89 protein-coding genes and 2 pseudogenes (1 of these 91 cut by a window edge) are annotated in these 94,933 nt (G+C 68.1%); 47 read left to right on the top strand and 44 right to left on the bottom strand.

Going from position 1 to position 94,933, the window contains the following annotated elements:
• Positions 1–158: 158 nt before the first annotated feature.
• From AVKW3434_RS15620 to AVKW3434_RS15585, 8 genes are all read right to left on the bottom strand, one after another.
• On the bottom strand, positions 159–833 hold the full coding sequence (locus AVKW3434_RS15620) for a uracil-DNA glycosylase (protein WP_284406581.1): 675 nt from the start codon (positions 831–833) through the stop codon (positions 159–161).
• Entirely contained in the window at positions 830–1,975 is a 1,146-nt protein-coding gene (locus AVKW3434_RS15615; RefSeq protein WP_284406580.1) for a nucleoside triphosphate pyrophosphohydrolase family protein, read from the bottom strand. Before AVKW3434_RS15615 ends, AVKW3434_RS15620 begins: the two co-directional genes overlap by 4 nt.
• The gene (locus AVKW3434_RS15610; RefSeq protein ID WP_284406579.1) at positions 1,968–2,591 is read right to left on the bottom strand and encodes an Nmad2 family putative nucleotide modification protein; all 624 of its coding nucleotides are present in this window, start codon (positions 2,589–2,591) and stop codon (positions 1,968–1,970) included. The genes AVKW3434_RS15615 and AVKW3434_RS15610 overlap by 8 nt, the downstream gene beginning before the upstream one ends.
• 8 nt (positions 2,592–2,599) lie before the next feature.
• The gene (locus tag AVKW3434_RS15605) at positions 2,600–3,070 is read right to left on the bottom strand and encodes a TIR domain-containing protein (RefSeq protein ID WP_284406578.1); all 471 of its coding nucleotides are present in this window, start codon (positions 3,068–3,070) and stop codon (positions 2,600–2,602) included.
• A 53-nt stretch (positions 3,071–3,123) separates the two neighbouring features.
• Positions 3,124–3,933 (bottom strand): hypothetical protein, encoded by an 810-nt coding sequence (locus tag AVKW3434_RS15600; RefSeq protein ID WP_284406577.1) that lies wholly within the window; start codon positions 3,931–3,933, stop codon positions 3,124–3,126.
• Entirely contained in the window at positions 3,930–5,177 is a 1,248-nt protein-coding gene (locus AVKW3434_RS15595) for a toll/interleukin-1 receptor domain-containing protein (RefSeq protein ID WP_284406576.1), read from the bottom strand. Before AVKW3434_RS15595 ends, AVKW3434_RS15600 begins: the two co-directional genes overlap by 4 nt.
• Positions 5,178–5,415: 238 nt before the next feature.
• Positions 5,416–5,808 carry a hypothetical protein gene (locus AVKW3434_RS15590; RefSeq protein WP_284406575.1) on the bottom strand — a complete coding sequence of 131 codons (393 nt, stop codon included), beginning with the start codon at positions 5,806–5,808 and terminating at the stop codon, positions 5,416–5,418.
• 2 nt (positions 5,809–5,810) lie between these two features.
• Entirely contained in the window at positions 5,811–5,966 is a 156-nt protein-coding gene (locus AVKW3434_RS15585; RefSeq protein ID WP_284406574.1) for a hypothetical protein, read from the bottom strand.
• A gap of 137 nt (positions 5,967–6,103) precedes the next feature.
• Between AVKW3434_RS15585 and AVKW3434_RS15580 the strand changes: the two genes are divergently transcribed.
• The 6 genes from AVKW3434_RS15580 to AVKW3434_RS15555 all read left to right on the top strand — a co-directional run bounded on the left by AVKW3434_RS15580 (position 6,104) and on the right by AVKW3434_RS15555 (position 10,049).
• Positions 6,104–6,796: a hypothetical protein gene (locus AVKW3434_RS15580; RefSeq protein WP_284406573.1), complete on the top strand. Its 693-nt coding sequence runs from the start codon at positions 6,104–6,106 to the stop codon at positions 6,794–6,796.
• Positions 6,796–7,035 (top strand): hypothetical protein, encoded by a 240-nt coding sequence (locus AVKW3434_RS15575; RefSeq protein WP_284406572.1) that lies wholly within the window; start codon positions 6,796–6,798, stop codon positions 7,033–7,035. Before AVKW3434_RS15580 ends, AVKW3434_RS15575 begins: the two co-directional genes overlap by 1 nt.
• Before the next feature lie 72 nt (positions 7,036–7,107).
• Positions 7,108–7,374 carry a hypothetical protein gene (locus AVKW3434_RS15570; protein ID WP_284406571.1) on the top strand — a complete coding sequence of 89 codons (267 nt, stop codon included), beginning with the start codon at positions 7,108–7,110 and terminating at the stop codon, positions 7,372–7,374.
• A gap of 65 nt (positions 7,375–7,439) precedes the next feature.
• The gene (locus AVKW3434_RS15565) at positions 7,440–7,667 is read left to right on the top strand and encodes an ATP-binding protein (protein WP_272566411.1); all 228 of its coding nucleotides are present in this window, start codon (positions 7,440–7,442) and stop codon (positions 7,665–7,667) included.
• A gap of 129 nt (positions 7,668–7,796) precedes the next feature.
• Positions 7,797–8,234: an OsmC family protein gene (locus tag AVKW3434_RS15560; RefSeq protein ID WP_272566412.1), complete on the top strand. Its 438-nt coding sequence runs from the start codon at positions 7,797–7,799 to the stop codon at positions 8,232–8,234.
• A 390-nt stretch (positions 8,235–8,624) separates the two neighbouring features.
• Positions 8,625–10,049, top strand: a complete 1,425-nt coding sequence (locus AVKW3434_RS15555) for a homoserine dehydrogenase (RefSeq protein ID WP_502869098.1) — start codon at positions 8,625–8,627, stop codon at positions 10,047–10,049.
• 66 nt (positions 10,050–10,115) lie between these two features.
• Here the strand turns inward: AVKW3434_RS15555 and AVKW3434_RS15550 are convergent, their stop codons facing one another.
• Both AVKW3434_RS15550 and AVKW3434_RS15545 read right to left on the bottom strand, forming a co-directional pair.
• The gene (locus AVKW3434_RS15550; protein ID WP_284406570.1) at positions 10,116–10,394 is read right to left on the bottom strand and encodes a hypothetical protein; all 279 of its coding nucleotides are present in this window, start codon (positions 10,392–10,394) and stop codon (positions 10,116–10,118) included.
• 253 nt (positions 10,395–10,647) lie between these two features.
• A complete protein-coding gene (locus AVKW3434_RS15545) occupies positions 10,648–11,130 on the bottom strand; it encodes an OsmC family protein (protein WP_284406569.1) in 483 nt (160 codons plus the stop codon).
• Positions 11,131–11,260: 130 nt separating this feature from the next.
• On the opposite strand from AVKW3434_RS15545, the gene dinG reads away from it, so the two are divergent.
• The 5 genes from dinG to AVKW3434_RS15520 all read left to right on the top strand — a co-directional run bounded on the left by dinG (position 11,261) and on the right by AVKW3434_RS15520 (position 16,381).
• The gene (dinG, locus tag AVKW3434_RS15540; protein ID WP_284406568.1) at positions 11,261–13,459 is read left to right on the top strand and encodes an ATP-dependent DNA helicase DinG; all 2,199 of its coding nucleotides are present in this window, start codon (positions 11,261–11,263) and stop codon (positions 13,457–13,459) included.
• 159 nt (positions 13,460–13,618) lie between these two features.
• Positions 13,619–14,128 carry a pyridoxamine 5'-phosphate oxidase family protein gene (locus AVKW3434_RS15535; RefSeq protein ID WP_284406567.1) on the top strand — a complete coding sequence of 170 codons (510 nt, stop codon included), beginning with the start codon at positions 13,619–13,621 and terminating at the stop codon, positions 14,126–14,128.
• Between the two features lie 70 nt (positions 14,129–14,198).
• Entirely contained in the window at positions 14,199–14,402 is a 204-nt protein-coding gene (locus AVKW3434_RS15530) for a hypothetical protein (RefSeq protein WP_284406566.1), read from the top strand.
• Between the two features lie 119 nt (positions 14,403–14,521).
• Positions 14,522–14,941 carry a ribbon-helix-helix domain-containing protein gene (locus AVKW3434_RS15525; RefSeq protein WP_284406565.1) on the top strand — a complete coding sequence of 140 codons (420 nt, stop codon included), beginning with the start codon at positions 14,522–14,524 and terminating at the stop codon, positions 14,939–14,941.
• 216 nt (positions 14,942–15,157) lie between these two features.
• The gene (locus tag AVKW3434_RS15520; protein WP_284406564.1) at positions 15,158–16,381 is read left to right on the top strand and encodes an extracellular catalytic domain type 1 short-chain-length polyhydroxyalkanoate depolymerase; all 1,224 of its coding nucleotides are present in this window, start codon (positions 15,158–15,160) and stop codon (positions 16,379–16,381) included.
• Positions 16,382–16,406: 25 nt separating this feature from the next.
• On the opposite strand, the gene AVKW3434_RS15515 is transcribed toward AVKW3434_RS15520, so the two are convergent.
• Together AVKW3434_RS15515 and AVKW3434_RS15510 are read right to left on the bottom strand one after the other, a co-directional pair.
• Positions 16,407–17,408 (bottom strand): Bug family tripartite tricarboxylate transporter substrate binding protein, encoded by a 1,002-nt coding sequence (locus AVKW3434_RS15515; RefSeq protein WP_284406562.1) that lies wholly within the window; start codon positions 17,406–17,408, stop codon positions 16,407–16,409.
• An 87-nt stretch (positions 17,409–17,495) separates the two neighbouring features.
• Positions 17,496–18,590: a tartrate dehydrogenase gene (locus AVKW3434_RS15510; protein WP_284406561.1), complete on the bottom strand. Its 1,095-nt coding sequence runs from the start codon at positions 18,588–18,590 to the stop codon at positions 17,496–17,498.
• A gap of 144 nt (positions 18,591–18,734) precedes the next feature.
• Between AVKW3434_RS15510 and AVKW3434_RS15505 the strand changes: the two genes are divergently transcribed.
• Positions 18,735–19,694 (top strand): LysR family transcriptional regulator, encoded by a 960-nt coding sequence (locus AVKW3434_RS15505; RefSeq protein ID WP_284406560.1) that lies wholly within the window; start codon positions 18,735–18,737, stop codon positions 19,692–19,694.
• A gap of 101 nt (positions 19,695–19,795) precedes the next feature.
• Positions 19,796–20,431: a 3'-5' exonuclease gene (locus AVKW3434_RS15500; RefSeq protein WP_284406559.1), complete on the top strand. Its 636-nt coding sequence runs from the start codon at positions 19,796–19,798 to the stop codon at positions 20,429–20,431.
• Between the two features lie 58 nt (positions 20,432–20,489).
• Here the strand turns inward: AVKW3434_RS15500 and AVKW3434_RS15495 are convergent, their stop codons facing one another.
• Complete coding sequence (locus AVKW3434_RS15495; RefSeq protein WP_284406558.1) at positions 20,490–21,644, bottom strand: ABC transporter substrate-binding protein; 1,155 nt, start codon at positions 21,642–21,644, stop codon at positions 20,490–20,492.
• 433 nt (positions 21,645–22,077) lie between these two features.
• Between AVKW3434_RS15495 and leuA the strand changes: the two genes are divergently transcribed.
• Complete coding sequence (gene leuA / locus AVKW3434_RS15490; RefSeq protein ID WP_284406557.1) at positions 22,078–23,790, top strand: 2-isopropylmalate synthase; 1,713 nt, start codon at positions 22,078–22,080, stop codon at positions 23,788–23,790.
• A gap of 31 nt (positions 23,791–23,821) precedes the next feature.
• Here leuA and AVKW3434_RS15485 read toward each other — a convergent pair whose 3' ends face one another.
• Positions 23,822–24,694, bottom strand: coding sequence for a MurR/RpiR family transcriptional regulator (locus tag AVKW3434_RS15485; RefSeq protein WP_272566430.1), 873 nt, complete (start codon positions 24,692–24,694; stop codon positions 23,822–23,824).
• A gap of 295 nt (positions 24,695–24,989) precedes the next feature.
• Between AVKW3434_RS15485 and AVKW3434_RS15480 the strand changes: the two genes are divergently transcribed.
• The 3 genes from AVKW3434_RS15480 to AVKW3434_RS15470 all read left to right on the top strand — a co-directional run bounded on the left by AVKW3434_RS15480 (position 24,990) and on the right by AVKW3434_RS15470 (position 28,011).
• Positions 24,990–26,321 carry an aspartate aminotransferase family protein gene (locus AVKW3434_RS15480; RefSeq protein ID WP_284406556.1) on the top strand — a complete coding sequence of 444 codons (1,332 nt, stop codon included), beginning with the start codon at positions 24,990–24,992 and terminating at the stop codon, positions 26,319–26,321.
• A gap of 71 nt (positions 26,322–26,392) precedes the next feature.
• Positions 26,393–27,319, top strand: a complete 927-nt coding sequence (locus tag AVKW3434_RS15475) for a transporter substrate-binding domain-containing protein (protein WP_284406555.1) — start codon at positions 26,393–26,395, stop codon at positions 27,317–27,319.
• An 11-nt stretch (positions 27,320–27,330) separates the two neighbouring features.
• Positions 27,331–28,011, top strand: coding sequence for an aspartate/glutamate racemase family protein (locus AVKW3434_RS15470; RefSeq protein ID WP_284406554.1), 681 nt, complete (start codon positions 27,331–27,333; stop codon positions 28,009–28,011).
• Between the two features lie 40 nt (positions 28,012–28,051).
• Here AVKW3434_RS15470 and AVKW3434_RS15465 read toward each other — a convergent pair whose 3' ends face one another.
• On the bottom strand, positions 28,052–29,248 hold the full coding sequence (locus AVKW3434_RS15465) for an MFS transporter (RefSeq protein WP_272569859.1): 1,197 nt from the start codon (positions 29,246–29,248) through the stop codon (positions 28,052–28,054).
• A 445-nt stretch (positions 29,249–29,693) separates the two neighbouring features.
• Here AVKW3434_RS15465 and uvrA point away from each other — a divergent pair, with 445 nt between their 5' ends.
• From uvrA to AVKW3434_RS15420, 9 genes and pseudogenes are all read left to right on the top strand, one after another.
• Positions 29,694–32,714 carry an excinuclease ABC subunit UvrA gene (gene uvrA / locus AVKW3434_RS15460; protein WP_284406588.1) on the top strand — a complete coding sequence of 1,007 codons (3,021 nt, stop codon included), beginning with the start codon at positions 29,694–29,696 and terminating at the stop codon, positions 32,712–32,714.
• Positions 32,715–32,831: 117 nt separating this feature from the next.
• A complete protein-coding gene (locus AVKW3434_RS15455) occupies positions 32,832–33,725 on the top strand; it encodes a DUF6402 family protein (RefSeq protein ID WP_284406553.1) in 894 nt (297 codons plus the stop codon).
• A complete protein-coding gene (locus AVKW3434_RS15450; protein ID WP_284406552.1) occupies positions 33,725–34,147 on the top strand; it encodes a hypothetical protein in 423 nt (140 codons plus the stop codon). The genes AVKW3434_RS15455 and AVKW3434_RS15450 overlap by 1 nt, the downstream gene beginning before the upstream one ends.
• Positions 34,144–34,548 (top strand): hypothetical protein, encoded by a 405-nt coding sequence (locus tag AVKW3434_RS15445; protein WP_272566437.1) that lies wholly within the window; start codon positions 34,144–34,146, stop codon positions 34,546–34,548. Before AVKW3434_RS15450 ends, AVKW3434_RS15445 begins: the two co-directional genes overlap by 4 nt.
• A gap of 187 nt (positions 34,549–34,735) precedes the next feature.
• Positions 34,736–34,864, top strand: a pseudogene (locus AVKW3434_RS15440) (DUF6402 family protein); the annotation flags it as partial.
• Positions 34,864–35,268, top strand: a complete 405-nt coding sequence (locus tag AVKW3434_RS15435) for a hypothetical protein (RefSeq protein WP_284406551.1) — start codon at positions 34,864–34,866, stop codon at positions 35,266–35,268. The pseudogene AVKW3434_RS15440 and the gene AVKW3434_RS15435, both read left to right, overlap by 1 nt.
• A gap of 125 nt (positions 35,269–35,393) precedes the next feature.
• Positions 35,394–35,711 carry a hypothetical protein gene (locus tag AVKW3434_RS15430; protein ID WP_284406550.1) on the top strand — a complete coding sequence of 106 codons (318 nt, stop codon included), beginning with the start codon at positions 35,394–35,396 and terminating at the stop codon, positions 35,709–35,711.
• The gene (locus AVKW3434_RS15425; protein WP_284406549.1) at positions 35,669–36,109 is read left to right on the top strand and encodes a hypothetical protein; all 441 of its coding nucleotides are present in this window, start codon (positions 35,669–35,671) and stop codon (positions 36,107–36,109) included. The genes AVKW3434_RS15430 and AVKW3434_RS15425 overlap by 43 nt, the downstream gene beginning before the upstream one ends.
• A gap of 24 nt (positions 36,110–36,133) precedes the next feature.
• Positions 36,134–36,259 (top strand): annotated as a pseudogene (locus AVKW3434_RS15420) (IS5/IS1182 family transposase); the annotation flags it as partial.
• Between the two features lie 6 nt (positions 36,260–36,265).
• Here the strand turns inward: AVKW3434_RS15420 and AVKW3434_RS15415 are convergent.
• The 4 genes from AVKW3434_RS15415 to AVKW3434_RS15400 form a co-directional block, all read right to left on the bottom strand.
• Positions 36,266–37,198, bottom strand: coding sequence for a type III effector (locus AVKW3434_RS15415; protein WP_284406548.1), 933 nt, complete (start codon positions 37,196–37,198; stop codon positions 36,266–36,268).
• Between the two features lie 142 nt (positions 37,199–37,340).
• Positions 37,341–38,804, bottom strand: a complete 1,464-nt coding sequence (locus tag AVKW3434_RS15410) for a DUF1501 domain-containing protein (protein ID WP_284406547.1) — start codon at positions 38,802–38,804, stop codon at positions 37,341–37,343.
• 38 nt (positions 38,805–38,842) lie between these two features.
• Positions 38,843–40,747, bottom strand: coding sequence for a DUF1800 domain-containing protein (locus AVKW3434_RS15405; RefSeq protein ID WP_502869096.1), 1,905 nt, complete (start codon positions 40,745–40,747; stop codon positions 38,843–38,845).
• Positions 40,748–40,987: 240 nt separating this feature from the next.
• Positions 40,988–42,022 carry an alpha/beta hydrolase gene (locus AVKW3434_RS15400; protein ID WP_284406546.1) on the bottom strand — a complete coding sequence of 345 codons (1,035 nt, stop codon included), beginning with the start codon at positions 42,020–42,022 and terminating at the stop codon, positions 40,988–40,990.
• Positions 42,023–42,248: 226 nt separating this feature from the next.
• On the opposite strand from AVKW3434_RS15400, the gene ompR reads away from it, so the two are divergent.
• From ompR to AVKW3434_RS15385, 3 genes are all read left to right on the top strand, one after another.
• Entirely contained in the window at positions 42,249–43,004 is a 756-nt protein-coding gene (gene ompR / locus AVKW3434_RS15395; protein ID WP_284406545.1) for an osmolarity response regulator transcription factor OmpR, read from the top strand.
• Positions 43,001–44,389 (top strand): ATP-binding protein, encoded by a 1,389-nt coding sequence (locus AVKW3434_RS15390; protein ID WP_284406544.1) that lies wholly within the window; start codon positions 43,001–43,003, stop codon positions 44,387–44,389. Before ompR ends, AVKW3434_RS15390 begins: the two co-directional genes overlap by 4 nt.
• Before the next feature lie 175 nt (positions 44,390–44,564).
• Entirely contained in the window at positions 44,565–45,671 is a 1,107-nt protein-coding gene (locus AVKW3434_RS15385) for a serine hydrolase domain-containing protein (RefSeq protein ID WP_284406543.1), read from the top strand.
• Between the two features lie 88 nt (positions 45,672–45,759).
• Here AVKW3434_RS15385 and AVKW3434_RS15380 read toward each other — a convergent pair whose 3' ends face one another.
• Positions 45,760–47,730 carry a methyl-accepting chemotaxis protein gene (locus tag AVKW3434_RS15380; protein WP_284406541.1) on the bottom strand — a complete coding sequence of 657 codons (1,971 nt, stop codon included), beginning with the start codon at positions 47,728–47,730 and terminating at the stop codon, positions 45,760–45,762.
• Between the two features lie 106 nt (positions 47,731–47,836).
• On the opposite strand from AVKW3434_RS15380, the gene AVKW3434_RS15375 reads away from it, so the two are divergent.
• The 4 genes from AVKW3434_RS15375 (at position 47,837) to AVKW3434_RS15360 (ending at position 50,672) form a co-directional block, all read left to right on the top strand.
• The gene (locus tag AVKW3434_RS15375) at positions 47,837–48,151 is read left to right on the top strand and encodes an ArsR/SmtB family transcription factor (RefSeq protein WP_284406540.1); all 315 of its coding nucleotides are present in this window, start codon (positions 47,837–47,839) and stop codon (positions 48,149–48,151) included.
• An 86-nt stretch (positions 48,152–48,237) separates the two neighbouring features.
• Positions 48,238–48,744 carry an arsenate reductase ArsC gene (locus AVKW3434_RS15370; protein WP_284406539.1) on the top strand — a complete coding sequence of 169 codons (507 nt, stop codon included), beginning with the start codon at positions 48,238–48,240 and terminating at the stop codon, positions 48,742–48,744.
• Between the two features lie 24 nt (positions 48,745–48,768).
• A complete protein-coding gene (gene arsH, locus AVKW3434_RS15365) occupies positions 48,769–49,482 on the top strand; it encodes an arsenical resistance protein ArsH (RefSeq protein ID WP_284400561.1) in 714 nt (237 codons plus the stop codon).
• A 239-nt stretch (positions 49,483–49,721) separates the two neighbouring features.
• Positions 49,722–50,672 carry an EamA family transporter gene (locus AVKW3434_RS15360; RefSeq protein ID WP_284406538.1) on the top strand — a complete coding sequence of 317 codons (951 nt, stop codon included), beginning with the start codon at positions 49,722–49,724 and terminating at the stop codon, positions 50,670–50,672.
• A 37-nt stretch (positions 50,673–50,709) separates the two neighbouring features.
• On the opposite strand, the gene AVKW3434_RS15355 is transcribed toward AVKW3434_RS15360, so the two are convergent.
• The 4 genes from AVKW3434_RS15355 to pyrF form a co-directional block, all read right to left on the bottom strand.
• The gene (locus AVKW3434_RS15355; protein ID WP_284406537.1) at positions 50,710–51,675 is read right to left on the bottom strand and encodes a M14 family metallopeptidase; all 966 of its coding nucleotides are present in this window, start codon (positions 51,673–51,675) and stop codon (positions 50,710–50,712) included.
• A 5-nt stretch (positions 51,676–51,680) separates the two neighbouring features.
• Positions 51,681–52,658 (bottom strand): Bug family tripartite tricarboxylate transporter substrate binding protein, encoded by a 978-nt coding sequence (locus tag AVKW3434_RS15350; RefSeq protein WP_284406536.1) that lies wholly within the window; start codon positions 52,656–52,658, stop codon positions 51,681–51,683.
• A gap of 131 nt (positions 52,659–52,789) precedes the next feature.
• On the bottom strand, positions 52,790–53,683 hold the full coding sequence (locus tag AVKW3434_RS15345) for a LysR family transcriptional regulator (RefSeq protein ID WP_284406535.1): 894 nt from the start codon (positions 53,681–53,683) through the stop codon (positions 52,790–52,792).
• Positions 53,684–53,725: 42 nt separating this feature from the next.
• Positions 53,726–54,550 carry an orotidine-5'-phosphate decarboxylase gene (gene pyrF, locus AVKW3434_RS15340; RefSeq protein WP_284406534.1) on the bottom strand — a complete coding sequence of 275 codons (825 nt, stop codon included), beginning with the start codon at positions 54,548–54,550 and terminating at the stop codon, positions 53,726–53,728.
• Positions 54,551–54,626: 76 nt separating this feature from the next.
• On the opposite strand from pyrF, the gene AVKW3434_RS15335 reads away from it, so the two are divergent.
• The gene (locus AVKW3434_RS15335; RefSeq protein ID WP_284406533.1) at positions 54,627–55,526 is read left to right on the top strand and encodes a DMT family transporter; all 900 of its coding nucleotides are present in this window, start codon (positions 54,627–54,629) and stop codon (positions 55,524–55,526) included.
• Positions 55,527–55,611: 85 nt separating this feature from the next.
• On the opposite strand, the gene AVKW3434_RS15330 is transcribed toward AVKW3434_RS15335, so the two are convergent.
• From AVKW3434_RS15330 to def, 6 genes are all read right to left on the bottom strand, one after another.
• Positions 55,612–56,817 (bottom strand): phosphoglycerate kinase, encoded by a 1,206-nt coding sequence (locus AVKW3434_RS15330; RefSeq protein ID WP_284406532.1) that lies wholly within the window; start codon positions 56,815–56,817, stop codon positions 55,612–55,614.
• A gap of 101 nt (positions 56,818–56,918) precedes the next feature.
• Positions 56,919–57,254, bottom strand: coding sequence for an AzlD domain-containing protein (locus tag AVKW3434_RS15325; protein ID WP_284406531.1), 336 nt, complete (start codon positions 57,252–57,254; stop codon positions 56,919–56,921).
• Positions 57,251–58,072: an AzlC family ABC transporter permease gene (locus tag AVKW3434_RS15320; protein WP_284400590.1), complete on the bottom strand. Its 822-nt coding sequence runs from the start codon at positions 58,070–58,072 to the stop codon at positions 57,251–57,253. The genes AVKW3434_RS15325 and AVKW3434_RS15320 overlap by 4 nt, the downstream gene beginning before the upstream one ends.
• Positions 58,069–59,055, bottom strand: coding sequence for a methionyl-tRNA formyltransferase (gene fmt / locus AVKW3434_RS15315; RefSeq protein ID WP_284406530.1), 987 nt, complete (start codon positions 59,053–59,055; stop codon positions 58,069–58,071). Before fmt ends, AVKW3434_RS15320 begins: the two co-directional genes overlap by 4 nt.
• Before the next feature lie 16 nt (positions 59,056–59,071).
• Positions 59,072–59,587, bottom strand: coding sequence for a hypothetical protein (locus AVKW3434_RS15310; protein ID WP_284406529.1), 516 nt, complete (start codon positions 59,585–59,587; stop codon positions 59,072–59,074).
• The gene (def, locus tag AVKW3434_RS15305; RefSeq protein WP_284406528.1) at positions 59,584–60,093 is read right to left on the bottom strand and encodes a peptide deformylase; all 510 of its coding nucleotides are present in this window, start codon (positions 60,091–60,093) and stop codon (positions 59,584–59,586) included. Before def ends, AVKW3434_RS15310 begins: the two co-directional genes overlap by 4 nt.
• Before the next feature lie 201 nt (positions 60,094–60,294).
• Between def and AVKW3434_RS15300 the strand changes: the two genes are divergently transcribed.
• Complete coding sequence (locus tag AVKW3434_RS15300) at positions 60,295–61,503, top strand: LysM peptidoglycan-binding domain-containing protein (protein ID WP_284406527.1); 1,209 nt, start codon at positions 60,295–60,297, stop codon at positions 61,501–61,503.
• 69 nt (positions 61,504–61,572) lie between these two features.
• Complete coding sequence (gene dprA / locus AVKW3434_RS15295; protein WP_284406526.1) at positions 61,573–62,772, top strand: DNA-processing protein DprA; 1,200 nt, start codon at positions 61,573–61,575, stop codon at positions 62,770–62,772.
• A 55-nt stretch (positions 62,773–62,827) separates the two neighbouring features.
• Here dprA and argC read toward each other — a convergent pair whose 3' ends face one another.
• On the bottom strand, positions 62,828–63,760 hold the full coding sequence (argC, locus tag AVKW3434_RS15290) for an N-acetyl-gamma-glutamyl-phosphate reductase (protein WP_284406525.1): 933 nt from the start codon (positions 63,758–63,760) through the stop codon (positions 62,828–62,830).
• A gap of 170 nt (positions 63,761–63,930) precedes the next feature.
• Here argC and sucC point away from each other — a divergent pair, with 170 nt between their 5' ends.
• The 7 genes from sucC (at position 63,931) to AVKW3434_RS15255 (ending at position 71,069) form a co-directional block, all read left to right on the top strand.
• Entirely contained in the window at positions 63,931–65,091 is a 1,161-nt protein-coding gene (sucC, locus tag AVKW3434_RS15285; RefSeq protein ID WP_272566514.1) for an ADP-forming succinate--CoA ligase subunit beta, read from the top strand.
• Positions 65,092–65,106: 15 nt separating this feature from the next.
• Positions 65,107–66,003 (top strand): succinate--CoA ligase subunit alpha, encoded by an 897-nt coding sequence (gene sucD / locus AVKW3434_RS15280; protein WP_092742583.1) that lies wholly within the window; start codon positions 65,107–65,109, stop codon positions 66,001–66,003.
• Positions 66,004–66,130: 127 nt separating this feature from the next.
• The gene (locus AVKW3434_RS15275) at positions 66,131–66,823 is read left to right on the top strand and encodes a TerC family protein (protein WP_284400617.1); all 693 of its coding nucleotides are present in this window, start codon (positions 66,131–66,133) and stop codon (positions 66,821–66,823) included.
• Between the two features lie 192 nt (positions 66,824–67,015).
• Positions 67,016–67,822, top strand: a complete 807-nt coding sequence (locus AVKW3434_RS15270) for a Stp1/IreP family PP2C-type Ser/Thr phosphatase (protein WP_284406524.1) — start codon at positions 67,016–67,018, stop codon at positions 67,820–67,822.
• Positions 67,823–67,875: 53 nt separating this feature from the next.
• Positions 67,876–68,538 (top strand): FHA domain-containing protein, encoded by a 663-nt coding sequence (locus AVKW3434_RS15265; RefSeq protein WP_284406523.1) that lies wholly within the window; start codon positions 67,876–67,878, stop codon positions 68,536–68,538.
• Between the two features lie 253 nt (positions 68,539–68,791).
• The gene (locus AVKW3434_RS15260) at positions 68,792–69,289 is read left to right on the top strand and encodes a pilin (RefSeq protein WP_284400625.1); all 498 of its coding nucleotides are present in this window, start codon (positions 68,792–68,794) and stop codon (positions 69,287–69,289) included.
• Between the two features lie 106 nt (positions 69,290–69,395).
• Positions 69,396–71,069: a PglL family O-oligosaccharyltransferase gene (locus tag AVKW3434_RS15255; RefSeq protein WP_284406522.1), complete on the top strand. Its 1,674-nt coding sequence runs from the start codon at positions 69,396–69,398 to the stop codon at positions 71,067–71,069.
• Here AVKW3434_RS15255 and moaC read toward each other — a convergent pair.
• Entirely contained in the window at positions 71,047–71,559 is a 513-nt protein-coding gene (moaC, locus tag AVKW3434_RS15250) for a cyclic pyranopterin monophosphate synthase MoaC (protein WP_284406521.1), read from the bottom strand. The genes AVKW3434_RS15255 and moaC overlap by 23 nt on opposite strands.
• Before the next feature lie 153 nt (positions 71,560–71,712).
• Between moaC and AVKW3434_RS15245 the strand changes: the two genes are divergently transcribed.
• On the top strand, positions 71,713–73,278 hold the full coding sequence (locus AVKW3434_RS15245) for a M48 family metalloprotease (protein ID WP_502869095.1): 1,566 nt from the start codon (positions 71,713–71,715) through the stop codon (positions 73,276–73,278).
• On the opposite strand, the gene AVKW3434_RS15240 is transcribed toward AVKW3434_RS15245, so the two are convergent.
• From AVKW3434_RS15240 to AVKW3434_RS15225, 4 genes are all read right to left on the bottom strand, one after another.
• Positions 73,246–73,602: a phage holin family protein gene (locus AVKW3434_RS15240; protein ID WP_272569868.1), complete on the bottom strand. Its 357-nt coding sequence runs from the start codon at positions 73,600–73,602 to the stop codon at positions 73,246–73,248. The two genes, AVKW3434_RS15245 and AVKW3434_RS15240, sit on opposite strands and share 33 nt — an antisense overlap.
• A 161-nt stretch (positions 73,603–73,763) precedes the next feature.
• The gene (locus AVKW3434_RS15235; RefSeq protein ID WP_284406520.1) at positions 73,764–75,542 is read right to left on the bottom strand and encodes a hypothetical protein; all 1,779 of its coding nucleotides are present in this window, start codon (positions 75,540–75,542) and stop codon (positions 73,764–73,766) included.
• A gap of 253 nt (positions 75,543–75,795) precedes the next feature.
• A complete protein-coding gene (locus AVKW3434_RS15230; RefSeq protein ID WP_272566525.1) occupies positions 75,796–76,272 on the bottom strand; it encodes a hypothetical protein in 477 nt (158 codons plus the stop codon).
• Between the two features lie 125 nt (positions 76,273–76,397).
• On the bottom strand, positions 76,398–77,156 hold the full coding sequence (locus tag AVKW3434_RS15225; RefSeq protein ID WP_284406519.1) for a TerC family protein: 759 nt from the start codon (positions 77,154–77,156) through the stop codon (positions 76,398–76,400).
• Positions 77,157–77,682: 526 nt separating this feature from the next.
• Here AVKW3434_RS15225 and AVKW3434_RS15220 point away from each other — a divergent pair.
• Both AVKW3434_RS15220 and AVKW3434_RS15215 read left to right on the top strand, forming a co-directional pair.
• A complete protein-coding gene (locus tag AVKW3434_RS15220) occupies positions 77,683–78,120 on the top strand; it encodes a DUF3717 domain-containing protein (RefSeq protein WP_284406518.1) in 438 nt (145 codons plus the stop codon).
• Between the two features lie 101 nt (positions 78,121–78,221).
• Positions 78,222–78,530, top strand: a complete 309-nt coding sequence (locus tag AVKW3434_RS15215; protein WP_284400636.1) for a putative signal transducing protein — start codon at positions 78,222–78,224, stop codon at positions 78,528–78,530.
• A gap of 163 nt (positions 78,531–78,693) precedes the next feature.
• Here AVKW3434_RS15215 and AVKW3434_RS15210 read toward each other — a convergent pair whose 3' ends face one another.
• Both AVKW3434_RS15210 and purB read right to left on the bottom strand, forming a co-directional pair.
• A complete protein-coding gene (locus AVKW3434_RS15210) occupies positions 78,694–79,254 on the bottom strand; it encodes a YaeQ family protein (RefSeq protein ID WP_284406517.1) in 561 nt (186 codons plus the stop codon).
• An 86-nt stretch (positions 79,255–79,340) separates the two neighbouring features.
• Entirely contained in the window at positions 79,341–80,720 is a 1,380-nt protein-coding gene (gene purB / locus AVKW3434_RS15205) for an adenylosuccinate lyase (protein ID WP_272566529.1), read from the bottom strand.
• A 104-nt stretch (positions 80,721–80,824) separates the two neighbouring features.
• On the opposite strand from purB, the gene AVKW3434_RS15200 reads away from it, so the two are divergent.
• Entirely contained in the window at positions 80,825–81,439 is a 615-nt protein-coding gene (locus AVKW3434_RS15200) for a glutathione S-transferase family protein (RefSeq protein ID WP_284406516.1), read from the top strand.
• A 338-nt stretch (positions 81,440–81,777) separates the two neighbouring features.
• Here AVKW3434_RS15200 and AVKW3434_RS15195 read toward each other — a convergent pair whose 3' ends face one another.
• The 6 genes from AVKW3434_RS15195 to AVKW3434_RS15170 all read right to left on the bottom strand — a co-directional run.
• The gene (locus AVKW3434_RS15195) at positions 81,778–82,383 is read right to left on the bottom strand and encodes a glutathione peroxidase (RefSeq protein WP_284406515.1); all 606 of its coding nucleotides are present in this window, start codon (positions 82,381–82,383) and stop codon (positions 81,778–81,780) included.
• Between the two features lie 152 nt (positions 82,384–82,535).
• Complete coding sequence (locus tag AVKW3434_RS15190; protein ID WP_284406514.1) at positions 82,536–83,738, bottom strand: HD-GYP domain-containing protein; 1,203 nt, start codon at positions 83,736–83,738, stop codon at positions 82,536–82,538.
• A 170-nt stretch (positions 83,739–83,908) separates the two neighbouring features.
• A complete protein-coding gene (locus AVKW3434_RS15185; protein WP_284406513.1) occupies positions 83,909–89,023 on the bottom strand; it encodes a hypothetical protein in 5,115 nt (1,704 codons plus the stop codon).
• Between the two features lie 182 nt (positions 89,024–89,205).
• Entirely contained in the window at positions 89,206–92,310 is a 3,105-nt protein-coding gene (locus tag AVKW3434_RS15180; protein WP_272566536.1) for an efflux RND transporter permease subunit, read from the bottom strand.
• 90 nt (positions 92,311–92,400) lie between these two features.
• Positions 92,401–93,600 carry an efflux RND transporter periplasmic adaptor subunit gene (locus tag AVKW3434_RS15175; protein WP_284406512.1) on the bottom strand — a complete coding sequence of 400 codons (1,200 nt, stop codon included), beginning with the start codon at positions 93,598–93,600 and terminating at the stop codon, positions 92,401–92,403.
• A gap of 87 nt (positions 93,601–93,687) precedes the next feature.
• Positions 93,688–94,933, bottom strand: the 3' portion of a protein-coding gene (locus AVKW3434_RS15170; protein WP_284406511.1) for an efflux transporter outer membrane subunit. 230 nt of this gene lie beyond the right edge of the window; 1,246 of the gene's 1,476 nt are visible here — the last part of the coding sequence; its start codon lies beyond the right edge, outside the window; it ends in the stop codon at positions 93,688–93,690.

The raw sequence follows: 94,933 nt of genomic DNA, 5'->3' as shown, positions 1-94,933 counted from the left end.
GAGCAGCGGCCCCACCTGTCCCTAGAATACAAAACGCCCGATGCGGTGCACCGGGCGTCTCTTGCAAGCCAATTACGGCTAGGGTTCAGTCCCGCATAGGTGTCAACCTATTCCAGGACGGGTCAGGCCCGTAGGCGCGTTATTAGAGTTTCTAGTGGCTAAAAGAGTGCCCGCTGGTTGCGGGACTGAGGCTCTATCTCATAAAGCTCACTGATCTGTGCAACGAACTGTGTTTGGCCACCGTAGCTAGGATGTCGAACCGCTATGGTCGGAATCGAGCCCCGGAGACGGCCAAGCGAGTTGTAGGCGTCATTGCCGATACAAACAATCCGCTTGGGATTCAAAAGCTCAATGAGAGCAGCAAGGGCATCTTCTCCAAACCGCCGCTCGGCGGCGTTGTGTTGGCGGTTGCTGAATGGGTTGCCAGGTTCGTGTGGATGGAGCGGGAAGACGTTCCACAAGAAAACATTCGACTGCATCTGGCTCAGCATCTGCCAGATAACCGCAGCCGTTCGTTCGGCGACAGCTTCTCCCACGGTAGGTCGCTTGGCCGTCAGCCCCCAGCGTGCAAGATGCTCGGCTATGTGAATGTCGTCGGTAAGTGCCAGCCCAGTGCGGCGACCACCACGGTAGCCGAGATCTCGGCCAATCCATATAGCATCTACTTCGGAAGCTTCTGCCCGCTCGACCAAACGTGAAAGTGTTTTAGCTCTTTTTGCAGGGGCATCGATGAAATCGTGAACTGGGCACCTGTCGGCGTATGGATTGAAGCAGTTCTCGAATTGCTGGGCAGCAACTCGTTTTACAAATGAGTGGAGCTTCACTTCAGTCATAATGGTTCAAATGAAATTTTTCTCGCTGCGCGATTTCCAATAACCCAGCCACCTTTGGCATCCCGAATCTGGCGGAAAACTACATAGCCATCAAGTATGGCGCGCTCCCAAAGTTTCAGAGGGCATTGAGAAACCTCATATCCAGATGTGAAATCTTCAATGATTTTCAGTATATCGAAAGAAACTTTCGTTTGGCCTTCGAAATAGTTGAGCTCTTTGGCTTTCATGAATATCCATGCGGTCAGCCCTTCCTCAACCACAATTGCGCGTCCGCTGTCCTGCTCTTCATCAAAACGTGCTTTACTTTTTCGTTTTTGTTTTATTAGAGCTCGAAAAACTGGGGACCAATGCAGTATTGCTGCATACGCTAAATGAAAAACATCGTGAAAACGATAACCATCGGGATCGCTAATATTGTCTGTTAAGGGATCTCCTATAAATACATTATTCCACCTGAGATAACTTCTATCAGCCTTTCCTTGGCTAATTCGTATTCTGAAATCAGAAGGCAAGCATTCCTCTTCGTCAAACTCGCTATCGAAAATCGGAAGCTCGACAGGGTTCGGTTCCAAGAAGGCTCCACGTGCTTTTAGAATATTTCTCTTTACAACATCTGCGAATACTATGTTGGAGGAGTGCAGCGCTTGGAGATAGGTGCGAGCAAATTCAACGAGCTTTATTATACGATCGTTATGCGGCGTTTGGGGTAATCTCAAAAGTTCGGCGGCGCAGAAACCCAAACGAAATAGAGAATCGTCAATAGGACTGGCCTCGGTAAACGTAGCGATATGTGCTACGGCGCCAGGTGCAGCATCACTAGCTGCGCAAGTATTTGTGAATAGTGATCCTTTCGCGGCCTCTGCGAAGATTTCCTCCAATGAGGCATTGACGCGTCTGCATACAGCATTGAAGTACCATAGGGTATCGCCAAACTCCTCTTCTGCTGCTCGTCTAAAGCCAGGGTATGCGCTGCGTTCTCTGACGTGCTTTTTGGCCGAAGTCATGATTCCGCCAACTTCTCCGTAAAGGCCCATCAGTGCACGATTGATATCTTCGGGAGGTAGTACATCGGTAGGGAATACATCAGTCGCGTATTTCGTGAGTGTTATGGAGCCGCTCGGGCAGTCGGCATCTTTAGCCACGAAGCATCCTCCATTCGAATGGTGCTGATTGATATCCAGAGGCGTGTAGTGATCTAATCCAGTGAATAAATTGGGTAATAAGTTCTGGGTCAGAGAAAGAAGAAGAACCTCTTCCAGATTTACACACATCCAGACCATGATAATCTCTTAGACTGTCTGGGAATTTCGGTCCATAGCCACCAAAATAGATAAAATCATCGCTGACTAAGACACGATCAACGCCGGTATCACGCGCAATATGATCGTGATTAATGCTACCGTCTTCTCTGCTATGGAAAGAATCGCGCTGAAGCCATTCGGTGTCAGCAGAGTTGCGGTAATAAATATTATCTCCGCAACTCTGCTTTCTGCTTCCTCGTCGATAAGGAATTTTCTGCTGAAAACGTGGGTCCGCGGCATAGACTCGAAAGTCTAGTGTCTCGGTTACTCGCATTGCGTAGACAATATGCCCCCCACGGCGTACGCTTTTATCGTTACTGCCGCAACCGACAACCCAATCTCCAATAACTGCGCTTTTACGGATAGGCGGTTTACAGGTTGCAAGCGTGCAATAGCCGTAGAAAGGGTTAGGTGCGAACCCGCTGTCGTAGCGGACTACGTAAGAATGTAGTTTCAAGAGCCACCTCAGCAGCGATGGCGTTTGATGGGGAGGGGGTCACAGGCCCCTCCGTCGGGGTTCTCCCAACTATCTTTACCGTTGATAGCATCGATAATCGAATTGCCATGCCATCCAACGACCGCATCAGCATATTCTTTCAAAGCTGATGGAAGTTCGCAATCCTTTGTGCCATGTTCCCAGACACCAATGATTCTTTTATCGGTTTTGGCAGCGTACTCAATTTCCCAGTTAACCCATTCGCTTTTCTTTGTATTATGAGAAATGTAAACGATTAAAGTTCCAGCCCAGTCGATCTGGGGAGCAAGAATCGACGACTTGATGTAATCGTGATTTTTCGCATTATTCGGATTAGAAGAATTAATTGACGAATCACGGATAGTCAGGCCATTCTTATCGAGAAGTGACTTGAGCTTCCCGAGACCTGCATCGTCTTCATGTATGTGAGAAATGAAGACGTTTTTTATGTCTTTTGCCATGCAATCTCCCTTACGCCATCGTGGACGTGGAGAAACCATAACTCAATTTGTATCTAGATGTCAAGACCAACAAGGCCCTTTAATATTAGGATAATCGCTTGGTCGATGTGAGGTGTCTTAGCCAAGATTCGGTTCTCGGCTTCAGTCAGGCCATTGTTCAAGCTATTAGGTCTGAATTTTGCGAAGGTTGCGCGTTCGCGCCAAGCCCGGTTCAAGGGGGCCCATGGATCGGCTAAACCGAGTGTCTCGGCGATGTCCCGTGAACATCCACCGAATCCACCCAGCACGAACAGGGGGCTGTTTGATTCGAGCGAGAGGATGGACTCTTCAGCGATGCCAGGCATTGAGCCTTTGAAGTTGTCAACGCGCCCTCCCAAAACGATGTGAGCATGGCTTTCAGCGCGGACAGCGCGTCGCATTGCAGTTAGGCCGTCGTCCCACTCCGCGGCAGACGGTTCTCGTTCCTGAATTTGTCGGCGAGTCTCCAGAGACATGCATGTGCCGTTTTCATCAAGGCAGACCAGGTCAGCGATGCCTTTCAACTCGACAGCGGCCCGATCAATCTCTGCGAATGGCATTCGCAGATGCACGGGCCACGCCAAAAAGTTCTTGATGCCCACCGGCGAGTCTTCTTCTACGTCTCGTCTGTGTCGCTGTACGAGTTCAAATAAAAGCTCGCTGAAGCCCCCTGCGCGAAGATCGCCGCCATAGCTGAGGCGTGCACCTAGTGCCAGAAGATGCCGGGCAATTTCTGCCATCGCATCCTGCAGGTGTCTTTCGCTCAGTCCAAGGTAGCCCATATCAGGACTTTCCGATATTGAAACGACAATCACATGATTTCGCAGAACTTCTTGGTAGCTCATCGCACAGCTCCTGAGAGCCATTCCGTCAGGCTGCGGAGTTGGACGCGTGGGGCAATCTCGGCGAAAAGGCGTTCCTCCTCCGTGCTCAATGGAGGATCGGGGTACACGATGATCGGAGCGGGTATGTCGGCTTCGGGCGGTAGTGCGGCCAAGGTAATCAATTCCGGTGGCCTAGGAATGAAGATGACTGCGGGGTCCGCTGTTTCAGCTGAGAGTGCGATTCGACACCGCCATAGGAAGTCCTTGAGCACCTCGTCGAGCAGGCGCGCGATCACGACATTGATCCGATCTTGCCCATCTAGGTCAAGGCGGACGACCGGAACGTTGCCCATGTATGGGAAACCGCGCTCATCCAAGTCGCTGATGCAGTTTGCTACGACGAGAGGAACGTTGTGGCGCTTCGCCTCGATGACTTCTTTGCGGCACCACTCTCTTGACGAATAGGTGTCGGTGTGAATCGCGACCATTGCACTTACCCGGACCTGTAAAAGCAGCACCTTATGAAAGCGCAGCCCAGCTGGAATATCGTGTACATCGAAGAAGCTGGCGAGCCCATGGCCGTCCTGAAGGCGATCACGAATCAGCCTGGCGACTCGCTCGCCGGCATCGTCATGTTTCGAGTGACTAATGAAGATCTGAACTTTGCGGAGGTACGCTTCGAGAGCGGCTTCATCTTCGTCCGGACGCTGCAGGCGCGCCAAGAAATGTCGCAGCATGCGGCAGTACTCGTACGTTAGCTCGCTTAAAAGTCGTTTGGTGCGCGTCTGCAAGTCACCGTTCCACTGATCCCACCGCAGTGCCTGCTCAGTCATGTTGAGCGGCGCGAGAACTGTCTGGTGTATAGCGACAGGAAACGTTCGTACATGCAATCCGGTTGCTTCAGCGCGCTCCCCGAGAGCGCGCGCATATGCGACCCATTGGGGGGCTGCGGCAAGCGTACCGTCTGTCAAGATGACGATAGCAGTGGCATGTGCCTCGTCAAAGTCAATATCCAACGGTATAGAGTCGCCTGGTGGCGGAAGTGAACGAAAGACGACGCTCAAACCCGTGCCGCCGGCGACGTTTTCATAGAGCTCGCGACGGAAGTGGCCCCTGATTGCCTCCGCGATCGAGCCGCCATCGGTAAACCCGGGATGCCAGGCCACGTACACCACGAAAAAGGGACGAGTGGGATCTGACACAACCTCCTCCGTTTTGTTCGGAAAATGCCGCTCGTTCCACTGCTGGGCGAGCCATTCAATCATCTTACTGTCATCTTGTGGATCTGACCTGCCCCCCTCTTGGCCAGAGGCTACGTACGACGAGGCGGGCCAACGACGCGTCTATATGGCGTCAAAGGTCATAGGTCTGAAAGGTGCCAGATGATCGATTGTTCAGCAGCGGCAATGGCGATGTGATCTGGGTTGCAATGCGATCCATAACATATTGATTTAGAGCAATTTCCAGTTGCGTCGAAAAGGGTTCACGCTCAGAACCAACGCATCATGAGCCCGTTCTCGTACTTTTTCCACGAGTTGCGTATGCGCTACGGTGCTTGTAATAGTCCACCACCCGATGCGGTGGCACATCCTTTCGAACGTCCAGCCAGTCGCGGCGCAGGTTCAGGTGATCGGCTGCCCAACCCAGCAGTGCTGGGGATAGCTTCAACTTGAGCTGGTCGGGCGACGAGCAATCGGCCATGCTCAGCGCCGGCGGGGCCTGGGCGATGGCGGCGGGCACCAGGCGGATGATCTGCTGCCGCGCCACTCCATGCGCCTCAAAGGCGCGGATCAGCCGCTGGGCCGAGTGTCGGACCGGGTCACGCCGGCCACGCCACCAATCCCAGCCTTTGCTCAGCAGTCCCCATACACCGGTGGCTTCACTCACCCATGACATGCTCAGGTCCCTCCTTGCAACAGCGCTTCGGCCAAGCGCTGCTCGGTGAAGCGGGTGACGATGATGCCTTTGTCGCTGATGTCGCTCTCACACCGGTTCTCTTGTCCATGGCTTCTCATTTGCTTGTTGGCTTGAACCCGTCCGTTGCGACGCAGCACTGGAGCCACGTGGTGAACCATTATCGGAAACGTCCAGCAGGGCGTTTGCACTGCTCGAAGCGTTGTCGGGCACGCCCGTTTCGTTCGTTAAAGTCCAGCTCGACTCAATCACCAAAAAACACAGGGAGGTAGACGAAATGAAAGACCCCTACGAAAACATCCTGATCGGCAATTTCCTCTACAGCCTGGGGCTCGTGATCGGGCGGCGGTTTCCGGACAAGCCGTTGCCGGGGGTGGTGAACCTGCTCCAGCAGACGCCACTCGACGGTCCCTTGGGGGATGTGCTGCTCCGCTATCCAGGCGTCGTCCGGCTGATCGAGTTCAAGCGGGCGTCCAACGACAGCGACAAGGAGTCGGACAAGCTCGACACCCTCAAGCTGTCGCTTGAAAACGAGCCGGCGCTGCAGCAGGTGTCTCGCGCCATCCATTGGTACGTGGAGTCCTCCAAGGGGCCCTTGGACTGGCGCACCCGGGTCTGCCCCTACCTGGACTTCGCCGGGGGCCAGAGCCCTCCACTCGACTTTCAAGCATTCACGCAATCGCTGGCGGAGACGGTGGGAAAGGCGCAGGCCGAGGAGTTTCCCGATGCCCTCATCCAGCGCTATCTGGACGCGGTGGCCGCTTTCTCCGGCAAGTCGGGCACGTCCTCATCGGGGCTGCTGGTGTCCGTGGGCCAGGACGGGACGCTGCACTACATCGCGCTCGAAAGCATCCGGGAGCTGCGCCAGGAGTTGCAGGTCCACCGGCAGCAGGCGGACGAGCGGAGCGCCAGCATCGCGCAGGAGCGCGCCCTGGAGCACAAACCCCAGGGGAAAGGCCTGTCTCTGTGATGAACGATGCACAACGCAGCGTGGAGCGCATCCACCAGCTGTCCGACATGCTGCAGTCGCTGATGCAGCAGGCGGCGGTGCTGCAGCAAAAGGCCGATGCCTCCGTGGTCCAGTCGCGCCAGGCCTCGGACGCGATGAAACGGGCCAGCGACCGGCTGCCTGTGACGGTGGGCGCCGCCATCGAAACGGTGCTCGAGCCGGCCGCGGAAAAAGCCGCAGCGAAGATGACCGCCACCTAGGCCCAGGCGAACGCGGCGGCCGCCGAGGCCACGAAGACCTTCGCAGCGGCGCAGGAAAAGCTGCAGTGGAAGATGCTGGCGTATGCCTGCACGGGGGCACTGGCCGTGGTGGTCCTGATCGCGGCGGCGATGGCCTACCTGTCTCCGACCGAAAGAGAGCTGAAGGCACTGCGCGCCGAGCGGCAGATGCTGTTGGCCGACATGGATCGGCTCAGAAAGGCGGGCGCGGGCCTGGAGGTCGCGCAGTGCACTCACCAGGGTCGGCCGAGGACCTGCGTGCGCGTGGATGCCCAGTCTCCCCGATTCGAAGGGGGCTACCTGCTTGTGCCTGCACGGTAGGAAGCGGCAAGATCCCGAACGTCCCTTCCGCTTCTTCTCCGTTTTCTTTTCTTCTTCGTTTTGCGATGAACGCCCCGCGCAAGGCCCTGCCCCGCATCGATCCCGCCCGTTGCACCGGCTGCGGCTGGTGCGTGGCCGTGTGCCCGCCGCATGTCCTGTCGCTGCAGGTGCCGGGCCCGCAGCCGTGGGGGCGCAAGCAGTCGGTGCTGCACGATGCGCCGGCCTGCACGGGGTGCGCGCTGTGTGCGGTGCGCTGTCCGTTCGATGCGATCGGCATGGTGCGCACCGGCTGAGGGCTGCCAGCGGGGCCTGTAGGACAAATCGCGTCAGGCGTCGGGGCGCTGGACCCACCCGCGATCGGTTCCATGCATGTTGTGATCGCGTCTTGTTTGTTTTGTTGTTCACCGCACAAGGAGCACCGCATGTCCGAAAAATCCGCATCCGTCCATTGGGAAGGCGCTGGCAAGACCGGCCAGGGCCAGATCAGCACCGAGACCGGCGCGCTCAAGCAGCACCCCTATGGCTTCGGCAGCCGTTTCGGGGACGACCGCAAGGGCACCAATCCGGAGGAGATCGTGGGCGCGGCGCACGCGGCCTGCTTCACGATGGCCTTCGCGTTCGCCTGCGAGAAGGCCGGCATTTCCACCGAGACCCTCGACACCACCGCCAAGGTGCGGCTGGCCAAGGAGGGCGAGGGCTTCAAGATCGACCGCATCGCCCTCACGCTGACGGCCAAGGTGCCAGGCTTGGACGAGGCGCAGTTCCAAAAGATCGCCGCCGAGGCCAAGGCGAACTGCCCGCTGTCCAAGGCACTGGCGAGCGTGCCCGAGATCACGCTGACCGCCACGCTCCAGGCCTGAGGGCAGGCGCCGCGCATTGGAGCCGAAATGGCCTCCAGTGCAATCGATACTAGGGCATTGTGCTATCAATTAAATAGCATCGGGGCGTTGGTTGTGGGGCGTGCATCGCGTCCTGTACACTTGCCGCCCATGTCGTGCCGTTCTTCCTTTGCCACCGTCGCTCGCGTTGCCCGCCTGGGTCGCGCCGCGGTGCCGCCCGCCACCGCGCGGGCCCGGATGAACGCACGAATGATTACCACCATTACCACCATTACCACCGCGGCGACCTAGCCTTGGTGCAGGGTGGCCGTCCCGGCGGCCACCTGGTGTCATTCCCTCCCCGAACGAACCCAGCCTGGCAGCTGGGTTTTTTGTTGGCCGTTTTGTGGCCCGTTTCTGGAGAGAGTGAGCATGTTCAACGACCCCCACCTGAGTCCCTGGTCCGCCGGCCCTGGCGAGGCCCGCGCGCCCATCCCCATGCAGCGTCCGCTGCGCGTGGGCATGATCGGCATCGGCACGGTGGGCGCCGGCACCTGGCGGGTGCTGCGCCGCAACCAGGCCGCGATTGCGGGGCGCGCGGGCCGGGGCATCGAGATCGTGGCCGTGGCGGCGCGCAACCTGGCGCGGGCCGCCACCGTGCTGGACGGCGCCGAGGGCGTGGAGCTGACGGAAGACCCGCTGCGCGTGGCGACCCACCCCGGCGTGGACGTGGTGGTGGAGGCCGCTGGCGGCACCGGCCCGGCGCGCGATTGGGTGCTGGCGGCCATCGCCCACGGCAAGCACGTGGTGACGGCCAACAAGGCGCTGCTGGCGGTGCACGGCAACGAGATCTTCGCGGCGGCGCAGCAGCGGGGCGTGGCGGTGGCCTACGAGGGCGCGGTGGCGGTGAGCATCCCCATCGTCAAGGCGCTGCGTGAGGGCCTCACGGCCAACCGCATCGAGTGGGTGGCCGGCATCATCAACGGCACCACCAATTTCATCCTGACCCAGATGCGCGACGAGGGGCTGGACTTCGCGGCGGCGCTCGGCCAGGCGCAGGCGCTGGGCTATGCCGAGGCCGACCCGTCGTTCGACGTGGACGGCGTGGACGCCGCGCACAAGGCCACGCTGCTGGCCGCCAATGCGTTCGGCATGCCGGTGCGCTTCGAGCGGGCACACGTGGAGGGCATCCGCGGGCTGCAGGCGATCGACGTGGCGTGTGCCGAAGCGCTGGGCTTTCGCATCAAGCTGCTGGGCATGGCGCGCCGGAATCTGGAGGCGGGCGAGGGCGAAGACCAGGGCGTGGAGCTGCGTGTGCACCCCGCCCTGGTACCTGCACGGCACCTGCTGGCGCAGGTGGACGGGTCGATGAACGCGGTGCTGGTCAAGGGCGACGCCTGTGGCGTGACGATGTACTACGGCGCGGGCGCAGGGTCCGAGCCCACCGCGTCGGCTGTGGTGGCCGATCTGGTGGACGTGTCGCGCCTGGCGGCCGACGGCAGCGCCGCGCACCGCGTGCCGCACCTGGCGTTCCATCCGCATGCGCAGCAGGACCGGTTCGTGAAACCCATCGGGGATGTGCGCACGCGGCATTACCTGCGCGTGCCGGTGGCGGCGGGGCGGGCGGACGCCATCGGGGTGGTGTTGGAGCATCTGGCGCGCGCCGGAGTCGCGGTGCAATCGCTGGGGGTGCATGCCGTTGCGGCGGCCCAGGGCGATGCGGCCGTGGACCAGGTGCTGGCGCTCACGCACGAGGCCGTCGATGCGCAGGTGCAGGCGGTGCTGGAGCAACTGCGCGAGGTGCCGGGCCTGTGCGTGCAGGCGCCGTTGCGGCTGCGGGTGGAAATGCTGGAGTGACGACGGGGGCGGGCGAGGGGGCTGCGGCGGCGGCGGGGCGCGTGCGCGGCTCCCGCCGCCGTCCGCTCAGCGCTTTTGCTTCTGGTAGGCCTCGTGGGCTGGCTTGCCGCGGTCGGTGTCCTGCAGGCCGCGCTGCACGTCCTTGTAGGCCTGCTGCATCTCTTCGGATGGCTCGCCGCCGGTCATCTCTACCGCCTGGTCGCGCTCGTGCGGCAGGCGGGGTTCGGGGCCGTCGGGGTTCTTGCTGTCGGCGTCGGGGGCGGGGTGCGACTGCGTGGTGTCGACGCGGCGCTCCTTGCGCTCGGGCACCGGGGTGTCGGAAAGGGAATCGCGGGGGGTGGACATCGGGGGGCTCCTGTCGTGTGGCTGTGCCGGAAAGGCATGGCCTCGATGCTAGGAAAGCCCTCCGGTGGCGTCTGTAGGCGGGTGCGCACAGCCGGCGACGGCGGGGGCGATTTGAAGCCTTTCAGGCCGCTGGCGCAATCAATACTAGGGCGTATTGCTATTAATTGAATAGCAACCGGATGATGCTGTGGCGCCCGGCCGCCCGCTGCGGTGGTGCCGGCCCCGAGCGCAATCGACGGCGGATCGAAGCCCGTCAGGCCGCGTCCGCCGTTTCCAGCACGGGCGCGCAGTCGATGCGCGTGCGGACCGAGTTGGCGAGAAAGCACGCCGCGTGCGCCCGGTGGTGCAGCGCCTCCAGCGCCTCCTGGCTGGGCGCGTGGGCGGGGTCGAAGCGGGTGACGGGGCGCAGCTGCACGTGGGCAACCACGGGGCGGCCCTGGTCGTCCGGCGCCATCGTGCCCACGGCGTCGTCGCGGTAGTGGTCCACGCGCCAGCCGTCGCGGCAGGCCAGGTCCAGGAACCACAGCATGTGGCAGCTCGACAGCGCCGCGACGAAGGCCTCCTCCGGGTCCACCGCGGCTGCGTCGGAGTAGGGCAGGGGCACGACGTGCGGCGAGGACGACGCGGCGACGGTGGCCCCGCCGTCGAACAGCCATTGGTGGGCGCGGTGGTAGCGCCGGTCCAGGAAGGCGTCGCTGCCGCGCTGCCAGGTGATGGAGGCCAGGTGTTCTGCCATGGGGGTCTCGTTCGGTCGGTTGGAGGGGTGGGGAACGAAGGGACGCCCCGGGAGTTTAGCGACCGCGCGCCGTGCCCTGCCGAGAACCCGAACCGTTTCCGGGGCCGGCCCGGGCATGCCACACTACTGTATGTCTCAACAGGAATGGGCCGCGCAGGCCCTGCAGTCTTTCGATGCGGTGGTGGGCGCCACCGAGGGGTTCCGCAGCCGCGCCGGCCAGCGGCGCATGGCCGAGCAGGTGGCGCACACCTTCAGCGTGGCGCAGCTGGGCAAGGTGGAGGAGGGGCCCGACGGCGAGGCGCCGCCGCCCACGCGCTCCATCGCTGTCGTGCAGGCGGGCACGGGGGTCGGCAAGTCGCTGGCCTACAGCGTGCCGGCCATCGCCATGGCGATCTCGCGCGGCACGCGGGTGCTGATCTCCACGGCCACGGTGGCGCTGCAGGAGCAGCTCGTCAACAAGGACCTCCCGGCCCTGGCCGCGCGCATGGAGCAGCCCTTCAAGTTCGCCCTGGCCAAGGGCCGCGGGCGCTATGTGTGCAAGCTCAAGCTGGAGCGGCTCGCCGGCACGGGCGAGGCCCATTCGCCGGAGGAGGAAGACCTCTTCGCCGAGGAAGAGGCCGCCACCCGCGCCGCCCGACCACGCCAGGAGACCGAGGCGCGCATGAAGTTCTACGCCACCATGGCCGACGTGCTCGCCAAGGGCGCCTGGGACGGCGACCGCGACAGCCTGGAGGTGCCGCCCGAGTCCGAGGTGTGGAGCCCCGTGGCGGCCGAGGCCAGCTCCTGCACCGGCAAGCACTGCCCGGCCTTCAGCCAGTGCACCTACTACGACCGGCGCAAGGCGCTGGTGGCCGCGCAGGTCATCGTGGCCAACCACGACCTGCTGCTGTCCTCGCTGGGCGCGCGGCTACTGCCCGAGCTGGACAACTGCCTGCTGGTGCTGGACGAGGCGCACCACCTGCCCGCGACCGCGCTCGACCAGTTCGCGTGCGAGGCCGACCTGTCCCGCCTGACCTGGATCGACCGCCTGGCCAGCCGCGCGCTGCGCATCGGCGCGCTGGTCGAGGTGGAGGAGATCGCCGACATCCCCAACCATTCCGCGCGCCTGCGCGCCGCGCTGCAGGACGTGGCCCGGCTGGTGATGGACGTGTATGGCGAGCAGTTGCGCGCCCCCAGGCCGGCCTGGGGCGGCCGCGCCCGCCCGCAGGCGCCCGGCATGCCCACCCGGGCCCGCGTGGCCGGCGGCGTGCTGCCGGAGGCGCTGGTGGAGCCGCTGGGCCAGATGGCGCACCACGCCGAGGGCTTTCTGAACGCGCTGCGCGCCATCGCCAAGGCCCTGCGCGCCGAGATCCGCGACAAGCCCGACGAGGCGCGGCGCCTGTCCACGCTCTATGCCCAGGTCGGCGCGCTCGCGCCCCGGCTGGAGGGCGTGCACGCCACCGCGCAACTGCTGCTGCAGGACGCACCCGAGGGCGCCGTGCCCGCCGCCAAATGGTTCACGCTGGAGGTGGAGGGCGACTTCATCGTCGTGAAGGCGCACGCCAGCCCCATCCTGCCGGGCAACACGCTGCGCCACCACCTGTGGTCGGCCGTGCGCGGGGCGGTGCTCACCTCGGCCACGCTGACGAGCTGCGGGCAGTTCGACTTCTTCCTGCGCGAGGCGGGGCTGTTCGGCGACGAGACCGTCACCACCCTGGAGGTGCCCAGCCCCTTCGACTACGCGCTGCAGGGCACGCTGATCGCCACCGAGACCGTGGCCGACCCGCGCGAGGCCCAGGCCTTCACCGCCGAGATGGTGGATGCGCTGCTGACCGACCTGGCCATGGTCGAGTCCGGCGCGCTGGTGCTCTTCACCTCGCGCGACCAGATGCGCCAGGCCGTCGATGCGCTGCCCACCGCCATGCGCGGCAGCGTGCTGGTGCAGACCGCGCTGCCCCGCACCCAGCTGCTGGCGCGCCACCGCGAGCGCGTGGCAAGCGGCGAGCCGTCCATCATCTTCGGCATGCAGTCGTTCGGCGAGGGGCTGGACCTGCCGGGCGCGCTGTGCGAATCGCTGTTCATCACCAAGCTGCCGTTCGCCCCGCCCGACGACCCGGTGGGCGAGTCGCGCGCCGAATGGCTGCGGGCGGCGGGGCGCGACCCGTTCAGCGAACTGGTGGTGCCGGCCACGGCCATCCGCCTGGCGCAGTGGGTGGGCCGCGCGATCCGCACGGAGGAAGACCGCGCCCACGTGTACTGCTACGACAAGCGGCTGGTGCGCACGTCTTATGGGCAGCGGCTGCTGAAGGGGTTGCCGCCGTTTGCGCTGGAGCGGCGCCCGGCGGCCTGAGCCCGGCCCGCGCGGAGATGTCGGACATGCCCCACAGGGCCCCGGGCCGCGAGCCGACCGTGGGCGCAGCAGGGCCCCCCTACATTGGGACCTCCCTCCCGCACCGCGCGCCCTGTGCGCGCGGCGTTCGGCCTCCTTCCCTGCTTGCCGGAGACACCCATGAGCAACGACGACACCACCTCCCCCCACGCCACGCTGTGGCGGCTGATCAAGGACATCCGCTTCGGCATGCTCACGCACCGCGCCGCCAGCGGCATGCTGCATGCCCACCCGCTGACCACGCAGAACAAGGACATCGACGAACAGTCGCAGCTGTTCTTCTTCATCCCGCGCAACGGCGAACTGTTCGAACGCCTGCGCTCGGACAGCCAGGTCAACGTGACCTACTCCAACCCCGAGAAGGACAGCTACGTTTCGCTGTCCGGCGCGGCCGGCTTCATCGAAGACATCGCCAAGAAAGAGGCGCTGTGGTCGCCCATGGCGAAGGCCTGGTTTCCGGACGGCGTGAACGACCCCAATCTCGTGCTGCTGGCCATCCACATCAGCCACGCCGAGTACTGGGACGTCAAGGAAAGCAAGATGACCCAGCTGTTCAAGATGGCCAAGGCGGCCGTCACGGGCAACCCGCCCAAGGACATGGGCGAGCACAAGGAACTGTCGCTGTCCTGAGGAGCGCGGGCCTTTTCGCTCCCTCCATCGATCCCATCGTTTCATTCCCCCGTTCGCAAGGAGACACACCATGGCCAACGACAAGCAGGAGCCCGGCAAGGGCAAAGTGGAAAACGACCACAACCGCCAAGGCAACCAGGAGCCCACCCAAAAGAACGAAGCCCAGCGCACGCCGGAAAGCCGGCACGACCGTGATGCCCACATCGGCAGCGGCAACCAGGTGCAGTCGCGCCAGGGATCGGCAGGCAGCGGGGGCGGGCGCGGCGCTGGCTGAAGCCGCTGCACCCCGGCAACGACAGGGGCCTTCGGGCCCCTTTATTTTGCGCGGATGCCCTTGAAAGATTCCATAGACCATCCATTTACCATCCAATGGGATGGAAAAACGAGGTTTTTATGGCAACGACGGCACTCGAGCGCAGCAACAAGGTTCCCGATTCGGAGAAGGTGACGATCAACCTGGGGTACGTGGACCTGGGCCACATCGACCTGCTGGTGTCCGAGGGGTTCTATTCGAACCGCACGGACTTCATCCGCACCGCGATCCGCAACCAGCTGGTCGCCCAGGCCGATGCGGTGCGGCAGGTGGTGGCCCGCAAGACGCTGGTGCTCGGGCTGCAGCGGTTCGGCCGGGCCGAACTGGAGGCCGTCCAGGCCGCAGGGCAGACGCTGGAGATCCGCGTGCTGGGCCTGTGCACTATCGACGACGACGTGCCCCCTGCATTGGCCCAGGCGACCATCGCCTCGGTCCATGTGCTGGGGGCGCTGCACGCCAGCGCGGCGGTCAAGGCCGCGCTGGCTGGCCGCATCGGCTGACACCCCACCGGCACGCGCCGGTGGACACGACGACAAGGGACGGACCCGCGCCTTCGGCGCTGGCGACCGGACCACCATGGCAGACCGGCCCGATTCGAAGGCGGCGGCGAGACAAGAGACACGACGAGACGAACGCGGCACGCAGCGCCCCTGGGGGCCCCGGTGCCGCCCCCGCACGCCAGGGCCCCCGTGGCCCGCTTTTCGAAAGGATTCCCCATGGACTGGAACAAGAAGGTCAAGCAGCTTCTGAACGAAGTCACCCCGCTGATGCGCACCGGCCAGCTCGCCGACGCCACCCGTGCCATCCAGCAGGCCCTGGCCGGCCAAGGCACGGCCGCAGCCACCGCGGCGGGGAGCGCTGCCGCCGGCCGTGTGGCCGCCTGGCGCGAGCGCTTCGGCGCGGCGCCCAGCAGCCCCGCCGCATCATGGAAGGCCCCCTTCGGCGCGCCCGACGTGGAAGACGCGGTGGTCGTCGACCGGCCGGCCGCTCCGGCGCCGGACGCGCACCGGCCATCGCCATCGCCTCGCAACGCGAGAGCCGAATCCCCTGGCAGTTTCACGCGGGTGGCCTTCGCCGGCCCGGCCGGCGCGCCGCAGGACCACTACTACCTCAGCGTGCCCCCCGGCGCGGCCGCGGGCACGCCGATGCCGCTGGTGCTCATGCTGCACGGCTGCACGCAGAACCCGCAGGACTTCGCCCTCGGCACCGGCATGAACGAGGCCGCCGCGCCCGCGAACGCGCTCGTGCTGTACCCCGCGCAGGCCCAGGGCGCCAACGCGCACGGCTGCTGGAACTGGTTCCGTCCACAGGACCAGCAGCGCGGCCACGGTGAGCCCGCCACGCTGGTCGCCATGGTGCGCGATGCGATGGCGCGCCACCCCGTGGATGCCCGCCGCGTGTACGTGGCCGGCCTGTCCGCCGGTGGGGCGATGGCCGCGCTGCTGGCGCGCGAATACCCTGACTTGTTCGCGGCCGTGGGCGTGCATTCGGGCCTGCAGGCCGGCGCCGCGCACAACGTGATGGGCGCGCTGTCGGCCATGAAGAACGGCGCCAAGGGCACGCCCGGCCCGGCATCCCCCGCCCGCGAGGGCGGGGCCGGCGCCCCGCCGCTCATCGTGTTCCACGGCGATGCCGACGAGACGGTGCACGCCCGCAATGGCGAGCAACTGCTGGCCGCGGCGCTGCGGTCCGCGCCTGGTGCCCGGCCCGAGGCCGAAACCGGCCAGAGCCCCGGCGGCCAGCGCTACACGCGCACCGTGTATCGCGCTGCATCGGGCAGCGGTCCGGGCGCGGTGGTGGCCGAGCACTGGCAACTGAACGGCGCGGGCCATGCCTGGGCCGGGGGCGATGCGCGGGGCAGCTACACCGATCCGCGCGGGGTGAACGCGACGGCGCAGATGCTGCGGTTCTTCCTGGAGCACCCCCGCGCCGCCGGTTGATCGGGCGCGAGGCGCGGCGGTGGCGTCAGTCGATCACCACCTTCGCGTCCGCCACCAGCCGGGCGAAGCGCTCGGTTTCGCTGCGAATCTGCTGGGCCATCTGCTCGCGGGTGTTGCCCACCGGCTCGGCGCCGATGTCGGCCATGCGCTTGCGGAACTCCGGCGACTGGATCACCTTCACCATCTCGGCGTTCAGCCGGTCCAGGATGTCCCTTGGCGTGGCCGCCGGGGCGAGCACGCCGAACCACGTGCCCAGGTCGAAGCCTTTCAGGCCCGCCTCGTCCAGCGTGGGCACCTCGGGCAGGGCCGAGGAGCGCTGGAGGGTGGACACCGCCAGCGCCCGCAGCTTGCCGGCCTTGATGTGCGGCAGCACGGGCGTGATGGTGTCGAACGACATGGTGATCTGGCCGCCCAGCAGGTCGGTGGCCAGCGGGCCGCTGCCCTTGTAGGGAATGTGGCCCAGCGACGTGCCGGTGAGGCCCTGGAACTGCGTGCCGATCAGGTGCTGCGCGGTCCCGTTGCCGTTGGAGCCGAAGGTCAGCTTGCCCGGCTGCGCCCTGGCCTGTGCCACCAGGTCGGCCACGGTCCTGGCCGGGTTGTCGGCGTGGACGACCAGCACGTTGGGCACCAGCGCCACCGTGGTGATGGGGGCCAGGTCCTTCTGGAAGTCGTAGGGCAGTTTCTTGTACACGCTGGTGGCGATGGTGTGGTGCACCGCGCCCATCAGCAGGGTGTAGCCGTCGGGCTTGGACCGGGCCACGTAGTCGGCGCCGATGGTGGCGCCGGCCCCCGGGCGGCTTTCCACGATGACGGGCTGGCCGAGCGACACCGTCAGCCGGTCAGCCAGCGCCCGCGCCAGCACGTCGGTGGTGCCGCCGGCGGGAAAGGGCACCGTCAGGCTGATGGTCTTGGTGGGCCAGGCGGCCTGGGCGAGGGCGCTGCCGCTGGCCAGCACCGGGAGGGCGGCCGCGAAAGCGTGCAGCAGCACCTGCCGCCGCTGGCGCGCGGGGAAAAGTTTCGGGGCCATGCTGGTCTCCTGGGAGAGCGCTCTGCGGCGCCTGGGGGATGGCCCGCCGCGGCGCGGTCGGGCGAAGGAAGGAATGAGAGAGGGAACTCAGGCGGCCAGCCGCTGCACCTGGCGGGTGCCGGCCAGGTGGTCGCACACCGCCTGCGTGACCTGGGCCGTGGTGGCCTGGCCGCCCAGGTCCCGCGTGTGCAGGGCCGGGTCCGCGGTGACGTGTTCAATGGCCCGCATCAGGCGCCGGGCGGCGTCCGCCTCGCCCAGGTGTTCGAGCAGCATCACGGCCGACCAGAACGTGCCCACCGGGTTCGCCAGGCCCTGGCCCATGATGTCGAAGGCCGACCCGTGGATGGGCTCGAACATCGAGGGATAGCGCCGCTCGGGGTCGATGTTGCCGGTCGGTGCGATGCCCAGGCTGCCCGCCAGCGCGGCGGCCAGGTCGCTCAGGATGTCGGCATGCAGGTTGGTGGCGACGATGGTGTCCAGCGTGGCCGGGCGGTTCACCATGCGGGCCGTGGCGGCGTCCACCAGTTCCTTGTCCCAGGCCACGTCGGGAAAGTCGCGCGAGACCTCCAGCGCGATCTCGTCCCACATCACCATCGCGTGGCGCTGGGCGTTGCTCTTGGTGATCACGGTGAGCTGCCGGCGCGGACGCGACCGGGCGAGCTGGAAGGCGTAGCGCAGGATGCGCTCCACGCCCACGCGCGTCATGATCGACACGTCGGTGGCGGCCTCGATCGGGTGGCCCTGGTGCACCCGGCCGCCCACGCCGGAGTATTCGCCCTCCGAGTTCTCGCGCACGATCACCCAGTCCAGCTGCTCGGGCGTGCAGCGCTTGAGCGGTCCGTCGATGCCCGGCAGGATGCGCGTGGGCCGCACGTTGGCGTACTGGTCGAAGCCCTGGCAGATCTTCAGGCGCAGGCCCCACAGGGTGATGTGGTCGGGAATGTGCGGATCGCCCGCCGAGCCGAACAGGATCGCGTCCTTGCCGCGCAGCGCGTCCAGCCCGTCGGCCGGCATCATGGCGCCGTGCGCGCGGTAGTGGTCGCCGCCCCAGTCGAAGTCTTCGAACTCGAAGCGCAGCGTGTCGTCGGTGGCGGCCAGGGCCTGCAGGACCTGGCGGCCGGCGGGAATCACTTCCTTGCCGATCCCGTCTCCGGGAATGGTGGCGATGGCGTAGGTGGTCATGGGTGTTCGGTCGAAAAGCGTTGGGGACCACGCCACTCTAGGTACTGCCGGTCTTTCGGCGCGGGGCTATAGTGAAACCATTGTTCACCTGGATTCAACAATCCAGCGGCCCGTCCCACCCCGTTTTTTTCCTGCCGCCTGCCCATGCCTGCCGCCCACGCCCTTCCCGCCATCCAGCCGGCCGACCTGGGGTTTTTCTCGGTGCTGGCCAGTTGCGGCAGCCTGAGCGCGGCCGCGCGCGAGTTGGGCATCACCACGCCGGCCGTCAGCAAGCACCTGGCGCTGATGGAAGCGCGCGTGGGCGTGCCGCTGGTCAATCGCACCACCCGCCGCATGGGCCTCACGCCCGAGGGCGAGCTGTATCTGGCGCACGCGCGCCGCATCCTGGGCGAGATCCACGATCTGGAAGAGCTGCTGGGCCTGTCGCGCGCGACGCCGAAGGGCCTGCTGCGGGTGAATGCCACGCTGGGGTTCGGGCGCCGCCACATCGCGCCGCTCATCTCGCGCTTCGCGCGCCTGCACCCGCAGGTGCTGGTGCAACTGCAGCTGTCCGTGAACCCGCCTGCGCTCACCGACGATGCGTTCGACGTGTGCATCCGATTCGGTGCACCGCCCGAGGCCCGCGTGATCGCCAGGCACCTGGCGCACAACCGGCGGCTGCTGTGCGCATCGCCCGACTACCTGGCGCGCCACGGCACGCCGAAGGTGCCCAACGACCTGGTGCATCACAACTGCCTGGGCATCCGCCAGGGCGAGGAGGCCTACGGCGTGTGGCGGCTCACGCGCGGCCGCGGGCGCCATGCGGTCACCGAGTCGGTGAAGACGCGCGGCAGCCTCACCACCAACGACGGCGAGATCGCCGTGCGCTGGGCCCTGGAAGGGCACGGCATCCTGATGCGGGCCGAGTGGGACATCGAGCGCCACCTGCGCAGCGGGCAACTGGTGCCGGTGCTGCCCGCCTACAGCACGCCCGATGCCGACATCCACGCCGTGTACCCGCAGCGCCACCAGTCCGCGGCGCGGGTGCGGGCCTTCGTCGATTTCGTGGCGCAGGCGCTGTCGGACCGGGGCCGGGCCCGCGGCGGGGACGGCGACGCGGAGTGAGTCCTTGCCGCGCGGCCGTGGCGGCGCCTTCGCGCCGGCCGGTCCGGGCACTTCGCCGAAAATGCGGGCATTCCGCACGCCGACCCCTTTGCCGCCCCGCCATGTCCCTCATCGCCGTCATCGATTTCGAAACCACGGGCATCTCGCCCGGCCAGGGCGCGCGGGCAACCGAAGTGGCCATCGTGCTGCTGGACAACGGCCAAGTGGTGGACCGCTTTCAGAGCCTGATGAACGCCGGCGCGTGGATTCCGCCGTTCATCACGCAGCTGACGGGCATCACCAACGCCATGGTGGCCGCCGCACCCGATGCGGCGCAGGTCATGCGCGAGGCGGCGCGCTTCGTGGGCGACACGCCCATGGTGGCGCACAACGCATCGTTCGACAGCAAGTTCTGGGCGGCCGAGTTGCAGTGCGCGGACCTTCCGGCGCCCCACGCCTTCGCGTGCACCGTGCTGCTGTCGCGTCGCCTTTACCCGGAGGCGCCCAGCCACAAGCTCGGCAGCATCGTCGGCCACCTGGATCTGCCGCTGGCGGAACGCGCCCACCGGGCCCTGGCCGATGCGGAGATGGCCGCGGCGCTGCTGGGCCGCATCCAGCACGACCTGCGCACCCGCTGGGGGGTGGCCGACCCCGCGCATGCCCTGCTCATGGGCCTGCAGCGCTGCGCACGGCCCGCATTGGGCAAGTGGTTCGCGCAGCACGGCGCAGCGTTGGCGAAGGCCACCGCGAGCGTTTAGCACCGTTCCGGGCCCCGCTTCGCGGGGATGCCCTGGGGCTCAGAGGCCCCAGCTTTGGTCAGTAGCGCGCGCGCCCGAAGCTGTCGAGGATGGCGATTTCCGTGAACAGGCTGCCTTCGCGCCGGTTGTTCAGGAACGACACCTCGTAGCCGCCCAGATCGATGCGCGGCAGGCGCGACAGCGTCTCGGCCAGCGCCCGGCCATCCACGCCCCCGCTGCCGCTGCGCGGCACGGCCTTGATTCCCTGGCCGATGGTCTTGGCCACGAGGAAGCCTTCGAACGCCGCCAGCGAGGCGATGCTGGCGCTCTGCTGCGCTGCCTGCATGGCCTGGCGGAATTCGCGCACCACCGGAATCGACTGGTTGGTGAGCGCCGGGAACACCTGCGTCATGCCCACGCCGCGGGCGTTTTCCGCGCCCACGGCATCCACCAGCTTCACGGGGTCGAGGTCGGAGATGCCGACCACCTGCGCATGCCCGCCGGCTGCGCGGTAGGCCTTCACGAAGGCGCTGCCCGCGGCTTGGCCCGCCACCATCACGATCACCTGCGCATCGGCCTTGAGCAGTTTGGCCAGAGCGGGCTGGATGTCCGACGAGGTGCGCTCGTAGGGCTCCTTGGCGACCAGTGCCAGCTTGCGCTGCGACAGGGCCGCCGTGAGCGCCTCCAGGCCCTTTTCGCCATAGGCGTCGTTCTGGTAGAGCGCCGCGAACTTGGTCATGCCGATGGCGTCGCCCATCTGCGCGACCAGCTTGGTCAGCTCCGTGCTGTAGCCGGCGCGCACGTGAAAGACGTAGGGGTTCACCGGCTCGCGGATGACCTGCGAGCCCGAGCGCGTGGGAAACAGCGGCACGCCGCTGTCCTGCGGCAGCTTCGCCTCGATCAGCGCCTGGGTGTTGCTGGTGGCGAAAGAGATCAGCGCGGCGGGCTTCATGGCCAGCAGCTTGCGGGCGCCGGCCAGCGTCTTCTCGGGCTTGAATTCATCGTCTTCCACGACGAGCCGCACCTCCAGGCCGGGAAATGCCTGGCTCTTTTGCGCTTCGGCAAAGTAGGTTTCCACCCCCAGCACCACCTGCTTGCCCACTTCAGCGGCATTGCCTCCGGTCAGCGGCGCCACCATGCCGACGATGACCGGAGGGGCCGCGCGGGCGGCCGAGCCGATCCAGGGAAGGGCCAGCGAGGCGCCCAGGCGGGTGGTGAATACACGGCGTTTCATGGAACGTGCTCCTGTGGAGGACAGACAGCAGAGAAGGGCGCCAACGCGCCTGGACGAACCGATGCAGAAGAACCGGCACGCCCCTGCAAATGCAAGAGCGTGCGAAATGTATGACCTATTGTTAATCAGTTTTTGTGGCGTTTGGGCCCCTGTGGACGGGATTTGATCGTCCTGTGCTAGGATTTGCCGCTATGCAACGCAATCTGCTGCTATCCCCACTATCGCTAGGCCTAGTGCCTGGCCGGGGTCTGCCTGCGTTCGCCATCACCGTTGCCTAAAAGCGCAACACCGATTTCCCCCTGACCCCGGCCCGCGAACCAGCCTCCACCCATGGTGGAGGGCTGCAGGGGATGTCGTTCACCGTTCACCGTTGATTCGACCCGTGCCCCAGCGCTGCCTTGCAGCACGGCACACACCGTTCGTGGAGCCTCTCATGATTTCCAAGCCCGCTACCAAGTACCAGCCCATCGCCCCCATCGCGCTGGCCGACCGCACCTGGCCTTCCAAGACCATCACCCGCGCCCCCATCTGGTTGTCCACTGATTTGCGCGACGGCAACCAGGCGCTGTTCGAGCCGATGAACGGCGAGCGCAAGATGAAGTTGTTCCACGAGCTGGTGCGCATCGGCTTCAAGGAAATCGAGGTGGGCTTTCCTGCCGCATCGCAGACCGACTACGACTTCGTGCGCCGCCTCATCGACGAGAACCTCGTGCCCGACGACGTGACCCTGATGGTCATGACGCAGTCGCGCGCCGACCTCATCGAGCGCACCGTCGAAGCCGTGCGCGGCGCGCCGCGCGCCATCGTGCACCTGTACAACGCCACCGCCCCCGTGTGGCGCCGCGTGGTGTTCGGCATGAACGTGACGCAGGTGATGGCGTTCATCGACCAGCACGTCTCGCACCTGAAGCGCCTGACCGATGCCCAGCCCGAAACCCGCTGGACGCTGCAGTATTCGCCCGAAACCTTCAGCGCGACCGAGCTGGAAGTCTCGCTCGAAGCCTGCCAGACCGCCATCGCCGCCTGGTGCGTGGGCCCGGGTCGCGAGATCATCATCAACCTGCCCACCACGGTGGAAAACGCCACCCCCAACGTGTTCGCCGACCAGATCGAGTGGATGCACCGGCGCCTGAGCCCCCGCGAGCACATCGTGCTCTCGGTGCACCCGCACAACGACCGCGGCACCGGCGTGGCGGCGGCCGAGCTGGCCATGATGGCCGGCGCCCAGCGCGTTGAAGGCTGCCTCTTCGGCAACGGCGAGCGCAGCGGCAACCTCGACGTGGTGACGGTAGCGCTCAACCTCTACACGCAGGGCGTGCATCCGGGGCTCGACTTTTCCGACATCAACGCCGTGGCGCGCGTGGCCGAGGAATGCACTGCGCTGCCCGTGCACCCGCGCCACCCGCACGTGGGCGATCTGGTGTTCACCTCGTTCTCGGGCTCGCACCAGGACGCGATCAAGAAGGGCTTCGCCGCCCACGACCCCGAGGGCCTGTGGCAGGTGCCCTACCTGCCCATCGACCCGGCGGACCTCGGCCGAACCTACGACAGCGTGATCCGCGTCAACAGCCAGTCGGGCAAGGGCGGCATCGCCTTCCTGCTGGAGCGCGAGCGCGGCGTGGTCATGCCGCGCCGCATGCAGGTGGAGTTCAGCGCGGTGGTGCAGCGCCAGACCGATGCCAGCGAGACCGAGATGACCGGCGCCACGCTGTGGTCGCTGTTCCAGGCCACCTACCTCGAAACCCCCGCGGGCGTGCCCGGCGCCATCGTCTGCCATGCCCACCGGCTGGCCGACGACGGCCGCGGCATCGAGCTGGACGTGACCATCGACGGCGCGCGCCAGACCCTGCAGGGCCAGGGCAACGGCCCGATCGACGCCACGGTGGACGCCCTGGGCCTGCCGCTGCGCGTGCACGGCTACGAGGAGCGCGCGACCGGCTCCGGCGCCGATGCACAGGCCCTGGCCATCGTGGAGGCGGCCCTCGACGGCGTGCCCGGCGCGACCTTCGGCGTGGGGCTGCACCACAACATCGTCACGGCGTCGGTGCATGCGGTGGTGAGCGCGGCCAACCGGCTGGCGCAGCGCCGGCAGGCTCTTTCGCCGTCGCCAGCGGCCGCGTCCCAAGCCGCCCCGACGGCTGCCTGAAGCCGCGGAGCGTGGGCCCCAGGGCCGGCGGTCAACCGCCCGGCTTGCGCAGGGTAACCGGCTGCAGGTAGGCGCCCGAGCGCACCAGGTGCTGCTCGGCCGCCTCGATGCGCTCGATGCCCGGCGCGCCCGCGCGGCTGGCCAGCAGTTCCAGCAGCGATTCCGCCACCGCCGTGGCGGCGGCGATCGACGGAAAGAACGACGGGCTCTGCGTGGCAAACAGCACCGTCTCATGGGCCAGCAGCGACAGCGGCGAGGCTTCGCTGTCGGTCAGCGCCACCACCTTCGCGCCCACGCTGCGCGCCGCTTCGGCGGCCTGCAGCGCTTCGCGCGAGTACGGCGCGAAGCTGGCCACCACCAGCGCGTCGCCCTTGGCCAGCGCGCGCAGCTGCATCTCCAGCGAGCCGCCCTGGCCGTCCACCAGATGGACCGAGGGGCGGAACAGCCGGTACACATAGACGAAAGAAAACGCCACGGGAAAGCAGGCGCGAAAGCCCGCCACGTGCACATGGCGGGCCTGCTCCAGCAGCCGCGCGGCGCGCGGCAGCGAGACGGCGCTCTGCCGCTCGGTCTGTTCCAGGTTGTGGCGGTGCACGTCGAACATCTCGCCCACCAGCGACTGGTCCTTGGCACGCCCGGCCAACTGGCGTGCCCGCGGGGCGTATTGCTCGCTGCCCAGGCCCATGTCCTGCGCCAGGGCCTCCTTGAGCGCAGGCCAGCCCTCGAACCCCAGCTGCTGCGCGAACCGCACCAGGGTGGCTGGCGGCACGCCCGAGCGCGCGGCGACGGTGCGCATCGAGGTGGTCACGACCTCGTTCGGACGGTCGATGACGAACTTGGCCGCCTGCTGCAGCGAGGGGGACAGCCCGGCATGGCGCTGGCGAATGGTGTCTCTGAGACTCATGGAAACGGACCTGGACAGGGGCTGAACAAAGCGGTGGCGCAGCGCGCTGCGCCACCGCACGACTGTAGGGCAAGCGCGCACGGGCAGGAAGGAAAGGGCAGGAAGGAAAGGGCAGGAAGGAAAGGGCAGGAAGGAAAGGGCAGGATGAGGGGTGGAACATGTGTTCCATTTGATCGATCAGAAAAACGCATGTTGCAATTTTCGCAGGCATTGGTATATTTGTTCCATATCAATGGGAAATGGATTTTTTGATCCGTTGACCGCCCCGCCGCCACCGAACCTCGCCTGCCCCGCCATGACCCACGTCCTGCACCGCCATCTCCACCAGACCCCCCCTGTCGCCGCGGGCGCGCAGGGCATGGTGGTCCGCGACGCCAGCGGCCGCACCTACCTGGATGCCAGCGGCGGTGCCGCCGTCTCCTCGCTCGGCCATGGCCATGCCGACGTGATCGCCGCCATGCACCGGCAGATCGACCGCATCGCGTACGCCCACACCAGCTTCTTCACCACCGACGTGGCGGAGGAGCTGGCGCAGACGCTGGTGCGCGGCGCGCCAGCGGGCACGAGCCATGCCTATTTCGTGAGCGGGGGCTCGGAGGCCGTGGAGGCCGCGCTCAAGATGGCGCGGCAGTATTTCGTGGAGCGGGGCGAGCCCCAGCGCACGCACTTCATCGCGCGGCGACAGAGCTACCACGGCAACACGCTGGGCGCGCTCGCGGTGGGCGGCAACGCCTGGCGGCGCGCGCCGTTCGCGCCGCTGCTCGTGCCGGCCACGCACGTGTCGCCCTGCTACCCGTACCGCGAGATGCGCGACGGCGAGTCCCCGCGGGCCTACGGCCAGCGGCTGGCGGCGGAGCTGGAGGCCGCCATCCTCGCGCAGGGCGCGGACCGCGTGATCGCTTTCGTGGCCGAGACGGTGGGCGGCGCCACGGCGGGCGTGCTCACGCCGGTGCCGGGCTACTTCCAGGCGGTGCGCGCGGTGTGCGACCGCTACGGCGTGCTGCTGATCCTGGACGAAGTGATGTGCGGCATGGGACGCACCGGCACCCTGCACGCCTGCGAGCAGGAGGGCGTGGTGCCCGACCTCATCACCGTGGCCAAGGGCCTGGGGGGCGGCTACCAGCCCATCGGCGCGGTGCTGGCGCAGGGGCGTGTGGTCGAGGCCATGTCGCGCGGCAGCGGATTCTTCCAGCACGGCCACACCTACCTGGGCCACCCGGTGGCCTGCGCCGCCGCGCTGGCGGTGCAGCAGGTGATCGCGCGCGACGGCCTGCTGCAGAAAGTGCAGGACGATGCGCCGGTGTTCGAACGCATGCTGCGCGGCGCGCTGAGTGACCACCCCCACGTGGGCGACATCCGCGGGCGGGGCTACTTCTGGGGCATCGAGCTGGTGGCCGACCGCGCCACGAAAGCCCCGTTCGACCCCGCGCTCCAGCTGCACGCGCGCGTCAAGAAGGCCGCGATGAACGCGGGCCTGCTGTGCTATCCGTTCGGCGGCACGGTGGACGGCCTGCGCGGCGACCACGTGCTGCTCGCGCCGCCGTACATCGCCACGGGCGAGGACCTGCAGGCCATCGCCGACCTGCTGGCGCACGCCATCGGGCAGGTCACGGCCGCACTGGCCTGAGCGGCACCCTCCACCCCCGTCGTTCCGTTCTCCCTCCCGTTCCATCCCTCGTTCCTGAAGGAGCCTTTGCCATGCCCGTCGCCCCGTCCCTTTCGTCCCCGCGCCGCCTCCTGGCCGCCTTTCTGTCGTGCGCGGCCTTCGCCGCCCCGGCGGCCTTCGCCCAGGAGGCGCCCGCGGCCGGCGGCACCCTGGGCAAGATCCAGCAAAGCGGTGCCATCACCTTCGGCTACCGCGAGTCGTCGTTCGGCTTTTCGTACCTGGATGGCAACCTGCGGCCCGTGGGCTACAGCATCGACATCTGCCACCGCATCGTGGAGGCGGTCAAGGCCGAACTGAAGGTGCCCGCCATCGAGGTGAAGTACCAGGCCGTCACCTCGGCCAACCGCATTCCGCTGGTGCAGAACGGCACGGTGGACATCGAGTGCGGCTCCACCACCAACCTGGTGGAGCGGCAAAAGCTGGTGGCCTTCTCGCCCGACATCTTTCGCTACAACGTGCGCATGCTGGTCAAGGCCGATTCCGGCATCCGCGGCATCGCGGACCTGCAGGGCAAATCCGTGGTGACCACGGCGGGCACGACCTCGCTGCGGCTGCTGCGCGAGGCCGACAAGGGCCAGTCCCTGCAGATCACGCACCTGTCGGGCAAGGACCACACCGACTCCTTCCTGCTGGTGGAGAGCGGCCGCGCCGCCGCCTTCGTGCTGGACGACATCCTGCTCGCGGGGCAGATCGCCAATGCGCGCCAGCCGCAGGATTTCGCCATTGTGGGCGAGAGCCTGCGCACCGAGAACCAGTCGCTCATGTTCCGCAAGGACGATCCGCCGTTCAAGGCGCTGGTGGACCGGGTGGTCGGTGCCATGATGCGGTCCGGCGAAATGGAAGCGCTGTACCAGCGCTGGTTCATGTCGCCCATTCCGCCCAAGAACATCAACATCCGCTACCCGCTGAATGCCGAAACGCGCGACGCGTTCCAGAACCCCAGCTCCAAGGGCATCTGAGCCCCCTTCCCATGACCGCACCCACCCCCGTATCCGCATCCGCACCGCCGCGCATCGCGCTGATCCATGCCCTGCAGCATTCCGTCGAGCCCATCAACGCCGCCTTCGGGGTGCAGTGGCCCGAGGCGCTGCGCATGAACCTGCTGGACGACAGCCTCTCGGCCGACCTGGCGCGCTCGGGTGCGGGGCTGGATGCGGCCATGCACGACCGGTTCCAGCGGCTGGCGGACTACGCCGTGGGCACGGGCGCACACGCGCTGCTGTTCACCTGCTCGGCCTTCGGGCCGTGCATCGAGGCGGTGGCGCGCCGGCATGCGGGGCTGCCGGTGCTCAAGCCCAACGAGGCCATGGTGGACGACATCGCGCAGGCCGCCGGCGAAGGGGCCGTGGGCCTGATCGCCACCTTCGCGCCCACGCTGGCCTCGATGCCGCCGGAGTTTCCCGCGCACGTGGCGCTGCGCACGGCCCTGGCCGGCGGCGCGCTCGACGCGCTGAACCGGGGCGATGCGGCGCTGCACGACCGGCTCATCGCCGAACAGGCGCGCGCGCTGCAGGCGCAGGGCTGCCGCCGCATCGCGCTCGCGCAATTCAGCATGGCGCGCGCCCGGGGCGCATGCGAGGCGGCCACGGGGCTGCCGGTGTTCACCACCGTGCACAGCGCCGTCGCGCGGCTGCGCCAGCGGCTGGGCTGAAAAGAAAAAAAGGTGGACAGGCCGGGCGGCGAAGGCGCGCTCAGTGCCCCGCCGGTGCGCCGCCCGCCTGCCGGCCCACCGGCCGCAAGCCCCAGCTGGCGGCCAGCCACACCGCGCACAGCAGCGCTGTCACGGCAAAGAGCTGCGGCGTGCCGGCCCACTTGGCCAGCGCGCCGCCCAGGGCCCCCCCGGCGAACAGGCCCAGCGACTGCAGCGTGTTGTAGGTGCCCAGGGCCGCGCCGCGCAGGTGCGGCGGCGCCATGCGCGAGACCAGGCTGGGCTGGCTGGCCTCCAGCGCGTTGAAGCCGCAGAAGAACACGAACAGCAGCAGCCCCAGCGCCCACAGCGCGGGCACGGCGCCGGCCGCGGCCACGCCGCCCAGGCCCAGCTGCACCAGCAGCACCAGGCCGATGGCGGCCAGCAGCGATTCGCGCAGGCGGCCGCGCCGCTCCAGCGCGAACAGCCCGCCCATCATGGCGAACGACAGCACCACGGCGGGCAGGTACACCTGCCAATGCGCGGCCTTGGGCAGCCCCGCCTGCACCAGCAGCGCGGGCACGGCGACCCACATGGCCATCTGCACCGTGTGGAGAACGAACACGCCCAGGTTCAGCCGCAGCAGGTCGGCATGGCGCCACACCTCGGCCAGGCGCCCGCGCGGGGCGTCGGCATGGCGCGCGGGCTCGGGCGGCACCACCCACAGCACCACGGCGATGCCGCCCAGCGCCAGCGCGCAGGTCAGCCCGAACAGGCCCGCCAGGCCGATGTGCGCAGCCAGCACGGGGGCCGCGACGAGCGCCACGGCGAACATCAGCCCGATGCTGCCGCCCACCAGCGCCATGGCCTTGGTGCGCACGGCATCGCGCGTCTGGTCGGCCAGCAGCGCCGTCACGGCGGCCGACACTGCGCCCGCGCCCTGCAGCGCCCGGCCGGCCAGCAGCCCGGTGAGCGAGTCGGCCAGCGCCGCCAGCAGGCTGCCGGCGGCGAACACGGCCAGGCCCAGCACGATCACGCGCTTGCGCCCGAAGCGGTCGGACGCCATGCCCAGAGGCAGCTGCAGCACCGCCTGCGTGAGGCCGTAGATGCCCATGGCCAGGCCGACGAGCGCGGGATCGTCGCCGCCCGGGTATTTGCGCGCTTCGAGCGCGAACACGGGCAGCACGAGGAACAGCCCCAACATGCGCAGCGCGAAGATCAGCGCCAGCGCGAGGCTGGAGCGGCGCTCCAGCGGCGTCATGGCGGTGGCGTTGGACGGGGGCGAGGCGGTGGCGCCTGGGCCTGGAAGGTGGGTGGAGGAATCCGGCACGGTGGGTGCGCTGAGGGCCTGAAGCCAAAGCCGCGATTCTCGCCCATCGCCCGCAGGCCGGAACCGGCGCCACCGCGCAGGCATTGACGGCCTGGCGAACCCGTTTTCGCCGTTGCAGGCCAAAAAGGCCTTCATGCCGGCGGATTCATTGTCCTGTTTGCTATCAAATCAGGAGCGAATGCTTTTCCGAACCACCGCCGGACCGCCCCCCGCCCGGCAGCAGGGGCCGGGTGGCCCTGCGGACGGCCCGCGCCGGGGGCGTGGCCTATCATGGTGGGTTTTCCCGCCCAGAGCCGCGCCCACCGTGAACCACTCCCCCTTCTCCCGGCCCGCCGACGATGGCGACGCCCCTGCGGCGCCGGCCGCCGGCCGCTACCTGGGCGCCGCCCTGCAGCAGGCGCGCATCAGCATCCGCGGGGCGCGCACGCACAATCTCAAGAACATCGACCTGGACATCCCGCGCAACCAGCTGGTGGTGATCACCGGGCTGTCGGGTTCGGGCAAGTCCAGCCTGGCGTTCGACACGCTCTATGCCGAGGGCCAGCGCCGCTATGTGGAGAGCCTGTCGGCCTATGCGCGGCAGTTCCTGGGCCGGCTGGACAAGCCCGACGTGGACCTGATCGAGGGCCTGTCGCCGGCCATCTCGATCGAGCAGAAGGCCACCAGCCACAACCCGCGCTCCACCGTGGGCACGGTGACCGAGATCCACGACTACCTGCGCCTGCTGTACGCGCGCGCCGGCACGCCGTACTGCCCCTACCACGGCCTGCCGCTGGCCGCCCAGACGGTGAGCCAGATGGTGGACGCCGTGCTGGCCCTGCCCGAGGACACCCGCCTCATGGTGCTGGCCCCGGTCGCGCGCGACAGGAAGGGCGAGTTCACCGAACTCTTCGCGCAGATGCAGGCGCTGGGCTACGTGCGCTTTCGGGTGGACGGCACCATCTACGAATATGAAAGCCTGCCGCAGCTCAAGAAGACCGAAAAGCACGACGTGGACGTGGTGATCGACCGCCTGAAAGTGCGCGCCGAGATGCAGCAGCGCCTGGCCGAAAGCTTCGAAGCCGCCCTGCGCGTGGGCGGCGTGGAGGGCAACGGCCGCGTGCTGGCGCTGGAGATGGATGGCGGGCAGGAGCACTTGTTCTCCAGCAAGTTCGCCTGCCCCGTGTGCAGCTATTCGCTGGCCGAGCTGGAGCCGCGCCTGTTCTCGTTCAACTCGCCCATGGGCGCCTGCCCGGCCTGCGACGGCATCGGGCAGCAGGAGGTGTTCGATCCCGCGCGCGTGGTGGCCTTTCCGTCCTTGAGCCTGGCCAGCGGCGCCATCAAGGGCTGGGACCGGCGCAACGGCTACTACTTCGCCATGCTGGAGAGCCTGGCCAGGCACTACCGCTTCGATGTGGAGGCACCCTACGAATCGCTGCCCCCGCCGGTGCAGCAGGCCGTGCTGTACGGATCGGGCGAGGAGGAGATCGCCTTCAACTACGTGCTGGACAGCGGCGCCAACAAGGGCAAGGCCATCGTCAAGAAGCACCCCTTCGAAGGCATCCTGCCCAACATGGCGCGGCGCTACCGCGAGACCGATTCGGTGGTCGTGCGCGAAGAACTCGCGCGCTACCGCAGCACCCAGCCCTGCCCCGAATGCCACGGCGCGCGGCTGCGGCTGGAGGCGCGCCACGTGAAGGTGGGCGAGGGCGAACAGGCCCGTGCCATCTACGAGGTGAGCCACGCCACGCTGGCCGACGCGCACGCCTGGTTCTCGCAGCTCAAGCTCACCGGCGCCAAGGCCGAGATCGCCGACAAGGTGGTGCGCGAGATCGGCACGCGCCTCACGTTCCTCAACGACGTGGGGCTGAACTACCTGAGCCTGGACCGCAGCGCCGAGACGCTCTCGGGCGGCGAGGCCCAGCGCATCCGCCTGGCCAGCCAGATCGGCTCGGGCCTGACCGGCGTGATGTACGTGCTCGATGAGCCCAGCATCGGCCTGCACCAGCGCGACAACGACCGCCTGATCGCCACCTTGCAGCACCTGCGCGACATCGGCAACAGCGTGATCGTGGTCGAGCACGACGAGGACATGATGCGCGCCGCCGACCACGTGATCGACATGGGCCCCGGCGCCGGCGTGCACGGCGGGCGCGTGATGGCGCAGGGTACCTACGACCAAGTGCGCGACCATCCCGACTCGCTCACCGGGCAGTACCTGTCGGGCGCCCTGAGCATTCCCGTGCCGGCGCGCCGCACGCCGTGGCTGCCCGTGATGGAGGGCGCCCCCCCCGCCGCCGAGCCGGCCAAAAAGGGTAAATCGCGCTTTCCTGAAACCGAGGCCAGCAAGCGCCGCGCGGAGGCGCGCGCCGAGCGCCAGGCCGAGCACCGCGCCACCCAGGGCCGGCTGCAGGCCCTGCGCGTGGTCGGCGCCACGGGCCACAGTTTGAAGAACGTGAGCGTGGAGTTCCCCGTGGGCCTGCTCACCTGCGTGACCGGCGTCTCCGGCTCGGGCAAGAGCACGCTCGTCAACGACACGCTGTATGCCGCCGTGGCGCGCCAGCTCTACCGCGCGCACGACGAGCCCGCGCCGCACGAGGCCATCGAGGGCATGGAGTATTTCGACAAGGTCATCAACGTCGACCAAAGCCCCATCGGCCGCACGCCGCGCAGCAACCCCGCCACCTACACCGGCCTGTTCACGCCCATCCGCGAGTTGATGGCCGAGGTGAACACCGCCAAGGAACGCGGCTACGGGCCCGGGCGCTTTTCCTTCAACGTGGCCGGCGGCCGCTGCGAGGCCTGCCAGGGCGACGGCGTGGTGAAGGTGGAAATGCACTTCCTGCCCGACGTGTACGTGCCCTGCGACATCTGCCACGGCCAGCGCTACAACCGCGAAACGCTCGAAGTGCTGTGGAAGGGCAAGAACATCGCGCAGATCCTCGACCTCACGGTGGAAGACGCGTTTGCCTTCTTCAAGGACGTGCCGACCATCGCGCGCAAGCTGCAGACGCTGCTGGACGTGGGCCTGTCGTACATCCGTCTGGGCCAGGCCGCCACCACGCTCTCGGGCGGCGAGGCCCAGCGCGTGAAGCTCGCGCAGGAATTGAGCAAGCGCGACACCGGCCGCACGCTCTACATCCTGGACGAGCCCACCACCGGCCTGCACTTCGCCGACATCGACCTGCTGCTCAAGGTGCTGCACCAGCTGCGCGACGCGGGCAACACCATCGTCGTGATCGAGCACAACCTGGACGTCATCAAGACGGCGGACTGGATCATCGACATGGGCCCCGAGGGCGGCGCCGGCGGCGGCACCGTGGTGGGCGAGGGCACCCCCGAAGACCTGGCCGCCAACCCGGCCAGCCACACCGGGCGGTACCTGGCGCGCTACCTGCCGTCCACAGCGCAGGGCTGATCGATAGTTACGTTACTTTCGGTGGCAAATCAGTTGCCCCGAACTGCGCCGTGCGCCGGTTTTTACCCCCAGAATCCGCGGTTCTAAAAACAACTGAAGACGGAACGGGGAGGTCCCATGAACAAGGGCATGGTCCAAGTGGACCAGGAGCGCCTGCGTGCGCAACTGGAGAAAAAACTGCCGCCCAAGGTGCGGCTCTTTCAACTGGATGACATCCCGGGCGTGATGCGCTCGCGCATGGGGTGGCCGGTGGCGGCGGCGTTGATGGAGCGGTGGTTTCGGGGGGCGCCTTTTAAGATGCCGGGTCCGATGAAGCGGGGGGAGGCTGTTAGCCGGCCTAGCACTCTCAGTGCGGCGCAATTGGATGAGAACACCGTTTCCATGGCCTGGGCGCGTGGTTTCGCAAGGGTGAACGCCGCCATGGCAAAACTGCAATCCCAGTGGGCCACTCCAGCTGGCGTGGTGCAACTGAAAAAAATCGTCAGGGAACAAGGCTTGGGTCGCCTGGGAACGCAAGCGTGGCGGTTGGGCGACCTGTCAAAGCCCGCGAAAATCCTGGACGAAACCTGCCAAGTGAATTACCTGGGATTTGGCCGACTCAGCGATCCTCTGGACGATTTCTATGGGGCCATGGGCGAGGCCACCCTGAAAGTGGCCGTATCAGGCATGGTGACGCCGAAAGGAACTGGAAAAACTTCGATTGCCATCGACGAATTGGGTTTCTATCTGCGAGACGCCTACGATTTCAACGATGGCGAAAATTCCTTTCTTTCGCAGCCCCTGGGCTTCTGGGGTTTCGGGGGCGTCGAACGACTCCAGTGGGGTTCAGGCGTCTCCATCTCCGAGCAATGGGTTCAGGAGACAGATGCTCAAGTACGAAGCCACACTTACCTAGTGCAGAACACGGACTTTCGTCGCTGGCGTGCGTTACACGGCAGGGGTGGCGATTTCATCGTCCTTTCGAACGTGCACCGTGTGCAGCTTCCTTTTCCGATTCACATGGAGTGGTGATGCCCTTGAAAGATTTGAAAAAAGTGCCATGCATCGCGTGGTGTCTGGCCATCAACGCATTGCTCTTCGTAGGGTGGCATGTCTATGCCCCGACTTTTTTGTACAGCGACAACAGCCCGCACATGACCTACCGCGTGGATGTTTACAACGCCTCGATTCTTCAGAGAATCATTCACTACGAGTTCGGAATGCCTGCGATCGTGCGGCTGTACAGGGTGGAGCCCAGGGCGCTACTGGCCGAAAGCCATGTCGTTGATATGAGCGCAGGAAATGGCAGTATCAGTTGGCATACCGCTCCTCCGCTCGATTTCAATGAGGTGTATGCGGGCCATGGCGTGCTGTTCGAAAACATACCCTCTGAATGCCCCACCCAGGCACCGCCGCCGAGCTGTCTGAACCGGCCAGAAACGAAATCACGATGAAGCACTTCGCCTGGAACAAGATCCCTTGCATCGTCTGGTGCCTGGCGTTGAACGCTGCGCTGTTTCTGGCGTGGTACTTGTCTACGCCGGCGCTCTACAACCGCTACAACAGTCCTCTGCATACCTATCGACTGGAAATCTACGATGCATCCTGGTGGCAGCGTGTGCAGCACCTGGATTCAAAGAAGCCTTCTGTAGTCCGTCTCTACCATTCCGATTCTCAGGCGTTGTTGGGGACCAGCCCGGTGGTCGACCTTTGGCGCAACGATGCCATCGTCTGGAGCGTTAACTCGCCGGGAGACGACAACCATGTGCGTGTGGGGAAGGACGTGCGGTTCGACAAACTTCGGTCCGAGTGCGCGCCGCCGTCTCCCCTACGCATCTGCGAGCAACAGCAATAAGCCATGCGCCGCAGCGGTGATGAATTCATTGGATGTTGGCCCCACTCCAAGAACCCCATGCTCACCGGATACGCCGCCCCACCGAGATTCCCCAGGCAACACCCAACCTCTCCATATTTGCTACCAGCGCGCCATCGTCGCGGCCTGCCCGCGATGGGCACATGAGAGCGAGACCAAAGCGCGTAGTCACACTTACCTTGTGCAGAACGAAGACTTTCGCAAATGGCGCGCAAAGCATGGGCGTGGTGGCGACTTCATCGTCCTATCCGACGTGCATCGTGTGCGCCTTCCTTTTCCGATCAAGCTGGAATGGTGATGAAACTGTCAGATCTTCGTAAAGTCCCTTGTATCGTTTGGTGCCTTGCACTGAATGCGATTATTTTTTTGGTCTGGTACGCGGCGACCCCCACTTTTTTCGATAGTGAGAACAGTCCTCACCGCGTTTACCGCCTTGAGTTCTACAAGGCATCAATCGTTCAGCGTGTCATCCATTACGACTACAAGATGCCTTATGTGGTGCGTCTTTACCGGGTTAATTCCAGGACATTGCTCGGTGAAAGCGAAGTGGTCGATCTCTGGATGAATGGCGAGACCAGTTGGCATTTGGATGCGCCGGTAGCCACTAACAAAGTTTACGTAGGGCGGGATGTGTTCTTCAACAACATTCCTTCCGAATGCACGGACCCTACTTTGCCACCAGATTGCCCTGCCAAGAAGTGAAGCAGATCAATGCCGGACCCATGATTTTCTCTTGTAGAGATGGTGAAAAACCTGTTTTCAATAGAGGCTCGTGCTTCGTCCGGTGCTTGGCGGTGACGGCCCTCTTTGTCATGGCTTGGTACGCCATGACGCCCACATTTTTCGACAGCGAAAACAGCCCATATCGCGTTTACCGCCTGGAGTTCCATAAAGCATCTCCCTTGCAAAGAATCGCCCATCTCGATTTCAAGATGCCCTATGTCGTGCGCTTGTACAAAATCGAGCCCAAGACGCTGCTGGGTGAAAGCGAGGTGGTCGATCTCTGGCTGAACGGCGAAATCACGTGGTATCTGAATTCTTCGGTGGACCGGAACGAAGTGCGCGTCGGCAGGGATGTCTTGTTTGAAAAAATCCCAGCGGAATGCACACCTGCGTCACCGTTGGTCAGTTGTCCCAAGCCTTGATGCGCCCTTTGAAAAAAATCCCGTGTGTCGTGTGGTGCCTGATGCTGGGTGGTTGTGTTGTTCTGGGGTGGCGCGCCACTTCCCCTACGTTCCTGTACAGCTACAACAGTCCTCATGAAATCTATCGCCTTGAGTTCCATCGGGCATCGATCCTGCAGCGCATCGTCCACCACGATTTCAGGATGCCTTTCGTCGTCCGGCTATATCGCGTTTCGCCCAAAACGCTGTTGCGAGAAAGTGAAGTCGTGGACCTTCAAGGTGGAGGGCAGTTCGACTGGCACCTTGATCCACCAGTCGCTACCAACAAGGTGTATGTAGGCAATGAAGTGGTGTTTGAGGGCATTCCCTCGGAATGTGGCGACCCACCGCTTCCCAGTGGGTGCCCTCCCAAGCCTTGATAAAGCGCTTGCGCCGTGAGTGAGTACGCTTGGGTTGCTGGATTTGGAAAGCTGCGGATCCGATTCGAGAGGCGGTTCGAAATTCATCAAGCCTTGCTCACATTGGCCGCAGCCATCATCTGTTCTCGCTTCGTGGACCCGTCGTGTTAGCCGGTCTTACCTGCGACGGCCCTGCGCCTGGTGCGCGAGCAGGTCTTCGGTGATGTCGTCGAATGTCCAGGCACTGCCATTGCTTTCATTCTGATAAGTGGTGCTGGGGTCCGTGCCGACCCGGACATCGAAGAGGCGATTGTTGAGTGTTGTGTCTGCGAGCGCGTGTGCAGTCAACTCCGGCCCGATAGTCGGCAGCCGCATCTTGCGTAATTGTTTATTGACCTTATCCTGGTCCATCGGCTGGATTGCTTCCATGCGATGGGCATCGCTGCCGGACGGCGCGCGCTCAGTCCAAGTTTCCTCGCGGGCTTCATGGGCTAGCTCGGCGAGCGAATAGCTCTCCCCTGTTATGGAGTCGTGGAGCACGGCGTTATTGAGGGTAGAGGCACTGGGATGGCCTGGCCATGGATCGACCACGACCGTATGGTGATTCCCCCAGCGGGCTTCGCGAGGGTCTCCAATCAGAAGGAACTCGTGGTTTCCCTCACCGGGCAATACCTGCCTGCGGCGCATCAGAGGCCCCGTCACGCCATCATCGGCATGCAAGGCCGCTCCAGCGACAGAGGCAAATACTGCGCAGTTCCCCCCCTGCGCTTGCTGCGCTCGTTTGAGTTTCGAGTGGCTAGTGTCCCTGCGTGATATCGCATCGCGGGCCCAGCTTTCGCCCTCGCTGGCGCGAATGTCCGATGCCTGGTTGGAGGCGCCAGCATGAAGCACTGCTCTCGTTGTTCGGTTGGCTCGACCTGCGGCCTTGAGATTCTCGAAGACCTCGGATGGAACGGATACCGTACGGTGTGCATAGCCATCAGGCAGGCCCAGTGCCCCACTGGCGACGTTTTGATGCACTTCGACGGTATCGGCTCGATGGCCTGACGACAAAGCATTCCAGCTACCGGAAGACGAAGAGCCTCCGCCCTTGAAGATACCTTTGAACATGATGAAAGCGTCCTGAAAAGAATTTTCCAGAATCTAGGTTTTTTACCTGCAGGCGCATCGCGTGCGGACGAAAAAACATCCAACGAGCCGAACTGAAAGTGGCCTTCGTGCCTGCGCAGGCATCCCCCCTGCTCAAGGATGATCAACCCATGAAGCCGAGATCGACTGGATATTGTGTTCCGCCGAAGTTGGCGATGCGTGGCAACACCCCCGCCATCTCCGTATTCGCCACCCCGAACCACCGCGCCATCGTGGCCGCGTACTGGTCCACGGCGGTGCTGGGCAGCAGGCGGCCCTGGCCCACGTGCCACTGGTCTTCGCTGCCGCTGCCGTTGCCCACGCTGATGGGTGGCGGCGTGCCGTAGAAGGCCGCGCCGCGCACGGCGCCGCCGACCACGAAGTGGTGGCTGCCCCAGCCGTGGTCGGAGCCGTCGCCGTTGGAGGTGAGCGTGCGCCCGAAGTCCGATGCGGTGAAGGCGGTTACCTTGTCGGCCACGCCCAGCTCCACGGTGGCGTTGTAGAACGCGGTCATGGCGCTGCTCACGCGGTCCATCAGCACGGCCTGGCCCGAGACCAGGTTGTCGTGCAGGTCGAACCCGCCCATCGACACGAAGAACACCTGCCGCCGCGTGCCCAGCGCGCCGCGCGCCGCGATCAGCCGCGCCACCACCTTGAGCTGGTCGGCGAGCGAATTGCCCGTGGGGAAGGCGGTGGACACGCCCGCGCCCGCCAGGGCGGCGGAGATCTGCCCTTCCGAGCCGATGGAGCGCTGCGTCACGCGCGCGTATTCGGCCTCCATCGCGTGGGCGCTCGCGGCCTGCACCAGCTCGCTCAGCACGCCGCGCACGGCGCTCGATCCATAGACGCTGTTCTTGACCCCGTTGATGGGCACGGCGCCGCTGGTGCTGATCTGGTACTGCAGCGCCTGGTCGCCCGAGAGGAACACCGCGTTGCCGCTGGCCGAGATGCAGGTGAACAGCGAGTTGGTGTTGGCCGACAGGGCGAGGTCGCCCAGGTTGCCGCCCCAGCCCACGGTGGAGCCTTCGGCGCCCTGCGATTGCCACACCGACTGCTGGTCGTTGTGCGAAAAGAGCTTCGGGGGCAGCGGGTAGGTGCGGCGGTCGGCGCTGGCGTACTGCGCCCGCGTGAGTGGCACCACCAGCGGACCCACGTTGAGCTGCACCGCCGCGCGCCCGCTGTTGAAGAGGCCGGCCATGCCGGTCATGGCGGGGTGCAGCGCGTACTGCATGCCGCCCGAGAGGGTGCTGGACGGCTGCAGCACGGTGCCGCCCAGCGCACTGCGCCCGAGCGCGATGCCGCCCGCGGCACCGTCCGCGCCGCCGCCTCGGATGGTGGCGTACTGGGCGTAGCGCGCGCTGTCGTAGGGCACGACGGTGTTGGCGTAGTCGTTGCCACCGTACAGGAAGACGCACACCAGCGCCTTGTAGTCGTTGGCTTCGAACGCCGCGGCCTCGCCTAAAGCGGCGAGGTTGAGGGCGAACGGCAGCGCGGTGCCGGTGGCGGCCAGCTGGGCCGAGCGCCGCAGGAAGGCGCGGCGCGTGTGGCGGGCCGGGTCGATGAAGGGGGTGGACGGGTTCGTGGGCATGGGCGTGTTCCGTGGGCGTGTCCGTGGGGCAGGGGCGGTCACTTCTGCACGAGGTATTCGGGGCTGGCCATCACCAGCAGCACGGCCGCGGCGACGCGGTTGAGCTGCACGGCGGTGGTGCTGCTCGCCGTGACGGGCGTGGTGTTCAGCGCGGCGGCGATGCGGCCCTGCGTGGCGACTGACACCTGGCCGGCCGACAGCAGCAGCGCCGCCTTGCGCACCAGGGCCGTAGCGTCGGCCACCAGCGGCAGCAGGTTGGCGTAGGTGCAGGCGATGTCGAAGCCGTTGCTCGCGTTGCTGGCGTTTTGCGGCAGGTCGGGCGCGTTCACGAAGATGCCGTTGCGGATGGCGTTCTGCATGAAGTTCAGGTAGCCGCTCACGCTGGTTTCGTTGACGATCTGGAACTCCGGCGCGACCTGGCCGTTGGCGGCCATGGCGGTGGAGGGCGGCACGTAGCCGGGGCGAAAGAAGTTGAACACCGACCCCGCGCGCATCGGGCTTTGCCCCAGGCGCGTGGCGGGGTCGCTCAGGTCGCCGATCTTCCAGCTGCCCTGTGCGGAGCGCAGCCCGAAGGTGCGGCCCCATTGCACGAAGCGCACCATGGGCTCGCGCAGGCGGCCGAACTGCGGGTTCGCCAGCCCCGTGGTGCTGCGCGCTTCGGTATCGAGCAGCACGGCGGCCACCACCGCGCGCAGGTCGCCCCGGGTGCCGCTGCCGTTGTTGGCGAACGCCGCCGCCACGCGCGCCACGTAGGCCGGGCTGGGGTTGCTGGTCACCAGGCGCTGGATGAGTTGGCGGCCGATGAAGGGGCCGACGTTGGGGTGGTTGAAGAGGGTGTCCAGCGCCGTCTTGAGCGCCGCCTCGCCGGGCGTGCCGGCCCCGACGGTGGTGCCCAGGAACGTGGCGGCCAGCGTGGAATGCCGGCTGGCGGTGAGCACCATCGGCAGCCGGGCCTGTTGCGGGCTGGGCACGGTGCTGGTGCCCACGGTGGTGGGCTGGTTCTGGCTGCGGTCGTAGTCGTAGCCGGTGAACACGCGCGCCAGGTTGCTTACGTCGGCGGCGGTATAGCTCTCCAGCCGGTTGCCGCTGCCGTCGCGCTGCTCGGTGCCGTCGGCATTGAGCTGGTACAGGCCCAGCGTGAACAGCTGCATGACCTCGCGGGCGTAGTTCTCGTCGGGCTGACGGCCGGTGCGGGCGTCTTCCTTCTGGTTGCCGCGCGTGTTCAGGTACACGCCCATGGCCGGGTTCAGCGTCACGGCCTCCAGCAGCGCGCGGAAGTTGCCGAGCGCATGCGTGTTGAGCACGTCCCAGTAGCTGGCGGCCAGGAAGGCGTTCCAGGTCTGGTCCAGGCCGTTGACCGAGACCACCATGATCTCCGACAGGGCCAGCGCCACGCGCTTGCGCACCGCGTCGCCCGCAGTGAACAGCTGGTTCCACAGCATGAAGTCGGCCGGGTAGGCCGCGTTGTAGAAGCGAGTGTCGGCATTGGCCACGCCGTAGCCGCGCTGGGTGAGCCAGTCGGTGCCCGTGGTGCCGATGGGCTGGGCGAACTGGTTGGCCAGCCAGGCGGCGTAGCCCTGGCTGCGCACCTCGGCGATGGATTCGTCGGTGGCCGAGAACTGCGCCTGCAGCAGAAACCGCGCGGCCTCCTCGTCGGTGGCCGGGGCGTTCACGGCCCCCGTGCCGCCGCCCGAGGGCGCCGGGCTGGGGGCGGGGGTGCCTGTGGCAGGCGGCGGGCTGGTGCCGCTGTCTTCGCTGCCACCCCCGCCGCCGCCGCAGGCGGCCAGCAGGGCGGCCGCCAGCGCGGCGGCGCCGGCGGCCGGGGTGCTGGAAGGCAGCGAGGGGGCGAGGGGCGGGGTGGGCTGCGGGGCCGGCGATGGGCCTGGCGAGTGGGGCGCAGGGTGGTCGGCGCCGAGGGCGGGTGCCGCGGGGGTCAGCATCATGGGCGTCTGTCCCGGGCAAACGGGAGCGTGGCGGATGGGGACACGGGCATCGCCGGGGCGTCGGGGCGACGGCGGCGCGCGAGGAGGGGCAGGAATTTTTGGGAACGGCGCGCCCGCCCATTCCGATGACAGGCCGATGCAGCTGTTACATCCGGTCTGTGTCCGGTTGTTACCGCCCGCAGCGGGGCGCGCCGGTCCGCTTCCTCGGCCGCCATGCCCGGCCGGCGCCCGGCCGCGCCGTCAGCGCCCCAGCCGCCGCGCCACTTCGCCGTCGAGCGAGGCCATGAACGCTTCCACGGCCCGCGTGTAGTCGCTGTCCAGGCCCAGGGTGCCGTTGATGTCGCCATGCGAGAGCGCCTGCGGCAGCACCTCGGCGCGGCTGCCGGCCTCGCGCACGCGGCGGGCCATGTGCACGGCCTGCTGGCACGGGTGGTCCGGGCGCACGGTCGAGCACACGAACTGGAACGGCGCCGCGCCCGGCACCAGCTGGTCGTAGGGCGACAGCGTTGCCCAATAGGCCGGGTCGTCGCCGAAGGCCTCGTCGTAGAGCGCGGCGTGGGGCGCCCCCATGAGGGCGGGCAGGTCCAGCACCGCGCTGTCCAGCGACACCGCGCCCAGCCAGGGCACCGCGCCCGCGCGCTGCGCCAGCGCCGGCTGGGCGTTCAGCAGCGCCACCAGGTGCGCGCCCGCCGAATGGCCCATGAGCACGGTCCGGGTGCCGTCGGCCCCCCACTGCGCCGCCCGCTGCTGGACCGTGGCGAGGGCCGTGGCCACGTCGTGCGCCTGCAGCGCCACGCCCGTGTCCGGCAGCAGCCGGTAGTTGACCGACACCAGCACGAAACCGAGCGGCACCCAGCGCGCCACCTTCTCCTGCACCACGCGCTCCATGGCCTTGTCGCCCGTGCGCCACGCGCCGCCGTGGACCATGAAGAGGATCGGCGCCCGTGGCCCGGCGGCCGGCCGCGCGGAGGCGGGCGGCAGGTACACGTCCATGCGTTGCAGCGGGTCGCGGCCGTAGGGCACGTCGAAGAGGCGCTGCACGCCTTCGGGCAGCCGCGAAATGCTGCGGGGGCTCTGCTCTCCCAGCCACCCGACGGTCTTCAGGCCCCCGCCCCCGGCCCAGCGCCCCTGCCAGGGCCCCTGGGCCTGCGCCGGCAAGGCCCATGCGGCGCCGGCCAGCAGCAGCGCGGCCACGAGCGGGTGGCGCAGCCCAAGGGGCGCAAGGCGGTGGGACGGCGAGTGGGTGGCGGTATGGGCGGGGGCGTGGGCGGTCATGGCATCGGACTCCTGGGAGGGCAGTGGCGGTTGGGTGGGGCGCCGTGCGCGGATCGCTGCGCCCTCGCCGCCACTGTGCCGCGCCACCGTTCCAAAACGATGGCGCGCGCATTCCAAGTGATGACAAACCATGACCGCTGCGCCAGCCCTGTCATGGCCTGACACGGGCATGCCGATGGCGCCGCGGGCCGGCCCTACCATCGCGGTCAATCACAGGGGTTTTTCCATGACCGATGCGCTGGCCCGGATTCTGGTGGCCGATGACGAACCCGACCTGCGGGCGCTGCTGGAGCGCTACCTGGGCGACCACGGCTACGCCGTGCGCACGGTCGACGGCGCCGGCCCGCTCGACCGGCTGCTGGCGCGCGAGCGCTTCGACGTGCTGGTGCTGGACGTGATGATGCCGGGCGAGGACGGCCTGGCCATCTGCCGCCGCCTGCGCACGCAGGGCGAGACCATTCCCATCCTCATGCTGACCGCACGCGGCGACCCGGTGGACCGCATCGTCGGCCTGGAGATGGGCGCCGACGACTACCTGCCGAAACCCTTTCAGCCGCGCGAACTGCTCGCGCGCATCCAGGCCATGGTGCGGCGCCAGCGCATGCTGGGTGCGCACGCCGGCCCCGCGCCTTCGGCCGGGCGCGTGGCGTTTGGCGATTTCACGCTGTGGCTGGACGAGCGCCGGCTCGAGCGCGCGGGGCAGGACCTGCCCATCACCACCGCCGAATTCGCGCTGCTGCGCGTGCTGGCCGGCCACCCGCACCGCCCGCTGGGGCGCGACCGGCTCATCGCGCTCGCCCACGGTCCGGCGCATGCCGCCACCGACCGCAGCATCGACGTGCAGGTCATGCGCCTGCGCAAGCTGATCGAGGCGGACCCGGCCCGGCCGCGCCACATCCGCACCGTGTGGGGCGTGGGCTACGTGTTCGTGCCGGATGCCGCGGCGCCGTCGCCCGCCGATGGCGCGGAGGCCGCCCCATGAGCGCCCCGGCCGGGTCCGCGACCGGGGCGCGCCGCGCGCGCTGGCCGCGCAGCCTGCTCGGGCGGCAGTGGCTGCTGGTGGCGGCCCTGGTGGTGCTGGGCCAGCTGTGCGCGGCCTGGGTGGCGCGGCAGATGGTCCTGCGCCCCCGCGCCGAGCAGGTGGCCGAGGGCGTGGCCCGCCATGTCGATGCGCTGCGCGCCGGGCTGGCCGCGCTGCCGCCTGCGCAGCGGGCGGCCTTCACCGACGCCTTCAACCGCCGTGCCCGGCAGCTGGCCGGCACGGCCGCTGGCGCCGGGCCCGGCGCGCGGCCCTCGCCCGTGGAGCGCACCTTCATGCAGGCCGTGGAGCGCCGCCTGGCGGCCGATCCCGACCGCGCTGGCGCCGCCACCGCCCCCCGCTGGCGGCGCGACGAGGCCGGCGGGCTCGTGCTGCGCGTGTCCTTCGACGGCGCGGACCACTGGCTCGGCCTGCCCGGCCTGTTCCCCACGCGGGAGGCCACGGGTGCCTGGCTGATGGCCACGGTGGCCGGCATGCTGCTGGCGCTGGCCGCGGCCTGGTGGCTGCAGCGGCACCTGCACCGGCCGCTGGCGCGCGTGGTGGCGGCGGCCCGGCGCATCGCGCGCGGCCAGCCGCCGCCGCTCCTGCCCGAGGAGGGGCCCGAGGAACTCGCCACCGTCAGCCGCAGCATCAACGCCATGGCGCTCGCCCTGGCCCGTGCCGACCACGACCGCGCATTGATGCTGGCCGGCGCGTCGCACGACCTGCGCACGCCGCTCACCAAGCTGCGCCTGGGCGTGGAGATCGCGCAGCCCCGGCTGGACGGCGACCTGTCCGCCAGCATGGCGCGCAGCATCGACGAGATGGATGCCATCGTCGGCCAGTTCCTCGACTTCGCCCGGGTGGGCGAGGCCGAGGCCCCGGTGCGCGAATCGCTCGACGCCCTGGCCGACGCCGTCGCCCAGGCCCAGGCGGACCACGGCCGCACGGTGCGCGTGGAGCCGGGCGGCGCCCCGCCGCTGCCCCTGCGCCCCCAGGCCCTGCGCCGCGCCGTGGACAACCTGGTGGAGAACGCCTGGCGCCACGGCGCCGCCCCCGTGGTGCTGCGCACGGGCGGGGCCGCGCAGGGGTCGGCCGCGTGGATCGAGGTGCAGGACGGCGGCCCGGGCATCGCGCCGCAGGACCTCGCCCGCGTGCGCGAGCCGTTCGCGCGCGGCGGCGCGGCGCGCTCGGGGTCGCCGGGGGCGGGGCTGGGCCTGGCGATCGTGGAGCGCGTGGCGTGGGCGCACGGGGGTACGCTGGAACTGCATGCCGTGCCCGGGCAGGGGCTGCGGGCGCGCATCGTGCTGCCGCGGGAGAACGGCGCTGGTGGAGAGGAAAAGGTTTAACGCAAAATAGGGCTCCAGCACAATCAGGACTAGGGCATTTTGCTATTTAATTGATAGCATTTTCCGGGCCGGTTTGCGCTGACGTGGCGGTCCCGGTTGCTGGCTCCGGCAGCAGGGGGCCAGGCCGCTGAGCCCATTCCACGCCCCACCACGCTGCCCCTTTCATTCCATGCCGATGCCTTTGCGAACCCTGTGCGGCGCGGCCCTGCTGCTGCTCGCCAGCGCGTGCACGTCCGTCCCACCGGCTTCGACGGCGCCCGCGCCCGCCGCCTTTCCCGGCGCATCGTGGGAGCCCCAGCCCGTCGCGGAGCAGGGGCCGGCCTGCCGCCGCGGTCTCGAAGCCGCCGGCGACTACCTTCGCACCCTGGACACGACCGCCCTGATGGCGGTGCAGGACGGCCGGGTGCTGTTCGGGTACGGCCCGGTGGAGGCGGTCAGCATCGTGTTTTCGGTGCGCAAGAGCGTGCTGTCGATGCTGTACGGCCCGCCCGTGGCGGACGGCACCATCGACCTCGACCGCACGCTGGCGGACCTGGGCATCGACGACACGGGCGGCCTGCTGCCGATCGAGCGACAGGCGACATTGCGTGACCTGCTCACCGCGCGTTCGGGCGTCTACCATGCGGCCGCCAATGGGGGCGACGACGCGGCGGCCGCGCCGGCGCGCGGCTCTCAGGTGCCGGGCCGCTATTTCCTCTACAACAACTGGGATTTCAATGCCGCGGGCACGGCGTTCGAGCGCCTGACCGGCCGTGGCATCTACCAGGCCTTCGCGGACGATCTGGCCGCGCCGCTGCAGCTGCAGGACTTCGACCCGGCGCGGCATGTGCGCAGCGGCGATGCCCGGCGGTCGGAGCACCTGGCCTATCCCTTCTTTCTCTCCACGCGCGACATGGCGCGGCTGGGCCATCTTATGCTGCAGCAGGGGCGCTGGCGCGGGCGGCAGATCATTCCGGCGGACTGGGTGGTGCAGACCACGCGGCCCACGACGCCGGCCTCGCAGATGCACCCGGCACACACCGCGCGGCGCGGCTTCGGGTACGGCTATCTGTGGTGGCTGCTGCAGGAGCCGCCGGACTCGCCCCTGGCAGGCGCCTACATGGCCTGGGGCGTGCACGGCCAGTACATCCTGGTGGTGCCGAAACGGCAGATGGTGATCGCGCACAAGCGCCAGGTGCCGGTGGCGGGCGACTGGAACGTCAGCTGGGTCGGTCCGAAGGCGTTCCTGCACGCTGCCCGCCTGCTGGCGGCCGCGCCCTGCCGGGCCGGCGAGGCGCCCTGACCGGCCCGCGCTGCCGCCGGGATCGGCAGGGAGGGCAGGAAAGCGTCGAAAAAAATGCCGCCAGCGCAATCAGTACTATGGCATATTGCTATCGAATTTGTAGCGTATCGCCCGTCTGCACCACCGCATCCCCGGCCCCCAGCCGGAACACCCCCGCCGCCCGCACCAGCTCTTCCGCCTGCGCCCGCAGGCTGTTCGCCGCGGCGGCCATCTCCTCGACCAGCGCGGCGTTCTGCTGGGTGGCCTGGTCCATCTCGGTGACGGCCTCGCCCACCTGGGAGACGCCCAGCGACTGCTCGTGGCTGGCCGCGCTGATCTCGCCCATGATGTCCGTCACGCGGCGGATGGCGGTGACCACGTCGGTCATGGTGCTGCCCGCCTGGTCGGCCAGGGCGCTGCCCTGCGCCACCCGTTCCACGCTGGCGCCGATCAGCGCCTTGATCTCCTTGGCCGCCTCGGCGCTGCGGCCGGCCAGGCTGCGCACCTCGCCGGCCACGACGGCGAAGCCGCGGCCCTGCTCGCCCGCGCGGGCGGCTTCCACCGCGGCGTTCAGCGCCAGGATGTTGGTCTGGAAGGCGATGCCGTCGATCACGCCGATGATGTCGCCGATCTTGCGCGAGGCGGCGTGGATGCCCTGCATGGTCTCCACCACGCGCGTGACCACGGCGCCGCCCTGCACGGCCACGGTGCTGGCGTGTTCGGCGAGCTGGTTGGCCTGCCGCGCGCTGTCGGCGTTCTGGCGCACGGTGGCGGTCATCTCCTCCATGGAGGCGGCGGTTTCCTCCAGCGCGCTGGCCTGGGCCTCGGTGCGGGCCGACAGGTCCATGTTGCCCTGGGCGATCTGGGCGCTGGCGGTGGCCACGCCCTCGGAGCCGCTGCGCACCTGCGCCACCATGGGCTTGAGGCGCGCGCGCATCTGCTGCTGCGCGGCGATGAGCCGGCCCACCTCGTTGCTGCCGTGGGCGGTGTCCTCGCCGCTCAGGTCGCCCGCGGCCACGGCGCTGGCCAGGTCCACGGCCTGCGCCAGCGGCCGGGTGATGGAGCGCACGAAGACCGCCGCCAGCCCGCCCGCGAGGGCCAGCGCCAGCGCCATGGCCAGCGCGGCGACACCCAGGGCACGCTGGTGGCGGGCCACGCGCTGCTGCAGCGCGGCATCCAGGCTGGACATGGCGGTGGCGTTCAGAGCGCTCAGCGCCTCGATGGTGGCCGAGAGGTCGTCGAAGTAGTCCTTGGCGGGCAGGGTGATCTCGGTGGCCTTGAGCAGCCCCCGGTCGGCCAGGCCGCGCGATGCGGCCACGCGCTGGCGCACGGCCGAGACCTGGGCGCCCAGCGCCTGCCGCAGGCCGGCATCGCCGGCCATGGCGCGGTCGAAATTGCGGAAGGTGCTTTCCTCCAGCTCGCCCACGCGCTGCTGCAGCGCCTGCAGCGAGCCCTTGCCCTCGGGCGGCAGGCTGGCGCGCGCCAGATACCCGGCGCCCTGGCCGCGCAGCAGGCCGATTTTTTCGCCGAGCAGCGGGGCGTGGACCAGCGAGGCCTGGATCAGGTCCTGCGTGGCGGTGTCGGGATCGGTCTGGAAGCCGTAGGCGTGCAGCAGCTCCTCGCTCACCCGCAGCAGGTCGGCCACCAGCTGCGTGTGCCGCGCCAGGGCCTGCGCGGCGGGCAGCGCGCGGGCCGCCACGGCCTGCTCCAGCGCGCGCCAGGCCTGCGCCGCGTCGGCCCAGGCCTTGACCTGCGCCGCGGGGGCCGCGGCAGCCGCCATCTGCCGGTCGGCCTCGGCCAGGGCCTTGTTCATGGCATCCCGCACGGCGGGCCGGCGCGCGCCCAGCACCTCGTCCCCGTTGAGCATGGCGGCCGACAGGCCCCGGTGCACCTGCAGCCACTGCGCGGCCTGGTTGACCGCGATGATGGCCGGCGCGCCCGCGCTCTCGTGGCGCGCATCGCCGATCTCCTGCAGCGCGCCGCGCACGTACAGCCCGGTGGGCAGCGCGGACATCAGCACGGCGATCACGCCGAGGATCAGGAATTTCTGAAGCAGGGTGAGGCGATGGAGGAGGGGCATTTTGTGTAAACAAATGTTTGCTTTTGGGGTTTAGCAAGACATGTGCCTTTGCTCTTCTCGGAGGGCTTTCGTTTTGATAATTCAATGATTGTTGTATAGTCGAATCATGAATGAATCCGATGTGGTCCAAGCCCTGGCCGCGCTGGCGCAGGCCGTGCGCCTGCGTGTCTTTCGGGCGCTGGTGGTGGCGGGCGAGGACGGCCTCACGCCCGGCGCCCTGGCCGAGCGCCTGGAGATCGCGCCCAACACCCTGTCGTTCCACCTCAAGGAGCTGACGCATGCGGGCCTCATCAGCCAGGAGCGCCAGGGCCGCAACCTGATCTACCGCGCCGCCTACCCGGCCATGAACGCCCTGCTCGCCTATCTCACCGAGAACTGCTGCCAGGGCACGCCGTGCCTTCCCGCCGCCGCCAACGCATGACAGTGCTAGCCATGCCGGCCACGCGTGGGCTTCAGCCACTCCGGGCTCTTTCGCCCCATCGCACTGCCGGCCCTCCGGAGCCCTCCATGAGCGACACCCCACGCGCCCTGAACGTCCTCTTTCTCTGCACCCACAACGCGGCCCGCAGCATCCTGGCCGAGGCCCTGCTCAACGACCTGGGCCGGGGCCGCTTCCATGCCCACTCCGCCGGCAGCCACCCGCGCGCCCACCAGCGGCCCAACCCGCTGGGCATCCAGGTGCTGCGCAGCGCAGGCATTGCGACCGACGGCCTGCGCAGCAAAAGCTGGGACGAATTCGCCGCGCCGGGGGCGCCCGCCATGGACCTGGTCATCACCGTCTGCGACAGCGCGGCCGGCGAGGTGTGCCCGATCTGGCCGGGGCACCCGGCCACGGCGCACTGGTGCCATGCCGACCCCAGCGAAGGCAGCGGCACCGATGCCGAGAAGCTGGGCGCGTTCCGCAACACGCTGCACGCCATGAAGCGGCAACTGGAGCGGCTGGTCGCCCTGCCGCCGGACCGGCTCGACCCCGCCGTGCTGCAAGCCAGCGTCCGCCAGCTGGCCTGCGATTGAGGGCTGGGCGATGCCGACACGCGTATGAATCCTGACCTTCCGAACCTCGACGCCGCGCTGCTGCACCCGGTCGATCCCGAGCGGCTGTTTCCCGCGCAGCGCGCCACCCATGCCCCGCGCATCCTGCTGCTGTACGGCTCGGTGCGCGAGCGGTCCTACAGCCGGCTGCTGACCGAAGAGGCGGCGCGGCTGCTGCGGGCCCTGGGCGCCGAGGCGCGCATCTTCGATCCGCGCGGCCTGCCGCTGCCGGACGCGGCGCCCGACGACCACCCCAAGGTGGCCGAGCTGCGCACGCTCGCCCAATGGGCGGAAGGCATGGTCTGGACGTCCCCCGAGCGCCATGGCGCGATGACCGGCATCCTCAAGATGCAGATCGACTGGATTCCGCTGTCGGTCGGCGCGGTGCGCCCCACCCAGGGCAAGACGCTGGCGGTGATGGAGGTCTCGGGCGGCTCGCAGTCGTTCAATGCCGTCAACCAGATGCGGGTGCTGGGCCGCTGGATGCGCATGGTCACCATCCCCAACCAGTCCTCCGTGGCGAAGGCGTTCCTCGAATTCGACGAGGCCGGCCGCATGAAGCCGTCGAGCTACTACGAGCGCGTGGTGGATGTCATGGAAGAGCTGGTGAAGTTCACCCTGCTGACGCGCGACGGCGCGGCCTACTTGGTGGACCGCTACAGCGAGCGCCGGGAAAGCGCGCAGGCCCTGTCGCAGCGCGTGAACCAGCGCAGCCTCTGAGCAGCAGCGGGGGGCGGGCGGTGCCGCGCACGCCAGGCTGTCCCGCGCGGCCACACGGAAACCGGGGCCGTGCTGAATAATCGATCTTCTCGCGCCCCCCTTCCCCCGCCCCCTTTTTTCTGCGCCGGCCTGCCGGCGAACCCCCGCATGCCCTGTCCCGTGCTTCCTTCCGCCTTCGCCGCGCTGCCGCGCCCTGGACGACTCCGCTTGCCCTGCCTGCCGGGCCGCAGGGGGGCCGCATGAGCGCGGCGGCCCGCGCGCCGGGCGGCGATGCCATGGCCACGCGCGATGTGCTGGCCGCGATGGCGGTGGTGGTCATCTGGGGCGTCAATTTCGTGGCGATGAAGTGGGGCCTGCGCTACTTCACGCCGTTCCAGCTCGGGGCCGTGCGCTACCTGTTCGCCGCGCTGCCGCTGGTGTTCTTCCTCAAGCCGCCGCGCATGCACTGGCGCTGGGTGCTGCTGTTCGGGCTGTTCCAGGGCGTGGGGCAGTTCGGCTTCGGCTTCTTCGCCCTGAAGCTGGGCATGACGGCGGCGCTGGCCAGCGTGCTCATGCAGACGCAGGTGTTCTTCACCGCGCTGTTCGCGTTCGGCGTCCTGCGCGAGCGGCCCGGGCGGCCGCTGGTGCTGGGCATGGCCATCGCGGCGGTGGGCCTCGGATGCTTCGCCATGAACTTCATCGGGCCGGGGGCCACCGGCACGGGCGTGGGCGGCGCGACGCTGGTGGGCATCTGCCTCACGCTGTGCGCGGCCGCGTCCTGGGCGGTGTCCAACATCGTCTCGCGCATGGCGCAGCGGGCATCGCCGGGCTACAAGCCGCTGTCGTTCGTGGTGTGGAGCAGCCTGGTGCCGGTGCTGCCGTTCGCGGCGCTGTCGGCCCTGACCGATGCGGACGCGGGCCGCTGGCTGCACTGGGACGCCTGGGCTGCGCTGCCGCCGGTGGCCTGGGGCTCGATCGCCTACCTGGGCTGGGTGGCCACCATCGTCGGCTACGGCCTGTGGACGGGGCTGCTCACCCGCTACCCGGCCAACCGCGTGGCGCCCTTCAGCCTGGGCGTGCCCGTGGTGGGGCTGGCCGCCGGGCTGCTGGTGCTGGGCGAGGTCGTCACCGCCTGGCAGTGGGCGGGCGTGGCCTGCGTGGTGCTGGCGCTGGGGTGCGTGGTGCTCGGGCCGCGCTGGGAGCGGCGCTGACCGGGCGCGGTCGCCCAATCGGCACCCGTTCAACGCGCTACAGCGGCCGGCGGCGGGCGTAGCGCACCACCGTCACCCCTGCACGCGCCTGGCGCGTGGAGGGCATGACGAGCACGCAGTCGTCGTACGGCGTGGCGACGGGCTCGCCGTCGTTGTCGCCGATCACCGTGCCGGCCTTGGGGATCACCTCCAGGCCGGTGAACGGCTGCGTGAAGCGGAAGGCGCTGCTCTTGGCGACCACCGGGCCCGTCACCTCCAGCACCCACTGGCGCGGCGCATCGGGCTGGCGCCAGCCGGGCAGCAGCGCGGCCAGCGCCTCGGGGTGGAGCACCTGCGCCGCCGCGAGGAAGCGCGCGCACTGGTCGTAGGCCACGGTGCGGCTGGACAGCGCGCCGTGGAAGCCGCATTCCACCAGCAGCGAGCGGCGGTCGCCGGCCTGCGCGTCGGGCAGGCCGAAGTGCCCGTAGTCGCGCATGCGCACGCCGTCCTGGTGGCCCGCATCGGCCACGATGTGCTCGGGGGCGCCCATGCGGCGGGCCAGCTCCAGGTTGCGCGGGTGCAGGCCGGTGAGCAGGAGCGGCGCCCCGGGCTCGTGCATCGAATGCAGGTCGAGCAGCCAGTCGGCGCGCGCCACGAAGGGCCGCAGCGCTGCGGCGCGGCGGCGCTCGCGCGTGTCGCCCGCCTCCATGCGCTCGTCGGTCCACTGGCGGTTCATGTCCTGGTCGGTGAAGCGCGAGGCGTCGTGGTCGGCCGGATCGAAGCGGTCGAAGGCCTCCAGGTTGCAGAACGCCAGCGTGAGCGATCCCTGCTGGGGGCGCAGCCCCGCCGCCAGCAGGCCCTGCAGCGCCCAGGCGCCGCACAGCTCGTTGCCGTGCACCAGGGCGCTGATGAGCGCATGGCGGCCGGGCAGGCCGGAATCGAAGTGCCACACGCCTTCGGTGCCGGTGTTGCCGGCGCGCCAGGGCGTGAGGTCGGGGGCGGGGAGTGCGAAGGTCCGGGGCATCAAGGTCACTCCTCGATCTTGGCGAATTCGACGATCTTCTGGTATTTGGCCACTTCCGAGGCGATGAACTGGTCGGCGTTCAGGCTGGTGGAGGCCACGGTCGAGCCGGAGGCTTCCATTTTCTTGCGGAAGTCGGGCGACTGCAGCGCCTCGTTCAGCGCCTTCTTGAGCTTGTCGTGCACGGGCTTGGGTAGCTTGGCCGGGCCCATCAGGGCGAACCACACGCCGATGTCCACGTTCTTGTACTGCGGCAGCTCGGCCAGCGCGGGAATGTCGGGCGTGATGGCCGAGCGCTTGGCCTCGGTCGTGCCCAGCGCGACGACCTTGCCGCTCTTGATATGGGGCAGGCCGCTGGAGAGCACGAACACGCCGAACTCCAGGTTGTTGCCCAGCAGGTCGTTGGTGAGCGGGGCCACGCCGCGGTAGGGGATGTGCGTCATGAACAGCTTGCCCTGCTCCTTGACCATCTCGCCCGCCAGGTGCAGCGAGGTGCCCACGCCCGAGCTGCCGTAGCTGTACTTGCCGGGGTTCCTGGACACGCGCTGCGTGAACTCGGCCGCGTTCTTCACGCCCGAGCCGGTGGAGGCCACCAGCACCAGCGGCTGCGATGCGATCACGCCGATGGCGGTGAAGTCCTTCACGTCGTACTTGACCTTCTTGGTCACCAGCTTGTTGATGGCGATCTCGTTGCTCGCGCCCACGAGCAGCGTGTAGCCGTCCGGCGCGGCGCTGGCCACCTTCTGCGCGCCGATGGCGCCGCCCGCGCCACCCACGTTCTCGATCACCACCGGCACGCCCAGGCGCGCGCCCAGTTCCTGCGCCACCGTGCGCCCGGTGAGGTCGGTGCTGCCGCCGGGCGGGTAGCCGACGACGATGGTGATGGGCTTGCTCGGGTAGCTGTCCTGCGCGGCGGCGGGGCCGGCGGCCAGCAGGGCGAGGCCGCACAGCAAAAGCGTGCGGCGGAAGGCGGGGTGGGCATGCATCGGAGTCTCCTGGTGGGGTGTGGGCCGATTGTGCGAAGGCGGGCAGGGCGCGGGGGTGCCGAGTCGGCACGCCATGGTGCTGTTTCGGCACGCGGGCGCCAAGGGGGCGAACCCGATGACGGCGCGGGCCGTCACCGCGTGGCGATGGCGTGCCAGATCGCCTCGGCCTGCGTGCTCAGCCGGCGCTTGGGCCGGTACAGCCGCACGTCGAACTTCGCCTCCATGCTGCGGTCGCCCGCCTTGGCCAGCCGGCCGGCCTTGCAGTCGGCATGCACCATGGACCACGGCAGCCAGGCCACGCCCAGGCCCTTGTGCACGTATTCGTATTGCGCATCGGCCGAGTCGCACTCCACCGTACGCTGCAGGCGCTGTGTGACCGGGTGGTGCGCCAGCTGGTCCTCCACCAACCGGCCCAGCGCCAGCGTGCGCGCGTAGGCCAGGTAGGGAATGGGGTCGGCGCCCGCCAGCGGGTGCAGCGCCGCGCCCTGCGCCGTGGCGCGCGACACCGGCACCAGCCGGTCCGAGGCCAGCGTGATGTGCGAGAACTGGCGCGCATCCAGCCGGATGGCCAGCGCCGGGTGGTGGTAGGCGATGGAGAAGTCCGCCTCGCCGCGCTCCAGCAGGGCCACGGTGTCGGCCAGCGCGCGGGTCAGGATGCACAGCTCGCAGTCCTTCATCACCGGGCGCAGCCGCACCAGCAGGTCGGCCACCACGGTGCGGGCCAGGGTGCGGCCCGTGGTGAGCGTGACGGTGCGCGCCTGGCGCCCGGCCACCGCGCGCAGTTCCTCGTGCGACTGCGCGAGGTTGCGCGCCATCTGCTCGGCCGTGTCCAGAAAGACCTGGCCCGCCGCCGTCAGCCGCACGGGGCCGCTGCCGGGCTCGACCAGCGGCGTGCCGGCCCAGGCCTCCAGCGCGCGGATGCGGCGCCCGAAGGCCGGGTGCGTCACGTGGCGCAGCTCGGCCGCGCGCGTGTAGCTGCGCTCCTGCGCCAGCACGATGAAGTCTTCCAGCCACTTGAGCTGCATGGCCGGCGGGGTGGTGAGAGAGGCGGTGAAGCGCGCCGCAGGTCAGGCGCGGGCGGCGTTCAGCGCTTCCCGCGTGGCCAGGGCCACGGCGCGCGCGGCCGCGGCGAAGCCCTCGCCCTCGGCCGCGTACAGGATGGCGCGCGAAGAATTCACGAGGATCGGCCCGCCGTCGCGGCGCCCGGCGCGCACCGTGGCCGCCGCATCGCCGCCCTGCGCGCCCACGCCGGGAATCAAGAGCGGCAACGTGGGCGCCAGGGCGCGCACGCGCTCGATCTCGGCGGGGTAGGTGGCACCCACCACCAGGCCCAGCTGGCCGTTGGTGTTCCACGGGCCCTGGGCGAGGCGCGCGATGTGTTCGTACAGCAGCGGCTGCCCGTCCACGCTGGCCAGACGCTGGCTTTGCAGGTCGTCGCCGCCCGGGTTGGAGGTGCGGCACAGCAGGAAGGCGCCCTTGCCGTGGTAGGCCAGGTAGGGCTCGATGGAATCGAAGCCCATGAAGGGCGAGAGCGTCACCGCATCGGCGCCGTAGCGCTCGAAGGCCTCGCGGGCGTACTGCCCGGCGGTGGAGCCGATGTCGCCGCGCTTGGCGTCCAGCACCACCGGTACGTGCGGCGCGGTGGCGCGCATGTGGGCCATGAGGCGTTCGAGCTGGTCTTCGGCGCGGTGCGCGGCGAAATAGGCGATCTGCGGCTTGAAGGCGCAGGCCAGGTCGGCGGTGGCATCGACGATGGCGGCGCAGAAGTCGTAGATCTTGCGGGCGTCGCCGCGCATCGCTGCGGGAAACCGGTCGGGTTCGGGGTCCAGGCCCACGCACAGCATGGAGTCGTTCTGCGCGGCCGCGCCCTGCAGCATGTCGATGAAGGTCATGGGGCGCGATTTTAGGGGGCGGGGCCGCCGGTGGCGCCGCGAGCGCCGCCGCGTCCGTCCCGGCACAATGCCGCGCATGCCTGCCCTGTCCCCCCGCCAGCTCGTCGCCCTGATCCTCGTCACCCTCATCTGGGGCTTCAACTGGCCGGTCATGAAGCTCGGCGTGGCGGGCTTTCCGCCGCTGGCCTTCCGCGCGATCTCGCTGTGGCTCGGCCTGCCGGTGCTGGCCCTGGCGCTGGTGCTGCTCAAGGCCCCGTTCGCCGTGCCGCGCAGGTACTGGCTGCCGCTGGCGGGCCTGGGGCTCGTTAACATGGTGCTGTGGCATGCCTTCAGCATCACCGCCATTCCGTCGCTCTCCAGCGGGCGCGCGGCCATCCTGGGCTACACCATGCCGATCTTCTCGGCCGTGTTGGGCGCGCTGTGCTTCGGCCACCGCCTGGCGCCGCGCGCCTGGGCGGGCGTGGCGGCGGCGGCCGGGGGCGTGCTGCTGCTGCTGTGGCACGAGCTGAGCCAGCTCGGCGGCCGGCCCGTCGGCGTGGGGCTGATGCTCACCGCCGCCGCCTGCTGGGCGCTGGGCACGCAGCTGCTGCGGCGCAGCACCCTGCCGCTGCCGGTGCTGACCCTGTCGTTCTGGATGACGGTGCAGAGCACCGTGGTGCTGAGCCTGCTGTCGCTGCTGCTGGAGCACGACCGCTGGCAGGCCCCGTCCGCCGTGGGCTGGGGTGCCATCGCCTTCAACGCGGTGCTGGTGCTCGGCTTCGCGCAGCCGGCGTGGTTCTTCCTGGTGCGCGGCCTGCCGCCCGTGGCGTCCACCTTGAGCGTGATGATGATCCCGGTGCTGGGCGTGTTCAGCGGCGCGGTCTGGCTCGGCGAGCGCCTGCACTGGCAGGACTGGGCGGCCGTGGCGTTGATGGTGCTGGCGATCGCCTCGGTGCTGTGGCCGCAGCGCCCCGCGGCCACAGCGGGTGTGGCATGAAAAGTGCCTCCAGCGCAATCATCACTAGGGCATGTTGCTATTAATTCAATAGCAAAAGAGCGGCGGGCGTGAACCCGCCGCCGGCTCAGCCCTGGGCGCGCTTTTGCAGGATCTCGAAGGCCGGCAGCGTCTTGCCCTCCAGCACTTCCAGGAAGGCGCCGCCGCCGGTGGAGATGTAGCCCACGTCCTTCTCGATGCCGTACTTGGCGATGGCCGCCAGCGTGTCGCCGCCGCCCGCGATGCTGAACGCGCTCGATTCGGCGATCGCCTGGGCGATGGCCCGGGTGCCGTTCTCGAACGCGGCGAACTCGAACACGCCCACGGGCCCGTTCCACACGATGGTGCCGGCCTGCTTGAGCTGCGCGGCCAGCTTCTTCGCGGTCTCGGGGCCGATGTCCAGGATCAGGTCGTCGTCGGCCACGTCGGCGGCGGCCTTCACCGTGGCGGGCGCGTCGGCCGAGAAGGTCCTGGCCACCACCACGTCGGTGGGGATCGGCACCTCGGCGCCGCGCGCCTTCATGGCGTCGATCACGGCGCGGGCCTGGTCCAGCAGGTCGGGCTCGGCCAGGCTCTTGCCGATCGGAAGGCCGGCGGCCAGCATGAAGGTGTTGGCGATGCCGCCGCCCACGATGAGCTGGTCCACCTTGTCGGCCAGGCTCTTCAAGATGGTGAGCTTGGTCGAGACCTTGCTGCCCGCCACGATGGCCGCCAGCGGCCGCGCGGGGTGCGCCAGGGCCTTGGTGATGGCGTCGATCTCGGCCGACAGCAGCGGGCCGGCGCAGGCGGTCCTGGCGTATTCGGCGATGCCGTAGGTCGTGCCCTCGGCGCGGTGCGCGGTGCCGAAGGCGTCGTTCACGTAGATGTCGCAGAGCGCGGCCATCTTCCTGGCCAGCGCGGGGTCGTTCTTCTTCTCGCCGGGGTTCACGCGGCAGTTCTCCAGCAGCACGACCTGGCCGGGCTGCACGGCCACGCCGTCCACCCAGTCGGCCACCAGCGGCACCCCGTTTTCATAAGGGTGGCCCAGCAGTTCGCCCAGGCGCTTCGCGATGGGGGCGAGCGAGTCGGCGGGCTGCAGCGTGCCCTCGGTCGGGCGGCCCAGGTGGCTGGTCACCATGACGGCGGCGCCGGCGTCCAGCGCCATCTGGATGCAGGGCACCGAGGCGCGGATGCGCGTGTCCTCGGTGATGTGGCCGGCGTCGTCCTGCGGCACGTTCAGGTCGGCGCGGATGAACACGCGCTGGCCACGGGCCTGGCCTTGGGCGCAGAGGTCGGAAAAGCGAAGGATGTGCATGGATCGATGGGGCCGGCGGGCGGCGCGGGGAGGGTGGAAAACTGCGCCGCATTGTAGGTGCGGCCCCGTGCCCGGCCGTGTCGGCCGGCGCCGCCCGTGGGCTACCAGCCCAGGCCGATGTGCAGCGGCAGGTACACCACCATGCCCACGACGATGGTGCCCAGGATGCCGCGGCGCCAGAAGTAGTAGCCGGCGGCGCACAGCACGGACGGCAGGCGCGCGTCCTGCAGCGTGCCGATCAGCTCGCCCTGCGCCATGAAGATCTCCGGCGCGATCACCGAGGCCAGCGCGGCCAGCGGCGCGTACTTGAGGCCGCGCTTGAGCCAGTCGGGCAGGGGCAGTTCGCGCTCGGGAATCATGAAGAACGCGCGCGACACCACCGTGATCGCGGCCAGGCCCAGGATGGCGATGGTGGGTTCGACCCAGGACCAGTTCATGGGTGGCGCTCCTCGCGCAGCGGCACCACGTCGCCGTCCTGCACGTGCTTTTTCTCCTCGGGCGGCAGCGCGCTCTCGGCCGGCACCAGCAGCACCTCGGGCTTTCGCAGGTGGCGGTCCACCGTCTCGATGATGAGGCCCACGGCCACGGCCGCCGCGATCGCCACCAGGATGTTCAGCTTGAGCGGCAGCGCGAACGCCGCGATGGCCGCCGTCATGGCCACGCCCGTGGCCAGCCAGGTGGCGCGGTCGAACAGCATGGACAGCATCACGCCCAGCAGCGCCAGGACGCCCGCGAAGCCCAGGCCCCACGACAGCGGCACCACGTTGGCCAGCAAAATGCCCGTGATCGACGGCACCTGCCAGGACAGCCAGTTGATCGACGCGGCGCCCCAGAAGTACGGCACCTGCTCGGGCTGTGGCGTGGGCTGGGGGTAGCGCTTCATGAACGCGACGAAGATCACGTCGCCGCTGAAATACCCCACCGCCAGGCGCCGGCGCAGCGGCAGGTGCGCGAAGTAGCTGCGCCATAGGCTGCTGAAGATGACGAAGCGCAGGTTCACGCACGAGGCCGTGAGCCACACCACCCACAGCGGCGCGCCAACGGCCATCAGCGGGATCACCGTGAGCTGCGCGCTGCCGGCGTACACCGCGAGCGACATGAAGATCGCCATCGGCACCGACATGCCGCTCTTGACCATGGCCACGCCGGTCACCAGCCCCCAGGCGCCCACGCCCACGCTGGTGCCGAACATGTCCAGCACGCCCTGGCGGTAGGCGGGATGCCGGACGAGCGCGCCCAGTCCCCGGGCGCTCATTCCCGCGCCCCGGCTGGCGCGCCGCTCCCCAGCACCATGCCGGGCGCAAGCGCGAAGCCGCGCAGGAAATCGGCCACCGGCAGGCGCTTGCCGCCCGCGCGCTGCAGCGTGGTCAGTCGCAGCGCGCCGTGGCCGCAGGCCACCGTCACGCCGGCATCGTTCACGGACAGAATCTGCCCGCAAGGCATGGAATCCGCCGGCATCGTGCTATCGATTTCATAGCTCCACACCTTGATCGCCTCGTCGTCCAGCGTGGTCGATGCGCCGGGGAACGGGTCGAAGGCGCGGATGCGCCGGCCGATCGCCTCGGCGGGCAGGGCCCAATCGATGGCGCTTTCGGCCTTCTCGATCTTGTGTGCATAGGTCACGCCCTCGGTGGGCTGCGGCGTGGCGGCCAGGCCGCCGCGGGCGGCGAGCTGCAGCGCCTCGACGACCATGCGGCCGCCCAGGTCGGCCAGCCGGTCGTGCAGCGTGGCCGTGGTGTCGCGCGGGCCGATGGCGGTCTTTTCGATGAGCAGCATGTCGCCCGTGTCCAGGCCGGCATCCATCTGCATGATGGTCACGCCCGTCTCGGCATCGCCCGCCTCGATCGCGCGGTGGATGGGCGCCGCGCCGCGCCAGCGCGGCAGCAGGCTGGCGTGGATGTTCAGGCAACCCCTGGCCGGCAGGTCCAGCACCCACTGCGGCAGGATCAGCCCGTAGGCGGCCACCACCATGGCATCGGCCCCGGCGGCGACCAGCGCATCGCGCGCGGCGGCGGCGTCCTCGGGGTACTTGCCGTCCAGGCGCAGGCTGCGCGGCTGCGCCACGGCGATGCCGTGCTCCAGCGCGCACTGCTTGACGGGCGAGGCCTGCAGCTTCATGCCCCGGCCGGCGGGGCGGTCGGGCTGGGTCAGGACGAGGGGGACGGTGAAGCCGGCGTCCAGCAGGCGCTGGAGGGCGACGCGGGCGAAGTCGGGCGTGCCGGCAAAGACGATCTTCATGAAGGCGGTCGCGGCGTCAGAATCCCAGCAGATCGCGGGGATCGGGCTCGTCCGTGAACATCACCTTCACCACCACGCCGCGCGGGTCGATGTGCACATGGCCGAAGCGCCGGGTACCCAGGTCGTCGCGGAAGCGGTAGGTCCAGATGTCGCCGTCGAAGCGCGCCACCTGTTCCACGCGCATCGGCGGGCCGAAGGTGCGGCGCACGTCGTCCACCGTCCAGCCGGCCGGAATGCCGGCCAGGTTGTTGAAGGTGAGCACCTGGTCGGTGCGCACGAGGCGGCCGCCGGCGTCGAAGTCCATGTGGTACACCTGCCGGCCCGCGGGCTGGGTGGTGTACAGCAGCCGCTCGCCGCCACCGGGCAACGGCGTGACGGACACCGGCGGGCCCAGGTTCTGCAGCACCTCGGCGTGCGAGGCGCCGGGCTTGACGAAGTCGGGCGAAGCGCACGCGGTGAGCGCGGCCGCCAAGCCGATGGCGGCCATGCCGCGCGCCAGGGAGGAAAAGGAAAGGGAGCACCAGGCGATCATGATCGTGCCTCACGTTGCTGCTTGAGCATCTTGGTCTTGATGCGGTTGCGTTTGAGGGGCGAGAGGTACTCGACGAACACCTTGCCCAGCAGGTGGTCCATCTCGTGCTGGATGCACACCGCCAGCAGGCCCTCGGCCTCGACCACGCGGGACTGGCCCTGGGCGTCCAGCGCCCGCACGTGGACCGCGGTGGAGCGCGCCACGCCATCGTAGATGCCGGGGACCGACAGGCAGCCTTCCTCGCCCACGGTCTTTTCCTCGCTGGCCCAGATGATCTCGGGATTGATGAAGACCTGGGGCTGGTCGTGGTCCTCGGAGACGTCGATGACCACGATGCGCTCGTGCACGTCCACCTGCGTGGCCGCCAAGCCGATGCCGTTGGCGTCGTACATCGTGGCCGCCATGTCGTCCAGCAGGGCGCGCACGCGGTCGTCCACGGCCTGGACCGGCTTGGCCACCGTGTGCAGGCGGGGATCGGGGTAACAGAGAATAGGAAGAATGGCCATGGCGAACCCGGAAAGATGTCGCTATTTTCGCCACTTTTGATGAGGGCGGCCGCCGGCCGCCGCAATAATCGTTGCCCAATCAAGGGCTTGGGCTGAGAATCCGAGAAGATTTGTAACGTATCAACCGGCGGGTTTTGTAACCAACAAACACGCGCTGGCGCCAGCGAGGGGCGTTTCGCAATGCATGACAAGAGGAACAACATGACGGCATCCACAGGCTTGCGGCCCACGGCGCTGGGAGCGCTGGCTTTTCTGGCCGCAGCCCTGCTGACCGGCCCCGCGCATGCCCAGAACTACCCTGTCACCACCGATCAGCGGGCCACCGCCCAGCAGGTGGCCTCCCGGGGCGTGCCGATGTCGGAACTGGCCGCCAACGCGCCGGACACCTATGTGGTCAAGCGCGGCGACACCCTCTGGGGCATCTCGGGCATGTACCTGCAGCGCGCCTGGCGCTGGCCCGAACTCTGGGGCATGAACCTGCAGTCCATCCCCAATCCGCACCTTATCTTCCCCGGCCAGACGCTGTACCTGGAAAAGGTGGACGGCTATGCCCGCCTGCGCACCAGCCCGTCGGGCCAGGTGCCCAATGACACGGTGCGCGTCTCGCCCCGCACCCGCACCGACAGCCTGGCCGGCACCGCGCTGCCCACCCTGCAGCCCCACCTGATCGAGCCGTTCCTCGTCGAGCCGCTGGTGGTGGACGAGCTCACGCTGCAGCAGGCCCCGCGCATCGTCGCCACCGTCGATGAACGCGTGCTCATGGCCAGCGGCGACCGGGCCTACGTGCGCGGCGCCACCGGCAATCCGCTGCGCCTGGGGCCCGGCGTGCCGCGCCAGTACCGCGTGTTCCGCAATGCCATCCCCATGAAGGACCCCGAGTCCGGCGAGATCCTGGGCTACGAAGCCCAGTACGTCGGCAAGGCCGAACTGGTGCGCGGCGAGACCACCGAGGAAACGCGCGATCCCAAGGGCGAAGTCACGCTCGACGTGGTGCCCGCCACCGTGGACCTGAGCAGCGCCAAGGAAGAAATGCGCGCCGGCGACCGCCTGCTGCCTGCCCCCGCGCGCGGCTACGCCAGCTACACGCCGCGCGCGCCGCAGGCCCCGGTGGATGCGCGCGTCGTGTCGCTGTACGGCAGCTCGGCCGTGGCCTATGCCGCGCAGAACCAGGTGATCGCCATCAACCGCGGCACCCGCGACGGGATCGAGGCCGGCCATGTCCTCACGCTGCTCACCAAGGGCGAGCGCATCAAGGACAAGACCGACGAGAACAAGGCCATGATCAAGCTGCCGAGCGAGGCCAACGGCGTGGGCATGGTGTTCCGCACGTTCGATCGCGTCTCCTACGTGCTGCTGCTGCAGGTGCAGCAGGGCGTGCGGGTCGGCGACCGCCTCGTCAATCCGCAGTAAGCCCTGCGGCCCTCTCCGGGGGCGCCTTGGCGGGCGCCCCTTGGCCTCGGGATGCCTGCTTTGACCTCCATGGATCGGGACGAATTGGCCGCCTGGCTGCGGCTGGCGCTCACACCCGGCGTCGGCAATGGGGCCGCGCGCCGGCTGCTGGCCGCGTTCGGCCTGCCGCAGAACCTGTTCACCACATCGCCAGCGGCGCTGCAGGCCTGTGCCACGCCCGCCCAGGCGCGGGCCCTGGGCACCGTGCCGCCCACGCTCGAGGCACTGGTCGAGACCACCTGGCAGTGGCTGAACGGCGCGGCACCGGGCCAGCCCGCCCGCCAGATCGTCACGTTGGGCGATCCGGCCTATCCGCCGGGCCTGCTGGCCACCGAAGACCCGCCCCTCATGCTCTACCTCATGGGGGCACCCCGGTTCCTGGCGCAGACGACACCCTGGACGACCGAGCGTTGCATCGCCATCGTGGGCAGCCGCAATCCCACGGCGCAGGGCGCCGACCATGCACGGCAGTTCGCGCGGGCGCTGCGCAGCGCCCGTCTGTGCATCGTCTCCGGCCTGGCGCTGGGCGTGGATGCCGCGGCGCACGAAGGGGCGCTGGACGGCGGGGTGGACGGTGCCGACGACCTGCCCGCGACCCTCGCCGTGGTGGGCACCGGGCTGGACCGCGTCTACCCGCGCAAGAACCTGGACCTCGCCCACCGCATCGCGCAAAACGGCGTGCTGGTGAGCGAATACCCGTTGGGCACGCCGCCGCTGGCGGGCAATTTTCCGAAGCGCAACCGCATCATCGCCGGGCTGTCGCAAGGCACGCTGGTGGTGGAGGCGGCGCTGGCCTCGGGCTCGCTGATCACCGCCCGGCTGGCCGCCGAGCAGGGGCGGGAGGTGTTCGCCATTCCCGGCTCCATCCACGCGCCGCAGTCCCGGGGCTGCCATGCGCTGATCCGGCAAGGGGCCAAACTGGTCGAGTCCGCGCAGGACGTGCTGGAAGAGTTGCGCTTGGCGCCCTCCGAGGCACCGAGGACCGCGCCCGCATCGCTGGCGCCCTTGCCGCGCAGCAATGGCGAGGGCGACAGCAGCGAGGGGTTGCCGGCGGGAGAGCACGCGCCACTGCTGCAGGCGCTGGGGTTCGACCCGACCGGCCTCGATGCGCTGGTGGCGCGCACCGGCATGGATGCCGCGTCGCTGCAGGTCGCGTTGCTCGAACTGGAACTGGAAGGGCAGGTCGCCCGCCTGCCCGGCGGGCTCTTTCAGCGCATGGGGCGGGCCTGAGGCCGGGCGCACGGCATCGCGGTGGCGGCGCCTCCGCCCATCACGCCACGGCCCATCACAGGCCCAGCATCAGCTTCAGGTTCTGCACCGCCGCGCCGCTGGCGCCCTTGCCGAGATTGTCCAGGCGGGCCACCAGCACCGCGTGGCGGTAGCTTTCATTGGCGAACACGCGCAGTTCGAGCTGGTTGGTGTCGTTGAGCGCCAGGGCGTCGAGCTTGCCGTCGTCCGTCGGCGGCAGCACCTTGACCCACTGGTCCGGCGTGTTGCTCTTGGCGTAGTGCGCGACCAGGGCGTCGTGCAGGTCGGCCGCCTTGGGCGCGCCGGGCAGCAGGTCCAGGTGCAGCGGCAGCTGCACCAGCATGCCCTGCTGGAAGTTGCCCACGGCCGGCACGAAGATCGGCCGGCGGGTCAGGCCGGTGTACTTCATGATCTCGGGCAGGTGCTTGTGCGACAGGCCCAGGGCATACAACTCGAAGGCCGGGGCGGCGTTTTGCTCGTAGGCCTCGATCATCGTGCGGCCGCCGCCAGAGTAACCGCTCACCGAAGGCAGGGCCAGCGGGAAATCGACCGGCACCAGGCCGGCCTCCACCAGCGGGCGCAGCAGCGCGATCGCCCCGGTGGCATAGCAACCGGGGTTGGCCACCCGCGTGGCCGATGCCACGGCATCGCTCTGGCCGGCGGCCAGTTCGGGAAAGCCGAACACCCAGCCCGCCACCGTGCGGTGCGCCGTGCTGGCGTCGATCACCTTGATGCGGCGGCCACTGGCCTTTTCGATCTCGTCCACCATGGCCACGGTCTCGCGGGCGGCATCGTCGTGCAGGCACAGGATCACCAGGTCCACGCCGGCGATCAGTTCGCGCTTGGCGGCCGGGTCCTTGCGCCGCTCGGGCGCGATGCTGACCACCTGCACCTGCGGCATTGCCTGCAGGCGCTCGCGGATCTGCAGGCCCGTGGTGCCGGCTTCGCCGTCGATGAAGACTTTGGACATGGAATGCTCCTGCAAAAGATGGCCGTGGCGGCCCGCCGTGGTACGTGACATCCGCAAGGGGATGGTGCATCGCAGCATGATACAGTCGCCGGTTGCCATGTCACCCGCCCGCGGCCAGACATCTGCTCATGGCAAACGGGTTACCAACATCCTTCCCTGAGAGAGACCTCATGAAGATTCACGAATACCAAGGCAAGGAAATCTTGCGCAATTTTGGTGTGCCCGTTCCGCGCGGCATCCCTGCTTTCACGGTGCAGGAAGCCGTGGAGGCTGCCCAGAAGCTCGGCGGCCCCGTGTGGGTGGTCAAGGCCCAGATCCACGCCGGTGGCCGTGGCAAGGGCGGCGGCGTGAAGGTCGCCAAGACCATCGACGACGTCAAGCGCATCTCGGGCGAAATCCTGGGCATGCAGCTCAAGACGCACCAGACCGGCCCCGAAGGCCAGAAGGTCCGCCGCCTGTACATCGAAGACGGCGCCGACATCAAGAACGAACTGTATGTCTCGCTGGTGACCGACCGCGGCACGCAGAAGGTGGCCTTGATCGCTTCCAGCGAAGGCGGCATGGACATCGAGGAAGTGGCGCACTCCACGCCCGAGAAGATCATCACCGAGATGATCGATCCCCTGACCGGCATCACCGCCGAGCAGAGCAAGAAGGTGGCTGCAGCCATCGGCCTGACCGGCGCTTCCATCGACCAGGCCGTGGACATCTTCGCCAAGATCTACAAGTGCTACATGGAGACGGACGCTTCGCTGGTGGAAATCAACCCGCTGAACTGCGACTCCAAGGGCAACCTGATGGCGCTGGACGCCAAGTTCAACTTCGACGCCAACGCGCTGTTCCGCCATCCTGAAATCGTGGCCTACCGCGACCTGGACGAAGAAGATCCGGCCGAAGTGGAAGCATCCAAGTTCGACCTGGCCTACATCAGTCTGGACGGCAACATCGGCTGCCTGGTGAACGGCGCCGGCCTGGCCATGGCCACCATGGACACCATCAAGCTGTTCGGCGGCGAGCCGGCCAACTTCCTGGACGTGGGCGGCGGTGCCACCCCCGAGAAGGTCACCGAAGCCTTCAAGATCATGCTGAAGAACCCCAAGGTCGAAGGCATCCTGGTCAACATCTTCGGCGGCATCATGAAGTGCGACACCATCGCCACCGGCGTCATCACCGCCTGCAAGGCCGTGAACCTGAACGTGCCGCTGGTCGTGCGCATGAAGGGCACCAACGAAGAGCTGGGCAAGAAGATGCTGGCCGAATCCGGCCTGCCCATCATCGCCGCAGACACCATGGCCGAAGCTGCGACCAAGATCGTTGCTGCCGTCAAGTAAGCCCGGAGAACACACATGTCGATCTACATCAACAAAGACACCAAGGTCATCACCCAGGGCATCACGGGCAAGACCGGCCAGTTCCACACGGAAAAGTGCCAGGAATACGCGAACGGCAAGAACGCCTTCGTGGCGGGCGTGAACCCGAAGAAGGCCGGCGAGTCGATCTTCAACATTCCGATCTACGCCTCCGTCAAGGAAGCCGCATCGCAGACCGGCGCCACCGTGTCGGTGATCTACGTGCCGCCCGCAGGCGCCGCTGCTGCCATCTGGGAAGCCGTGGAAGCCGATCTGGACCTGGCCATCTGCATCACCGAAGGCATTCCGGTGCGCGACATGCTCGAAGTGCGCAACAAGATGAAGGCCAAGGAAGCCGCCGGCGGCAAGAAGACGCTGCTGCTGGGCCCCAACTGCCCCGGCCTGATCACGCCCGACGAAATCAAGATCGGCATCATGCCCGGCCACATCCACCGCAAGGGCCGCATCGGCGTGGTGAGCCGTTCCGGCACGCTGACGTACGAAGCCGTGGCCATGCTGACGGAAGTGGGCCTGGGCCAGTCGAGCGCCGTGGGCATTGGTGGCGACCCCATCAATGGCCTCAAGCACATCGACGTGATGAAGGCCTTCAACGACGATCCCGACACCGATGCCGTCATCATGATCGGCGAAATCGGTGGCCCGGACGAAGCGGAAGCCGCCCAATGGTGCAAGGCCAACATGAAGAAGCCGATCGTGGGCTTCATCGCCGGCGTGACCGCCCCTCCCGGCAAGCGCATGGGCCACGCAGGCGCGCTGATCTCCGGCGGTGCCGACACGGCCGATGCCAAGCTCGCCATCATGGAAGAGTCGGGTTTCATCATCACCCGCAATCCTTCCGAGCTCGGCAAGCTGCTCAAGGCGCAGCTGAAGTAATTCGTAAGCAAAACTACGGACGAAAGGGGTTTGCAGCCCCGATAAACTGCGCTCTCCCATAAAAGAAGAGGCGCCCGAAACCCTGGTTTCGGGCGCCTCTTTCATTCATAACACGGAGATACCTCGCATGGAATTCCTGCACACGGCCGACTTCTGGATCGGCCTCGTCAAGATCGTCTGGATCAACATCATCCTGTCCGGCGACAACGCCGTGGTCATCGCACTGGCCGCGCGCTCGCTTCCCCCACACCAGCAGAAGAAAGCCATTTTCTGGGGCTCCGGCGCCGCCGTGGTGCTGCGCATCGTGCTGACCGTGGTGGCCGCCAAGCTGCTCGAGCTGTCGTTCCTGCAGATCATCGGCGGCTGCCTGCTGCTGTGGATCGGCCTGCAACTGATGACCGACAGCGACGAGGACGGCGAAGGCTCCCAGTCCGGCGGCGGGCTCATGGCGGCCGTCCGCACCATCCTGATCGCCGACCTGGTGATGAGCCTGGACAACGTGATCGCCGTGGCCGCCGCGGCCCACGGCAACATGGTCCTGTTGATCCTCGGCCTGGCCATCAGCATTCCGCTCGTCATTTTTGGCAGCACGCTCATGATCAAGCTCATGGAGCGCTTTCCCATCATCGTCCTGTTCGGAGCCGGCCTGATCGGCTGGGTGGGTGGCGAAACCATCGCCAGCGATGCATCGCTGCACGATGTCGTCCTGGCCCATCCTTCCTTGCACTATGTGGCAGCCGCTCTGGGCGCTCTGTTCGTTGTGGGCGCCGGGAAATTCCTGCAGGCGCGGGCGCAGCAAAACTCGGCGGCGGCCGGTTGATGCGGTTGTGCCTCCGGTAGCCCGATGAAAACTTGGGGTCGGCCGACCCCGAGGCCCTCTCGGCGGCGGGTCCGTCGTCTATGATGCGGAACGCGACGCAACAGGGCACGACATGGGGGATTTTCAAAAAACTGCAACAGGGACTGCGCACACCGCTGGCGCAGCTTTGCTTCTCCCTGCGCCGGGTGAAGCATGACCTTGGGAATCAAGCTGAACTATCAGTTTTGCGCCCGCACCGACCAAGGCCGGGTGCGCTCGAACAATGAAGACGCCGTGATCGCGGACGCCAGCGCGCAGCTGGCGGTGCTCGCCGATGGCATGGGCGGGTACAACGCGGGCGAAATCGCAAGCGGCATGGCCACCAGCCTCATTCACGACGAAATGACCCAGTGGCTGGCGCAAGCCGGCCCCCGTGCCGCGTCGACGGAAGTGCGCCGAGCGCTGGAAGACTGCGTGGAGCGCACCAACCACGCCATCTTCGATGCGTCGCTCTCCCATCCGCAGTATTCGGGGATGGGCACCACGGTGGTGGTCGGCGTTTTTCTGGGCGATCGCCTGATCCTCGGGCACATCGGCGATTCACGGTGCTACTGCCTGCGCGGCGGCGTGCTCAGGCAGATCACGCGCGACCACTCCTGGCTGCAGGAACAGGTGGATGCCGGCATCCTCACGCCGCAAGAAGCGGCGATATCAGGGCAGCGCAACCTGGTCACTCGCGCCCTTGGCGTGGAAAGTGCTGTACTGGTCGAAATCAATGAATTTCCCGTGGAGCCGCAGGATCTGTTCGTGATGTGCTCGGATGGTTTGACCGACATGGTCGAAGACGATCAGATTCAAACGCTGGCCCTGGTACAGGAACCCCTGGAGGACAAAGCCGCCCACCTGATCGAAGCCGCCAATGCCCGGGGCGGCCGCGACAACATCAGCGTGCTGCTGGTGCAGGCGGGATCCATTGAGAGGAAGCGCGGCTTGATGTCGCGATTTTTGCGTGCCGATTGAAGTTGAATCAGCCACCTGGCCGACCATCGCAATGAAAGAATGAGGAATTGATCATGCCGAAAATGATCGTGTCGATCGACGGAGTCGTCATCAAGGAAGTCCAATTGACGAAGGAGCGTACGACCCTCGGCCGCCGCCCCTATAACGACATCGTCATCGACAACCTGGCCGTCAGTGGCGAACACGCCGTGCTCCATGTCTCGCCCGACGAGGTGGAGATCGAGGACCTCGGCAGCACCAACGGCACCTACGTGAATGGGCAACCCGTCAAGCGCCAGCCGCTGCGCAACGGGGACACGGTGGAAGTGGGTAAGTACAAGATCCGCTTCCTGCAGGAAAACGAGGGCGAAAACTTCGAAAAGACCATGGTGTTCAAGCCCGGCATGGTGCCGCCGCGGCCATTGACCTCCCGTTCCGCCCCGCTGTCCGCCGCCGGGTCGACGCCTGCTCCGGTCTTGAGCGCGTCGATCCGGGTCTGCTCAGGGGCGGCTGCAGGGCGTGAGGTGGCGCTGGTCAAGGTGGTAACCACCATCGGCAAGCCGGGTGTGGCGGTTGCGTCGATCACCAAGCGGCACCATGGATTTGTGCTGTCGCACGTGGAAGGCGCGCAGCGGCCTCAGTTGAATGGTGCCGTGATGGCGGATGAACCGGTGTTGTTGAAGAGCGGGGACCGCTTGGCGCTGGCAGGGACGGAGATGGAGTTCGTCCAGAGCTGATCGATTGGTATCAGTCGGCTTGAGATGCGGCGAGATTCGTAACTCACGCATCTGCTTGTGACAGGGGTGGTGGACAAATTTGTCACAAGTGCCAGAGATGGAACGATTCAGACGGGGTTCCCTGGTCTGTCCCCCTGGGATTTTTCTGTTTTACCGGATGAGCCGCGTTGGCATGGAACCTGCTGAGTTGATGGCGGACCTGGAGAATTCTTCTGCAGGTTTTTATTTGTAATCGACCTCCTAGGAGAGATTTATGAAGCGCAATCTGCAAAAGGGTTTCACCCTGATTGAATTGATGATCGTGGTGGCGATTATCGGTATTCTGGCTGCCGTGGCCCTGCCGGCCTACAAGGACTACACCATCAAGGCGCGCATGTCTGAAGTGGTTCTGGCTGCTTCCCAGTGCCGCACGACTATCAGCGAAACCATCCAGAGCATGCGCACCGATGCGACGCTGTCGGGTGCGAATGCCTTCGGTTGCGATGCGACCAACCCCACGAAGATGGTGGCTTCGATCAGCACCGATGCAAACACAGCTGTAATCACTGTTGTGCCGCACGCAGCCAATTTGGGTACAACGATGTCGGGCACGAGCAGCGACAGCATCACGTTGACGCCCAAGAAGGACAGCCAAGGGAATGGCTTTGCTCTGGGCACTGCCAATACTGGCGGTCAAAGCCAGCAAATCTATGAGTGGATCTGCAAGAGCACTGGTGTTGCATTGCGTTATGCACCTGGCTCTTGCAAGTAATCACTGAGCGCTTAGCGTTTCTAGTCGAAAAAAGGGGGCTTCAGCCCCCTTTTTTATTGGTCATCAAGATTTTATGGCTCAAATCCACTCCTCCCGTTCCATAACGTTGACTGCGCTGGGCGCATTGGTGTACGCCTTGTGCTGGCTGCTGCCCAATCACCACGAGCCCTGGGTGGATTTTTATTCCGATGCGTGGGCGGCGTGCGCGATGTTGGGCTTCGGTGCTGTGGTGCTCTGGCGAATCAAAAAAACGCAGGTGACGTGGCACGTCCTTCCTTCGATGGTTCTGCTGTGCTGCTTGATCGTATGGACGCAATATGCTGCGGGTCTGGTCGAATCACGGGGGGTGGCTTGGATCAGTTCCCTGTATTTGCTGGGCTTGGCTTTGGCAATGCTAATGGGGACCGCAGTGGAGCAGTGGCGGCCCAAGCAGGGTGCCGATTTCCTGTTCATGGCTGCGTTGGTGGGGGCGTTGGGATCGCTGCTGATTCAGTTTCAGCAATGGCTGCAAATCGACCCTGGTGCTGCGTTCTGGCTCTTCATTCCTGCGCCCCCTGATCGCTTTCATGCCAACCTGGGGCAGCCGAATCAATTGGCCAGTTTGCTTTGCCTCGGTGTATTTGCGTGTGCTTGGCTTCATCACCGAGGTCGGTTGCCTGGCCGAGTGGCTTGGTTACTGGCTGTGATACTGGCGGTCGGGTTGGTGCTGGCGCAATCGCGCACGACCTGGCTGGTCGTTTTGCTGTCTTTGGCGATGCTGGTCTTTTTTCGCAAGCGCCTTGCCATCAAGCGGGATGTGATGGTGGGAGCGTTCACCTGGACCGGCATGTTCGCGGTTTTCCTCGTTGCGCTGCCCCATGTCGATGTGTGGCTGGGACGGGCGTCCCGGCTGCGACCCGTGCGGAGCATCTCGAACCTGGAACTGCGCCTGGACGTCTGGATGCATCTGTGGGAAGCCGTGTGGAGCCGCCCCTGGTTCGGTTTTGGCTGGATGCAAACCAGTTTTGCGCAGTTCACTTCGAGCCCCTACGACATGGTCACGGCGGGAACGCACCGGCATGCCCACAGCCTGCTGATGGATCTGCTGGTTTTCACAGGGATTCCGCTGGGTCTGGCTTTGTGCGCAGTGCTGGTCTTGTGGACCGTTCTTGCGATCCGTCGGATGACCCAGCCAGAGCACCTCTGGATGTTCCTGTTCGTGGCTGCGCTGGGTGTGCACGCCATGCTGGAATATCCCCTCTACTACGCCTACTTCTTGCTGCCATGCGGCCTCATGTTGGGCGCGTTGAACGAGGCATTGCGGTTCAAGCCCGTCGGGCAGACGGGGCGTTGGCCGATCGCCATCATGATGGGAGCGGCTGGCGTGGGATTGGCCATCACCATCCACGACTACCTGCGAATCGAAGACGATTTCTTCTCTCTCCGCTTCGAACGCCAGCAATTGGCCGCCCCCTCCGATCGCCTGGCCCCGGAAGTGGTATCTCTGACCCAGTTGCAGGACTTGATGTGGCTTATCCGGGTGAACCCCGGCGAGGCGCACTCAGAGCAGGATCTGGTCCGCGCTTCACGGACCACGAAACTCCTGCCCAGCACCATCACCCTCTACAAGCTTGCCGCGATGTACGGTGCGGCCGGCAAAACCCAGGAGGCGAAATATTGGGTTGTGGTGATGACCCGCTTGAACCAGCCCAGCCAGAAACTGGTCGCCGAGTTGCGCCGCCAATGGGATGAGCAGGCCGCGGTCTATCCGGAGATGGCTAAGGTGGCGTGGCCAAAGTAGAAGCGGTATTCCAGTCGGATTTGCCGCCGAGTTTTTTAGACACCCTCACGCCGCTGATCTCCATGTGCTTGTCCACCGCCTTGCACATGTCGTACACCGTGAGCAAGGCGACCTGGGTGGCCATCAACGCCTCCATCTCCACGCCCGTCGGCCCCACGGTTTCCACGGTCGCCGTGCATTCGATGCCGACCCCCTCGGATGCGGTCGCAAACGTCACGGCGATCCGCGTCAGCGCCAAGGGATGGCACAGCGGAATCAGATCGCTGGTCTTTTTCGCCGCCTGAATGCCCGCGATGCGGGCGATGCCCAGAACGTCACCCTTCGCGGCAGTGCCGGACTGGATGATGGCCAGGGTTTCGGGCTGCATCTCGATGCGGCCCGTGGCGACGGCAACGCGGTGCGTGGCTGGCTTGGCGCCCACATCGACCATGTGGGCCTGTCCCAGGGCGTCGAAATGGGTCAGGCTGGAGGGAGTGGGGGTGTCGCTCATACAAGTACTGGGGATTGCACGCGGGTCATTCGCTGGCAGGGAACATTCGGGGGCCAGGGCATCATACGGTCATGTGTAGCGGCCAGGGCCGGGGTGGCGTGGCCGAATCAGTGCAGGAGACTTTGCGTGCCATTTGATCGAAAACGGCCTCTGGTGCTTGTGCGTCAGGCGGTGGCCGCTTCCCTTTTCATCGTGAGCGGTGTGTGCGGCACGACCGCCGTGCATGCGCAAGCGGGCCTGCCCACGCTGGGCGACAGCTCCGACCTCACCACCGCCCAGGAGCGCCAGCTCGGCGACCGCATCATCCGCGAGCTGTACCGCGATCCGGATTACATCGACGACGCCGTGCTCAACGAGTACGTGGACAGCATCTTCCAACCCCTGGTGAAGGCGGCGCGCGAGCGCGGGGAGCTCTCCCCCGAACTGGACGAGCGCTTCGCGTGGGAAATCCTGCTGGGCCGGGACCGCACGGTGAATGCCTTCGCGCTGCCGGGCGGCTATTTCGGCGTGCACCTGGGATTGATCGGCGTGGTGTCCACGCGCGACGAGCTGGCGTCGGTGCTGGCGCACGAACTGAGCCACGTCACGCAGCGCCACATCTCGCGCCTGATCACGCAGCAGAACCGGCAGACGCCGTTGATGCTCGGGGCTTTGGTGCTGGGTGCGCTGGCCGCCAGCAAGAGCCCCAATGCGGCCCAGGCGCTGATGATCGGCGGGCAGGCGGTGGCGGTGCAGAACCAGCTGAACTTCTCGCGCGACATGGAGCGCGAGGCCGACCGCATCGGCTATGGGCTGATGGCGCCGGCCGGCTTTGCGCCGCAGGGGTTCGTGGCCATGTTCGACAAGCTGCAGCAGGCCAACCGCATCAACGACAACGGTAGCTGGCCCTACCTGCGCAGCCACCCGCTGACCACGCAGCGCATCGCCGACATGCATTCGCGGCTGCCGCCAGGGGGGGGCGCCGCGGTCGCACCGGCCACGCCTACGCTGGAACACGCGATGATGGCCGCGCGCGCCCGCGTGCTGTCCCGTCCGGGCGTGGATGTCTGGCGGCAGTGGACGACCGAGCCGCTGGGCACCGGTTTCGCCGCCCAGCCGTTGCCCCGCCGGGTGGCGGCCTGGTACGCGGCGGCGCTGAGCGCCAGCCAGCTGCAGGACGTGCCGGCGGCGCGCACCGCATTGCGGGGCTTGATGGAGGCGGTGCGCGGCGATGTGCCGGCGCTGCGTCAGGCGAAATTGCTCAGTGCGGAAATCGAATTCGCGGCCGGGGACTTCCAGGCCGCACTGCAGCAGTTGCCAGCGCAGGCGACCCTGGCTTCTTCGGCACACCCGCCCGCCCAGGCCGCTGCGCCGACGGGGCGGCCGGAGATGCTGCTGCGCACGCAGGCCCTGCTGCGCACGGGCAATGCCCAGGAAATGACCGGCCCGCTGCAGACGCGGGTGGCGACGCATCCGCACGATGCCACCGCATGGCATTTGCTGGCGGCGGTGTGGCAGCAGCAGAACCACCCGCTGCGCGCGGTGCGGGCCGAGGCCGAGGCGCATGCGGCGCGCTACGACTACCAGGCGGCGGTGGACCGGTTCAAGGCGGGCCAGGACCTGGCGCGCAAGAGCGGCAGCCGGGGGGGCGACCCGGCCGACTACATCGACGCGTCGATCATCGAGACGCGTCTGCGGGCCGTCGATTCACTTCTTAAGGAACAGGCCGCCGAGCGCTGATTCGATGAGCACGCCCAGCACCGAATAGATCAGCGAGCCGATCAGCGCCGCCGCGAAGCCCCGTACCTGGAAGCCGTCGCCCAGCACCGTGGCGGCGGCCCAGAACATGAGCGCGTTGATGACGAAGAGAAACAGCCCGATGGTGAGGACGGTGACCGGCAGCGTCAGCACCACCAGCACGGGCCGCAGCACGACATTGAACAAGCCGATGACGAAGGCGGCAATGAGCGCGCTGGTGAAGCTTTTCACCTCCACGCCGCTGTACACGTAGGCCACGAACAGCAGCGCCGCAGCGCTGAGCAACCACTTGAGGATGAGTTTCATCATGGCGCGGGAGCATAGCACCCGCATGCCATGGCTCGGCGGATTCGCTGGCCTGTCTCCGGCCCGCGAATGCGCTCAACCGCTGCGTTCAGGCACCAGCGAAGCGATGGCTTCGTGGGTTCTTCGGGCGAGGCTTGCTGTCCGTCAGCCTGCCCCCCGCTTCAGCCATGCGTTGCGGATGACGTTAGCAACGGTTCCCTGGCCTGGCTTTCCTGGGCGACCGCCCGGAATGGACGCGTCAGCGAACTCATGGCAGACGAGGCGCTTGAGGCAGCGACCTGTCCGACGAAGCCCACGCTGTCGAGCACCCCCGCCATGGCGGTGAGGGCCGCGCCTCCGACGTGACGCAGCAATTCGTTGTGAGGCGCGAGCCTCGCGACGATGGCCTCCTCGTCGATGGTCGGTTGCAGGCCGCTCGTCTCACCCGCTCCGCTCTCGAGGTCACCGATGTTTGCAGCAGAGTGTTGAAGCAAGTCCCCGATCACATCCGCGAAGCGCTGGTGATCGCTGGACACGATACCCGGGACGCCGGTCTGAGAGATGGCGGCAATGACATTCATGCCAATCATCTCGATCGGTGCAAAAGCGGTGCTGCGCAGGATGCGCAGCGCCGCTTCTGGAAGCGCACCGGTGACCATGCCACCGAGAAGGAAGGGCACGAGCCCCACCGCGAGTGCGACGCCCATCGACTTCTTGCCGATCACCGTACTGGGCTCCATCTTGAGTGCCAGTTCGGTGGCCAGATGGATGGCTTCGTCTTGTGCGACGCCCTCGGGCAGCTTCATCACGCCGCTGTGGACCGCGTGCTCGACGGCCTCCTTGACCGACTCACGGATCTCAGCAATCTCTCCAGGCACGCCCGCCGCCGCCGAGAGGATGGCGACTTCGGTCGTCCCCACGCCGATCAGCGCAGCGACAGCTCTCGGTAGACGAGCGGCGTTGTACTCGAGCAAGTTGTTCGGCAACGCGCCGATGGCCGACACGACCCCGGCAGTGAGCGCCTCGCCGAGCTTTTGCATGAATGGGAAGGGATCGCCACGGTCATTGGCCATGCGCTTCTTGACCGTCATCGTGTCCGCCGCCTCGATCGCGACCATGGGCGCCGCGTCGATCACGGACGCCGGCAGGCCCCACGCCACGGATGCGAAGCCAGAACCCAGCAGCGCGAGCTTGGCCTTTGGTGCCGCCACGAGCTCCCACAGCGAGCCCAGCCCCGAGCTGACGGCCAGGCTCGAGCCAAGCAGCTTGAGGTCGATGCTCTTGGCCGTAGCAAGCTGCAGCAGTCCTGTGGCAGCCATCTTCAGCGACAGGTCCGGCCGTGCGGCAAGCCGGTCCTCGATCAAGGATTTCAGTGCGGGCAAAGACGATTCCATCCTCGGACGTGCCTCCCGCAGCAGCGGGATGATCCGGCCGCGAAGGTCATCGCCGATCGCCTGCTCACCGCGAGCAATCACGCCGAGTAGCAGCGGGATGGTGGCATGCTCCATCGGGGCGCTGAGGTCTTCGCCAAGCGCCGCCTTGAGGCTGTCCAATGTGTTTCCACCGTTGGCGCCCAGGCGAAGCGATAGCGTCGGCTCCTTGCCAGCCAGGGCCATGAATTTCAGGCCGGGCACTTCGGCAGGATCGATCGCCAGGGACTCCAGCAGCTTCTGGGTCACCGGGTTTTTGGACGTGAGTTGATTCCCCTCCACGCGAACAGTGCCCTGATAAGACAGGCCGGGACGGCTGTCGGATTGCAGATCGGCAAGCCGATCCGCTTCAATGCGAGGGCCCAGGCTGCTCGTGGAGATCAGCGGCTGACCTTTGGGCCGAATCGGAGGTCCGGACTCCATGGTGGACGGACGGGGCGAGCCGGGACGCGATGAAGGCTGACTCGCCGGCTGCTCGGGCACGGAAGAGGTAGAGGCGACGGAGGTGGAGACGAAGGGAGCAATCTGCATGGGTAATCTTGAGACTGGAGGTGAGTGAAAAAACCTCCACCATCGCGTAGCCGTGCCAAAAATAACTGAGGGATCGCGAAGTCCAGTCTCCTTTCACGAAGTGCCTCGCTGCAGCAAGATCCCCGGTTGTCGCGGGTACCCGGAACCTCCGCGACGCATTGGACGCAACAGGTCGTCAACCAGCACAACTACGTCATGTGTGCAGGACAGGCCCTTGCGCGTAACTGCTGGGCAGCAAGGCCGTGGGGGAGGATCACTCCGCCACGAACATGAACATCGCGCCCAGGCCAGCCAGCGTGCCCGGCAGGGACCAGCGGCGTGGCGATGGCTTGCGCGTGATGTTGACGGGGGCGGCCACCGCCTGGACGGGCGCCGGTGCGGCCATTTCGTCCTGCTTGGGGCGGCGTGCGTCGATCACGGGCACGGCGCCGTGTTCGGCCTGCAGCTGGGTGAGCAGATCGGCCAGCGGGCCCTTGGCCAGCACGGTGCTGGCCTGCACCCCTTCGGCCTGCAGCCAGGGGACGATCTGGCCGAACAGCTTGTCGGCCCACTTGGTGCGCCAGTTCTCGCGGGCGCTGTGGCTGACCCACTTGCTGATGCGGTGGGTCATGCGCGGCGCGCAGGCCACCAGCACCCATTCCGTTTTCTCGGCCGAGGCGCGGTGAGACAGGGGCGCCAGGACCTGCCGGGCCTGCTCGGCGTCGTCCACGTACACGATGACTTTGTTCATGAGGCTTCCTTGTGACCTGGCAGGGGTGCCGTTAGCAATGGGGAGAAGAGGGCCGGGCGAAATGGCCGGACGCCTGGCGGCGCCCGTGCCGTTTTGCCCACCGTTCGTCGTCAAGGCCTGCCCGCTCAGCCGTGGGCGGCCGGAGCCGCTGCGGCGCGGCGCGAGGCGATGGCCTTGCCGACCACCAGCACCAGCAGGGCGCCGGCGATGTGCGCGGCCCAGTACAGGGTGTCGGAGATCACGGCCAGGCCTTGCGCGTCGAGCGTGCCCAGCTTCGGTGCCCAGCTCCAGCGCTCGGTGTTGACGAAGATCGGGTCGGTGACCAGCATGCCGCCGGCGATCCAGCCCAGCAGCATGCCGCCGATGGTGATGATGATGGGGAAGCGCTCCATGAGCTTGATGACCAGCTGGCTGCCCCAGACGATGATCGGGATCGAGATCAGCAGGCCCAGGACCACGAGCAGCATCGAGTGCTCGCCGGCATTCTGGGCGGCGCCGGCGATGGCGATCACGTTGTCCACGCTCATCACCAGGTCGGCCACGATGATGGTCTTGATGGCCGCGAACAGCTTGTCGCTGCCCGCCACGTCGCCGTGGCCGTCTTCGTCGGGTGCCAGCAGTTTGATACCGATCCACACCAGCAGCAGCGCGCCCACGAACTTGAGGAACGGCAGCGCCAGCAGCGTCATGGCGAACGCGATCAGGATGACGCGCAGGATGATGGCGCCCGCGGTGCCCCAGATGATGCCCTTGGTTCGCTGGGCGGGTGGCAGCTTGCGGCAAGCCAGCGCGATGACGACCGCATTGTCGCCACCCAGCAGGATGTCGATGATGATGATCTGCCCCAACGCGACCCAGAACTCGGGTGAAGTCAAGAAGTCCATAAATTCCTCAAAAGCAATGGCCGGGAGGAGGAACCCGCTACCCCTGTAGCGCCGGGCCCCTCCGGGAACGGGGGCTGACTGCGGAGGTGACCTGAGGCACGCCCGCGTTGCGCGGAGCGTTGTTCGATAGGGACGGCCTTGATCAGCCCGCGCAGGGCCCATCAAAGGTCTCGCTCGGTCCGCCATGCCGTGCATGGATGGACCCGGCCTGCCGGAAGCTTGCGCTTCGTACTGACGACAGGACCGACAAGCCCAGCCGCCCCGGGCGGTGTGCCTGCCGGATGTCTGCTGGGTTGGGAGCTACTCCCCTTCGAAGCCGGCATTGGAACACAGGGGCGAGCGGCCGTGCAAGCGAACGTGTCCCGCGCGCCGGGACGGTTTTGAGCCAAACAGGCCCCACGCCGGCGTTTTCATTGCCTTTGCTGCTATCAATTCGTGAGTATTCTGCGGGGCAGCTCGGAGGCCGTCGGGCGCCGCGGGAGCGCACCCGGGCAGCGGTATGATCGCGGCCCCCTTTCGCACACCCATGGCCGTCCTGCACATCACCGACATCGAAGCCGCCATCAACCATTGGCGCGCCCGGTCGCCGTCGCCCGACGGCGTGACGCTGACGCCCGAGCTGGTGGCGCTGGCCGAGGTCTACGCGCTGATGGTGTACTGGCACGAGGACGAAGCCGACGAGGCGGGCTTTCCCCCCGCGGCCATGGCGGCCTGGCGCGCCTGGTACGAGACCACGCCCGACACCCCGTGCATCGCCATCTGCTCCACCAGCCAGGGCGACGAGCAGTGCAAGGGCTGCGGCCGCAGCTTCGCCGAGGTGCAGCACTGGCTGGCGATGACGCCGGTCGAAAAGCGCACCGTGTGGCGCCGCATCACGCTGGAAAGCTCGGCATGGCGTTTCAACCGCTACGCCGAACGCGCGGCCGAAGGCAGCGCCCCGGCCGAGGCCAAGGCGCCTGCCTGAACGGCGTCGGAGGGCGTTGCGGCCCCCGGTGCAGGGGGGATGGGCGGCGCCATGGCTTTCCCGCCCTTTACGGGCCGCGGGACAGCGGCTATGGTGGGTTCATGCTCCGTCTGACCCAGGCCCCCAACATCGCGATCGCCACCCTGTGGGCCGACCTGCTGCGCGAGGGCGGCATGCCGGCGTCGGTGCAGCGGCAATACCTGGGGGCCGCCGCCGGGCACCTGCCGCCCGACCAGTGCCTGCCCGAGATCTGGCTGGAGCACGACGAGCACGCCGCCCGCGCGCGGCAACTGCTGCAGGCGTTGCAGAACCTGCCCCAGCGCCGCTGGCTGTGCGGGTGCGGCGAAATGGTGGAGGGCGGGTTCGAGCAGTGCTGGCAGTGCGGCGCGCTGATGCCGCAGCCGGCTTGAGCTCAGATAGCGCCGCATGCCATCGGGCGGGCGGGCCGGCGCGGCGTGTGGCCGGTCGCACGCTGCGATGCTCACTTATTGATAGCGGTGTGCCCTAGTCGATCATGCGCTGGAGGCCAGTCAGGCTCCAAACCCTGCCGACCCGGCACACCCAGTGGCCGGGTCACTTCCAGCGCTGGGGTTCCACGTGCACGCTGCCCAGGTTGCTGCTCAGGGTGAGCGCGCCCTCCTGCACCGTGGCCTGCAGCTGCATGCTGCGCTCCGCGAGCGCGGCCAGGGCCTGCGAGGCCTCGGCGGGCAGGCGCCACACCTGCAGCTTGTCCAGTCGCGACAGCTTCGTCTGGATGCCTTTCCACCACACCTCGGCGGCATGGTGGAAGCAATACACGATCACGGCGTCCGACTTGCTGCAGGCCTTGGTGAGCGGCTTGTCCTCGGGCTGGCCGACCTCGATCCACAGGCGCTTGCGGCCGGTGAAGTCGGTCAGGGAGACGTCCGGGTCGTCCGGGTCGGACAGCCCCGCGCCGAAGGCCAGGGTGCCGTCGCCCTGGCACACGGCCTGCAGCTGGTGGGCGTTGAGGGCCAGCGCCGCCAGCCGCACCATCATGCGTTCGTCGGTTTCGCTCGGGTGGCGGGCCAGCGTGAGCGAATGGTCGGCGTAGTAGCTGTTGTCGATGTCGGCGATCTGCAGGTTCGCCTTGAAGATGGTGGACTTGATGGCCATGGGCTGGTGCTCACAAAAATATAGCAGTCCGCGCCCGATGGTGGGGCGCGGACTGGCAAAAGGGCTTCAACCCGGGCGGTGGGCGGTCAGACGCGGCGCGCCAGCTCGGCGGCCTTGCCGATGTAGCTGCCGGGCGTCATGGCGAGCAGGCGCTCTTTTTCGGCCTCGGGAATCTCCAGGCTGCGGATCAGCCCGTGCAGGGCTTCGGCCGTCACGGTCTTGCCGCGGGTGACTTCCTTGAGCTTTTCGTAGGCCCCCGGCACGCCGAAGCGGCGCATCACCGTCTGGATCGGCTCGGCCAGCACTTCCCAGGAGGCGTTCAGGTCGTCCGACAGCGCCTCTTCGTTCAGTTCCAGCTTGTTCAGGCCGGTCATGAGCGAGGTGTACGCCAGGGCCGCGTAGCCCAGGGCCACGCCGATGTTGCGCAGCACGGTGCTGTCGGTCAGGTCGCGCTGCCAGCGGCTCACGGGCAGTTTCTCGGACAGGTGCTTGAGCAGCGCGTTGGCCAGGCCCAGGTTGCCTTCGGCGTTCTCGAAGTCGATCGGGTTGACCTTGTGCGGCATGGTCGAGGAGCCGATCTCGCCGGCCTTGAGCTTTTGCTTGAAGTAGCCCAGGCTCACATAGCCCCAGATGTCGCGCGACAGGTCGATGAGGATGGTGTTGGCGCGCGCCACGGCGTCGAACAGTTCGGCCATGTAGTCGTGCGGCTCGATCTGGATGCTGTAGGGCTGGAAGGTCAGGCCCAGGCCCAGGGGCTCGGGCGTTTCCACCACGCGCTTGCTGAAGGCTTCCCAGTCGAAGTCGGGCCAGGCGGACAGGTGGGCGTTGTAGTTGCCCACGGCGCCGTTCATCTTGCCCAGCATCTTGACCGAGGCCACGCGCTCGCAGGCGGTCTGCAGCCGCACGACCACGTTGGCCAGTTCCTTGCCCACCGTGGTGGGGCTGGCGGTCTGGCCGTGCGTGCGGCTCAGCATGGGCACGGCGGCGTACATGTGGGCCATCTCGCGCAGCTTGAGCACGATGCGGTCCAGGCCCGGCAGCACGACCTGGTCGCGGCCGGAGCGCAGCTGCAGGGCGTGGCTGGTGTTGTTGATGTCTTCGCTGGTGCAGGCGAAGTGCACGAACTCGGCCGCTTTCTCCAGCTCGGGGCGGGCTTCGAACTTGCCCTTGAGCCAATATTCCACGGCCTTCACGTCGTGGTTGGTGGTCTTCTCGATGTCCTTGATGGCGGCCGAATCGGTTTCGGAAAAATTCTTCACCAGCCCCAGCAGGTAGGCGCGCGCGCCGGTGGTCAGGGGCTTGAACTCGGCGAAGCCCGCGTCCGACAGCGCGATGAACCAGGCCACTTCCACCTGCACCCGGCGGTGCATGTAGCCGTGCTCGCTCATGATCGGGCGCAGGGCGGAGAGTTTGGCGGCGTAGCGGCCGTCGAGGGGCGAGAGGGCGGTGATGGTGGACAGGCTCATGGGCGGGGATTGTAGGTGGCGCTGCCTGTAAGCTATCCAAGGCAAGACTGCCCATAAAATCAAGCGGCCTTGTCCCCGTCCCCTGCCGTGCCCGGAAGAACACCATGAAATTGATCGGATCCTCAGCCAGCCCCTATGTGCGCAAGGTGCGCATCGTGATGGCCGAGAAGAAGCTGGACTACCGCTTCATCGAGGAAGACGTCTGGGCCGAAGGCACCACCATCGCCACCTCCAACCCGCTGGGCAAGGTGCCGTGCCTGGTGATGGAAGGCGGAGAGGCCGTGTTCGATTCGCGCGTGATCGTCGAATACCTGGACACCCTATCGCCCGTGGGCCGGCTGATTCCCACGCAAGGGCGGGAGCGCGCCGAGGTCAAGACCTGGGAGGCCCTGGCCGACGGCGTCATGGACGCGGGCGTGCTTGCCCGGCTCGAGTCGCGCTGGGCCGGCCGCCAGGAGGGCGAACGCAGCCAGGCGTGGATCGACCGGCAGCTCGGCAAGGTCGAGGCGGGCATCAAGGCCATGGCCCAGGGCCTGGGCGAGAAGCCCTACTGCAGCGGCATCCACATGAGCCTGTCCGACATCGCCGTGGGCTGCGCGCTGGGCTGGATCGGCTTTCGCTTTCCTGAAATCGAATGGCGTGCCGAGCATGCCAACCTTGCCCGCCTGCTGGACAAGCTGGAGCAGCGCGTGAGCTTCGCCGACACACGGCCTGCCTGATCGGTCAGCCGCCGCCCCGGCGCGCTGACTGACGAAAAGCAGCGCCCACAAAGCCAAAAGCGCGCAACCTGCGAAGGTTGCGCGCTTTTTTCTTTGGCGGAATAAAAAAGTTGCGAAGCGTCCCGAAACGAATTTAGAGAGGGAGGGAGGAGAAGCGCTTCAGGGTTTCAGTCGAACCACCAGGGTTCAAAAGGCTTCGCAACAGTAAAGGGGTTGATCGGGGAGCGGGCGTCACCGCCTGCACTGGTTACTAGAGTAGTGACGATCCCGTGAAGTTCCAGGGGTCTGGTGGTTAAAATCATCAGAAAATGTAACCATTTCCATATCACGGAACCGTTTCAGAACGGTGACGGTTTCGGTCGCCCGGCGTCCAGTTGCTGCTCGATCGCGCGCACCAGCCGGGGGTCGCCCGGCTCCACCACGCTGGCGAAACTGCCGGCCACCTTGCCGTCCCGGCCCACCAGGTACTTGTGGAAGTTCCAGCGGGGCGCCTCGCCGGCCTGGGCCTTCAGTTCCCGGTACAGCGGCGAGGCATCGGCCCCGACGACCCGGCTCTTGGCGAACATCGGAAACTTGACGCCGAAGGTGCTCTCGCAGAAGTCGGCGATCTGCGCATTGCTGCCGCCCTCCTGGGAGAAATCGTTGGAAGGAAACCCCAGCACCACCAGCCCCCGGTCCTTGTAGCGCGCGTGCAGGGCCTCCAGCCCCTGGTACTGCCCCGTGAAGCCGCAGTAGCTGGCCGTGTTGACGACCAGCAGCACCTTGTTGCGGTACTGGCACAGCGGCTGGGGCAGTTCGTCCTGCAGGCGCAGGGGGGTGTGGCGCAGCAGGGGCGGGCAGGTACCGTCTTCCGTCGCGGACGCCGGGCCCGCGGCCCGCGCGGGAAGGCCGGACAGGGCGAGCGGCGCAGCCGCCAGGGCAAGGCAAAGGACTCGGCGCAGCATGGAGGTCTCCTGATGAAGGGGCGCCACGGACTGTGGCTGGATCACGCAGTGGGAGCGGCTCACGAACGAGTTTGGCGCAAATCGGCGGAAAAGTCCCACCCCCGCGCGCTCCATGAGGCCGCCGCTGACAGGAGCGGTCTTGAAAAACGTTCTCAGACCAGGCTCAGCAAGCGGTTCAACTGCAGCTGCACGCGCACATCGCGCTGGGCGATGGCGCCGGTCACCTTCCAGGCCGGCTGGGCGGTGTCGCGCGGAATGAGCTCTCCGGTGGGCATGCCGTTGCGGTTGAGCACCACGGCCACGCGCGGCGTGGTGGCGCTGCCGCCGCGGCGCAGGGTGACGGCGATCTCCTGGCTCACCAGCCGCACGAACGCGCCCGGCGGATACACGCCCAGGGTTTTCACCAAGGCCGAGCCGGCTTCATCCACCTGGTGCGATTCGTCGTAGTAGCTCGCCTGCATCGCCGCGGTGACAGGCATCGGCGCGCGCGAGGCGCGCGGGGCCAGGCGGGCGCCGAACACGTCCGCGCGCTGGATCAGCCGGGCGATCTGCTCGCCTTCGCTCTTGTCGGCCAGCGGGCCCGGCGAGCGGTGGTGGTGGCAGCGCACGGCTTCCAGCCACACCGGGTCGTGCACGCCCAACTGGCGCAGCAGGGCCTCGGACCGGGCGGCATGGCTTTCCACCGCGGCGATCTGGTCCGAGGTGAGCGGCTGGGCCTGCACGGCCAGCTGGTCCTGCAGCGCGGTCATGGCGATGTTCATGGACAGCGCCGCGCGCCCCGTCCGCATCACGCGCTCCACCGGCCAGCGCAATTGCTCGACGGCGACCAGCATGCACACGCAGGCCACGAGCATGGCGTGGGTGCCGCTGTACTGCCGGGTTTCGTGGCCGGACAGGTAGATAAGGGCCAGCAGGACCGCGTCGGGGCTCTGGCGGCAGTGCAGGGCGAGTTCGCGGTGCAGCGCATCGAAACGGTCGGGAAAGTCATGTGCCTGCGGCGCGCGCAGCAGCTGCGTGGCCCGCAGCTGCAGCCCTGGCCAATCGGGCGGGCCGCCTTCGACGCGGTCGCGCGAGGCCTGGGCGCCAGCGCTGATCTTCATGGAGGCGATCTGGCCGAGCGAGGTGTCGGACATCAGCATCTGCTGCAGCTGCGCCAGATAGGCGCGGTGGCTGTCGCCCGATTCGTCGGTGTCCACGCACAGCTGCAGGCCGCGCGACAGGAGGACGTCCAGTTCGTTGCGCGTGCGGATCACGTAGCCTTTTTGCGCCAGCAGCACGCCATCGGCCCCGCGCAGGATGAAGGGAAGCGGGGAGCCGAGCTGGATCGATTCGATGTTCAGCGCAACGAGGTTCATGGTGAGTCGCCGCATTATGGGCGCACGGGTGCGCCTTGAAAGCCGGCGCAATGGCGGGAACCCACCGTTGTTCGCCGGTTCCTGGTGGTGGCCCAGGGCGGTGGCGTGTGGCCGCCCCGTTCATTCAGCAGCGCCCGCGCGGGTCCGCCGGCGCCGCGCACGGCCCGCCGTCAGGGCGTGGGCCGGGACGCGTCCACGCCGGATCCGGCGCTGCGGCCGGCCGGCCGCGTGGGCAGCGGAAGGGGCTGCGGGGTCACGGGGGGCCGCCGTGGGTCGAAGTTGGGGGGCACGGGCCGCGGTACCGCGCGGCCCGTAGCCCCGACGGACTCCGGCGTGGGCAGGGGCATGGGCTGCGGGGTCGTGGGGGACCACCGGGGGCCCGCAGGCGTGGCCCGGCGTCCCGCTGCGCTCGTGGGCGGGGTAGCCCCCTCGGGTGGCAGCGGAAGGGGATTGCTCTCGGACGGCTCGCTGTCCACGCCATCGTCTTCGGGCACCCAGTCGCGCAAGGAGGGGCTGGCGATGACCGGCGGCCTGGGGAGCGGGTGAAGGGGGTGCTGGTCGTTGAACGGCTCCTTGAACAACTGGCCCAGCGTCGGGCGCCGTTGCCGCGTTGGTGGGGGTTCGACGTCCGGGGCTTGGGGCGTCTGCAGGTCCTGCTCCTCGGGCTCCTGCGCCTTGTTCACGCCGTCGTTGGCCCGGGTGAAGAGGCCTTGCGCTTGCTGTTGTGCCTGGGCCGTGAGCTTGGTGGCCTGGGCTTCGGCGCGGGCGCGCCAGACCGCCTGGGGATCGGCGGCGGCCGCCGGCTCCCTTTCGATTTCGACTTCCGTTTCAGGATCGGGCCTGGGCTCGGGGTTCTGCGCCACCGGGGCGAATTTCGGCGCCCATCGGGCCGAGTGGTCATCCGGGGCCGCGGCGTGCTGCTGCGGGGTGCGGCCCACCTGCTGGGAGCCTGCCGGCAGGAATTCGTGCAGCCGGGTGGACTCCGACGCCGCCTTGCCCTGCAGCATGCCGAGGGCAGCGCTCTGCGATGCCTCGTCCTTGGCCTTCGTCTTGAATTGCAGGTTGTTGGCGGTCCAGGCGTCGTGGCTGTCCAGCAAGGTGCGCACCTTCGCCCGGTAGCCGTCGGCCTTGGCCTGCTGTGTCTGCGCAATCGCCTGTTGGCGCGCGGCCTCGGCCTGCTGGGTGGCCGCCAGGTCCCGTAATCGTGCCGCAGCCTCTTGCTGGGCCAGTGCCTCGGCGGGCTGGCCCGCGGCAGCGGCCCGCCGGATGGCGGCCTGGGCCTGCTGGCTTTCCATGGTGGCTCGCCGGGCGGCTTCGGTCGCCTGCTGCGCTGCGGCGGCGGCTTTCTGGCCCGTCTCGGTGGCTTGCTGTGCCAGGCCCTGCAGCTTGTCGTAGGCCTCAGCCGCCTGGGGGCGCAGCTTGGTCACCACGGAAAACGTCATGCCAGGCGCGCTGGCCTGCGCAGCCTGGACCAGGGTGTCCTGCAGGCGCAGCCAGGCGCGGCCGGTCTTTTCTTCCGCCGAGGCATGCGGCACGCCGTCGCGTGCGGCCATGACCGAAACGAACTCGTGCATCCGGGGTTCGAGCTCGGCCAGAAAATCATCCAGGTCTTCGAACTCGCGGATCATCTGGGTCTGGCCGGCCCAGGTCTCGCCATGGCGGGTCGTCATGCGCAGCGTGGTATCGACCCCGCTGTTGGCCAGCTGCTTGCGAAAGTCCAGCCCAGCCCCGCGCGCCTGGGCGGCCCTTTCCGGATCGTGCCTGGATGCCGGCACCAGCCCCAGGCTGGCGTTGGCGCTCGCACGGACATCGGCCCGGTGCTGCGCCGACAGCTTGTATTCCTCCACATTCAGCCCCGAACGGCTTTCCGTCTGCACCGAGCGCGAACGCTGGTTGCTGCTGGCGACCCCCGCCTGCACGCCGACGCCGATGGCGCGCCGCGTGGCCTTGCGGTCGTGCTCGTCGCGGTCCCGCGGCCCGCGCGCGCGGACCATGGCGTTGGCGCCGATGGCCATCTCGGACGTGCGGCTGCGTTTGGTGTTGGACAGCTCCGCCACGGCCAGGGCAGGAAAGTGCTCCAGCAGGTGGGCCAGAGGATCCATGTCCGGGCCGCCCTCCGACGATGCGGCGCCCCCGTGGGCCATGGCAATGAGCGCATCGGCGAAGTGCCGCCGCAAGGTGTCCTCATGGGAGGCGGTGCGCTGCATGCGCAGGCTCACGCCCTCGGTGCGCGAGGTTTCGCCGCCGGCCTCCAGGCGCATGTCGAAGCGCAGCGCGATGCCTGCTTCGTCATCGCCCAGGTTGAACTCGTGGTCCTGGTTCCCCAGCTCGCGCCGCAGGCCCACGCTGAGCCCCACGTTGGCGTTCTTGGAGTCCGCCGTGGCGATCTGCATCTGCATGGCCGCACCGACCATGTTCAGGTCCATCGAGCGCTCGTGCCCCAGGCCGATGCCCGCGATCGGCGTGACGAGTTCCGGCGTGGCGGTGGTCACCGACACGGCCTTGCCCAGTTCCAGCCGGGCCAGCCGCGCATCGCTGCTCTTGATCTTCTCGCCCAGGCTGATGCGCTGCGACAGCGATTTCATCACTTCGGCCGCGTCGTCCGGGCCGCGCAGGTCGTTGAACAGCGTGATGGTGTCGGACACGCACAGCTCGAAGCGGTTCACGTGCACGTCCCGCTGCAGGGCCTGCAGCGCGGGCGCCGCCGTTTTCACGGCATCGGCCACCGTGCGGGGCGCGGTGCTGCCGGAGGCCGCGCCGGTGGTGGCCTCGGGCGGGCTCCATGGCACGGCCAGGGCCGCATCGACCAGGGTGCGCATCAGCCGGCCCGCATCGTCGCCCGATTCCTTCATCTGGGACCAGGCGCTCCGTACCGAAGCGGGCCAGGCGTTCTGCACCTGCTCCAGGGCCTCTTCCCGGGACGGGCGCTCGCCCTCGGGCAGGGTCTTGAGCCAGTCCTGGGTGAGCTTGCTCTCGATGGCCTCGAAGGTGTCGATGCGCAGGGACCGCAAGGCGGCCGCGGGCTTCACCTTGACCAGCAGGTCGGCCGATACCACCATCAGGTCGGCCAGTGCCCGGGTCTGCGGCGCTTCCACGCCGGCCGCGGCCCTGGCCGCTTCGGCAATCTCATGGAAGCCGCCGATGGCTTCGTGGGCGATGGCATCGGTGCGCAGGCCCCGAGCGACCTGGCTGGGGCCCACCGTGGGCGACAGCGTGCCATCGGCCAGGGCCCGCAGATCGGTGTGCTCGCCCAGCACCCTCAGGATGTGCCCGACATTGGGGCGGCTGCCACGCAGCGCTTGCCAGTCGGCGGCCAGGCCCGGGGGCAGCCCGGCCATGCCCTCGGCCCCCAGGTGGGCCTCCACCTTCTGGAACAGGTCCTTGCCCAGGTGCTTGAGCGTGTTCTGCGATGGGGGCGGCGTGTCTCCGCCCAGCCCCAGCTCCGTCAGCACCCCGAGCATCAGGGTTTCGGCCGGCGACGCGCCGGCCCCTGCGCGCGACTGCAGATCGGTGCGCAGGTCGGTGGCCGTGCGGTGCAGCGATGCCACGGCCTCGTCGCGGCGCGGCAGCATGCCGTTCTCGCCGGCGGCGGCGGTCATCTTGCGCATGACCGACTTGCGCCACATCGTCGGCTGCGCGCCGGGCAGCCAGGACGCGATGGCGGGCAGCGCAGGCGCCAGCAGCCCTTCCATGCCCGCCGAGTTCTTGACGATGGCCTTGGGCAGCCCGCCCGTCAGCCAGTTCCGCAAGCGCCCCATCCGCCCCGACGCCGCCCGCGCGTTGCGCTGGCTGGTCTGGTCGAGCGCCCCGTCGCTGAACTGCAGCAGCCGCTGGCGCACGCGGTCGTAGCTGGAGCCCTGCGCCTTGGTCGTGAACCCGTTCTGCAGGCAATGGAACGCGGTGCGCTGCGCCACCGTCCGCTCGGATTCGGGCACCGGGTGGTGCCTTGGCTGGACCAGCTCGACCGCATGCTCCACCGCGGCGCGCATCAACGCGATGTCCGCCGGGGCCTCGGCCGACCCGGGGCCCTGCTGCGGCAGGGACGACTGCAGATGCAGCATCGCCGACATGGCCACCTGCAGGGCATCCTGCCGGGTCCCGGCGGCGGGAGGGTCCGTTATCCTGGCCAGCATGCGCATGCCGCCCGGCGGCCCGGCGATCGCGCACGCCAGGCGCGACAGCGGCGCCTGCTCGGCGCGGGTTTCGCGGTCCGGTGGGGAAGGCTGCAGGGCGTCGTGCACCAGGCCGACCAGGCGGGCCGGCGGGCTGTGCGACAGGTCTTCCATGGCCGTGGCCAGCCCTTCGGGGTCGCCGGCAAAGGTGTCGCGGGCGGTGTTGATCAGCAGCTCGACGGCCAGCACGTCGGGCACCTTGGTGCCGTGGTTCAGTGCCGCGACCAGCGTGTCGGTGGCCGCCTGCAGCCGGGCCTGCAGGGGCTCGGGCACGCCCGAGAGCAGTTCGGCGACCATCCTGGCGTTGGCGGCGGTCGCCGCATCCTTGGAGCGCTGCTCGGCGGCCTTGGCGGCGTCGGTCAGCTGTTGCAGTGCGCCTTCCGTGTTCACGCGCGCGCCATCGGGCAATGCGGCCTGGGTGGCCAGGTGGATGGTCGCCTTGGCCTTCTCGGCATGGACCAGGCCTTCCAGATGGCCCAGCACGATGGACTTCGTTTCCGCCGTGGCGCTGCCCTGGCTGCTCTGGCCTCCGGCCTTGAGGCCACCGGCTTCATAGAACATCTCCAGTGCATCGCTGGGCACGCTGGCAGGGCCCTTGCCCAGCGACAGCACGGACAGCGCCTGCTGCGCCCAGTACGTCGCCGTGCCCGCGATGCCGCCGTCCCGGCCCGATCCTTCGGTTCCGGGCGACTGGCCGGTCTCCACCTGGTGCAGTGCCTCCTGCACGGCCTGCGCCAGCCCGGTCTTGGTGGCGTTGGGCAGCGGCACCCGTCCGTCCGCCTCGAACCGCGGCGCCTGCACCTGGTTGTGCCGCACCACCGGGTGCTGGGTCTGCGTTCCCACTGCCAGCGGGCCCAGGCTGGCGTTGGCCGTGGTCTTGCCGCCCTTCCAGAGGCTTTTGAGCTTGGACAGGACGGTCCGGTCCGAGCGCTGCGCCATGTTGGCCGTGGTGTAGACCGCCGCCGATCCGCGCTTGCCGCGCGAAGCGAGCCCCTCCGGCCCCTTCAGGCTGGCGCTGCGCTCCGGGGCATCCGGGACCGGGGACGCAGGCCGTGCAGGCGTGGACGGAGGCCGTCCGGCCGGCTGGATTTCCCCTGAACTGGTGGCACGCATGGTCTTGTCTCCCTTGAATTCTTCTGGAATCCCATGGTTGTATACAAGCCCTGGCGGCCTTCCCGGTGATGCGAAGCCGTGCATCTGCACGCGAAAAGGCCGCCGCGCCTTGGGCGCAGCAGCGCAAAACCTGTGCTAGAGGGGCGGGCGGCGCCGATGGCAGGACGCCGCCGCGCCGCCACTCACAGCGGGTGCGGCGCTTCGGGCGCGCGGGGTGCCTGGGGGGCTGGTGGGGGCCGCCGCATCACCCGGCGCTGGAACCACTGCGCGAAGTCGTCCACGTAGGTGAACACCGCCGGCACCACCAGCAGGCTGAGCACGGTCGAGGTGATGAGCCCGCCGATCACCGCCACCGCCATGGGCGAGCGAAAGCTCATGTCGGCGCTGCCCAGCGCCAGGGCGATGGGCATCATGCCGGCGCCCATGGCGAGCGTGGTCATGATGATGGGCCGCGCGCGCTTGTGGCAGGCATCCAGCAGTGCGTCCCAGCGGCTCATTCCCTGGTCGCGGCGCGCCACGATGGCGTACTCCACCAGCAGGATGGAGTTCTTGGTGGCGATGCCCATCAGCATGATGAGCCCGATGAGCGAGGGCATCGAAAAGCTCTTGCCCGCCACCAGCAGCGCCACGAACGCCCCGCCCAGCGACAGCGGCAGCGCCGCCAGGATGGTCACCGGCTGCAGGAAGTCCTTGAACAGCAGCACCAGCACGAGGTAGATGCAGATCACGCCCGTGAGCATCGCCAGGCCGAAGCTGGCGAACAGCTCGCCCATCATCTCGGCATCGCCCACGTCGATCAGGCGCACGCTCGCGGGCAACTGGGCGACGGCGGGCAGCTGCTTGACGGCCTCGGTCACCTCGCCCAGGCCGCGCGCGCCCAGCTCGATCTCGAAATTGACATTGCGCGAGCGGTCGTAGCGGCTGATGACGGCCGGCCCGCCCGCCACCTCCAGCGTGGCGACCTCGCCCAGCCGCACCGGCCCGCGGGCGCCGGGCACCGTGAGGCGCTCCAGCACCGACAGGTCCTCGCGCGCCGCGTTGTCCAGGCGCACGACGATGGGTACCTGCCGCTGCGCCAGGTTCAGCTTCGGCAGGTACTGGTCGTAGTCGCCCACCGTGGCCACGCGCAGGGTCTCGGCGATGGCGCTGCTGGTCACGCCCAGGTCGGCGGCGCGCGCGAAGTCCGGGCGCACGGCGATCTCGGGGCGCACCAGGCTGGCGGTGGAGCTCACGCCGCCGATGCCCGGGATGGTGCGGATGCCGCGCTCGACCGCCTGCGCGGCCGTGGCCAGGGCCTGCGGGTCTTCGCTGGCCAGGGCCAGCACGTACTTGTCGTTGGAGCCGCCCAGGCCGATCTTCACTCGCACGCCGGGCAGGTCCTCCAGCGCGGCGCGCAGCTGCTGCTCGATGACCTGCTTGCGCGGGCGCTCGCCGCGCGGGTCCATGCGCAGGGTGAGCGTGGCCTTGCGCGGGTCGCCCACGCCCGCCCCGGCGAACGGGTCGGAGCCGGCCGAGCCGCCGCCGATGGTGGTGTAGATGCTCGCCACGTGGCCCACGCGCTGCACGCGTTCGGTGGCCTGCGCCACCGCCACGCGGGCGTCGGCCAGCAGGCTGCCGGGCGGCAGCTCCAGGTTGACCTGGGTCTGCGCGTTGTCGTCGGCCGGGATGAAGCCCGAGGGCAGCAGCGGGATCAGCGCGATCGAGCCGGCGAAGAACAGCAGCGCGCCCAGCAGCGTGATCACGCGGTGGCGCAGGCACCAGGCCGAGGCGCGCATGTAGGTGCCCAGCCAGCGCGGCTCCTTCTCCTGCGCCACCATGGGTTTCATGATGTAGGCCGCCATCATGGGCGTGAGCAGCCGCGCCACCACCAGCGAGGCGAACACCGCCAGCGCCGCCGTCCAGCCGAACTGCTTGAAAAACCGCCCGGCGATGCCGCTCATGAACGCGGTGGGCAGGAACACGGCGATCAGCGTGAAGGTGGTGGCGATCACCGCCAGGCCGATCTCGTCGGCCGCCTCCATCGCCGCCTGGTAGGGCGACTTGCCCATGCGCAGGTGGCGCACGATGTTCTCCACCTCCACGATGGCGTCGTCCACCAGGATGCCCACCACCAGCGACAGTGCCAGCAGCGTGATGATGTTGATGGAAAAGCCCAGCAGGTGCATGCCGATGAAGGCCGGGATGACCGACAGCGGCAGCGCCACGGCCGAGACGATGGTCGCGCGCCAGTCGCGCAGGAAGAGCCACACCACGACCACGGCCAGGATGGCGCCCTCGTACAGCAGGCGCATGGAGCTGTCGTACTCGTCGCTGGCGATGTCCACGAAATCGACCGTGCGCGTGAGGTGCAGGTCGGGCCGCTCGGCCTGGAGCTTGTCCAGCGCCCGCTGCACGCCCGCGCCCACCTCGACCTCGCTGGCGCCGCGGCTGCGCGAGACCTCGAAGCCGATCACCGGCTTGCCGTCCAGCAGCGCGGCGGTGCGCTGCTCGGCCACCGTGTCGCTGATGGTGGCCACCTGGTCGAGCCGGATGTGGCGGCCGTCGGTGAGCGGGATGTCCATGGCACCGATCTCCTGCGCCGTCTGCACGGTGGCGATGGTGCGCACGGGCTGCTCCGCGCCGCCGAGGTCGGCGCGGCCGCCCGCGCTCTCGATCTGCACCTGGCGCAACTGGCGCGACACGTCCGCGGCCGTGGCCCGCAGGGCCTGCAGGCGCAGCGGGTCGAGCGACACGCGCACCTCGCGCGACACGCCGCCCACGCGGTTCACCGCGCCCACGCCCGGCACGGCCAGCAGGCGGCGGGTGAGGGTGTCGTCCACGAACCACGACAGCGCCTCGTCGTCCAGGCGGTCGGACGCGATGGCGAACGCCAGGATGGGCTGGGACGACAGTTCGAGCTTGGCGACGATGGGGTCGCGCAGGTCGGCCGGCAGGTCGGCCCGCACGCGGCTCACGGCCGAGCGCACGTCGTCCACCGCTTCCTGCACCGGCTTTTCGAGCTGGAACTCGGCCGCGATGGTGGCCGTGCCGTCCACCAGGGTCGAGGTGATGTGCTTGAGGCCCTGGGTGGTGGCGATGGCGTTCTCGATCTTGCGCGCCACGTCGGTTTCCAGCTGCCCCGGCGCCGCGCCCGGCAGCGACGCGGTGACCATGACCACGGGCAGGTCCATGTCGGGAAAGTTCTGCACCTTCATCGCGTGGAACGACAGCATCCCCGCGAAGGAGAGCAGCACGAACAGCATCGCGGCCGGAATCGGGTTTCGGATGGACCAGGCGGAGAGGTTCATGGCAGGTCCTTGCGGGCGGCAGCAGGGCCGCGGTGGCAACCGGGCAAAAGCATGTTTTGCTCCTTATTTAATAGCATGATGCCCTAGTATTCATTGTGCTGCAGGCATTTTTGGTGCAGATGCCGCGGGCCGGGGCGCCGGCGCGGACGCCGCTGCTGCGGGCGCTGCGGCCTGCACGCGCACCAGGTCGCCGTCGTTCAGGAACGCGCCGCCGCGCTCGACCACCGTCACGCCCGGCTGCAGGCCCGAGACGATCTCCACCCGGTCGCCTGTGCGCTGGCCGGTCTGCACGCGGCGCATCACCACGCGGCTGCCCTCGCCGATCTCGAACACGCTGCTGAAGCCGTCGCGCACCACCACCGACGACTGCGGCACGCTGAGCGCATCGCGCTGGCCGAGCAGGAAGTCGCCGCGCGCGAACATCCCCGCACGCACGTCGGGGTGCAGTGGCAGGTCCACATAGACCAGGCCGTTGCGCGTCTGCGGATCGACGGTGGGGGCGATCATGCGCACGGTGCCCGGCACCTGCGCGCCGCTGGCGGCCGTGACGATCACCTGGCTGCCGGGGCGGATGCGCGGCAGGTCGTTGGAGGTGACCTCGGCGCGCCATTCCAGGCGGCCCTTGCGCACCATGCGAAAGAGTTCGGTGCCCGCGCCCAGCACCGCGCCCACGGTGGCGGTGCGCGACGAGATGACGCCGCTGTCCGGCGCCAGCACCTGGGCGTGCTTGAGTCGCAGCTGCTGCGCGTTGAGGGCCGCCTGCGCGGCCTCCACGCGGGCCTGGGCGGTTTCGCCGGCGGTCGAGTACTGCTGGATCTGCTGCTGGCTCAGGGCGCCGCTGGCCTGCAGCGTGCGGGCGCGCTCGGCGTTGGCGGCGGCCTCGGCGGCGCTCGCGCGGGCCTCCAGCAGGCTCGCCCGGGCCTGGGCCACGTCGGCCTGCAGCGTCTCGGGCGCGAAGGTGGCCAGCACCTGGCCGGCGCGCACCGTGTCGCCCACGTTCACGCGCACGTCGGTCAGGCGCAGGCCGCTGCTTTCGGTGCCGATGCTGGCCTCCTGCCAAGCGGCGACGTTGCCGTTGGCGGGCAGGCGCTGCGCCAGCGAGGTGCGCGTGGGCTGCGTGGTGGTGACGGTGAGCGCGGGCCGGGGCTCGCCGGCCTTGGCGCTCTTGGCGTCGTCCGCCGCGCGCGAGGGGCCGGCGGCCATCAGCGCGCCGGCGGCGGCGAGCACGCACACGGCCAGCACGGCCAGCGCCGCGGGAAGGGAGGAGGGGGTGAATTTCATGCGCTGCATGGGGGTTCCATTCATGCGGTCAACGATGACGACTGAAGACAAAGCGGAAGACGGGGGCGAGCGGTGCGGCGGTGCATGGCGGGCGGCTCACCGGGCGGGCGTGGCGGAAGGGGCCAGGGTCGAGGCGGGCAGGGGCGCCGCCGCGGCGGCCTGCGGGGTGGCCTCGGCCTCCCAGCCGCCGCCTGCGGCGCGGTACAGGCCGATCCAGGCTGCCATGCGCTCCTGCCGCAAGGTGATGAGCGCGGTCTCGGAGGCCAGCGCCGTGCGGCGCGAATCCTCCAGCTCGACCAGGCTCGCTAGCCCGCCGCGCCAGCGCGCCTCGGTGGCGGTGAACGAGGCGCGGTAGCCGTCCGCCGCGCGCTGCGCATCGGTGCTGCGCGCGGCGGTGCTGGCCAGGCGCACCAGCGCCTGCTCGACCTCGCTCACGGCCTGGCGCACCGTGCCGCGGTACTGCTGCACGGCCGCGTCGTACTGCGCCTCGGCGGAATCCACCTGCGCCGCGCGCCGGCCCGCATCGAAGATCGGCAGCGACAGCCCCACCGGCCCGATGGACCAGGTGTTGGAGGTGATGCTGGCCTCCCCCGTGCGCACCCAGCCGCGGCCCACCGAGCCGCTGAGCGTGAGGCGCGGCAACTGCTGGGCGAGGGCGCTGCCCACGTCGGCGCTGGTGGCCGCCACCTCGCGCTCGGCCGCGTACACGTCGGGCCGCTGGGCCAGCACGCGCGCCGGCAGGGCCTCGATGGCGAAGAGCGCGTCGGGCGCCGGCGCCAGCGGCGCGGTGGCGGCACGGGCGCGCAGCGCGGATTCGTCCCGGCCGGTGAGGGCCACCAGGGTCTTGAGATCGATCTCGCAGGCCATGCGCTGCTGCTCGGCGCGCACGCGGCCCTCGGCCTCGCTGGCCTGCGCCAGGGCGAGCGTGGCGGGCGCGGTGAAGCCGGCCCGCTCGCTCAGGCGCGACAGCTGCGCGGTCTGCCCGCGCGAGGCGGCATCGGAGGCGGCCACCTCCGCCAGCGCCAGGCACTGGCGCCAGCTGCTGTACTGCGTGGCGACCTCGGCCGCGACGGAAACGCGGGCCTCGTGCCACTGCGCCTGGGCGCCGGCCAGCCGCTGCAGCGCGGCCTGGTTGGCGGCGGCGTTGCCGCCGAACAGGTCCACCTCCCAGCTGGCCTGCAGCGCGGCCTGGGCCGTGCTGGCCAGGCCGCCGACCTGCTCGTTCACGCCGCGGCTGGCGCTGGCCTGCCCGTCCAGCGAGGGCAGCAGCGCGGCGCGCGCGCTCACCCGGGCCGCGCGGGCCTGCGCCAGGCGCGCCCGGGCCTGCGCCACGCTCGGGCTG

Source organism: Acidovorax sp. SUPP3434 (genome assembly GCF_030159015.1).
GTDB lineage: Bacteria > Pseudomonadota > Gammaproteobacteria > Burkholderiales > Burkholderiaceae_C > Paracidovorax.
The sequence above is the reverse complement of the archived record's forward strand: the minus strand, read 5'-3'. Positions and strand labels throughout refer to the sequence as shown.

Bases quoted from the DNA above. Each gene is read 5' to 3' on its own strand.
- AVKW3434_RS15620 (WP_284406581.1), bottom strand. From the start codon at position 833: ATGACTGAAGTGAAGCTCCACTCATTTGTAAAACGAGTTGCTGCCCAG.
- AVKW3434_RS15605 (WP_284406578.1), bottom strand. From the start codon at position 3,070: ATGGCAAAAGACATAAAAAACGTCTTCATTTCTCACATACATGAAGAC.
- AVKW3434_RS15600 (WP_284406577.1), bottom strand. From the start codon at position 3,933: ATGAGCTACCAAGAAGTTCTGCGAAATCATGTGATTGTCGTTTCAATA.
- AVKW3434_RS15595 (WP_284406576.1), bottom strand. From the start codon at position 5,177: ATGATTGAATGGCTCGCCCAGCAGTGGAACGAGCGGCATTTTCCGAAC.
- AVKW3434_RS15590 (WP_284406575.1), bottom strand. From the start codon at position 5,808: ATGTCATGGGTGAGTGAAGCCACCGGTGTATGGGGACTGCTGAGCAAA.
- AVKW3434_RS15580 (WP_284406573.1), top strand. From the start codon at position 6,104: ATGAAAGACCCCTACGAAAACATCCTGATCGGCAATTTCCTCTACAGC.
- AVKW3434_RS15575 (WP_284406572.1), top strand. From the start codon at position 6,796: ATGAACGATGCACAACGCAGCGTGGAGCGCATCCACCAGCTGTCCGAC.
- AVKW3434_RS15570 (WP_284406571.1), top strand. From the start codon at position 7,108: ATGCTGGCGTATGCCTGCACGGGGGCACTGGCCGTGGTGGTCCTGATC.
- AVKW3434_RS15565 (WP_272566411.1), top strand. From the start codon at position 7,440: ATGAACGCCCCGCGCAAGGCCCTGCCCCGCATCGATCCCGCCCGTTGC.
- AVKW3434_RS15560 (WP_272566412.1), top strand. From the start codon at position 7,797: ATGTCCGAAAAATCCGCATCCGTCCATTGGGAAGGCGCTGGCAAGACC.
- AVKW3434_RS15555 (WP_502869098.1), top strand. From the start codon at position 8,625: ATGTTCAACGACCCCCACCTGAGTCCCTGGTCCGCCGGCCCTGGCGAG.
- AVKW3434_RS15550 (WP_284406570.1), bottom strand. From the start codon at position 10,394: ATGTCCACCCCCCGCGATTCCCTTTCCGACACCCCGGTGCCCGAGCGC.
- AVKW3434_RS15545 (WP_284406569.1), bottom strand. From the start codon at position 11,130: ATGGCAGAACACCTGGCCTCCATCACCTGGCAGCGCGGCAGCGACGCC.
- dinG (WP_284406568.1), top strand. From the start codon at position 11,261: ATGTCTCAACAGGAATGGGCCGCGCAGGCCCTGCAGTCTTTCGATGCG.
- AVKW3434_RS15535 (WP_284406567.1), top strand. From the start codon at position 13,619: ATGAGCAACGACGACACCACCTCCCCCCACGCCACGCTGTGGCGGCTG.
- AVKW3434_RS15530 (WP_284406566.1), top strand. From the start codon at position 14,199: ATGGCCAACGACAAGCAGGAGCCCGGCAAGGGCAAAGTGGAAAACGAC.
- AVKW3434_RS15525 (WP_284406565.1), top strand. From the start codon at position 14,522: ATGGCAACGACGGCACTCGAGCGCAGCAACAAGGTTCCCGATTCGGAG.
- AVKW3434_RS15520 (WP_284406564.1), top strand. From the start codon at position 15,158: ATGGACTGGAACAAGAAGGTCAAGCAGCTTCTGAACGAAGTCACCCCG.
- AVKW3434_RS15515 (WP_284406562.1), bottom strand. From the start codon at position 17,408: ATGGCCCCGAAACTTTTCCCCGCGCGCCAGCGGCGGCAGGTGCTGCTG.
- AVKW3434_RS15510 (WP_284406561.1), bottom strand. From the start codon at position 18,590: ATGACCACCTACGCCATCGCCACCATTCCCGGAGACGGGATCGGCAAG.
- AVKW3434_RS15505 (WP_284406560.1), top strand. From the start codon at position 18,735: ATGCCTGCCGCCCACGCCCTTCCCGCCATCCAGCCGGCCGACCTGGGG.
- AVKW3434_RS15500 (WP_284406559.1), top strand. From the start codon at position 19,796: ATGTCCCTCATCGCCGTCATCGATTTCGAAACCACGGGCATCTCGCCC.
- AVKW3434_RS15495 (WP_284406558.1), bottom strand. From the start codon at position 21,644: ATGAAACGCCGTGTATTCACCACCCGCCTGGGCGCCTCGCTGGCCCTT.
- leuA (WP_284406557.1), top strand. From the start codon at position 22,078: ATGATTTCCAAGCCCGCTACCAAGTACCAGCCCATCGCCCCCATCGCG.
- AVKW3434_RS15485 (WP_272566430.1), bottom strand. From the start codon at position 24,694: ATGAGTCTCAGAGACACCATTCGCCAGCGCCATGCCGGGCTGTCCCCC.
- AVKW3434_RS15480 (WP_284406556.1), top strand. From the start codon at position 24,990: ATGACCCACGTCCTGCACCGCCATCTCCACCAGACCCCCCCTGTCGCC.
- AVKW3434_RS15475 (WP_284406555.1), top strand. From the start codon at position 26,393: ATGCCCGTCGCCCCGTCCCTTTCGTCCCCGCGCCGCCTCCTGGCCGCC.
- AVKW3434_RS15470 (WP_284406554.1), top strand. From the start codon at position 27,331: ATGACCGCACCCACCCCCGTATCCGCATCCGCACCGCCGCGCATCGCG.
- AVKW3434_RS15465 (WP_272569859.1), bottom strand. From the start codon at position 29,248: ATGACGCCGCTGGAGCGCCGCTCCAGCCTCGCGCTGGCGCTGATCTTC.
- AVKW3434_RS15455 (WP_284406553.1), top strand. From the start codon at position 32,832: ATGAACAAGGGCATGGTCCAAGTGGACCAGGAGCGCCTGCGTGCGCAA.
- AVKW3434_RS15450 (WP_284406552.1), top strand. From the start codon at position 33,725: ATGCCCTTGAAAGATTTGAAAAAAGTGCCATGCATCGCGTGGTGTCTG.
- AVKW3434_RS15445 (WP_272566437.1), top strand. From the start codon at position 34,144: ATGAAGCACTTCGCCTGGAACAAGATCCCTTGCATCGTCTGGTGCCTG.
- AVKW3434_RS15435 (WP_284406551.1), top strand. From the start codon at position 34,864: ATGAAACTGTCAGATCTTCGTAAAGTCCCTTGTATCGTTTGGTGCCTT.
- AVKW3434_RS15430 (WP_284406550.1), top strand. From the start codon at position 35,394: ATGACGCCCACATTTTTCGACAGCGAAAACAGCCCATATCGCGTTTAC.
- AVKW3434_RS15425 (WP_284406549.1), top strand. From the start codon at position 35,669: ATGCACACCTGCGTCACCGTTGGTCAGTTGTCCCAAGCCTTGATGCGC.
- AVKW3434_RS15415 (WP_284406548.1), bottom strand. From the start codon at position 37,198: ATGTTCAAAGGTATCTTCAAGGGCGGAGGCTCTTCGTCTTCCGGTAGC.
- AVKW3434_RS15410 (WP_284406547.1), bottom strand. From the start codon at position 38,804: ATGCCCACGAACCCGTCCACCCCCTTCATCGACCCGGCCCGCCACACG.
- AVKW3434_RS15405 (WP_502869096.1), bottom strand. From the start codon at position 40,747: ATGATGCTGACCCCCGCGGCACCCGCCCTCGGCGCCGACCACCCTGCG.
- AVKW3434_RS15400 (WP_284406546.1), bottom strand. From the start codon at position 42,022: ATGACCGCCCACGCCCCCGCCCATACCGCCACCCACTCGCCGTCCCAC.
- ompR (WP_284406545.1), top strand. From the start codon at position 42,249: ATGACCGATGCGCTGGCCCGGATTCTGGTGGCCGATGACGAACCCGAC.
- AVKW3434_RS15390 (WP_284406544.1), top strand. From the start codon at position 43,001: ATGAGCGCCCCGGCCGGGTCCGCGACCGGGGCGCGCCGCGCGCGCTGG.
- AVKW3434_RS15385 (WP_284406543.1), top strand. From the start codon at position 44,565: ATGCCTTTGCGAACCCTGTGCGGCGCGGCCCTGCTGCTGCTCGCCAGC.
- AVKW3434_RS15380 (WP_284406541.1), bottom strand. From the start codon at position 47,730: ATGCCCCTCCTCCATCGCCTCACCCTGCTTCAGAAATTCCTGATCCTC.
- AVKW3434_RS15375 (WP_284406540.1), top strand. From the start codon at position 47,837: ATGAATGAATCCGATGTGGTCCAAGCCCTGGCCGCGCTGGCGCAGGCC.
- AVKW3434_RS15370 (WP_284406539.1), top strand. From the start codon at position 48,238: ATGAGCGACACCCCACGCGCCCTGAACGTCCTCTTTCTCTGCACCCAC.
- arsH (WP_284400561.1), top strand. From the start codon at position 48,769: ATGAATCCTGACCTTCCGAACCTCGACGCCGCGCTGCTGCACCCGGTC.
- AVKW3434_RS15360 (WP_284406538.1), top strand. From the start codon at position 49,722: ATGAGCGCGGCGGCCCGCGCGCCGGGCGGCGATGCCATGGCCACGCGC.
- AVKW3434_RS15355 (WP_284406537.1), bottom strand. From the start codon at position 51,675: ATGCCCCGGACCTTCGCACTCCCCGCCCCCGACCTCACGCCCTGGCGC.
- AVKW3434_RS15350 (WP_284406536.1), bottom strand. From the start codon at position 52,658: ATGCATGCCCACCCCGCCTTCCGCCGCACGCTTTTGCTGTGCGGCCTC.
- AVKW3434_RS15345 (WP_284406535.1), bottom strand. From the start codon at position 53,683: ATGCAGCTCAAGTGGCTGGAAGACTTCATCGTGCTGGCGCAGGAGCGC.
- pyrF (WP_284406534.1), bottom strand. From the start codon at position 54,550: ATGACCTTCATCGACATGCTGCAGGGCGCGGCCGCGCAGAACGACTCC.
- AVKW3434_RS15335 (WP_284406533.1), top strand. From the start codon at position 54,627: ATGCCTGCCCTGTCCCCCCGCCAGCTCGTCGCCCTGATCCTCGTCACC.
- AVKW3434_RS15330 (WP_284406532.1), bottom strand. From the start codon at position 56,817: ATGCACATCCTTCGCTTTTCCGACCTCTGCGCCCAAGGCCAGGCCCGT.
- AVKW3434_RS15325 (WP_284406531.1), bottom strand. From the start codon at position 57,254: ATGAACTGGTCCTGGGTCGAACCCACCATCGCCATCCTGGGCCTGGCC.
- AVKW3434_RS15320 (WP_284400590.1), bottom strand. From the start codon at position 58,072: ATGAGCGCCCGGGGACTGGGCGCGCTCGTCCGGCATCCCGCCTACCGC.
- fmt (WP_284406530.1), bottom strand. From the start codon at position 59,055: ATGAAGATCGTCTTTGCCGGCACGCCCGACTTCGCCCGCGTCGCCCTC.
- AVKW3434_RS15310 (WP_284406529.1), bottom strand. From the start codon at position 59,587: ATGATCGCCTGGTGCTCCCTTTCCTTTTCCTCCCTGGCGCGCGGCATG.
- def (WP_284406528.1), bottom strand. From the start codon at position 60,093: ATGGCCATTCTTCCTATTCTCTGTTACCCCGATCCCCGCCTGCACACG.
- AVKW3434_RS15300 (WP_284406527.1), top strand. From the start codon at position 60,295: ATGACGGCATCCACAGGCTTGCGGCCCACGGCGCTGGGAGCGCTGGCT.
- dprA (WP_284406526.1), top strand. From the start codon at position 61,573: ATGGATCGGGACGAATTGGCCGCCTGGCTGCGGCTGGCGCTCACACCC.
- argC (WP_284406525.1), bottom strand. From the start codon at position 63,760: ATGTCCAAAGTCTTCATCGACGGCGAAGCCGGCACCACGGGCCTGCAG.
- sucC (WP_272566514.1), top strand. From the start codon at position 63,931: ATGAAGATTCACGAATACCAAGGCAAGGAAATCTTGCGCAATTTTGGT.
- sucD (WP_092742583.1), top strand. From the start codon at position 65,107: ATGTCGATCTACATCAACAAAGACACCAAGGTCATCACCCAGGGCATC.
- AVKW3434_RS15275 (WP_284400617.1), top strand. From the start codon at position 66,131: ATGGAATTCCTGCACACGGCCGACTTCTGGATCGGCCTCGTCAAGATC.
- AVKW3434_RS15270 (WP_284406524.1), top strand. From the start codon at position 67,016: ATGACCTTGGGAATCAAGCTGAACTATCAGTTTTGCGCCCGCACCGAC.
- AVKW3434_RS15265 (WP_284406523.1), top strand. From the start codon at position 67,876: ATGCCGAAAATGATCGTGTCGATCGACGGAGTCGTCATCAAGGAAGTC.
- AVKW3434_RS15260 (WP_284400625.1), top strand. From the start codon at position 68,792: ATGAAGCGCAATCTGCAAAAGGGTTTCACCCTGATTGAATTGATGATC.
- moaC (WP_284406521.1), bottom strand. From the start codon at position 71,559: ATGAGCGACACCCCCACTCCCTCCAGCCTGACCCATTTCGACGCCCTG.
- AVKW3434_RS15240 (WP_272569868.1), bottom strand. From the start codon at position 73,602: ATGAAACTCATCCTCAAGTGGTTGCTCAGCGCTGCGGCGCTGCTGTTC.
- AVKW3434_RS15235 (WP_284406520.1), bottom strand. From the start codon at position 75,542: ATGCAGATTGCTCCCTTCGTCTCCACCTCCGTCGCCTCTACCTCTTCC.
- AVKW3434_RS15230 (WP_272566525.1), bottom strand. From the start codon at position 76,272: ATGAACAAAGTCATCGTGTACGTGGACGACGCCGAGCAGGCCCGGCAG.
- AVKW3434_RS15225 (WP_284406519.1), bottom strand. From the start codon at position 77,156: ATGGACTTCTTGACTTCACCCGAGTTCTGGGTCGCGTTGGGGCAGATC.
- AVKW3434_RS15220 (WP_284406518.1), top strand. From the start codon at position 77,683: ATGGCCGTCCTGCACATCACCGACATCGAAGCCGCCATCAACCATTGG.
- AVKW3434_RS15215 (WP_284400636.1), top strand. From the start codon at position 78,222: ATGCTCCGTCTGACCCAGGCCCCCAACATCGCGATCGCCACCCTGTGG.
- AVKW3434_RS15210 (WP_284406517.1), bottom strand. From the start codon at position 79,254: ATGGCCATCAAGTCCACCATCTTCAAGGCGAACCTGCAGATCGCCGAC.
- purB (WP_272566529.1), bottom strand. From the start codon at position 80,720: ATGAGCCTGTCCACCATCACCGCCCTCTCGCCCCTCGACGGCCGCTAC.
- AVKW3434_RS15200 (WP_284406516.1), top strand. From the start codon at position 80,825: ATGAAATTGATCGGATCCTCAGCCAGCCCCTATGTGCGCAAGGTGCGC.
- AVKW3434_RS15195 (WP_284406515.1), bottom strand. From the start codon at position 82,383: ATGCTGCGCCGAGTCCTTTGCCTTGCCCTGGCGGCTGCGCCGCTCGCC.
- AVKW3434_RS15190 (WP_284406514.1), bottom strand. From the start codon at position 83,738: ATGAACCTCGTTGCGCTGAACATCGAATCGATCCAGCTCGGCTCCCCG.
- AVKW3434_RS15185 (WP_284406513.1), bottom strand. From the start codon at position 89,023: ATGCGTGCCACCAGTTCAGGGGAAATCCAGCCGGCCGGACGGCCTCCG.
- AVKW3434_RS15180 (WP_272566536.1), bottom strand. From the start codon at position 92,310: ATGAACCTCTCCGCCTGGTCCATCCGAAACCCGATTCCGGCCGCGATG.
- AVKW3434_RS15175 (WP_284406512.1), bottom strand. From the start codon at position 93,600: ATGCAGCGCATGAAATTCACCCCCTCCTCCCTTCCCGCGGCGCTGGCC.